The organism is Trichococcus sp. (assembly GCF_049684335.1).
Taxonomy (GTDB): Bacteria; Bacillota; Bacilli; order Lactobacillales; family Aerococcaceae; genus Trichococcus.
Map to the genome: position 1 here is coordinate 1 of NZ_JBAVFV010000036.1, position 115,343 is coordinate 115,343.

The 115,343-nt window shown below is 46.4% G+C and carries 108 protein-coding genes, 1 tRNA gene, 1 pseudogene and 1 other annotated feature (1 of these 111 running past the window's edge); of the genes and pseudogenes, 94 read left to right on the forward strand and 16 right to left on the reverse strand.

Annotation, left to right across the window (positions count from 1 at the left end; genetic code table 11):
• Positions 1-40 precede the first annotated feature (40 nt).
• The 3 genes and pseudogenes from WBM30_RS06505 to WBM30_RS06515 all read left to right on the forward strand — a co-directional run bounded on the left by WBM30_RS06505 (position 41) and on the right by WBM30_RS06515 (position 1,830).
• Positions 41-124, forward strand: a tRNA-Leu gene (locus WBM30_RS06505).
• Between the two features lie 440 nt (positions 125-564).
• Positions 565-942, forward strand: a complete 378-nt coding sequence (locus WBM30_RS06510; RefSeq protein ID WP_424899937.1) for a MerR family transcriptional regulator — start codon at positions 565-567, stop codon at positions 940-942.
• A 151-nt stretch (positions 943-1,093) separates the two neighbouring features.
• Positions 1,094-1,830 (forward strand): annotated as a pseudogene (locus WBM30_RS06515) (SDR family oxidoreductase).
• A gap of 128 nt (positions 1,831-1,958) precedes the next feature.
• Here WBM30_RS06515 and WBM30_RS06520 read toward each other — a convergent pair.
• The 5 genes from WBM30_RS06520 to WBM30_RS06540 form a co-directional block, all read right to left on the reverse strand.
• Positions 1,959-3,725 carry a 1-deoxy-D-xylulose-5-phosphate synthase gene (locus WBM30_RS06520; RefSeq protein ID WP_424899938.1) on the reverse strand — a complete coding sequence of 589 codons (1,767 nt, stop codon included), beginning with the start codon at positions 3,723-3,725 and terminating at the stop codon, positions 1,959-1,961.
• A gap of 35 nt (positions 3,726-3,760) precedes the next feature.
• A complete protein-coding gene (locus tag WBM30_RS06525) occupies positions 3,761-4,114 on the reverse strand; it encodes a MerR family transcriptional regulator (protein ID WP_424899939.1) in 354 nt (117 codons plus the stop codon).
• Between the two features lie 405 nt (positions 4,115-4,519).
• Positions 4,520-7,159: a YhgE/Pip family protein gene (locus tag WBM30_RS06530; protein WP_424899940.1), complete on the reverse strand. Its 2,640-nt coding sequence runs from the start codon at positions 7,157-7,159 to the stop codon at positions 4,520-4,522.
• A gap of 19 nt (positions 7,160-7,178) precedes the next feature.
• A complete protein-coding gene (locus WBM30_RS06535) occupies positions 7,179-7,655 on the reverse strand; it encodes an RrF2 family transcriptional regulator (RefSeq protein WP_424899941.1) in 477 nt (158 codons plus the stop codon).
• Between the two features lie 149 nt (positions 7,656-7,804).
• The gene (locus tag WBM30_RS06540; RefSeq protein ID WP_424899942.1) at positions 7,805-8,215 is read right to left on the reverse strand and encodes an Hsp20/alpha crystallin family protein; all 411 of its coding nucleotides are present in this window, start codon (positions 8,213-8,215) and stop codon (positions 7,805-7,807) included.
• Between the two features lie 219 nt (positions 8,216-8,434).
• On the opposite strand from WBM30_RS06540, the gene WBM30_RS06545 reads away from it, so the two are divergent.
• From WBM30_RS06545 to WBM30_RS06560, 4 genes are all read left to right on the forward strand, one after another.
• Positions 8,435-9,292: a methyltransferase domain-containing protein gene (locus WBM30_RS06545; protein WP_424899943.1), complete on the forward strand. Its 858-nt coding sequence runs from the start codon at positions 8,435-8,437 to the stop codon at positions 9,290-9,292.
• Positions 9,293-9,547: 255 nt separating this feature from the next.
• Positions 9,548-10,705: a tRNA epoxyqueuosine(34) reductase QueG gene (gene queG / locus WBM30_RS06550; protein ID WP_424899944.1), complete on the forward strand. Its 1,158-nt coding sequence runs from the start codon at positions 9,548-9,550 to the stop codon at positions 10,703-10,705.
• Positions 10,706-10,731: 26 nt separating this feature from the next.
• Positions 10,732-11,241 carry a tRNA (uridine(34)/cytosine(34)/5-carboxymethylaminomethyluridine(34)-2'-O)-methyltransferase TrmL gene (trmL, locus tag WBM30_RS06555; RefSeq protein WP_424899945.1) on the forward strand — a complete coding sequence of 170 codons (510 nt, stop codon included), beginning with the start codon at positions 10,732-10,734 and terminating at the stop codon, positions 11,239-11,241.
• A 119-nt stretch (positions 11,242-11,360) separates the two neighbouring features.
• Positions 11,361-12,893: a phosphomannomutase/phosphoglucomutase gene (locus WBM30_RS06560; RefSeq protein ID WP_424899946.1), complete on the forward strand. Its 1,533-nt coding sequence runs from the start codon at positions 11,361-11,363 to the stop codon at positions 12,891-12,893.
• Between the two features lie 64 nt (positions 12,894-12,957).
• On the opposite strand, the gene WBM30_RS06565 is transcribed toward WBM30_RS06560, so the two are convergent.
• Positions 12,958-14,328, reverse strand: a complete 1,371-nt coding sequence (locus WBM30_RS06565; protein WP_424899947.1) for a hemolysin family protein — start codon at positions 14,326-14,328, stop codon at positions 12,958-12,960.
• Between the two features lie 482 nt (positions 14,329-14,810).
• Here WBM30_RS06565 and WBM30_RS06570 point away from each other — a divergent pair, with 482 nt between their 5' ends.
• The 5 genes from WBM30_RS06570 (at position 14,811) to WBM30_RS06590 (ending at position 22,803) form a co-directional block, all read left to right on the forward strand.
• Positions 14,811-16,892, forward strand: coding sequence for a PBP1A family penicillin-binding protein (locus tag WBM30_RS06570; protein ID WP_424899948.1), 2,082 nt, complete (start codon positions 14,811-14,813; stop codon positions 16,890-16,892).
• Between the two features lie 292 nt (positions 16,893-17,184).
• Entirely contained in the window at positions 17,185-17,535 is a 351-nt protein-coding gene (locus tag WBM30_RS06575) for a YlbF family regulator (protein ID WP_086985500.1), read from the forward strand.
• 215 nt (positions 17,536-17,750) lie between these two features.
• Entirely contained in the window at positions 17,751-19,010 is a 1,260-nt protein-coding gene (locus WBM30_RS06580; protein ID WP_424899949.1) for a metallophosphoesterase family protein, read from the forward strand.
• A complete protein-coding gene (locus WBM30_RS06585; RefSeq protein ID WP_424899950.1) occupies positions 18,991-21,816 on the forward strand; it encodes an AAA family ATPase in 2,826 nt (941 codons plus the stop codon). Before WBM30_RS06580 ends, WBM30_RS06585 begins: the two co-directional genes overlap by 20 nt.
• 21 nt (positions 21,817-21,837) lie before the next feature.
• Entirely contained in the window at positions 21,838-22,803 is a 966-nt protein-coding gene (locus WBM30_RS06590; RefSeq protein WP_424899951.1) for a 3'-5' exoribonuclease YhaM family protein, read from the forward strand.
• A 60-nt stretch (positions 22,804-22,863) separates the two neighbouring features.
• Here WBM30_RS06590 and WBM30_RS06595 read toward each other — a convergent pair whose 3' ends face one another.
• Complete coding sequence (locus WBM30_RS06595) at positions 22,864-23,832, reverse strand: peptidylprolyl isomerase (protein ID WP_424899952.1); 969 nt, start codon at positions 23,830-23,832, stop codon at positions 22,864-22,866.
• A gap of 268 nt (positions 23,833-24,100) precedes the next feature.
• On the opposite strand from WBM30_RS06595, the gene WBM30_RS06600 reads away from it, so the two are divergent.
• The gene (locus tag WBM30_RS06600; protein ID WP_424899953.1) at positions 24,101-24,529 is read left to right on the forward strand and encodes a MarR family winged helix-turn-helix transcriptional regulator; all 429 of its coding nucleotides are present in this window, start codon (positions 24,101-24,103) and stop codon (positions 24,527-24,529) included.
• Positions 24,530-24,633: 104 nt separating this feature from the next.
• Here the strand turns inward: WBM30_RS06600 and WBM30_RS06605 are convergent, their stop codons facing one another.
• Together WBM30_RS06605 and WBM30_RS06610 are read right to left on the reverse strand one after the other, a co-directional pair.
• Positions 24,634-25,014: a YtxH domain-containing protein gene (locus tag WBM30_RS06605; RefSeq protein WP_424899954.1), complete on the reverse strand. Its 381-nt coding sequence runs from the start codon at positions 25,012-25,014 to the stop codon at positions 24,634-24,636.
• A gap of 2 nt (positions 25,015-25,016) precedes the next feature.
• Positions 25,017-25,451, reverse strand: a complete 435-nt coding sequence (locus tag WBM30_RS06610; protein ID WP_086985493.1) for an HIT family protein — start codon at positions 25,449-25,451, stop codon at positions 25,017-25,019.
• Between the two features lie 175 nt (positions 25,452-25,626).
• Between WBM30_RS06610 and WBM30_RS06615 the strand changes: the two genes are divergently transcribed.
• The 4 genes from WBM30_RS06615 to trmB all read left to right on the forward strand — a co-directional run bounded on the left by WBM30_RS06615 (position 25,627) and on the right by trmB (position 29,698).
• Positions 25,627-26,364 carry an ABC transporter ATP-binding protein gene (locus tag WBM30_RS06615; protein ID WP_424899955.1) on the forward strand — a complete coding sequence of 246 codons (738 nt, stop codon included), beginning with the start codon at positions 25,627-25,629 and terminating at the stop codon, positions 26,362-26,364.
• The gene (locus WBM30_RS06620) at positions 26,361-27,593 is read left to right on the forward strand and encodes an ABC transporter permease (RefSeq protein ID WP_424899956.1); all 1,233 of its coding nucleotides are present in this window, start codon (positions 26,361-26,363) and stop codon (positions 27,591-27,593) included. Before WBM30_RS06615 ends, WBM30_RS06620 begins: the two co-directional genes overlap by 4 nt.
• 568 nt (positions 27,594-28,161) lie before the next feature.
• Positions 28,162-28,959, forward strand: a complete 798-nt coding sequence (locus tag WBM30_RS06625) for a phosphotransferase (RefSeq protein ID WP_424899957.1) — start codon at positions 28,162-28,164, stop codon at positions 28,957-28,959.
• A gap of 73 nt (positions 28,960-29,032) precedes the next feature.
• Positions 29,033-29,698: a tRNA (guanosine(46)-N7)-methyltransferase TrmB gene (gene trmB / locus WBM30_RS06630; RefSeq protein ID WP_424899958.1), complete on the forward strand. Its 666-nt coding sequence runs from the start codon at positions 29,033-29,035 to the stop codon at positions 29,696-29,698.
• A 264-nt stretch (positions 29,699-29,962) separates the two neighbouring features.
• Here trmB and WBM30_RS06635 read toward each other — a convergent pair whose 3' ends face one another.
• A complete protein-coding gene (locus WBM30_RS06635; RefSeq protein ID WP_234402606.1) occupies positions 29,963-30,313 on the reverse strand; it encodes a PepSY domain-containing protein in 351 nt (116 codons plus the stop codon).
• Positions 30,314-30,567: 254 nt separating this feature from the next.
• On the opposite strand from WBM30_RS06635, the gene pepA reads away from it, so the two are divergent.
• From pepA to WBM30_RS06760, 25 genes are all read left to right on the forward strand, one after another.
• Positions 30,568-31,644, forward strand: coding sequence for a glutamyl aminopeptidase (pepA, locus tag WBM30_RS06640; protein WP_424899959.1), 1,077 nt, complete (start codon positions 30,568-30,570; stop codon positions 31,642-31,644).
• A gap of 14 nt (positions 31,645-31,658) precedes the next feature.
• Positions 31,659-31,970 (forward strand): thioredoxin family protein, encoded by a 312-nt coding sequence (locus WBM30_RS06645; protein WP_424899960.1) that lies wholly within the window; start codon positions 31,659-31,661, stop codon positions 31,968-31,970.
• A gap of 54 nt (positions 31,971-32,024) precedes the next feature.
• Positions 32,025-32,639: a YtpR family tRNA-binding protein gene (ytpR, locus tag WBM30_RS06650; protein ID WP_424899961.1), complete on the forward strand. Its 615-nt coding sequence runs from the start codon at positions 32,025-32,027 to the stop codon at positions 32,637-32,639.
• A gap of 101 nt (positions 32,640-32,740) precedes the next feature.
• Entirely contained in the window at positions 32,741-33,436 is a 696-nt protein-coding gene (locus tag WBM30_RS06655; RefSeq protein ID WP_424899962.1) for a hypothetical protein, read from the forward strand.
• A gap of 238 nt (positions 33,437-33,674) precedes the next feature.
• Entirely contained in the window at positions 33,675-35,006 is a 1,332-nt protein-coding gene (gene murC / locus WBM30_RS06660; protein ID WP_424899963.1) for a UDP-N-acetylmuramate--L-alanine ligase, read from the forward strand.
• Positions 35,007-35,178: 172 nt separating this feature from the next.
• Positions 35,179-35,724, forward strand: a complete 546-nt coding sequence (locus WBM30_RS06665) for a MaoC/PaaZ C-terminal domain-containing protein (RefSeq protein ID WP_424899964.1) — start codon at positions 35,179-35,181, stop codon at positions 35,722-35,724.
• A gap of 21 nt (positions 35,725-35,745) precedes the next feature.
• Positions 35,746-38,397: a DNA polymerase I gene (gene polA / locus WBM30_RS06670; RefSeq protein WP_424899965.1), complete on the forward strand. Its 2,652-nt coding sequence runs from the start codon at positions 35,746-35,748 to the stop codon at positions 38,395-38,397.
• Between the two features lie 37 nt (positions 38,398-38,434).
• Entirely contained in the window at positions 38,435-39,319 is an 885-nt protein-coding gene (mutM, locus tag WBM30_RS06675) for a DNA-formamidopyrimidine glycosylase (protein WP_424899966.1), read from the forward strand.
• Between the two features lie 6 nt (positions 39,320-39,325).
• Positions 39,326-39,925, forward strand: a complete 600-nt coding sequence (gene coaE / locus WBM30_RS06680; protein ID WP_424899967.1) for a dephospho-CoA kinase — start codon at positions 39,326-39,328, stop codon at positions 39,923-39,925.
• Positions 39,926-40,020: 95 nt separating this feature from the next.
• Positions 40,021-40,563, forward strand: a complete 543-nt coding sequence (gene nrdR / locus WBM30_RS06685) for a transcriptional regulator NrdR (RefSeq protein ID WP_424899968.1) — start codon at positions 40,021-40,023, stop codon at positions 40,561-40,563.
• A complete protein-coding gene (locus WBM30_RS06690) occupies positions 40,563-41,996 on the forward strand; it encodes a replication initiation and membrane attachment family protein (RefSeq protein WP_424899969.1) in 1,434 nt (477 codons plus the stop codon). The genes nrdR and WBM30_RS06690 overlap by 1 nt, the downstream gene beginning before the upstream one ends.
• The gene (dnaI, locus tag WBM30_RS06695; RefSeq protein WP_424900026.1) at positions 41,996-42,922 is read left to right on the forward strand and encodes a primosomal protein DnaI; all 927 of its coding nucleotides are present in this window, start codon (positions 41,996-41,998) and stop codon (positions 42,920-42,922) included. Before WBM30_RS06690 ends, dnaI begins: the two co-directional genes overlap by 1 nt.
• A 393-nt stretch (positions 42,923-43,315) precedes the next feature.
• Positions 43,316-45,250: a threonine--tRNA ligase gene (gene thrS / locus WBM30_RS06700; protein ID WP_424899970.1), complete on the forward strand. Its 1,935-nt coding sequence runs from the start codon at positions 43,316-43,318 to the stop codon at positions 45,248-45,250.
• Between the two features lie 158 nt (positions 45,251-45,408).
• Positions 45,409-46,599, forward strand: coding sequence for an amidohydrolase (locus WBM30_RS06705; protein ID WP_424899971.1), 1,191 nt, complete (start codon positions 45,409-45,411; stop codon positions 46,597-46,599).
• 18 nt (positions 46,600-46,617) lie between these two features.
• Entirely contained in the window at positions 46,618-47,175 is a 558-nt protein-coding gene (gene folE, locus WBM30_RS06710) for a GTP cyclohydrolase I FolE (RefSeq protein ID WP_106450871.1), read from the forward strand.
• Between the two features lie 85 nt (positions 47,176-47,260).
• Entirely contained in the window at positions 47,261-48,040 is a 780-nt protein-coding gene (gene folP / locus WBM30_RS06715) for a dihydropteroate synthase (RefSeq protein ID WP_424900027.1), read from the forward strand.
• Positions 48,033-48,401 carry a dihydroneopterin aldolase gene (gene folB / locus WBM30_RS06720; RefSeq protein ID WP_424899972.1) on the forward strand — a complete coding sequence of 123 codons (369 nt, stop codon included), beginning with the start codon at positions 48,033-48,035 and terminating at the stop codon, positions 48,399-48,401. Before folP ends, folB begins: the two co-directional genes overlap by 8 nt.
• 4 nt (positions 48,402-48,405) lie before the next feature.
• Positions 48,406-48,900 (forward strand): 2-amino-4-hydroxy-6-hydroxymethyldihydropteridine diphosphokinase, encoded by a 495-nt coding sequence (gene folK / locus WBM30_RS06725; RefSeq protein ID WP_424899973.1) that lies wholly within the window; start codon positions 48,406-48,408, stop codon positions 48,898-48,900.
• Positions 48,901-48,991: 91 nt separating this feature from the next.
• Positions 48,992-49,123, forward strand: a sequence feature (ribosomal protein L20 leader region).
• Positions 49,124-49,167: 44 nt separating this feature from the next.
• Positions 49,168-49,671, forward strand: a complete 504-nt coding sequence (infC, locus tag WBM30_RS06730; RefSeq protein ID WP_086628383.1) for a translation initiation factor IF-3 — start codon at positions 49,168-49,170, stop codon at positions 49,669-49,671.
• Positions 49,672-49,701: 30 nt separating this feature from the next.
• Positions 49,702-49,902 carry a 50S ribosomal protein L35 gene (rpmI, locus tag WBM30_RS06735; protein WP_086628382.1) on the forward strand — a complete coding sequence of 67 codons (201 nt, stop codon included), beginning with the start codon at positions 49,702-49,704 and terminating at the stop codon, positions 49,900-49,902.
• Positions 49,903-49,955: 53 nt separating this feature from the next.
• Positions 49,956-50,315: a 50S ribosomal protein L20 gene (gene rplT / locus WBM30_RS06740; RefSeq protein WP_086628381.1), complete on the forward strand. Its 360-nt coding sequence runs from the start codon at positions 49,956-49,958 to the stop codon at positions 50,313-50,315.
• Positions 50,316-50,427: 112 nt separating this feature from the next.
• Positions 50,428-51,513, forward strand: coding sequence for a M42 family metallopeptidase (locus WBM30_RS06745; RefSeq protein ID WP_424899974.1), 1,086 nt, complete (start codon positions 50,428-50,430; stop codon positions 51,511-51,513).
• Positions 51,514-51,631: 118 nt separating this feature from the next.
• Complete coding sequence (hemG, locus tag WBM30_RS06750) at positions 51,632-53,062, forward strand: protoporphyrinogen oxidase (RefSeq protein WP_424899975.1); 1,431 nt, start codon at positions 51,632-51,634, stop codon at positions 53,060-53,062.
• 237 nt (positions 53,063-53,299) lie between these two features.
• On the forward strand, positions 53,300-54,040 hold the full coding sequence (locus WBM30_RS06755; protein ID WP_424899976.1) for an MBL fold metallo-hydrolase: 741 nt from the start codon (positions 53,300-53,302) through the stop codon (positions 54,038-54,040).
• Positions 54,041-54,117: 77 nt separating this feature from the next.
• Positions 54,118-55,125: a lipoate--protein ligase gene (locus WBM30_RS06760; RefSeq protein ID WP_424899977.1), complete on the forward strand. Its 1,008-nt coding sequence runs from the start codon at positions 54,118-54,120 to the stop codon at positions 55,123-55,125.
• A gap of 204 nt (positions 55,126-55,329) precedes the next feature.
• Here the strand turns inward: WBM30_RS06760 and trpS are convergent, their stop codons facing one another.
• Entirely contained in the window at positions 55,330-56,322 is a 993-nt protein-coding gene (trpS, locus tag WBM30_RS06765; protein ID WP_424899978.1) for a tryptophan--tRNA ligase, read from the reverse strand.
• A 389-nt stretch (positions 56,323-56,711) separates the two neighbouring features.
• On the opposite strand from trpS, the gene spxA reads away from it, so the two are divergent.
• The 4 genes from spxA to pepF all read left to right on the forward strand — a co-directional run bounded on the left by spxA (position 56,712) and on the right by pepF (position 61,142).
• On the forward strand, positions 56,712-57,110 hold the full coding sequence (spxA, locus tag WBM30_RS06770; protein ID WP_424899979.1) for a transcriptional regulator SpxA: 399 nt from the start codon (positions 56,712-56,714) through the stop codon (positions 57,108-57,110).
• Between the two features lie 218 nt (positions 57,111-57,328).
• A complete protein-coding gene (locus WBM30_RS06775) occupies positions 57,329-57,991 on the forward strand; it encodes an adaptor protein MecA (RefSeq protein WP_424899980.1) in 663 nt (220 codons plus the stop codon).
• A gap of 83 nt (positions 57,992-58,074) precedes the next feature.
• Positions 58,075-59,241, forward strand: a complete 1,167-nt coding sequence (locus WBM30_RS06780; protein WP_424899981.1) for a competence protein CoiA — start codon at positions 58,075-58,077, stop codon at positions 59,239-59,241.
• An 83-nt stretch (positions 59,242-59,324) separates the two neighbouring features.
• Entirely contained in the window at positions 59,325-61,142 is a 1,818-nt protein-coding gene (pepF, locus tag WBM30_RS06785) for an oligoendopeptidase F (RefSeq protein ID WP_424899982.1), read from the forward strand.
• A gap of 78 nt (positions 61,143-61,220) precedes the next feature.
• Here the strand turns inward: pepF and WBM30_RS06790 are convergent, their stop codons facing one another.
• Both WBM30_RS06790 and WBM30_RS06795 read right to left on the reverse strand, forming a co-directional pair.
• Positions 61,221-61,919, reverse strand: a complete 699-nt coding sequence (locus WBM30_RS06790; protein ID WP_424899983.1) for a DsbA family protein — start codon at positions 61,917-61,919, stop codon at positions 61,221-61,223.
• A 362-nt stretch (positions 61,920-62,281) separates the two neighbouring features.
• A complete protein-coding gene (locus WBM30_RS06795; protein WP_424899984.1) occupies positions 62,282-62,875 on the reverse strand; it encodes a CYTH domain-containing protein in 594 nt (197 codons plus the stop codon).
• Positions 62,876-63,170: 295 nt separating this feature from the next.
• Here WBM30_RS06795 and WBM30_RS06800 point away from each other — a divergent pair, with 295 nt between their 5' ends.
• The 5 genes from WBM30_RS06800 to mgtE all read left to right on the forward strand — a co-directional run bounded on the left by WBM30_RS06800 (position 63,171) and on the right by mgtE (position 68,161).
• Positions 63,171-63,812 carry a GTP pyrophosphokinase gene (locus WBM30_RS06800; RefSeq protein ID WP_086628370.1) on the forward strand — a complete coding sequence of 214 codons (642 nt, stop codon included), beginning with the start codon at positions 63,171-63,173 and terminating at the stop codon, positions 63,810-63,812.
• Positions 63,813-63,835: 23 nt separating this feature from the next.
• Positions 63,836-64,666, forward strand: coding sequence for an NAD kinase (locus WBM30_RS06805; protein WP_424899985.1), 831 nt, complete (start codon positions 63,836-63,838; stop codon positions 64,664-64,666).
• Positions 64,667-64,668: 2 nt separating this feature from the next.
• Positions 64,669-65,622: an NAD(P)-dependent oxidoreductase gene (locus tag WBM30_RS06810; protein ID WP_424899986.1), complete on the forward strand. Its 954-nt coding sequence runs from the start codon at positions 64,669-64,671 to the stop codon at positions 65,620-65,622.
• Between the two features lie 300 nt (positions 65,623-65,922).
• Positions 65,923-66,810, forward strand: coding sequence for an RluA family pseudouridine synthase (locus WBM30_RS06815; RefSeq protein ID WP_424899987.1), 888 nt, complete (start codon positions 65,923-65,925; stop codon positions 66,808-66,810).
• Positions 66,791-68,161, forward strand: coding sequence for a magnesium transporter (mgtE, locus tag WBM30_RS06820; RefSeq protein WP_424899988.1), 1,371 nt, complete (start codon positions 66,791-66,793; stop codon positions 68,159-68,161). Before WBM30_RS06815 ends, mgtE begins: the two co-directional genes overlap by 20 nt.
• A gap of 189 nt (positions 68,162-68,350) precedes the next feature.
• Here the strand turns inward: mgtE and WBM30_RS06825 are convergent, their stop codons facing one another.
• Positions 68,351-68,818, reverse strand: coding sequence for a GNAT family N-acetyltransferase (locus WBM30_RS06825; RefSeq protein WP_424899989.1), 468 nt, complete (start codon positions 68,816-68,818; stop codon positions 68,351-68,353).
• A 153-nt stretch (positions 68,819-68,971) separates the two neighbouring features.
• Between WBM30_RS06825 and WBM30_RS06830 the strand changes: the two genes are divergently transcribed.
• From WBM30_RS06830 to WBM30_RS06850, 5 genes are all read left to right on the forward strand, one after another.
• Positions 68,972-70,048, forward strand: coding sequence for a M42 family metallopeptidase (locus WBM30_RS06830; protein ID WP_424899990.1), 1,077 nt, complete (start codon positions 68,972-68,974; stop codon positions 70,046-70,048).
• A complete protein-coding gene (locus tag WBM30_RS06835; protein WP_424899991.1) occupies positions 70,036-71,139 on the forward strand; it encodes an AI-2E family transporter in 1,104 nt (367 codons plus the stop codon). Before WBM30_RS06830 ends, WBM30_RS06835 begins: the two co-directional genes overlap by 13 nt.
• Before the next feature lie 180 nt (positions 71,140-71,319).
• On the forward strand, positions 71,320-72,678 hold the full coding sequence (locus WBM30_RS06840) for an FAD-dependent oxidoreductase (RefSeq protein ID WP_424899992.1): 1,359 nt from the start codon (positions 71,320-71,322) through the stop codon (positions 72,676-72,678).
• Between the two features lie 176 nt (positions 72,679-72,854).
• The gene (locus WBM30_RS06845) at positions 72,855-74,240 is read left to right on the forward strand and encodes a hemolysin family protein (RefSeq protein WP_424899993.1); all 1,386 of its coding nucleotides are present in this window, start codon (positions 72,855-72,857) and stop codon (positions 74,238-74,240) included.
• A gap of 212 nt (positions 74,241-74,452) precedes the next feature.
• Positions 74,453-76,030: a peptide chain release factor 3 gene (locus WBM30_RS06850; RefSeq protein ID WP_424899994.1), complete on the forward strand. Its 1,578-nt coding sequence runs from the start codon at positions 74,453-74,455 to the stop codon at positions 76,028-76,030.
• Between the two features lie 99 nt (positions 76,031-76,129).
• Here the strand turns inward: WBM30_RS06850 and WBM30_RS06855 are convergent, their stop codons facing one another.
• Both WBM30_RS06855 and WBM30_RS06860 read right to left on the reverse strand, forming a co-directional pair.
• Positions 76,130-76,405, reverse strand: a complete 276-nt coding sequence (locus WBM30_RS06855; RefSeq protein ID WP_424899995.1) for a DUF1827 family protein — start codon at positions 76,403-76,405, stop codon at positions 76,130-76,132.
• Positions 76,406-76,570: 165 nt separating this feature from the next.
• Entirely contained in the window at positions 76,571-78,769 is a 2,199-nt protein-coding gene (locus WBM30_RS06860; protein WP_424899996.1) for an AAA family ATPase, read from the reverse strand.
• 397 nt (positions 78,770-79,166) lie between these two features.
• Between WBM30_RS06860 and WBM30_RS06865 the strand changes: the two genes are divergently transcribed.
• The 38 genes from WBM30_RS06865 to cspD form a co-directional block, all read left to right on the forward strand.
• A complete protein-coding gene (locus WBM30_RS06865) occupies positions 79,167-79,433 on the forward strand; it encodes a phosphocarrier protein HPr (RefSeq protein WP_068559983.1) in 267 nt (88 codons plus the stop codon).
• Position 79,434: 1 nt separating this feature from the next.
• Entirely contained in the window at positions 79,435-81,165 is a 1,731-nt protein-coding gene (ptsP, locus tag WBM30_RS06870) for a phosphoenolpyruvate--protein phosphotransferase (protein WP_424899997.1), read from the forward strand.
• 241 nt (positions 81,166-81,406) lie between these two features.
• The gene (locus WBM30_RS06875; protein WP_424899998.1) at positions 81,407-82,600 is read left to right on the forward strand and encodes a glycosyltransferase; all 1,194 of its coding nucleotides are present in this window, start codon (positions 81,407-81,409) and stop codon (positions 82,598-82,600) included.
• 119 nt (positions 82,601-82,719) lie between these two features.
• Positions 82,720-83,586 (forward strand): NAD(P)-dependent oxidoreductase, encoded by an 867-nt coding sequence (locus tag WBM30_RS06880; protein ID WP_424899999.1) that lies wholly within the window; start codon positions 82,720-82,722, stop codon positions 83,584-83,586.
• A gap of 110 nt (positions 83,587-83,696) precedes the next feature.
• On the forward strand, positions 83,697-83,927 hold the full coding sequence (locus tag WBM30_RS06885) for a YkuJ family protein (RefSeq protein ID WP_424900000.1): 231 nt from the start codon (positions 83,697-83,699) through the stop codon (positions 83,925-83,927).
• Between the two features lie 190 nt (positions 83,928-84,117).
• Positions 84,118-85,407, forward strand: a complete 1,290-nt coding sequence (locus WBM30_RS06890) for a homoserine dehydrogenase (RefSeq protein WP_424900001.1) — start codon at positions 84,118-84,120, stop codon at positions 85,405-85,407.
• 81 nt (positions 85,408-85,488) lie between these two features.
• Entirely contained in the window at positions 85,489-86,358 is an 870-nt protein-coding gene (gene thrB / locus WBM30_RS06895) for a homoserine kinase (protein ID WP_424900002.1), read from the forward strand.
• A 514-nt stretch (positions 86,359-86,872) separates the two neighbouring features.
• Positions 86,873-87,400 carry a YqeG family HAD IIIA-type phosphatase gene (locus tag WBM30_RS06900; RefSeq protein ID WP_424900003.1) on the forward strand — a complete coding sequence of 176 codons (528 nt, stop codon included), beginning with the start codon at positions 86,873-86,875 and terminating at the stop codon, positions 87,398-87,400.
• Positions 87,393-88,520 carry a ribosome biogenesis GTPase YqeH gene (gene yqeH, locus WBM30_RS06905; RefSeq protein ID WP_424900004.1) on the forward strand — a complete coding sequence of 376 codons (1,128 nt, stop codon included), beginning with the start codon at positions 87,393-87,395 and terminating at the stop codon, positions 88,518-88,520. Before WBM30_RS06900 ends, yqeH begins: the two co-directional genes overlap by 8 nt.
• Positions 88,521-88,541: 21 nt before the next feature.
• A complete protein-coding gene (yhbY, locus tag WBM30_RS06910) occupies positions 88,542-88,853 on the forward strand; it encodes a ribosome assembly RNA-binding protein YhbY (protein ID WP_424900005.1) in 312 nt (103 codons plus the stop codon).
• A 77-nt stretch (positions 88,854-88,930) separates the two neighbouring features.
• A complete protein-coding gene (locus WBM30_RS06915; protein ID WP_424900028.1) occupies positions 88,931-89,557 on the forward strand; it encodes a nicotinate-nucleotide adenylyltransferase in 627 nt (208 codons plus the stop codon).
• The gene (yqeK, locus tag WBM30_RS06920) at positions 89,544-90,158 is read left to right on the forward strand and encodes a bis(5'-nucleosyl)-tetraphosphatase (symmetrical) YqeK (RefSeq protein WP_424900006.1); all 615 of its coding nucleotides are present in this window, start codon (positions 89,544-89,546) and stop codon (positions 90,156-90,158) included. Before WBM30_RS06915 ends, yqeK begins: the two co-directional genes overlap by 14 nt.
• On the forward strand, positions 90,158-90,523 hold the full coding sequence (gene rsfS, locus WBM30_RS06925; protein ID WP_106450685.1) for a ribosome silencing factor: 366 nt from the start codon (positions 90,158-90,160) through the stop codon (positions 90,521-90,523). The genes yqeK and rsfS overlap by 1 nt, the downstream gene beginning before the upstream one ends.
• Positions 90,520-91,263, forward strand: coding sequence for a class I SAM-dependent DNA methyltransferase (locus WBM30_RS06930; protein WP_424900007.1), 744 nt, complete (start codon positions 90,520-90,522; stop codon positions 91,261-91,263). Before rsfS ends, WBM30_RS06930 begins: the two co-directional genes overlap by 4 nt.
• Positions 91,264-91,316: 53 nt before the next feature.
• A complete protein-coding gene (locus WBM30_RS06935) occupies positions 91,317-92,534 on the forward strand; it encodes a nucleotidyltransferase (RefSeq protein ID WP_424900008.1) in 1,218 nt (405 codons plus the stop codon).
• A 142-nt stretch (positions 92,535-92,676) separates the two neighbouring features.
• Entirely contained in the window at positions 92,677-93,894 is a 1,218-nt protein-coding gene (locus WBM30_RS06940; protein ID WP_424900009.1) for a carbamoyl phosphate synthase-like protein, read from the forward strand.
• A gap of 41 nt (positions 93,895-93,935) precedes the next feature.
• On the forward strand, positions 93,936-94,640 hold the full coding sequence (locus tag WBM30_RS06945; protein WP_086985435.1) for an aspartate/glutamate racemase family protein: 705 nt from the start codon (positions 93,936-93,938) through the stop codon (positions 94,638-94,640).
• 93 nt (positions 94,641-94,733) lie between these two features.
• The gene (locus WBM30_RS06950) at positions 94,734-95,291 is read left to right on the forward strand and encodes a YceD family protein (RefSeq protein ID WP_424199001.1); all 558 of its coding nucleotides are present in this window, start codon (positions 94,734-94,736) and stop codon (positions 95,289-95,291) included.
• Between the two features lie 58 nt (positions 95,292-95,349).
• On the forward strand, positions 95,350-95,529 hold the full coding sequence (gene rpmF, locus WBM30_RS06955; RefSeq protein WP_086628343.1) for a 50S ribosomal protein L32: 180 nt from the start codon (positions 95,350-95,352) through the stop codon (positions 95,527-95,529).
• A 150-nt stretch (positions 95,530-95,679) separates the two neighbouring features.
• Positions 95,680-96,057, forward strand: coding sequence for a DUF3397 family protein (locus WBM30_RS06960; RefSeq protein ID WP_176974077.1), 378 nt, complete (start codon positions 95,680-95,682; stop codon positions 96,055-96,057).
• Between the two features lie 33 nt (positions 96,058-96,090).
• Positions 96,091-97,134, forward strand: coding sequence for a glycosyltransferase (locus WBM30_RS06965; RefSeq protein ID WP_424900010.1), 1,044 nt, complete (start codon positions 96,091-96,093; stop codon positions 97,132-97,134).
• A 202-nt stretch (positions 97,135-97,336) separates the two neighbouring features.
• Positions 97,337-97,822, forward strand: a complete 486-nt coding sequence (mraZ, locus tag WBM30_RS06970) for a division/cell wall cluster transcriptional repressor MraZ (RefSeq protein ID WP_424900011.1) — start codon at positions 97,337-97,339, stop codon at positions 97,820-97,822.
• 8 nt (positions 97,823-97,830) lie between these two features.
• Entirely contained in the window at positions 97,831-98,781 is a 951-nt protein-coding gene (gene rsmH, locus WBM30_RS06975) for a 16S rRNA (cytosine(1402)-N(4))-methyltransferase RsmH (protein WP_424900012.1), read from the forward strand.
• A gap of 95 nt (positions 98,782-98,876) precedes the next feature.
• Positions 98,877-99,260, forward strand: a complete 384-nt coding sequence (ftsL2, locus tag WBM30_RS06980; protein WP_424900014.1) for a cell division protein FtsL — start codon at positions 98,877-98,879, stop codon at positions 99,258-99,260.
• A 47-nt stretch (positions 99,261-99,307) separates the two neighbouring features.
• Positions 99,308-101,416 carry a penicillin-binding protein gene (locus tag WBM30_RS06985; RefSeq protein WP_424900029.1) on the forward strand — a complete coding sequence of 703 codons (2,109 nt, stop codon included), beginning with the start codon at positions 99,308-99,310 and terminating at the stop codon, positions 101,414-101,416.
• A gap of 69 nt (positions 101,417-101,485) precedes the next feature.
• The gene (gene mraY, locus WBM30_RS06990) at positions 101,486-102,451 is read left to right on the forward strand and encodes a phospho-N-acetylmuramoyl-pentapeptide-transferase (protein WP_424900015.1); all 966 of its coding nucleotides are present in this window, start codon (positions 101,486-101,488) and stop codon (positions 102,449-102,451) included.
• Positions 102,452-102,469: 18 nt separating this feature from the next.
• Positions 102,470-103,858, forward strand: coding sequence for a UDP-N-acetylmuramoyl-L-alanine--D-glutamate ligase (murD, locus tag WBM30_RS06995; RefSeq protein WP_424900016.1), 1,389 nt, complete (start codon positions 102,470-102,472; stop codon positions 103,856-103,858).
• 15 nt (positions 103,859-103,873) lie between these two features.
• Positions 103,874-104,974, forward strand: a complete 1,101-nt coding sequence (gene murG / locus WBM30_RS07000; protein WP_424900017.1) for an undecaprenyldiphospho-muramoylpentapeptide beta-N-acetylglucosaminyltransferase — start codon at positions 103,874-103,876, stop codon at positions 104,972-104,974.
• An 18-nt stretch (positions 104,975-104,992) separates the two neighbouring features.
• Positions 104,993-105,937 carry a cell division protein FtsQ/DivIB gene (locus WBM30_RS07005; protein ID WP_424900018.1) on the forward strand — a complete coding sequence of 315 codons (945 nt, stop codon included), beginning with the start codon at positions 104,993-104,995 and terminating at the stop codon, positions 105,935-105,937.
• Between the two features lie 254 nt (positions 105,938-106,191).
• Positions 106,192-107,508: a cell division protein FtsA gene (ftsA, locus tag WBM30_RS07010; RefSeq protein ID WP_424900019.1), complete on the forward strand. Its 1,317-nt coding sequence runs from the start codon at positions 106,192-106,194 to the stop codon at positions 107,506-107,508.
• A gap of 45 nt (positions 107,509-107,553) precedes the next feature.
• A complete protein-coding gene (gene ftsZ, locus WBM30_RS07015) occupies positions 107,554-108,843 on the forward strand; it encodes a cell division protein FtsZ (RefSeq protein WP_424900020.1) in 1,290 nt (429 codons plus the stop codon).
• A gap of 2 nt (positions 108,844-108,845) precedes the next feature.
• Positions 108,846-109,529, forward strand: a complete 684-nt coding sequence (locus WBM30_RS07020; RefSeq protein WP_424900021.1) for a YggS family pyridoxal phosphate-dependent enzyme — start codon at positions 108,846-108,848, stop codon at positions 109,527-109,529.
• Positions 109,530-109,552: 23 nt separating this feature from the next.
• Positions 109,553-110,026: a cell division protein SepF gene (locus WBM30_RS07025; RefSeq protein WP_424900022.1), complete on the forward strand. Its 474-nt coding sequence runs from the start codon at positions 109,553-109,555 to the stop codon at positions 110,024-110,026.
• Positions 110,027-110,038: 12 nt separating this feature from the next.
• Complete coding sequence (locus WBM30_RS07030) at positions 110,039-110,326, forward strand: YggT family protein (RefSeq protein ID WP_424900023.1); 288 nt, start codon at positions 110,039-110,041, stop codon at positions 110,324-110,326.
• A 39-nt stretch (positions 110,327-110,365) separates the two neighbouring features.
• Entirely contained in the window at positions 110,366-111,145 is a 780-nt protein-coding gene (locus WBM30_RS07035) for an RNA-binding protein (RefSeq protein WP_108031343.1), read from the forward strand.
• Positions 111,146-111,174: 29 nt separating this feature from the next.
• Positions 111,175-111,837 carry a DivIVA domain-containing protein gene (locus WBM30_RS07040; protein ID WP_424900024.1) on the forward strand — a complete coding sequence of 221 codons (663 nt, stop codon included), beginning with the start codon at positions 111,175-111,177 and terminating at the stop codon, positions 111,835-111,837.
• Positions 111,838-112,127: 290 nt separating this feature from the next.
• Positions 112,128-114,908, forward strand: a complete 2,781-nt coding sequence (gene ileS, locus WBM30_RS07045) for an isoleucine--tRNA ligase (RefSeq protein WP_424900025.1) — start codon at positions 112,128-112,130, stop codon at positions 114,906-114,908.
• Between the two features lie 282 nt (positions 114,909-115,190).
• Positions 115,191-115,343: the 5' portion of a cold-shock protein CspD gene (gene cspD, locus WBM30_RS07050; RefSeq protein WP_107995921.1), read on the forward strand. The gene runs 48 nt beyond the window's last position; only the first 153 of its 201 coding nucleotides appear in the window; it begins with the start codon at positions 115,191-115,193; the stop codon falls past the right edge of the window.

Below are 115,343 nucleotides of genomic sequence, written 5' to 3' on the forward strand. Positions count from 1 at the left end.
TAAGTACAAGTAAGATGGAAAATTGCATTCTTCATATCATGCCGGCGTGGCGGAATTGGCAGACGCGCTGGACTCAAAATCCAGTGCCCGCAAGGGCGTGCCGGTTCGACCCCGGCCGCCGGTATCAGACAAAATAAGCTTGCGACGATGATCTCATCGTTGTAGGCTTATTTTTTTGCGTAGCGAATCCGTATTTTGGGTTACAATATAACCAGTGAATTTATATGCGAAAGTGGGTAGGGTGATGGGTATCGTTATCAGGAAATATAGCAACAATGATTTGGTTGCAATGACTCAAATTTGGAATCATATCGTTTTGGAAGGTCAGTATTTCCCGTCATCGAAACGAACGGTCAGGACTTGTCCAGCGACAATCTGGAAATACAGGAGCCACTAGCTGTTCCTCAGTAGTTGATGCAGGGGCATAGATTTAATGCTTCCTAATACATGATCGAAAAAAGAAGTCGGAAAGAAACCACTATGGGTGGGAAATCTTTCAGACTTCTTTTGGCGTCAACCTTGTCCGTTTGATGTATACTGTATGCGAGAAAGGGTGATGACTTTATGAATATCTCTGAGGCTGCAAAAATTATGGGGCTAACAGCTGCAACCCTGCGTTACTATGAACGTGAGGGGCTGATTCCTCCCGTGACCCGAAAAAATGGTGGGGTTCGGGATTACCAAAAAGATGATCTTGGTTGGATCGATTTCATTAAATGCATGCGCAGTGCCGGGATGTCGGTCGAGTCACTGATTGAATATACGACCTTGTTCAGAAATGGGGAGCAGTCCGATGAAGCGCGCAAAAATATTTTGATCAGGGAAAGAGATCAACTGATTGCCAAACAGAAGGAAATCAGTGAAACGATCGAGAGGCTGAATGGGAAAATCAAAAGCTTCGAAGGCGACCTGCGGGATTCCGAGGATAGTCTCCTGCATTAAAGATATGTACAGTTTTCATAGTTGGAAAACAATACCAATAAAACAGTATGAAGCCTGTTATGATTCACAAAAAAATTACCCTCCGGCTTGACTTAACCTTAAGATGAAGTGTTAAAGTGAAACCATCAAAGGGTCAGAGGAGGAAAATAAAATGAAATCATTGAAAGAAAAAGTGGTCATTATCATGGGTGCTTCTAGCGGAATTGGGGAAGCGACCACGCGGCTATTGGCCGAAAAAGGGGCAAAACTTGTGATCGCGGCCCGTCGCGAAGACCGCCTGGCTGAAATCAAAAATTCATTGCCGGATGCAGAACTTGTTTACAGAGCTACGGACGTATCCAACTATGAGGATGTAAAAAAGTGGTTGATTTGGCTGTCGAAACCTATGGCCATGTCGATGTGCTGTTCAACAATGCGGGAGTTATGCCTACCGCGCCACTGGTTGATGGTCGCCGGGACGAGTGGAAAGAAATGTTGGATATCAATATCATGGGTGTGTTGAATGGCATTTCTGCAGTACTGCCCTTGATGGCAGAGCAAAAATCCGGTCACATCATTTCGACCGATTCAGTAGCAGGACATGTCGTCTACCCTGATTCAGCGGTATACTGCGGCACAAAATTTGCTGTGCGCGCCATCATGGAAGGATTGCGTCAAGAACAACGCATGAACAATATTAAATCGACCATCATTTCTCCGGGGGCTGTACAAACAGAATTGTACAAAACAATCAGCGACAGCAAGACGGCCGAGGAAGTGCGCAAAGCACAAATAGAATGGGGCTTGACGTCGGAAGATATCGCTACGGCAGTAGTATTTGCGATCGACACGCCAGATCGGATGTCCATCAGCGATATGATTGTCCGTCCGACAACGCAAGAGGTATAGCAAGGAACCAGCAAGACAGTGAATAAGTCAACCCAAAAATCCCTTCCGACATCAACTGCTCAACGTCGGAAGGGATTTTTTTATGATGTGATGAAATTATCGGGACCGGGCAAGTGCCGTGAAATGTTTTAAGCCAAAGCTGCCAGCATATCCTTTACGATCCACTCTGCTGTCAGATGGAATTCTTCATAAAGTACTTCCAGCGGAACATTGTCCGTGAAAGCTTTCTTCGCGCCAAAGTTCAAAACTTTACAAGATGAGGCGCCATAAAAGGCAGCAATCTGCTCGCCAAAGCCACCTGCCAATGAACCATCTTCAAGCGTCACAATCAGGTCATGGGTTGTTTCCAGTTCCTTCAGTGTATCTGCATCGACCTCGGTGATGGAGCGCGGGTTGATCAGGGTGATGTCCTCACCGGCTTCAGCTTTCATCTGATCTACGACTTGTTCGCCGAGGGAAAGGAAAGAACCAAGCGCCAGGACTCCCACTCTTTTGCCTTTGCGGAGAATCTCATAGGTTGGCGATTGGAAGTCGGCCATTTTATTTTCTCTGGAGACAACCGGCCCGTTCGGCAATCGGATGGCTATCGGTCCTTTCTCCTGTTGCAGAGCCCAATCCAGCATCGCCAGCAGTTCTTCCTTGCTTGTCGGCGCAAGATAGTTGAAATTAGGAATGCTCTTGATCAACGGAATATCGAAAAGCCCCAGATGCGTCACTGCTCCGCCAGATATATTCCCGCCGCCGATGATCAGGACGGCCGGTAATTCGTTGATTGCCAAATCATGCGACAATTGGTCGTAGGCTCTTTGCAGAAAGGTGCTCGAGTGGAAGACGACCGGTTTGACGCCTTGCGAAGCCAGTCCGGCTGCAAACGTAATCGAGTGACCTTCGGCGATGCCGACATCGAAATAGTGTTCCGGATGCGCGGCCTTGAATGCGTTCAGGCCGAACATGCCAGGGATGGCTGCATTGATGGTAGCAAGTTTCATTTCGTCCTCTTTCACCTTTTTGATCAGATGATCCATGATGATGGAATTGTAGGATTCACCACCAGCTGTTCTCAGGCTTTCACCTGTTCCCAAGTCGAATGGGGAGCGCCAATGATAGTTCATTTTATCCTGGGTGGCTTTTTCGTAGCCATGGCCTTTTTCCGTGTGGACATGGAGCACGATCGGATGATCAATGTCCTTGACCTCGCGGAATGTTTCGATCATTCTCGCCAAATCATTTCCTTCCTCAATGTAGTGATAATCAAAACCCAGAGCTTTGAAAGGATTGTTTGAAGCTTCCCCATTTGTCGCACGCAGCTCAGCCAAGGAACGGTAGAGGCCGCCGAAATTCTCATCGATCGACATTTCATTGTCGTTGACGATGATAATCAGGTTGGAATTCAGTTCAGCAGCGTTATTCAGACCTTCAAAGGCCAGCCCGCCGCTCAGGGAACCGTCGCCGATCAAAGCAACGACATTTCCTGTTTCTTTCTTCAGATCCCTAGCTTTAGCCATACCGACAGCGAGACTGATCGATGTGGAAGTATGCCCCACCGTGAAGAAGTCATGTACGCTTTCGAGTTGAGAAGTGTAGCCTGTGACGGAATGGAAGTTTTCCTTGTCGAGGAAGCCATGCTTGCGACCGGTCAGAATTTTGTGTGGATAGGATTGATGGGAAACATCCCAGACGATTTTGTCCTTTGGCGAATCGAAAACATGGTGGAAGGCAATCGTCAATTCGGCAACGCCCAGGTTCGGTCCGACGTGGCCGCTGACCTGGCTGACTTTGTTCAATACCAACGAGCGGATCTCTCCAGCTAATTGCTCCATTTCAACGAGGTTCAGTTTCTTCACGTCTAAAGGGCTGTTCACTTTATCAATAATTGTTGTTTGTAGTGTATGCAAATCCGAATCGCTCCTTTTGTTTGTACCTGCTGTTATCAAGAATGGTCCTGTTCGTAATGTTCGATTTTCTTGTTCAGTTTGTCCAGTGTTTTGCCTAGTTCCTCGTAACGTTCCTGCAGTTTCTTCTGTTCTTCAATCAGGATGTCCTTCCTGGCAACGACGGTATCCTTTCCTTCATCGAACAAAGCTGTGTATTCGATCAAGGATTCGATCGACAAGCCGGCATTGCGCATGCACTTGATGAAATCGATCCATCCAAGATCGGATTCTTCATACAACCGGACGCCGCCGTTGCCCCTTGTTACGGGCGGGATCAAGCCGATCCGTTCGTAATAACGCAGGGTTACCGCTGTCAGCCCTGATTTTTCTGCTGCTTCTGAAATATTCATGCTTTTAACCTCCTGAATGCGATAACTTGTTTAATAGCTAAAGCATACAACTTAAAGTGAAGGTTAAGTCAAGCGAAAATTTCGAATGAACCCAACTTTCCTGTTGACTTTAAGTCAACAGGAAAGTGGATAGCCTGGAGGTGCATGATACACATGATCCTCAACTCCGGTCAGGGAAGGGGATTACTCACCGGAGTACAGCTTAAACTACCAATCGCAAATCCGACGAAGATCTCCTCGTCGTAGCTGGCGATCAAAATATTGGCTGAACGCCGGTGGAGACTCTATTAACCGGAGCAGGTGCAATCGTAGCATCACTAGTGCTGCACGCACACAGAAAACAAAAAGAAAACACGCACATCCTATACCGGTGTGCGTGTTTTGAAATTTATGGGGACTCGCTTATCAAGCGGGCTGTGTTTCAAGAACAGTCTCTTGGTTTTCTTGCTCAAAGTCATCCTGTTGCAATGTTTTCCGTTTGACTGTGTAGAAGAGGATGATTAACAAATTGAAGGCAATCAAGATCGCCAACAGGATGAAAAGATCCGCGGAGATGCTTCCACCGATACCGAACAGTTGGCGGTAGGCATCGATTGAATACGTCATCGGCAGGTAGGGATGGATCGCCTCGAAGAAGCTGTTGGACAACTGTATCGGGTAAGTGCCGCCAGACCCCGATAACTGCAGGATGAGGAAAATCAGCATCAAGAAAGAGCCGACTTTATCAAATAGCAAGTTGAAGAGCATGACAATCGACACCGATACGAGCGCAGTCAAAATGGTGATCAAAAGCAGTTTTCCGATCGAGGACGGGGCCAATCCATTAACGCTCAAGAGGAGGCCGACCATGATGAGTGCTTGGCAAACGCCGACTGCCGCTAGCACAGAGATTTTGCTGGCCCACCAGCTGATGCCGTTTTTCGGGTATTTCCGCGGGGTAAAGCTGTCGTACATCAGGTTCAAGCTGATTGCCCCTACGAAGAGGGCGACGGACATCATGTAGGGTGCCATCCCGGTGCCGTTGTTGACGACTGGTGCCGTTTCGATCTGGTTCGCGATTACCGGTTCAGCCATCATCGCGTAGGTGTCCTCGTTTGTATCGACTTCGTTCAGAGCGGTGCTCCCGTCGAGCAATTTAGAACCCAGTTCATCTGTGCCGCTAAGCAATGTCGTCAACCCGGCATTCAGTTGCTCTGAACCATCCGCCAATTTACGGGAGCCGTCGCTTATTTTAACAGCGCCTGTTGCAAGTTGGCTGGTTCCGTCTGTCAGCAGGCTGCCGTTTTCGACTAGCTGCATGGTTCCGTCGGCCAGTGACTGTGTTCCATTCTGGAGTTCCGTTGCGCCTGAAGCAAGGATTCCGGTCTGTTCATTTAGGGCCCGCAGACCGGTGCTTACTTGTGTGTTGCCTTCCGTAAGGTTCTGTCCGCCTACAGCCAATTGTTCGGAACCAGCTGCAAGTTTGGACATTCCGTCAGCCAGTTTTTGGGAGCCGTTTTGTGCGCTTCCGATGGCGGTCTGCAATGATTGGGCACCGGATAAGAGCATTTGGCTAGATTGCCCGATTTGGCCAAAGCCCGATACAAGCGTCGTCGCTCCAGCGTAGACATTTGCATAGCCGGCCGAAAGACTGCTGACGCTGGACTGGAGTGCGGCTACTTGTTGCCCGATGGCAGTGGCATCGATGCCACTCAATCCGGACAGAGCGCTGAGGCCAGTTGCCATTGTTTGGATCGAACCAGCTTGTTCATTTGCGACGGTCGCTAGCTGTGCAGAGACAGCTTGGCTGACGGCTGCTTCCTGTTCAGAGGTCAATTCGGTACCGCTTTGTGCGATTGCGTCCATGATGGCTACGGTATTGCTGGTGGGATCCGCAGCAGCATTGATAGTATTGAGTTCGGTTTGAAATGACGCAATCGTGGTGGATAAGCCGTCGAATTGGGATAGGGTGATCGCCAAATCTGATGAAAGACTGGATTGCTGCAGTTGACTGTCGAGCGTTTCGATGCCGTTTTTCATTTGGTTGAGTCCGCTCTGCAATGCAGTCAGTTTTGCTTGTTGTTCCGCACTGGTGAGACTCGTGTTAAGTGCCGCTAAGCCTGCGGTCAACGAAGCACTGCCTTCCGACAGTTGGCTCATGCCACTGTTCAAGGTGTCCATACCTGTCGAAACCGTGAGGCTGTTCGTCGCCAAACTGGAAAGCCCGTTGCTCAATGATGCACTGCCTTCAGCTGTTGCAACCGCGCCGTCATTCAGTTTACCGACGCCTGTTTGCAATGTCGGCATGGAAGCTGCCAGTTTGGCTGCACCATCGTTCAATGCAATGGCTCCAGCATCCAGTTGGCCGACTCCGTTCAGATACGTTTGCAGTCCAATCGCCAGTGTTTCGGCACCGTCACGGAAGCTGAGGGTGCTGTCCGCAAGCGTTTCGAGATTTGTGGTTAAGCTTTCGTTGCCTTCCTTAATCTGGACGGTTCCGTCGCTGAGTTGCGCGCTTCCGGCAGCCGCTTCCGTCATCCCATCCGCGACAGTCTGCAGTTGGTCAAAGACGGTTTCCGCGTAGATGGCGGTCACTTCATCAGAGATAGTGTCCTTGATTTCTTTTGCGGCGGAAGCGGTCAGCTTGGAGGCGATGTAGCTTCTGCCTGCGCTGGTCCGGTAAGTCAATTCCATCTGCTGGGGTTTTTCATCCAACAAGGTGGTCGCATTTCCCGAGAAGTCCTCCGGGATGGTGAGCGCCATATAGTAGCTGCCATCCGCCAATCCGGCTTCCGCTGCTGCCTGCGAGACGAAATCGAAGTCCAAAGCATCGGATTCCTTCAAACCGGTGACCAGCGAATCGCCGACCGCCAAATTTTCTTCATTATAGTTGACGGCCTTGTCCTGGTTCACGACGGCGACCGGCAGTTCGGCCAGTTTACCGTAGGGGTCCCACATGGAACTGAGGAAAAGGACTGTGTAAAGGGAAGGAATCAAGCTGATCCCGAACAGGATGATCATCATTTTTTTCGTTTTGAAAATTGACTTCCATTCTTGCTTCAACAAAATAGTGCACTTCCTTCATTTAAATTTCTGTAGACAGGACGATGGATTCCCAATCTACGTTTTCGACCCTGTCCGAGCCTTCGACCAAGAGCGAATCGAGTGTATATTTCTGCAAGCGGGTTTTGAATTGCTGCTCTGCATCGAAGAATACCGCGAGGACTTCCTTTTTTTTGTCCTTGATTTTTTCAGCACGCAGGAACACCTTTTCGGCCAGGTTGGTCGGCCGGACAAAACTGTGCGTTCCTTCTATCGCTTCATAGATATGCAGCATCGTGATTTCTTCCGGAGTTCGGTTCAGTCTGAATCCGCCATCCTTGCCTGCCTCGGAATCGACCAAGCCAGAAACGACAAGGGAGCGCATCACTTTCTTCAGGTAGGAATCGGAAACAGACAGACGCTTGCTCAGGATGGTGCTTTTGATGGGACGTTGCTCGATTTGGGTCGCCAGCATGATCAGAATGCAGATGGCCTGTTCCACGCCGCTTTTCATTTTCATCTTTTTCGCCTTCTTTCATAGATGTATTTTATCCATGGATGTATTTTATCTCTTAATGTCTGATTGTTCAAGTGAAAGTATTCGTTTTGAGTGCAAAAAAAAAAACGAGCAAACCAAAAAGGCGGTTTGCTCGGTCTTTTCTTTATAGATCAGAAAATTTCAATTTTTCGTTTGGAAAGTACACTAGGTTCTTTTTTCGGAAGCACTAAGTTCAAGACGCCATCCGTCAGAGTAGCTGTAACATCTTCTTCGTTGATGCCTTTCAAATAAATTTCCCTGTGGACGGAACCCGAAGAACGTTCTTGGCGGATGATTTGTCCTTTATCGTCTTTTTCGATTTTTTCCGATTTGCGGACGGCTGAAATGGAGAGAATGTCGTTGTCATAATCCACAGTGATATCCTCTTTGCTGTAGCCGGGCAGATCGGCTGTAACTTGATAGTTGTCCTCGGTTTCATGTACGTCTAATTTTATTTCCTGAAAAAAACGATTTTGGAACATCGATCCGGTGTCCGACAGCAGGTCGAAGAAACTGTTGCTTTTGCGTAATTCATTTGACATTTGAAAAATCTCCTTTCTTTTTTTTGAAGCTTTTGTTCACCCTCAGTATATACCTACTGCCACCAGAATTCCATCAAAATGAAGCCGGTTCCAAAAGGTGCGATAACGAAAGAAAAAGCTGATTCCAAACGGGTTGTATGGTAAACTGTTGGAGGAGTTTTTAGTCAGGCAATGCCTCGCACCGGGTAGCCGGAAGGGGCAGAGAAAGGAACGTTAATTATGAAAAAAATTGAGGCGGGCAGTCTCTATCTGAAACAGCATCGGAATCTCTTCCAGTGCCCTATCTGCAAAGGAAGCTTTGAAACGGTGGATGGGCATAGTGTCGTCTGTGCGAATGGCCACCGTTTCGATGTCTCAAAAAAAGGCACGCTGCATCTTTTGATGAAAGGCGGCCAGAACGAATACGGCAAAGAGATGCTGTCTAGCCGGAAAAATTTGGCGGATACGGGCTTTTTCTATCCGTTATTGGATGCCGTTTATGCGCATATCGATAATCCTGAGGAGGCGACGGTTCTGGATGTCGGCTGTGGAGAAGGTTCCCATCTGCATTATTTGACCGAAAAGGGTTTAAAGGGAACAAAAATAGGCTTTGATATATCGAAGGATGCGATCCAGTTGGCGGCCGGGAACTTTTTTGAGGATGCTTTCTGGTGCGTAGCCGATCTGGCGCATTCACCTTTTGCGGAGAGTGCTTTTGATGTCATCTTGAACATCTTTTCGCCATCGCAATATCAGGAATTCGACCGTGTTCTGAAGCCGAGCGGAAAGGTCGTCAAAGTTGTGCCGAATACACGTTATTTGATCGAGTTGCGGGAGCAGTTGTATGCCTTGGATACCACAAAGAGAGAGTACGACAATCAACAAGTAGTGGACCGATTCTACGATATCTATCCGGATGCGGTCAGAGAAGAAGTCATCTATACCGTGGCTCTTGATGAAAAAAGCTATGGCTGGCTGATGGAGATGACGCCATTATCCTGGGGTGCTTCCGAAGAATCACTAGCAAATGCGGTGGCAAATCCTTTGAAGTCCGTCACTGTGGCAGTCACGCTTTTGGTTGCCAGCAAAACGGTCTGATTTTTGCGTAACCGGAACACATCCCAAGTTTCCGAAAAATATTGACACAGTGGTGTGATATGCTATAATACGTATATCATTTTGTAGCCATTATTATCGTTTTGTTCCACAAAATGACCTTGACCAACGTATCGCATTCGCCGTGCCTGACACCGAAACGATACGTTTTTTTGTGCGTATTTTCGCAATCTTTTTCGGAGCTCGACGAAGCCACCGAACGGTACAACAAAATACTGATTGTCAGGAGCAAGAAAAATGGATTTTGCCGCATTGAAGGCTGAAATAATAAAAGAAAGCAAAAAGCTAGGTATCGATAAATTGGGTTTCACGACTGCCGAACCTTTTGAATATATGTTGGAAAGTTTGAAAGAGCAGCACGCGAAAGGCCATACGGTCGGGTTTGAGCACCCGGTTCTGGATGAACGGATTTATCCGGATCGGATATTCGATAAGCCGCAATCTATCCTTTCTCTCGCACTGGCTTACCCGAGCAAAATGACTGAAAAAGCGGAACGGATGCGCGGCGAACGTCGCGGTAATTTTTCGCGCGCTTCCTGGGGGACCGATTACCATGTCATCCTCCGAGACAGGATGGACCGCTTGATTGCTTTCATCCAGGAAAAAATTCCGGATGCCCGTTTCAAGCCGATGGTGGATACCGGAGAGCTGATCGATACCGTGGTGGCGCAACGGGCAGGCTTGGGTTTCATCGGGCGCAACGGGCTGTTGATCACGCGCGAGTTCGGGTCCTATGTCTACTTGGGGGAAATCATCACGGATATACCTTTTCCCGCGGATGAGCCGGGTGTTTTCGGCTGTGGGGAGTGCATGCGTTGTAAGGATTTCTGTCCGACCGGAGCAATCCTAGGCAACGGCCAATTGAACCCGAATATTTGCCTTTCCTATCAGACACAAACAAAAGGGTATATGCCGGAAGAGTACCGAAAAAAGATCGGACACGTCATTTACGGATGTGATATTTGCCAGCAAGTCTGTCCTTATAACCGAGGGATGGATCATCATTTACATCCCGAGATGGAGCCACAACCGGAAAGCGTCACCCCAGTGCTGCAACCGATGCTGACGATCTCGAACCGCGAATTCAAGGAGCAATTCGGACATCTGGCTGGTTCGTGGCGCGGCAAGAAACCTCTGCAACGCAACGCGGTCATTGCTTTGGCGAATTATCGCGACCGGACGGCTATTCCGGAGCTGCTGCGGATGATTGAGCAGGATCCCCGGCCGGTATTGCGCGGGACGGCTGCTTGGGCCGTCGCGGAAATTGTGCGCGAAGCCAATCCGGAATTGTTGGCATTTTTCTCCGAACGGCTTATAATCGAAAAGGACGAAGAAACCAAAGCCGAAATGGAGAAAGCTTATCTGAAAATACTTGAAATTAAGGAAGCAGATTAACATAACAGAATGAAGGAGTCTCACTTATGACCAACCATATCGTACTATTTGAACCGCAGATCCCTGCGAATACTGGCAATATCGCGCGCACGTGCGCTGCAACCAATACAACTCTTCATCTGATCGAACCGTTGGGCTTTTCGACCGATGATAAGCAACTGAAACGTGCTGGGCTCGATTATTGGCATGACGTAAATATCATCCATCATACGGATCTGGCCGCTTTCCTCGACTATTTGGGCGATCGTCAGCTGTATCTGATCACAAAGTTCGCCGACCGCATCTACAGCGAAGCTGATTTTACGAAGGATGAGGATGTCTTCTTCATCTTCGGCAAGGAGACGACTGGGCTGCCAGAGTCTTTCATGCAGGAAAACGCTGAAAAATGCCTGCGCATTCCGATGAATGATGAGCATGTGCGTTCCCTGAATCTTTCGAACACTGCCTGCATGATCGTCTACGAGGCGCTCCGTCAGCAAGGCTTCCCCAATCTGGAACTGACCCACACCTATGAGAATGACAAGTTGAAGGGTTGAACGAACCCGTTCCGCTTTTAAACCGTTCGGCCGAAGCAAAAAAGCTTCGGCCGTTCTTTTTTTATTTCCGTCGAATAGGTATAATGGATGTAACGGAAAATCGAAAAGGGGATGGAATGATGGGAAAATCTGCATTATTGGCCTTACAGAATGGATCAGATGTTCGCGGGATTGCGATAGCGACAGAAAAACATGAAGCGACACTGACGACGGACAAAGTGACGCGCATCGGATATGGTTTCGTGGACTGGCTGCAAAAGGGGAAAAACATCAACCTAAACGGTGAAAAGAAAGTCAAAATTGCGATCGGACAGGACAGCCGTTTATCCGGAGGGGACATCAAAGCGGCGCTTATGGCAGGCATGGCGCCTTATGCCATCGAAATCATTGATGTCGGCCTCTGCACTACGCCGGCGATGTTCATGTCAACGCAGTACGAAGATTACGCGACGGATGCAGCAATCATGATCACGGCCAGCCATCTTCCTTTTGAATACAACGGGCTGAAATTCTTCACCAAAACGGGTGGAGCGGAACACGAAGATATCGAAGAAATTCTGGAATACGCCTACGAAATGCCTGAAGCATTCGCGGAGAAAGAACAAGCCGCAGTTGTGACCGAGATGGATCTGCTTTCGACTTATGCAGCCGATCTCCAGGAAAAGATCCGCAAAGGCATCGATTCAGCAGAAAACCCTGAGAAACCTTTGACCGGACGCCACATCATCGTGGATGCCGGCAACGGAGCGGGCGGATTCTTTGTGGAACGGGTGCTACAGCCTTTGGGAGCCAACACGTCCGGCAGCCAATTCTTGGAGCCGGACGGCACTTTCCCGAACCACGTCCCGAATCCGGACAACAAGGCAGCAATGAAGAGCATTCAAGATGCGGCCATCGCAAACAAGGCTGATCTTGGAATCATCTTCGACACGGATGTGGACCGTTCTGCGATCGTCGACAGCGACGGAAAAGCGTTCAACCGCAACAATCTGATTGCATTGATTTCGGCGGTGCTGTTGACTGAAGAGCCAGGCGCAACCATCGTCACGAATTCGGCGACTTCCGCCCACTTGGAGACGTTCATCACGGGACTTGGTGGGGTCCAGGACCGTTATCTTACCGGTTACCGGAATGTCATCAACCGCGGCATCGAATTGAATGAGGCAGGCACTAATGCGGTCTTGGCTATCGAAACGAGCGGACATGCGGCACTGAAGGAAAACTATTTCCTGGATGATGGTGCCTACTTGATCGCAAAACTGTTGATTGCCGATGCGCAGCTGTCAGCTGAAGGAAAGCGTTTGGGGGATCTGATCGCGACGCTTGGTCAGCCGGCGGAAACGATGGAATACCGCTTTACGATTATCGAAGAACCAATTTTTGAAGTGGGCAATGCCATCATCAAAGATTTTGCAGCCTTTATCGCTGCGACCGAGGACATGGACTTGGTCGCGGATCATCTAGAGGGTGTGCGTGTAAACCTGAGCGGACAGTACGGGGAAGGCTGGTTCATCTTGCGTTTGAGCCTGCATGAGCCGTTGTTGGTATGGACAATCGAAAGTGATGCAGTCGGCAAACTGCCGTTGATCGCGAAGACAGTGCTACCTTTCTTCAAAGGGCGTCCCGAGTTGGATACAGGGAATCTCCATTAAGAAATCTCATCAAAAAAAACTTTGCGGCAGGCGTTCAAAAGCCTGGTCACAAAGTTTTTTTTGCTTATTCGGTTACTTCGGGTTCTTCTTTTTCTTCTGAATCGGCAGATTCGATATGATTTTTCGGCTTTCTTGTCGTGAAGATGTCGATGACGAGGATCGAGTTTTTCTCTTTTTGGATCGCCTTGAAGCGGTAGCCGTGATATGCGATTTCTTCGCCTTCCTTGACGTCATATTTCTGGTCCAGCAGCCAGCCGCCCATAGTATCCACGTTTTCGTTGTCGATATCCAAACCGAACAGGTCGTTGACATCATCGATCAACATGCGGGCACTGATGCGGTAATGGTTTTCGCCAAGCATAATGAATTCGGGTTGATCTTTCGTCTCGAAATCATCACTGATGTCGCCGACGATTTCTTCCACGATGTCTTCCATCGAAACAAGGCCGCTTGTGCCGCCGTATTCATCAATCAAAATGGCGACTTGGTTGTGTTCCTTCTGCATTTTGACCAAAAGTTCCTTGATCGGAATCGTTTCGATGACCGTGATGACCGGACGAACAAAATCAGTGACGGTGAATTTGCTTTCGTCCTTGTTTTGGACAGCTTCGACAAATGCAGCGAAGACTTCTTTCGTGTTGATGACGCCTACAATCGAATCTTTATCCTCGCGCATGACGGGATAGCGGGTATATTTTTCCAGCTGGACGACATTTGCGATATCGCTGAGCGACATGTTGAAGTCCACCGCTACTATTTCCGTACGCGGAACCATAATTTCGCGCGCCATCCGCTCATCGAAGTTGAAGACATTTTCCACGAATTGGTATTCTTCGCGGTTGATTTCGCCGCTCTTCAAGCTTTGGCTCATGATCAGGCGAAGTTCTTCTTCGGACACATTATCATCCGATTCGCCGATCGTTTTCATCCCGATCGCTTTTGAAATGCCGTTGGCGGTTTTGTTCAGCACAAAAATGAGCGGATACATCACACGGTACCAAATACTCAATGGTTTAGCGATGCGCAAGCCTAATTTTTCCGTGCGGCTCAAGGCGACGTTTTTCGGGACAAGTTCACCGATGATGACTTGTATGGAAGTCAAAACAGTGAAGGAAACAACGAAGGACAGGATGGTCGCAATGGCATCAGGAATCGGCAGGTTTCCGAAAAGCGTATCGAACAGGCGTTTAAAGGTAGGATCCCCTAACCAACCAAGAGCAAGGGATGTTATCGTAACCCCCAGTTGCGTCGCTGAAAGATAGCTGTCCAGTTTCACGGTCATATTTTTTAATAATTTTGCTTTCGGATTCCCTTCTTCCACAAGGAAATCCAGCCGGGAAGGACGTATCCTAACGAGCACATATTCGGACATGACGAAAAAAGAAGCGATGAAGAGGATGATGAAAAATAATAGTAATCCGGTTGTAATTGACATAATTGATTGCCTGCTTCCGTTGAGGACAGCAGACTTCACCTCCTGTGAAATAATGATCCTGAATAGGAAATTTCTTCACGAGATCTCTGGTTTCACGCTGAAACAAATGAAAGCGACCAAAAGAATCCCTGAAAATACGCGTTTTCGAAAATTCTTTTGGTCTACAGATGATTGCCATCTGATGCGTTCTGTCCCACTGGTGCCACCTACCTTAATAATTATTTAAGCAAAATTCGGTTATTTCAAAACGATACTTATGCTAAAATTATAAATCAAAATAGAGAAATTGCAATACGGGGGCACTTCTGCGACTTAAGTCGGTTTCTTATTTGAGTGATTCCTGTTACTATGATACGGAATCCTGTTATCGAAAAGTGTGTTTATGTGACAAAATCAAGTTGTTTCTCCACTGCCACACGCACCGCAAAGGCATTCCGAAGAGTAAGCCGGGGGGGATGTAGAAAATGAAGAAGGATGAAAAAATGCAAAATAAATCATTTAAGGAAATGTTTAAAGCCGGGTGGGTCCGTTTCAACGAGAAACGCAAAAACCTTTGGCGCAAATATCGGATCAACAAATTTATCTTATTGTTCTTGTTGATCGGGACATTGATTAGCAGCACCTATCTTGTTTTCTTGGCAAAGACAGCCAATGTCGAAAACCTGAAGGCTGGATTGGAACAGACAACGGTCATCTACGATCGCTACGGCAATGAAGCCGGAGAACTCTATTCGCAAAAAGGGACGTTCGTGACGATTGACCAGATTTCGACGAACATTCAGACTGCGGTCGTGTCGACTGAAGACAAGCGTTTCTATACGCATACTGGAGTTGATCCGATCGGAATCGGACGTGCTGCTGTTGGCTTCGTGCTGAATGGCGGGAATATCGTCGGCGGGGGTTCTACGCTTACCCAACAGTTGGCCAAAAATGCCTACCTGACTTTGGATCAGACGCTGATCCGCAAAGCCAAAGAACTGTTTTTAGCATTAGAAATCGAAAGTAAATACACGAAGGGCGAAATCCTTGAGATGTACCTGAACAACGCCTACTTCGGTTCCGGGGTGTGGGGTGTCGAAGATGCTTCGCAGAAATACTTCGGGATATCAGCGAGTGAAGTCAGCTTGTCGCAAGCGGCCGTTCTGGCCGGGATTTTGAAGTCGCCGAGCTATTACAATCCGATCGATAATTATGAAGCGAGCACTGACCGAAGGAACACCGTCCTGCAGCTGTTGGCGGACAATGCTTTTGTCGATCAAGCTACGGCTGATGCCGCAATCGCTGAAGATATCATTGTGGTCGATAACTATTATGCCGACAGCGGCTACAACTATCCCTACTATTTCGATGCGGTCATCGACGAGGCCATCAATACCTACGGCTTGGATGAAGAGGACCTGCTGAACAGGGGTTACAAAATCTACACCGGCTTGGATCAGGATTATCAGAATCAGATGGATACCGCCTATGCGAATGCCTATCTGGCGACTGCTGAAGAAGAAATGCCTTTACAGAGTGCTTCTGTGGCCTTGGAGCCGGCAACCGGGGATGTGCTTGCAGTCGTCGGTTCAACGGTTTATAAGGGTTTTCGGAGCTATAACCGTGCAACGCAGATGCCTATGGCGCCGGGATCGACGATCAAACCATTATCCGTCTATACGCCGGCTCTTGAGGCTGGCTATGAAGTGGATGCGGAAGTGCTGGATGATGATTCCTTGACTTACGGCGATGACGATTATTCTGTGTGGAACTATGATCGCAACAGCTTGTATGACACTTTACCGATGTACCAGGCGCTTGCCGAGAGCAAGAACACGTCCGCAGTATGGCTCTTGGACAAACTGGGCATCCAAAAAGGAATCGCCAAGTTGGAGGACTTCGGTATCTCCATCGGCGAAGCGGATCAGAATCTGGGCGCGATTGCGCTCGGAGGGATGAGCACCGGGGTAACACCGGTGCAGTTGGCCAGTGCCTATACGACTTTCGTGAACGAAGGAGTGCGAACGGAAGCGCGCTTCATCACGAAAATTGTGGATGCGACCGGAGCGGTGATCGTGGACAATACCAATCCGGAAACGAACCGGGTCACGACCGCCGCAGTCGCGGAGGAAATGACGAGCATGCTGATGGGCGTCTACGCTGAGGGTGGTACCGGTGCATCGGCACAACCATCGAACGGCATGTTGATCGCTGGCAAAACCGGAACGACGGAGCTTGATCGGGAAACAGGTTACATCAAGTCACAATGGATGGTGGGATATACACCGGATCTTGTCGTAGCCACTTGGTTGGGGTATGACGAAACCAATGAAGCCCACAATCTGAACAATGCCGGAAAGACGATGGCGAATTTGTACAGTGCCGAAATGGGTGCCTTGCTGTCAATCAGCCCGCAGACCGAATTTGCGGTCGCTGCGGCTGAGGACACTTATGACACAGGCATCATGGGCGGTCTGAAAAAAAGCATGGAGGAATTGATCAACGGGATGGATTCTTTCGGTCAAAGCATCGGTGAAGGTTCGCAAAAATTGTTCGATTGGGCTAATGATGCTTTCGGACAATAAAAATTGATTGATGAGAAGACAGGCTGTGATAGCTTGTCTTTTTTTTATGCTTGATTCCTACCCGGGATTCATCACGCTCTGCGTAAACGCGTTCTGAATCCCAGAAATCTGTGCCTAAGCTGACTAACACACACGGACAAAGAGCGTCCGCTTTGTGTTAGTCCTCTTAGTGCTCGATTTCTACCCGGGATTCATCACGCTCTAATAAGAACATATTTTCGTGTTTTTTGATGGCTTTATTGTTCGGATAATGTTATAGTTTATGTAATATGCGAATGGAAGGAATGGGATAATGAGTAATATTTATGATACGGCTTATGAGTTGGAAAAAAATCTGCGTGAGGCTTCTGTTTTTACTGAGTTGTCTTCAGCTTATGCTGCAATGAGAGAAGATAAAGTGGCTTTTGAGTTGTTTGAAGAGTTCCGTAATGTGCAAATCGGGCTGCAACAAAAACAAATGACAGGCGGAGCGATCACTGATGATGATGTGGCTTCTGCTCAAGCCATCGCTGAAAGAGCATCCGGCAACGAAGTTATCCAATCTTTGATGGCTAAAGAACAACAGTTGAGCCAGTTGATGGAAGAAGTCAACGCCATCATCACAAAACCGTTGCAAGAATTATACGCGCCTGCACAAGATTAATACTTAATTTTTTACGATAAGCTGTGACCATTTCCGAAAGAATGGCCGGATGATAGATAAGGACAGGTTTCAACGCATTGCCTATCAATGTGCCGTCCAATGTTCTTCATCCGATATTTGGCGGAAATGGCGCAGTTTTTTTGATTTTTTATGAACGATTCCAAGGCGATTTAATTTGTCAGATTTAGCATAGAATGCGGAAAGAAGGACAGCTTGTGATTACATTTATCCATACAGCGGATCTCCATCTGGATAGCCCTTTTAAGGGGATAAAACAGCTGGAACCGCAACTTTTTGATGCCATTTACCAGTCCACTTTTGATTCCTTTCGGGAATTGGTGACGCAAGCCATCGCGGCAGAAGTGGATTTTTTTCTGATCAGCGGGGATATCTACGATGAGGAGAATCAGAGCGTAAAGGCGCAAGCTTTTCTGAGGGATGAACTAGGGCGACTGGGTCGTTCCGGCATCCCGGTTTATTTGTCGCATGGGAACCACGATTTTCTCGGAAGGGAAGCACTCAAACTGCAGCTTCCCGAAAACGTCACGGTCTTCGAAAAAGAGGTCACGATCGAAATGCTGACTACTAAAGCAGGGGAGCGGGTGGCCATCACCGGCTTCAGTTACCCTTCCAGATGGGTCGAGGAACGGATGATCGTCGAATACCCGAACCGGAATCACAGCGTGGATTACCAAATCGGGATGCTGCATGGTTTTTTAGAAGGCTTGAACTCTTCCGAAGGCGTCTATGCGCCGTTTTCTTTGGGCGAATTGAACGCGAAAAACTATGATTATTGGGCTCTGGGGCATATCCACAAAAGGCAGCAGCTGCAGACGGCTCCGCCTGTCGTCTATTGCGGCAATACGCAAGGACGCAATCCGAACGAGACCGAAGCGAAAGGCGCTTATTTGGTGACGCTCCAAAAAGGGATGGCGCCGAAGCTGTCTTTTCTCCCGACGGCTCCGATCGTTTGGGAAAAAGAAACAGTGTCGTTGCTTGGATGCAAAACCCTGAATGATGTATTTGTGAGCATCGAGGAACGAATGGATCATCATCGCTCCCAGAGTGGATCGAGCGTTTTGTTGTCGATGCTATTCACGGACATCCAAGAGCTTCATCCAGATGTCATCAAAAAGATCGAGGACGAAGAGATGCTGGAGGGTGTCAAACAACGCTTGGACCGGCCGTTCATCTATCTTTATCAGTTGAAAATTGCGGTTGATACGGAAAAGGAACTGTTTTCTTTTGATCAGGTCATGAAGGAAAGTTTTTTGAAAAGTTGGACGGAAATCAGCGGAGATGACGTATTCTATCAACAGCTGGATAACTTTTTCCAACATCCGCTCATGAGGACTACGTTCCCTGATTTAAAAAAAGACCGAAGTTTCAAAGAGGAAGTGCTGGCTGCAGCAAAGACCAGACTCGTGCAGGCGGTCGCGTTTGAGGAGGAAGACAGTGAAGATACGGAAGATTGAAATATACGGCTACGGAAAATGGGTGAACCAGACCTTTGAAGATGTGCAGGATCTGCAGGTCTTCCACGGCAAAAATGAAGCCGGCAAGAGTACTTTGTCATCCTTCATCAACAGCATCCTCTTCGGGTTTCCCAGTGCCCGCAAGAAAGATCAGAATCTGTATGTTCCGAAACAGGCGCAAGCATATGGCGGCCGCTTGTTTTTGGAGGACACGCGGTTCGGGGATGTCATCGTTGAACGGGTGAAAGACCGCAACAAAGGGCAAGCCCTCGTTACGCTGCCGGATGGTGTTCAGCAGACGACAAAAAATATCGGGCGTTTCCTGTTGGGGATGGACAGGGAAACTTTCGAGTCGTTATACACATTCAAAATAGACAGCCTGCTTTCCTTGAAAAAAACCCAAAAAGATGAGCTCAATCATTATCTGTTGAGCATCGGCACCAGCGGGAGCGAGCGTTTGTTACAATTAGCTAAAGAATACCGTGACGAAGCCGCGAAACGCTTCAAACCGACAGGCAGCGTTCCGCCATTGAACAAGAAGATACAGGCTGCTGAAAAACTTCAAAGGAAGCTTCAGCAAGCAAAAGCGAAAAATGCATCTTATGAAACGTCGCTGCTGCAGTTGTCGGACAGCCAAACACAGCAGACCGAGCTATTATCCCGTCAACAGGAACTGGAGCAGGAACAAACCGCAATCGCAGAAAGCTTGCGGTTGGCGGACAGTTATCAGGAGTGGAAACGGCTGAACAAAGAAATTACGGCAGTCGACTACAGTGAAGTGCCGGAAGATGCCCGTTATCAGTGGCAGAATCAGCAGGAAAAAATGGCCGATTTGATCCAGGCGCAAACGCAACTCCAGGAAAGGTTAGCGCAGCTGCAGAAACAGTTGGGTGAATACGTCCAGGTGGAATGGTACAAAGGGCATCAATCGGAGTTTGCGGCTTTGCAGCACAGTGTAGCCAAAACGCAAGCGGATCTGAATAAGATCACTTATCTGGAAAATGAGATCAGCAACAATAAAGCTGATTTGGCCAAACAAAAAATGGCCTTGGGGTTGAATCTGGCCCTGCCCGCTCCGGAGCCGCTCAAAGAAGAAGAACGAGGGCAGTTGCAGCAGCTTGCGCAGGACATCCGACAGATCGAAGAACAGTTGCTGCGGTTGGATCACAACATCGGATTCCATGAGGAACAGCTGGAAACCCTCCAGCAAGAAGAGATTCGCCTCCAACACGAGAAGCTTACTGATGAAGCGTATGCCGCACTGCAAAGCGATGTGCAACAGCCGAATCAAAGAATTGCTGCACCCTCCCCAACGAAAAGAAATCCGCTCGGCATGATTTTACTGGCGGTTGCAGTTGTGTTTGTGGTCTTGTCCTTTGTTCTGGCGGAATTCAGGATGATTGCTTGGGTATTGACCGCTTTGCTTGCTGTCGGTGGCGTTTTCCTGATGGGAAGGAAGCCTCAGACGACAATCAAGGATGCTGCCTTCCAAGAAGGCTCCTCCGAAAATGCGATGGAGCAATTTCTGAAGCAGGCCGCTGTCAGGGAAAGAATCTCGGCTGTAACAAGAGAGCTCGAAGAGTTGCAGGATAAGTTTTTGGAACTTTTGAACAGCCGGGAAGAACTGGAAGAGCGCGGAAATATGCTCCAAACCGAATGGACGACCTTCCTGCAGCAGAAAGGATATCCGGCGCGCATGACGGCAACGGAACTCCTGCAATTGGACCCCGGTGCCGTGTTGGCGGAGAAGGCTGCCCTGATCATCCATCAGGAAGCCGAAATGAGCAATCTTAATTTCGCCGTGAATAAATGGAATGAGCAGACTGCGTTCATCCGCAGCCGTTTCCATTTTGAACATCTGACAGTCACTGAAATGATCGCACGCTTCTCCGAGATACAGAATGCCGTCATTTTGGAAGAAAATATGGCTTCGAATGTTCAGGATAAAATCAATGAATTGCAGCAAGAGTTGAAGCAGATCCAACACGACCTTGCCGAGTCCCATCAACAGAGGCAGCGGCTATTGGATCAGGCAAACGCAAAGACTGAAGCTGAATTTTACCAGTTGTTGGCTCTGAAGGAGAAGCAGGAGCAGAACCTCAAACGCAAAGAATTTTTGGATGAGCAGGTCAACGGTCGCGAGCAACTCTTGGATCGTTATGGCGATGCCAAGAAAAGCACGTCCCTTTACGAAAAGAATGAACTGGAAATGCAGCGGTTGAAGGCTGAATTGTCGAAACTGCAGAGAACGGAAGTGGAACTGAAGCATCAGTTGGAACAATTGGAAGAAGGTGGGACCTACAGTGCCTTGCTGCAGGAGTTTGCTTTGGCCGAAACCGAGCTGAGGGAACTTGCTATCGAGTGGGCCAGCTTGGTTACAGCCGGAGAATGGATCGAAGGGGCATTAAGGTACGGGAAAGAGGATCGCTTGCCGCTGATGCTTGATGATACGATAGCCTTCTTCAGTCGTTTGACGGAAGGGGCATACACCGGTATCGCGTTCCAAAAGAACGGCATGAAGGTGCAGCGTAAGGACGGAACAACCTTTTTACCGAATGAATTGTCGCAGGGAACAGTGGAACAGTTGTACATTGCATTACGACTTGCGTTTGTGAAGAACACTGCTGATATCGTCAGTATGCCGATCCTGATCGATGATGGTTTTGTGAACTTCGATGATGACAGGAAAAATATCATGTTCACATTGCTTGAAGAGCTGAGTGAAGATGTGCAGGTACTCTTTTTCACGTTTGATGACACTTGCGTTCAACGATTTTCACAGAAACAAGTATACATGTTAAAATAGGAGTGAAAGGGGCTGGTAGGCGTGACCAAAAAAATATATGAACACGAAATAGATGATAATTTTGAAATTTATGTGCTGATCAAAAGTGCGGATATCCGTCTGGCAAAAAATGGCAAGAAATTCATCGCCTTTACTTTTCAAGACCGCAGCGGTCAAATCGATGGGAAGTATTGGGACGCAAAAGAGGAGGATATCCAGCAATTCCAAGCTGGCCAAGTCGTTGCGGTAACCGGCAAAAGGGAAATGTATCAGAACAATCCCCAACTGCGCATCACAAAACTAAGGCTCGCCCGCGAAGGTGAACCAAGCCGACCGGAACTCTATATGGAGCGTGCACCCTTGAAATCCGAAGAAATGGTGGAGGAAGTCAGCCAAATCTTGTTTGAAATCACGAGTGCACCAATCAACCGGATTGTCCGCCATATACTCAAAAAATATCAACGGGAATTTTTCGAGTATCCTGCTGCAAAACGTCATCACCACGCTATCGTAGGTGGACTGGGTTTCCATACGGTATCGATCTTGCGGATGGCGAAAACGGTCATCCAATATTACCCTTCAGTCAATAAATCTTTGCTGTACGGGGGAGTAATTCTCCATGATATCGGGAAAACGATTGAGTTGAGCGGCAGCATGTCGACCGAGTACACCCTGAAAGGGAATCTGATCGGCCACATCGTGCTGATTGACGAAGAAATCACCAAAGCTTGTCTATCTCTGAATATCGATGAGGACAGCGAAGAAGTGATTTTGTTGAAACATATTGTGTTGGCGCATCACGGTAAGCAAGAATTCGGTTCACCGGTGACGCCGCATCTTTTGGAAGCCGAAATTATCCATCACCTTGATAATTTGGACGCTTCCATCAATATGATCGACACTGCTTTATTGCGCACGACACCGGGAACGTTCAGCGAGCGTATTTTCGGTTTGGAGAACCGTAGCTTCTATAAGCCGGTTTTTACCCAACCAACTGAAGAAGGGTAATAAAAAAACACGCAGGCTACCAGCAAAGGCTGGTAGCCTGCGTGTTTTACAATGTAGGGATTAGTTTGCTGATTCAGCAGTTGCAGATTCGGATGTAGCTGATTCCGCTTCTGAACTAGCTGCTTCTGAAGTTGTTGCTTCAGATGAGCTTGTTTCTTTAGCAGGCAAGAATTGATCGATTGCTGCTGCCAAGTCTTCGTCCTTGATTTCAACATTTGCTGCTTGTACGATTGTGGACATGACGGAAGTCAAGTAATCGTTGTCGGCAAGTTTTTCGTCCATCATCACTTTTTCGATGTTTTCACGTTCTTCTTCCAACGTTCCTTTTTCTGGCTTCTCGATCATCTTGATGATGTGGTAGCCGTATTCGGTAGCGACTGGTGTTTGTGTCACTTCGCCGACTTCAAGGGCATAAGCTGCATCTTCAAACTCTTGGACCATGTCGCCCGCTCCGAACAGCCCTGTTTCTCCGCCATTTTCAGCTGTTGCTGTGTCTGTGGAGTTGGCTTTAGCCAATTCCGCGAAATCAGCGCCTGCGTTGATTTGGTTGATCAGATCTACAGCAGTGGCTTCATCTGCAACCAAGATATGCTGTACGTTGATTTGTGGTTGGTAAGCTTCATAATAGGCCTCCACTTCTTCATCAGTGAAAGTCGTTTCAGCTCTTACTGCTGCTTCGATAAGTTTGTTCAAATACAATACATCTTGGTATTCTTCTTTATTTGCGAAGCCTGATTGTGACAAGATGTAGTTGAATGTTTCTTCTCCGCCGTATTGTTCGATGGTCGTCAACAGTTCAGCTTCTGTTTCAGCTTCTAATTTATTGTCTCCGATTTTATCGTTCAATACATCGATCAAAATCAGACGTTGCAAGACGGTTTCGCCGATTGATGCTTTCATTGCGTCGTATAATTCATCTTTTGTGATATCACCTGCTGGAGTCGTTGCGACAGTTTCGCCGGTCGAGCAGCCTGCTAATGTGATGGCCGTCAGGAAAGCAACGGACGTCAATGCTAATTTCTTTTTCATGAATGTGGCACTTCCAATCTATTTCTATTTATCTATCTCATGAATAACCATCTATAAATATATCATAAACGCCTTGATTATGGAAAATATTCCTTAAAAACGCTAGCAAACTTCTCAGAAACTTCATATCTGCCGGCCAATCCGGAATCTAACGAAAAAAGCAACATAGAACAAAAGCGGGCACGCTGTCAGTGAGTCACGGCGAATTGCTCAAAATGCTAATATTTGGTATCATAAGCTGATAAAAAGAAAGGAATGGGGGATCATTGTGAAGTGTGAAATGAGTTCTGCGTTTTGCCAATGGCTGGAGATCAACAATTTTCATCTGAAAGTCGAGAGTACGTTGGAAAAAAGTTTGCAGACGAATCATAACCTTTCTCTGAAAGAGTTCTATGTCCTTTATTTCTTATCACAGGAACCGGATCAAAAACTGAAGCTCCAGGATCTGGAGGAAAAGGTCGGCTTGAGCCAAAGCGCAGTATCGAGATTGGTCAGCAAGTTCGAGGCGAAGGGCTGCGGAGCTTTGGCGCGGAATGTCTGCGAGCAAGATCGGCGGATCATCTATACGTCCTTAACGAAAACTGGTGGGGCAAAACTGGATGCAGCGGCTGCGACAGTGGAACAGGTGCTCAGGGAATCTTTCGCAGAAATGCCGATACAGAAATTTATTAAGCAGGCTGACAACAAGAATGGGTAGCGGGTTCTTGAGTGTACTCAAAAGGTTCTATGCGCAGAAAAATACGACGTTCCAAATGACCGTTTATCCGGTGTGCATTTGGAACGTCGTATTTTTTCTGTCCGTTATGAAGTTGGCACATCTGTATGTACAGGCATTTGTGATTCCATGCTTGCAGCGACTTTTCCCATATCTTCAGTCAACACGGCAAGCTTATCGTTGATTCGGTTGATTCTGGGTTGTGCTTGCTGAGTGAATTTTTCAACAGATTTTGTCACGTCCTCAGTGACTGTTGTGACGGAAGCCAAACCTTCATTGGTCAATGATTGGATGGCGTTGCGCAACCCTTGGAGGCTTTCGTTGAGGTCCTCGACCGCAAGCGTATTGTCTTCAAGGTAAGCTTTCGCTTTCGCGCGATTATCTTTTCCGCTGCGGGGTGTATTCAGTAATCCCAACAGGCCCCCGACTACAGTACCGAATAATATTCCTTCCATAAATGAACGCATATTTATTCCTCCAGACTCTCTTTGATGGATGCAACTACTTTTGCCAATTCTTCCTGCGAATACTTTCCTTCGTGCGTCTTCCATTTCAAACCGAATCCATCCGAGTCCGAATCTTCGTAACGCGGCAAGAAGTGGATATGCGAATGGAAAACAGACTGGTAGGCTATGGAACGGTTATTGTTCAGGATGTTCAGTCCCAAAATGTCATCGCTGGAACGTTCGATTGCGCGTGCGATTTTAGGGATGCGCGAAAATACTTCTTTCGCCAATTCTTCATCATATTCAAAAATATCAGCGACATGTTTCTTGGGTACCAACAGCGTATGTCCTTTTGTCACTTGTGATAAATCCAGGAACGCAATGACGACATCATCTTCATAGACAATGCTGCTCGGGATTTCGTGGTTCGCGATTTTGCAAAAAATACAATCTGTCATATTCCTTACCTCTTTCTGTCCGTAATCTACTTTATTTCTATGTCCTAACTTTATCATATTTGCGTTTTATTTGATATCCTGGGGTCAAAATGACGCTTCGGGCAGCAAGATATTTGGGATGAGGCAAGGCTGTGCTATAATATAAGGCACAAACGCATGTGAAAGGGACGGTTAAATGTCACTATTATTGGAGAATGTCACGGGCGGCTATACGCAATTGCCTGTCATAAAAAATATAAATTTTGAGGTCAAAGCTGGTGAACTGACTGGATTGATCGGATTGAACGGAGCAGGCAAGAGCACGACCATCAAACACATTATCGGTCTGATGATGCCTTTCAGCGGAAAAATCGCCATCGATGGCTTGACGTTGCGCGAAGATACGGAGCGTTATCGCCAGTCCTTTGCCTATATTCCCGAGACGCCGGTGCTCTATGAAGAGCTCACTTTAAGGGAACATTTGGAAATAACAGCGATGGCCTACGGAATCACGGAAGCAGTCGCTATGGAAAAGGCGATGCGCTACATTCGGGATTTCCGTCTGGAGGACAAGCTGGACTGGTTTCCGGCCTATTTTTCAAAAGGCATGAAACAAAAAGTGATGATCGTCTGCGCATTCATGTTGGATGTGCCGGTATATGTCATCGATGAACCATTCCTGGGTCTGGATCCGCTTGGCATCCACTCGTTCCTGGAGATGGTCAGGGAGAAAAAAGCGCAAGGTGCAGCTATTCTGATGTCTACGCATGTGCTGGCTTCCGCCGAAAAAGAATGTGATAATTTCGTTCTGCTTCACCACGGTGAGGTCAAAGTGACGGGCACGATGGCAGACCTGCAGGCTGAAATGGGTATGCCGGGAGCGAGTCTCGATGAGCTTTACATCAGCTTGACGAAAGAAGTGGCGCAACCATGAACTTGGACAGTATCTGGAAAAGAAGGCAGCAACTTCACCTGAAAAAATTCAGCCGCTACAGCAAATATATCTTCAATGATCATTTCGTCCTCGTGCTCCTCTTTCTGTTGGGAGCTTTGGCTTACCAATATTCTGAATTCGTGAAAACTGTGACGCCGGACTTCCTATGGGGAAAGCTTCTGATTGTGGCTATTTTTTCAGGCAACATTTTTATCGGTAAGCTGGCCACCTTTTTGGAGCCGGCCGATCAAGTGTTCCTTCTGGCTAAGGAAAAGGAATGGGGGAGCTATTTCAGCAAAGCGAAGAAATACAGCTTAATCCTTCCGGCGATTCTGTTGTTCTTTTTGGCAGCCGCGGCGATGCCGATGCTTTTTGCCGGAAGAACGATCGGAGCAAGTGATTTGCTGCCGATTTATGCAACCTTGCTTCTATTGAAAATCATTCATTTGGATCTGCAGGAACTCGGCCTGAAGATAGGCGACAGGAAAGTTAGCCAAAAAAATAATCTCTACTTGGCTTGCGCGGCGATTTTATCTTTCAGCGTCGCGATTTTTTTTCATCCATGGGTTGCGCCGGTACTTGTAATTCTGTATACTATGTTTCTGCGTAAAAAAGTACAAGTGGCGTATGAGGCGCGCTATCCGCTCTATCAATGGGAGCAGATGATCGCCTCGGAGGAACAACGAAAGGCTCGCATAAACCGGGTCATTAATCTGTTTACGGATGTTCCGCAAGTGAAGAGCAAAGCAAAAAGAAGAAAATATTTCGACGGCTTGTTGCGCCGCGTTGAAGGCAAAGGCAATTCCTATCAGTATTTGTACGCGCGGGCATTTTTGCGCGGAACGGATTACAGCGGCTTGTTTTTCCGTTTGTCGGCCATCGGGATGCTGTTGCTTCTGTTTACGCCATCTGCCGGCTTTTCCCTAGGTCTCAGTCTGTTATTCCTTTATTTGACAGGATTCCAGCTGTTGCCGCTGTATTTTCATTTCAATGAAAATATGCTGTACCGTCTCTATCCGACGCAGCATGCAGATAAATTTGCCGGCTTCAAGCGTTTATTGGGTTACTTGTTGGGAGTGGAAGGATTCCTTTTTGCGGGAATCATCTTCATCAACAACAGTTGGCAGACTGGATTGGCTGCAGTGGCATTAAACGCCGGTTTCATCTGGTTGTTCATGCAGTTTTACATGGGCGGGCGTACGGAAAAAAGAGAAGCGGCAAATTACTGATGCACGGGTTAAAATCGGTTCAGTTCCGAAACCCCATTGAATATTCTTGACTGAATATATAAAGAAATCTAAAATGATAATGTATGCGAGTGATGGTCGCGGCGCTTTCAGCGCAGAAAAATCAGCATCGCCTAATGAACATGTAGCGTATGAACAGAAGAGCAGACTTAGATAGCTGGGGCTTTCGTCCCGGCTCCTTCTTTTCAATGATATAAATTTATAAAATTAAAAGTGCATCACCTTTGGTGCTTCACAAGTTTTCAAAATATTTCATACACCTAAAAAGATGTCTAGCGGTCCAAGCCTGCCTCTCGGAAATTAATAAAGGAACCCCTTGTCTCTATCGAGCCAAGGATACTGATCGACTAACCTGCTGATGCAGGAAGTCTCTCAGCAATTGCGCTCTGCGATGCTCATTTGCATGGGAGTCTTAGGGATTCATCCCTTAGACTCCCAGTACAAGGTGACCGCAGGGAACGTTGCGAGGCCAGATTTCCTAAATTTCTTTCGAGGCAGAGCGAGCTTGTACCGCTTTTCAAAACTAAAGACAGAGTAAGGAATGAGCTCGATGGATTATAAAATGGACTCAGGGTGGCGGCTACATCCCATCGGAGGAGACACAGGACAAGCTTATATGGGCACTAGAGCCGAGGAAAGGGTTTTTTTGAAAAGAAACTCTTCACCTTTCTTAGCTGCGCTTTCCGTTGAGGGGATCACACCGCGATTGATTTGGACCAAACGGGTCGGCAATGGGGATATCCTGACAGCTCAGGAATGGCTCAACGGCAGGGAATTGAATCCGGATGAGATGAAAGGGGAGACTGTGCGTGACATCCTGCATCGCATCCATCATTCCGAAAATCTCCTGAAGATGCTTCAGAAGGTAAAAGGGGAAATCTTCAATCCAATCAATTTCTACAACTTGTATGTTGCGGATCTGCCGGATGATCTGAAATCCAATTCGGTCCTTCAACAGGCAACTGAATATGTGAAGAACAGCATCGCTAGCATCGACGACTCGCAAAAAACGGTCTGCCACGGAGACGTGAATCGGAAAAATTTCCTGTTGGATGAGGAAGACCGCTTGTACTTAGTGGATTGGGAAATGGTCAAAATTGCCGATCCATTCTCAGACATCAGCACCTTGCTGGTGCAATACGTTCCCTACGAGGAATGGGGAGTATGGTTGGAGCAGTACGGATTGCGGATGAATGACAATATGGAACGCCGGTTGGAGTGGTACAGTATGATGGTATGCCTCTGCATGATTAAAAAGAGCCATTCGCAGGAACGCAATGTTGAAATGAATCAACTGATCCTGTTGCTGAAACAGCTTTATCAGAATCGCCTAAACAGTTATTTATGAAATCCTCTTCGTGTTTATACGAACGGAAAGGATTTCTTTTTTCGAAAAAAAACAGATAAGAAAGAGGACGATTATGCGCGTAAGAAATAAACCTTGGGCTGCCGAAAAATTGGCTGAGAGTACCCAATATGTAGTGATGGAACCAGCGGATTGGAAAGGGAAATGGCAGGAACGCTTCGGCAACGAGCAACCAATCCACGTGGAAATCGGTTCCGGCAAGGGCCAGTTCATCGTCGAGATGGCTCGCATGCATCCGGAAGTGAATTATATCGGTATCGAACGCCAGACGAGCGTGGCGGTCATGACGCTTGATAAGATGATCGAATCAGGTCTGGAAAATGTCCAGTTGCTGAATACGGACGGAGAGAATGTAGCGGATTTCTTTGCGGAAGGCGAAGTGGATCGCGTCTATCTGAATTTTTCCGATCCGTGGCCAAAGTCCAAACACGACAAACGTCGCTTGACTTACAAAAATTTTCTGAGGAACTATGAGCAAATTCTGGTTTCCGGCGGAGAAATCCATTTCAAGACCGATAACCAAGGTTTGTTCGAATATTCGTTGGCGAGCTTCTCGCAATATGGAATGACTTTGAAGCAAGTCTGGTTGGATCTGCACAAGAGTGATTTTGAGGGAAACATCATGACGGAGTACGAAGCGAAGTTCTCTTCAAGAGGAGACCGAATCTACCGCGTCGAAGCAGCGTTCCCGAAAAAAGCAGAGGCTGATTCTGAAAAATAGACCCCAAACAAAAGGAAGAACCAAAGCTATGATTGCTTTGGTCCTTCCTTTTTCTGTGGTGCCACTAATGATGTCCAGCAATCCAAGCCTGCCTCTCGGAAATTAGATAAATCTGACCCATTGCGCTCTGCGATGCTCATTTGCATGGGACTCTAAGGGATTCATCCCATAGAGTCCCAGTATAAGGTGACCGTAGGGAACGTTGCGAGGCCAGATTTCCTAAATTTCTTTCGAGGCAGAGCGGGCTTGTATCGCATTTCTTTCTTAAAGCTTATACAGATCCAAAATGGTCCCTGTGTAGGCGTCGGCGATGAATTCATATTGCACCAACACGCCTTCCTCTTTGCGGGAAATTCCGCCGTAATACACATCTGTCTTTGAAGAATAACGACTGAGCGGGACAGGGTGCAGTTCGATCCATGATCCTTCGATAGGTGCTTCAGCCAAGAACATCTTTTTGACGTTTTCCAGGATTTTGTCGCCGTTTATGGTCCGTTTCTGTTCATAGCAAAGGGCTGTCACGACTGAGCCAAGTACGAGTCCGGCTCCGAATAAAATACCACCCAAAATTTCTTCTTTGTGTTTTTTGCACATGCATTTTTCTAAAAAGTTCATCCTATGTTCCTCCTAAAAGTGATGCGCTTTCTTTTTTCTCCCCTCAGTATAGCAATAAAATGAAAAAATTAATAGGGAAACGTCGCATGCGGAAGGCTCTTTAAAGGAAACGTTTCCTGGACGGGGCAATGCTTCTGAACGAATGGAATCGTTGCTATGACAACGATGCTGCGCTATAATGGGAAGGATAGTCAGACAATGAAGGGGGACCGGGAGCGGCATAAGGTGAAAGATGTGTCCTGCTCCATTCAAATATGGAAGATAAAACATTTGCTATGATCAAAGAATTGACGGAATTGCAGGGGACAAGCGGAAACGAACGCAATATCCGCAACTATATGCGTGAAAGAATGGCCCCGTTGGTGGACCGCATCGAAACGGACGGTTTGGGCGGTATTTTCGGAATCAGGGAGCATGAAGATAAAACGGCACCGCGCATCATGGTGGCGGCGCACATGGATGAAGTGGGCTTTATGGTGGCCGGCATCACGGATCGCGGGCTGTTCCGGGTCGTTCCGCTGGGAGGTTGGAATGCTTACGTCGTTTCGGCACAGCGTTACACGTTGCAGACGTCCAAAGGCGATATTCCTGTGATTTCTTCTTCTGTCCCGCCGCACTTGTTGCGTGGAGCAAGTGAAGCCCAAAAAGTCAAAGTGACGGATATCCTCTTTGACGCCGGTTTCGATACGAAAGAAGAGGCGCTGGCATTCGGGGTCCGCCCAGGAGATACGATCGTTCCCCAGGTAGAAACGATCTGGACAGCCAACAAGAAGAAGATCATTTCAAAAGCGTGGGACAACCGCTACGGTAACACGGTCGTTCTGGAAACGCTGGAAGCATTGAAAAATGAAAAGTTGCCGAACACGCTGATCGCCGGCGCCAACGTTCAGGAAGAAGTCGGACTTCGGGGGACAAAAGGGGCCGTGCACAAGTTCAAGCCGGATCTGTTCTTCGCGGTGGACTGCTCGGCTGCGGACGATCTGACGACGACCAAGGATACGTTCGGCCATCTGGGGGAAGGTTTCCTTTTGCGGATCCAGGATCCAGGCATGATCACCTTGAGAGGGATGCGCGAATTTCTGTTGGATACGGCGGAAACGCACGACATCCCTTATCAGTATTTCGTTTCCAAAGGCGGAACGGATGCGGGAGCCGCCCATGTCATGAATGACGGGGTGCCGAGTGCGGTCATCGGCGTCTGCGCCCGCTATATCCACACGCATCAGACGATGTTCCACATCGATGATTACGCGGCGGCTAAGGAAATGGTCGCGCAAGTCATCAAAGCTTTGGACAAGAGCACTTATGAAACCATCATGGACATGAACTGAGGAGGAGCTTGATTATGGATAAACTGAAAGATTTGGATCAATTCAAAGAACTGCGCGATTCGGGAAAAACGGTATTCGTCTTCATGACCAGCTGGTGTCCGGATTGCCATTACATCCGTCCGTTCATGCCCGAGGTGGAAAATAAATTTTCGGATTTTCGTTTTGTCGAAATAGACCGCGATGATTTCGGTACGTTGGGGGAAGCCTTGCAAATTTCCGGAATCCCGAGTTTCGTCGTCTATGCCGAGGGAGAACTTCTGGGTCGTTTCGTTTCGCGCAACCGGAAGACGCAAAAAGAGATTGAAGCCTTTTTGGAACAATTGTGATACTATTTCGTTTGGGCAATAATAAATGAAGAAACATAAAGGGGCAAATACAAAATGTGGTTAAGTTTTTATAATCGTGAAGCAGTCGGGGATACATTAATGTTGACGAAAGGGGATATCGCTATCCGCCAAGAACAATCCTGCGAATCAAAAGGGAATGTGACGCGCATTTTCAACAACCGTACAAATGAAACGATGGGCTACAATCTATTTTCGATTTCAGATACGCTTGCGTTGGATGCAAACGGACAAGTGGTGTTATCAGATGAAGAAGTCGGAAAAGTGAATGCATTGATCCAAGCGGCAGGTTTCGGGGATGTTATCGTTGTCGATCGCTCGCCTAAATTTGTTGTGGGCTACGTCAAAGAGTGCGTGCCGCATGAAGACTCCGACCATCTGTCCGTTACGCAAACGGAAGTGGACAACGGAGAAGTACTGCAGATCGTCTGTGGTGCAGCCAACATCAAAAAAGGACAACGCGTCGTAGTAGCCAAACCAGGTGCGGTCATGCTCAGTGGTTTGATCATCTGGCCGGGTGAATTACGCGGCGTAGCCAGCCACGGCATGATCTGTTCAGCCAAAGAATTGCAACTGGAAAATGCAAGCCCTAAAAAAGGCATCCTCGTGTTGGATGACAGCTACACAACAGGCGCAGCTTTTTCCAAATAACGCTATAGAATTTTTACTGAAAAAGAAGTACTATAATAAAGGAATTCCATTGAAACCGGGCATAGGATTGCCGGAAGCAAAATAAGAGAGGAGCTGACTGGATGAGTCGCTATGATGGACCAAGTTTTCTTCGGCATGACCATCGTTCAGGGGTGGAAGGAAGTCATCCTGCAACAAATAAGTATGATTTTCCGAATTACCTAAAAAAAGAGGACGAAGGGCATGGTATCCTGGAAGAAAAAGGCGATTCTGCACAACCGTCCTCCTACATCTCGCAAGATTTGCTGCATCCGATGGACACGGTCCCGTATATCCGCCACAATAAGGAGGCTTTCGTATCCTTCAGGGATCAAGCTGTGAAGCCTGCTGAAGATGTTTTTGCGGCCGAGAAAAAAAGACTGAAGGACGAAAAGCAGAAGGAACGCCGCACTGAATTGGGCATGCACCCTTTCGCTTCCTATAAAAGCAGAAGACCTTTCCAACTGACAGAAGTACCGGAACCTTTGAAAGGCTGGGAAAACCTGAAAGAAAAGAAAATTGATTATCGCGAAATTGCGGCATTGTTGAAGAAAAACAGCTCGGACCTGCTTATTTTCGAACTTGGGGCGCCTGTTGAAGACGATGTGGCCGTGGAAGAAGACAGCGAGGAAAGAAGGGAGTTGCAACCGTTGGAAGGCAAATCCAAACGGGCAATGAACCGCTCACTATTGGGCATTATGGAGCAAGAACGCTCTTATGAGGTGGTCGGAAAATTCGTTCAGGAGCCTGCCGATTCGGTAAACCACTCTTATTTTTAGTCATCGCATTGTAACATGAGGCCGATTTGTGCGCAGCACTTAATGACGCAATGAAATTATTGACATGTTTGACCTCAAATTTTAAATAATTTTAAGTATTTTCTTAATCTGTGCGTGCTATACTGGTTCCGATTCAATAAATGGACAGCAAGTCATCAGGTCCTAAACGACTGTTTTGAGACACAAACATCAGAAGGTAGCCGAAAGACTAACCTTTCTTATTCACTTGGAGGTAATTATGGAAACGGAAACGATTTATCATTTTGTCGGCATCAAAGGTTCTGGGATGAGTGCGTTGGCATTGATCCTGCATGGGAAAGGCTATCGCGTCCAAGGATCGGATGTCGAAACTTATTTCTTTACACAAAAAGGTTTGGATGATGCTGGCATCACAATCATGCCATTCAGCGAAGCAAACATCACACCGGGTTTGACGGTCATCGCAGGGAATGCTTTTCCTGACTCCCATGAGGAAATCGCGAAAGCGAAAGAACTCGGGCTGACGGTCATCCGCTACCATGATTTCATAGGCGACTTGATCAAGAACTATACAAGTGTCGCCATTACCGGTTCACATGGCAAGACAAGCACCACCGGGTTGCTTTCCCATGTATTGGATGGGATTGCACCGACAAGTTATCTAATCGGCGATGGTACTGGGTTCGGTCGGGAAGATGCGAAGTATTTTGTGTTGGAAGCTTGCGAATACAGACGTCATTTCTTGGCTTATTCACCGGACTATGCCATCATCACGAACATCGATTTCGATCACCCGGATTACTACAAAGACATCAATGATGTTTACAGCGCTTTTGATTCATTTGCATCCCAAGTGAAAAAAGGCGTCATCGCTTGCGGCGAAGATGCGTATGTCCGTGAATTGAAAGGCAAATATCCAGTTACGTTTTATGGTTTTGCTGAAGATAATGATGTTATCGCAAAAAATGTCACGAAGGACACAAACGGCAGTCAGTTCGATGTGGAGATAAATGGCGAAATGTACGGTCATTTTGAAATCCCATCTTTCGGCACGCATAATATCCTTAACTCATTGGCCATCATCACATTTTGCTGGTTGGAAGGCTTGGATAACGACAAGGTCGCTGCGCAGCTGAAGACTTTCTCAGGCGTAAAACGTCGCTTCAGCGAGAAATACATTTCGGATATGGTCGTCATTGATGATTATGCCCATCATCCATCCGAAATTCGTGCCACCCTCGATGCGGCCAGACAGAAATACCCTACGAAAGAAATCATTGCGATTTTCCAACCGCATACCTTCACGCGTACGGTTGCTCTGCTTAGTGAGTTCGCTGAGTCGTTGGAGTTGGCCGATAAAGTCTTCCTTTGCGATATTTTCGGCTCTGCCCGCGAAAAGAACGGACAGGTTTCGATCGGCGATTTGGCCGGTAAAATCGAAAAAGGTGCAACGGTATTGAACGTCAACAACATGTCCCCGCTGTTGCAGTTCCATGATGCAGTCGCTATTTTCATGGGCGCTGGGGATGTTCAGAAATTTGAGCTGGCTTATGAAGAACTGTTGAGCCATAGCGTACCGACAACAAATTAATTCAATGAAGTAACGAGTCCAGGGATTGCTTCCTGGGCTTTTTTGATGCAACCAGGGGAGCAGCTTGGATTGCTTTTCGCAATAAATGGTTTCAAACAGCTAAACGGCTTTTATCGGAACGGCGTTTTTGATATGATAGACATATATGTGTTCAAAGAAAGGAAAAGTGAAAATGGGTCTGAAAGATATAAAGCTTGGAAAATCGATTGATGAAATTCAAGAGGGGGATTCACTAACTGTCACCGAAATCATCGAAGACAAAGATATTTTGCTGTATCTTGGTTTGACGAATGACGGGAACCCGCTCTATATTCAACATGATTATTCGCAGACGACGCGGTTCCATAAGCCGATCGTGCCAACCGTTTTGTTGGTGGGAATTTTGACGAGCAATGTTTCCAAACATTTACCGGGTCCTGGTTCACATATTGTGGACGTTTCTTTGAATGTGATTGAACCAATCTACCACAACAGCACGATCACGTTCAATTTTGAAGTGGAGCGCGTGGATGAGCGCCGTGAACAAGTGACAATCAGCGTTGTCGGAACGAATATGGAAAACGAACGTGTGTTGGATGCTGAATTGATCGTAGAGACGCCTCGCAAGTTGATTTTTGATGAGGAAGAAAACGTAATCATGAATGAGCGAACTGAAGATGATGCAGCTGTCGATTCGGGAACTGATTCCGCATCCATGACAACAGACGATTCAGAATAAGCAGAGTTAGGATGTAACCAAATGACTGATAAAAAGAAAAAATTACTATTAGTGGATGGCAGCAGTGTGGCTTTCAGATCCTTTTTCGGATTGCCGAATCTGGATGGGTTCCGCAACAAGAACGGATTGCATACGAACGCGCTCTACGCCTTCAATAATATATTGGAACGCATCTTCCAGACAGAGGAGCCTACGCATCTGTTGGTGGCGTTCGATTCAGGGAAAACGACTTTCCGGAATGCCCTTTATGATGATTACAAAGGCGGGCGTGCCAGCATGCCGTCGGAGTTGTCCGAACAGTGGCCTTATTTCGGCGTCTTGGTCCATGCTTTCGGAGGAAAGACTTATGAATTGGTCAATTATGAAGCCGATGACATCATCGGTACCTATTCGCGGATGGCCGATCAGGCAGGCTATAATGTCGTCATCATTTCTGGCGATAAGGATATGATCCAATTGACGACAGATAACATCCGGGTCGACATCACCGTCAAAGGCGTGTCGGAATTGAAGGCCTACACCCCGGACGTCATCCGTGAAGAATACGGCATCGAACCGAAACAGATCATCGACATGAAAGGTCTGATGGGGGACTCGTCGGATAATTATCCCGGCGTCACCAAAGTCGGCGAGAAGACCGCTTTGAAGCTCCTAACCGAATATGGCTCCATCGAAAACCTTTATGAGCATGTCGATGAACTGAAGAAAAGCAAGATGAAAGAAAATCTCATCAATGACAAAGAAAATGCGTTTATGAGCAAAACATTGGCTACGATCGATCTGGACTCGCCGGTGACTTTAAAGCTCGATGACCTTGCGGTTGAAGGCAAACAGATCGACAAACTGACCGATTTCTATCGCGAAATGGATTTCAATGGCTTCCTGGATAAACTGGGAGTGGCTTCAGAAGACCGCTCGGAATCCTTCGAGGATATCCATTTCGAAGTCCTGACCGAAATCCGTCCCGAGCATTTTACGGACCGGATGGCATTGTATGTGGAGATGCTGGAAGACAATTACCACGACGGGAAAATCCTCGCAGTCAGCTGGGGAACGGATGAAAAAATTTACACAGCTTCATTGGAAACGGTGAAGGCAAGCCCGGCTTTCAAGGAATGGGCTGAAAATGCCGAAGCCAATAAAATCGTATATGACGGCAAACGGACGATGGTCATGCTGCATTATGCCGGCATCGCGCTGACGGGCATCGATTTTGATATCCTATTGGCTTCCTACATCCTGAATGCGAAGGACAACAGCAAAGACCTTGCGCAAGTCGCCCAGGAATATGGCTACAATGATGTCTCCTTTGATGAGGCCATCTACGGAAAAGGCGCTAAAACGGCCGTTCCCGAAGACGCCGTGCTGCACGATCATTTGGCACGCAAAGTGAAAGCGATCCAAGCGCTGTTTGCCCAATTGAACGCGGAGCTGGAAAGCAATGTGCAAAAAGATCTGTATTACGAAATGGAGCTGCCATTGTCATTTGTATTGGCGCACATGGAAATCCAAGGGGTCAAAGTGGAACCGCAGCGTCTGTTGACCATGAAAGAGGAATTTGCCGGCCGTCTGCTTGAAATCGAAAAAACAATCTATGCCGAAGCAGGGGAAGAGTTCAACATCAACTCACCGAAGCAGCTGGGCGTAATCCTGTTCGAGAAGATGGGATTGCCCGCCATCAAAAAGACGAAAACGGGTTATTCGACAGCTGTCGATGTGCTGGAAAAATTGCAGGCGCAAGCGCCGATCGTGGAGCACATCCTGAATTACCGACAGTTGGCAAAATTGCAATCGACCTATGTGGAAGGACTCCTGAAATTCATCAAACCAGAAACCGGAAAGATCCATACCCGTTATCAACAGACATTGACGCAGACCGGCCGTTTGAGTTCCGTCGATCCGAACCTGCAGAACATCCCGATCCGGATGGAGGAAGGCCGGAAAATCAGACAAGCTTTCGTTCCGCAACAAGAAGGTTGGAAGCTGTTCGCCTCCGACTATTCACAGATTGAATTGCGTGTATTGGCGCACATTTCCGGGGATGAACATCTGCGGGAAGCCTTCCTGGAAGGCCAAGATATCCATACATCAACTGCGATGCGCGTTTTTGGCATCGAAAACCCGGAAGACGTCACTGCCAATCTGCGTCGGCAAGCCAAGGCCGTCAATTTTGGTGTTGTTTATGGCATCAGCGATTATGGTTTGTCCCAAAACCTGAACATCACCCGAAAAGCCGCTCAAGAATTCATTGACCGTTATTTCGAAAAATATCCAGGTGTGAAGCAATTTATGGAGGACATCGTCAAAGAAGCGAAAGAGAACGGTTATGTCGAAACGTTATTCCACAGACGCCGCTACCTGCCTGATATCCACAACCGCAACTTCAATCTGCGCTCCTTTGCGGAACGCACTGCCATCAATTCGCCGATCCAAGGCACTGCCGCTGATATCATCAAAGTGGCAATGGTCCGGATGGATAAAGTCCTCAAGGAAAAAGGTCTTCAAGCGAATATGCTTTTGCAGGTGCACGATGAATTGATCTTCGAATGCCCGGAAGAAGAAATTCCGGTATTGGAAAAATTGGTGCCGGAAATCATGGAGCATGCTGTCTCCTTGGCTGTGCCGCTTAAAGTGGACAGTAATTTCGGCGACAGCTGGTATGAAGCAAAATAAACAAGGAACAATCTGATAAAAAGAAAGGGGGCTGCTTATGCCGGAATTGCCAGAAGTAGAAACCATCCGCAAGGGGCTCATCAACCTTGTCGGAGGAGCCGTCATCATAGATGTAGCCGTCTTTTGGGATCGTATGATCACGCCGCCTTTCTCCACGGAGCGTTTCAAGACGGTCTTGCGGGGGGAACAAATCCACACCATCGAACGCCGCGGCAAGTACCTGATATTCTTATTGGATCACTGGGCGATGATTTCCCATCTGCGGATGGAGGGGAAATATGAGGTGAGTGAATCCGATGAACCGATCAAGAAGCATACCCACGTCATTTTTTATCTCGCCGATGGACGTCAATTGCGGTACCTTGATGTGCGCAAGTTCGGTAAATTCACGTTGTTGCCAATCGAAAAGCGGGATGAATATGAACCTTTCAAAAAAATGGGGCCGGAACCGACCGCGGATTTCTTCAAATTGAGCAAATTCAAAAAAGATCTTTCCAAGTCGCATCGGGCAATCAAAGCGGTCATCCTTGATCAGAATATTGTTGCCGGCGTCGGAAATATCTATGCGGATGAGTCGCTTTTCCAAGCCCGGATCCATCCTATGCAAGCTGCCGACACAATCGGACCGGCAGCAGCAAAAAGACTGCAGGAAGCCATCATTGATGTGATCAGTAGATCGGTGGAAGCCGGAGGTTCGACTATCCGGACCTACAAAAACACGTTGGGGGAGGCCGGAAAATTCCAAGTCTCTCTTGCCGTTTACGGTCAAACCGGTCAACCTTGTCCGAACTGCGGCCATCCGATCGAAAAGATAAGGGTTGCACAGCGAGGAACGCATTATTGTCCGCATTGCCAACAACTGCCAAAGACGCATTCGAAGGCAGCAGGCATCACTGATATTGCGTACAAAGGGGCGAGGTAAACGAACATGAGTTATATATTGGGTCTTACAGGAAGCATCGCTACAGGGAAATCGACTGTAGCGAAGCTGTTTTTGTCTGCGGGCATTCCGGTTGTCGATGCGGACCTGGGGGCAAGGGCTGTTGTTCTTCCGGGTGCGCCGGGATTAGCGGACATCGTCAAGCATTTTGGGGAAGACTATCTGCTGCCGGATGGCACGCTGGATCGCAAACGCTTGGGAGCACTGATCTTTTCGGACAGGAAGAAGCGGGCAGAACTGGATGCGTTGCTGAAGGAGCGTATCCGTCATTGGATACATACAGAAAAAGAGCGCTATATCCATGAAGGGCACAATTTGATCGTGCTGGATATCCCATTGCTGTACGAGGGCGGATATAAGGACAGCTGCGATGCCGTGATGGTTGTCTATGTTCCGGAAGAACTCCAATTACAAAGGCTGATGAGCCGTAATCATTTGGATGAGAAGGAAGCAATCCGGAGAATGCAAAGCCAGCTTTCAATCGAAAAGAAAAAAGAGCTGGCGGACTTTGTCATCGACAATTCTGGGACGATCGAAGAAACCGAAATACAAGTCAACGAATGGCTGCGCGGCCGTCTTTCAGTCTAGTCTGTTAGCGCCGGAAAGACCATCTTTTCAAGGATTCTGAGCCCCAAGTATGTTATAATGAAGTGATAATAAACGAAAGAAAAGGGGGAAAGCCGATGCAATGCCCAAAATGTCACTATCACGGATCGCGTGTTGTCGATAGTCGTCCGGCTGATGATGGGAAAGCCATCCGCCGCCGTCGCGAATGCGAACAATGCCATTTCCGCTTCACTACATTCGAAAGGATTGAGCAAACGCCGCTGCTTGTCATCAAAAAAAATGGCGCACGCGAAGAATTCAGCCGTGAAAAGTTGTTGCGGGGATTGATCCGCTCCTGCGAAAAACGGCCGATCGCCCTTGAACAATTGGAGTCTGTCGTCAATGAGGTGGAAGCTGAAATCCGAGCGCTTGGAGAAAATGAAGTATCCAGCATCGTCATCGGAGAGTTCGTCATGGATAAGTTATCCAAAATAGACGACGTCGCCTACATCCGTTTTGCAAGTGTTTACCGCCAATTTTCGGACCGGAAAACCTTCCTCGATGAATTGAAGAACATGGAGAAGAAAAAAGCCCAACAAGCGGCTGCCGAAGCTTCAGACATCAATCCCTCCGATGCTCCTCCCAACGAGGCAGCCCCCGGAAAGGAAGACAATGAATAATGAGCTATCCATGGCAAAATATAAGCCCTAAGGATCCTTTCAGAGCAAGCCAGACGAGTTTGATTTCCGATGTGGACCGCAAAATCCTGACGCAATTGTATCAGCCCATCATCGGACCGCAAGCATTCAGCCTCTATTTGACGCTGCTTGCGGAGATTCCGCAAGAGAGCTATTGGAGCAAAGATCTGCTTCACACCGAATTATTGGCTTTATCGAATAGCGGGATCCAAGAGTTCTATCAAGCACGAGTGAAATTGGAAGGGATCGGTCTGCTGAAGACATTTCTGGTAAACGAGCCTGAGAAGCAGTACCTATACGAATTGCAGCAGCCGCTGTCCAGTCATGCTTTTTTCAGCGATGACCTGATGGGGTTGCTGTTGTATGAAAAAGTCGGTGAACGGAAATACCGCGACTTGCAGCAACGCTTCAGCCGACAAGTTCGCAACGTAAAAAATGCGGAGAATATCACCAAGTCTTTTTTGGATGTTTTTTCTTTCTCGGAAAGTGCCTTTACGGAGCAAGCGCGGATGAGGCAGAACGACAACTCGTTGTTGGGCGATAACGCGGCAAGCCTGCCCGTGATCGAGAATGAGGGGTTTGACTTCGCATTTTTCCGACAGCTGCTGAACAAACAATTCGTCAAACGTGATTCCATCACAAAGGAATTGGAGCACACGATCACTATCCTCTACACGCTGTATGGTTGCGATGAACTGCAGATGGCTCAATTCATTCTGGAGGCCGCCGATATCGAATCGGGCAAAGTAGACGGAGAAGCGCTCAAAAAAATTGTATCCGAAGCCTATGAACAGAGACACAGCACCCGTTTGGAAGTTAAGGATAAAGTCACCCAGAGCATCCAATTGGCTAAAGATACTGAAAAAGGCCGGGAACAAAAATTGATTCAGGCACGCTTTTCCAGTGAAGAAATCGCGTTCATCAAGGCGTGCGAACAATTGACGCCGCATCAATTTTTGACGAGCATCAAAAAGCAAAAAGGCGGCATCGTGACCGCTTCGGAGACGCAACTGCTGCGTACGCTGATGGAAAAGGCTGACTTCAAGCCCAGTGTGCTCAATGTATTGACGCACTATGTGTTGGTCATCCTCAACAATTCGCATCTTTCCAAGGCCTATGTGGAAGCCATCGCAAACGATTGGCTGCAGGACGGTGTCGATTCACCCGAAAAAGCGTTGGCGAAAGCGAAGCAATTCGCCGGCGAGATGAAAGCGAAAGCTGAGAAGCGGGCAGCCAGCCGAACAACCGCAAAAAATTACGGGAAAACGGTGGCGCGCAAGAAAGAAAACTTGCCGGATTGGGCTAAAGAGGAACATAAATCGGTTGTGGAAACACCGCTGACGCCGGAAGCACAACAAAAATTGAATGAACGTATCAAAAAATTAAAAAGTAGCGGAAAGGCAGGGGATGAATGATGGATCATATCGGAAGAGCATTTTACAAATATATGAATAATCCCGAAATCAGCCAACGCTACAAAGGCATGATCGACACAATCATGAAGGATGCTGATGTCCAAGCTTTCTTCCAGAAACACGAAGAGCGCCTGACGCGGGAAATCGTCGAGAGAAGTTATTCCAAATTGCACGAATATGTGCAGGAAAAAGAGAAGATCCGTGTTGGGAAAGAATCACAGAATCCCGGTTATGAACCGAATCTTGTATTGAATGCCGGTTACATAGATGTTGTCTATACACCGACTGATGAGACGATGGCGAGGGAAAAAGAAAAGGAATTGCGGAGTCGCGTCCATTCGATGTCGATGCCGAAGGATGTCCGCACGGCGACGTTGGATCGCTTTGTCCAATCAAACGAGCGGATGCCTGCCATTCTGGAATCGTTGAATTTTATTGATTCATTCAATGGTAATCCGAAAGTGCATCACCAGGCACTTTATTTCTATGGTCCATTCGGGGTTGGCAAGTCTTATCTGCTGGGTGCGATTGCGCATGAATTGGCGATGGGCGGCCATCTGACGACACTGATGCATTACCCGACCTTCACGATGGAGATGAAGCAGGCGATTCAGAGCAACACGGTCAACGAAAAGATTGATGCCGTGAAGAAAGCGGAGATTCTGATGTTGGATGATATCGGAGCAGAAGCCAATTCTACATGGATCCGTGATGAAGTTCTCGGTGTCATCCTCCAGTACCGCATGCAGGAAGACTTGCCGACCTTCTTCAGTTCCAACTTTACGATGCAACAGTTGGAGGAGCATTTGCGCATGGGCAACCGGGGCGATGACGAGCCGATGAAGGCGAAACGTCTGATGGAGCGGATCCGCTTCTTGTCGCGCGAGATTCCTATGACCGGGAAGAACCGTCGCTTCGAGCAATAGGCTGACGTTCAGCTTTTCTTATATTAAACTTGAAAACAATTATTTTTTGTGTTTAAATGGACTACAGATGAAACGAAAGACAAATCGATGAGGAAGACACCGATGGATGAACTGATTTTTAGCGAGGGATGGCTTGGTGGAACATCCTAATCAATCATGTATTGACCCCTTTCGAGAGATTCCCTGAAACTGCAGTAGGGGGAAACGGTACGCTCGTTATCGCGTTCAAGTAAGGATGAGACAGAATCTTAAGCGGATGCCTGTCGCACTCTTTAAATTTGGGTGGAACCACGTAGACACGTCCCATTTCCGGCACAAGCTGGGGATGGGCTTTTTTTATTGCCTTTTTGTCATCACCGAACGCATAAAATATAATTAATTGGAGGAATCAGCATGTCAGAAATCAAAATCACTTTTCCTGATGGCGCCGTAAAAGTATTCGAAGCCGGCGTAACAGTGGAAGAAGTAGCAAAAAGCATCAGCAACAGCCTGGCCAAAAAGGCTTTGGCAGGAAAATTCAACGGAGAATTGGTCGACTTCACACGCCAATTGGAGACAGATGGTTCACTTGAAATCGTGACACCTGATCACGCAGACGGATTGGGTATCCTGCGTCACTCGACTGCCCACTTGATGGCGCATGCCTTGACGCGCCTGTTTCCTGAAATTCATTTCGGCGTAGGACCAGCGATCGAAACTGGCTTCTATTATGATACTGATATGGAAGTGCAGCTTGCAGAAGAGGACTTGTCGAAAGTCGAAGCGGAAATGATGAACATCGTGAAGGCGAACTATCCGATTGTCAGACGTGAAGTGAGCCGAGCGGAAGCTTTGGAAATCTTCGGAAACGATCCATACAAAGTCGAATTGATCACAGCGTTGCCTGAAGGTGACGTCATCACTGTCTATACGCAAGACGAATTCACTGACCTTTGCCGCGGCGTTCACGTGCCGGCAACAGGCAAAATCCAAGTCTTCAAGTTGTTGTCGTTGGCGGGTGCCTACTGGAGAGGAAACTCGAACAACAAAATGATGCAACGTGTTTACGGAACAGCCTTCTTCGACAAGAAAGCCTTGGCTGAATTCATCAAGATGCGCGAAGAAGCAAAAGAGCGCGATCACCGCAAATTAGGCAAAGAGTTGGATCTGTTCATGATCGCTCCTGAAGTCGGCTCCGGATTGCCGTTCTGGTTGCCGAAAGGCGCTACGATCCGTCGTACACTTGAGCGTTACATCGTCGACAAAGAAGTGAGCCTGGGTTACCAGCACGTCTACACACCAATCATGGCGAATGTGGAATTGTACAAAACCTCCGGCCATTGGGACCACTACCATGAGGATATGTTCCCGCCGATGGATATGGGCGATGGCGAAATGCTGGTGTTGCGTCCGATGAACTGTCCGCATCACATGATGGTCTACAAGAACGACATCCACAGCTACCGCGAATTACCGATCCGCATCGCGGAATTGGGTATGATGCACCGTTACGAAAAGAGCGGCGCCCTGTCAGGTCTGCAGCGTGTGCGTGAAATGACTCTGAATGATGCCCACGTATTTGTCCGTCCGGATCAGATCAAGGATGAGTTCAAACGTGTGTTGCAGTTGGTAATGGATGTTTACGCAGACTTCCAGATCAGCGATTATCGTTTCCGTCTGAGCTACCGCGACCCTGAAGACAAAGTGAAATACTTCGATGACGACGATATGTGGAACAAAGCGGAAGCAATGCTGAAGGAAGCGATGGACGAATTCGGTTTGGAATACTTCGAAGCAATCGGCGAAGCTGCTTTCTACGGCCCTAAATTGGATGTGCAGTTCAAGACAGCGATGGGCTTGGAAGAAACGATGTCCACTATCCAATTGGACTTCCTGTTGCCTGAGCGTTTTGACTTGACTTATGTCGGCGAAGATGGCGAAAACAACCACCGTCCGGTCGTTATTCACCGTGGCGTCATCTCCACAATGGAGCGTTTTGTAGCGTATCTGATTGAAGAGTATAAAGGCGCATTCCCGGTATGGTTGGCTCCTGTCCAAGCAACGATTATCCCTGTCAATCTTGATCTGCATGCCAATCAAGCATTTGAACTGAAAGCCGTAATGGAACAGATGGGTATGCGCGTCGAAGTCGATGATCGCAACGAAAAGATGGGTTACAAAATCCGTGCTTCCCAGACACAAAAAATCCCTTACCAATTGGTCATCGGCGATCAGGAATTGCTGAACGGAACCGTAACTGTCCGCCGTTATGGCTCGAAAGAAATGGTTACTTTCAGCATGGATGATTTCTTGGCTGAGGTTCAATCTGAAATCAAAAACTTCAAATAATCTTATCAAATCCACATCTTTCTGAGCAAATCATGATACAATAAGTTTCAGTGATGTAGCTTTGATTCTGTTAGCTTGATGAAGGCCCGGAACATGGCAGTTTGTGTTCTGGGCCTTCATTTTCTTATATATTTTGCTGGATAGGGGATGAAGGGTTTATGTTAAGAGATGAATTGATGAAAATGCTGGATGACCGCGAAGATGATATGATTTCTCTGCGCCGTCATTTCCATGAGCATCCTGAACTGTCATTCGACGAGAAGGAAACGGCTGAGTTCATCGCCCGTTTCTATGAAGATAAACCGGTTGAGGTGCAGACGAACGTCGGGAACGGCTATGGAATCGTCGTCACGATCAACGGGAAACAACCCGGCCGCACCATCGCGTTGCGGGCGGATTTCGATGCGCTGCAGATTGAGGAAGAGACCGGTCTGCCGTTCGCATCCAAAAATCCAGGCGTCATGCACGCCTGCGGACATGACGGACACACCGCCTATCTGATGGTCTTGGCTGATTGCCTGATCCGTCTGCGGGATCAATGGGAGGGGACCGTCAAAATCGTGCATCAGCATGCCGAAGAGATGGCCCCGGCCGGTGCCAAGAGCATCGTGGAATCCGGCTTGCTCGACGATGTCGATGAGATCTACGGCATCCATTTCTACCCGGACTATGAAGTCGGCACCGTCTTTTATACTAGCGGCTTCGCCTACGCAGGCTGCAGCGACATCAAAGTCACGATTCAGGGGACGGGCGGGCATGGTTCGCAACCGCACCGCTCTAACGATACGATCGTGGCGGCATCGAGCTTCGTGATGAATCTGCAGACCATCGTTTCTCGGCGCATCAACCCTTATGACATGGCTGTCGTGACAATCGGCTCCTTCGAGGCGGTTGGCAGCAGTAATGTCATTAAGGATAGTCTGATTCTGCGCGGGGATGCCCGTTACATGGATCTTGAAGTCGGAAAAGTCATCGAGGAGCATTTCCACCGGATTGGCCGCGGCCTTGAGGAGATGTATGACGTGAAAGTGGAGATTGATTACAACTCCGATTACCCGCCTTTATACAATCATCCGAAAGAGACTGCGAAAGCCGCAGCTGTTCTGGAAAAAAATGGTGTCGGCTCTTACTTGAAACAGGTCATCGCAACTTCTGCCAACACGGGAGCGGAGGATTTCGGACAGTATCTGCTGAAGATCCCCGGCGCTTTCTTGAATGTCGGTGCTCGCCCGGATCAGGCAGAAGTTTTCAATAATCATCACCCGAAATTTGACATCAATGAAAAAGCTCTATTGGTTGCGGCTAAATCAGTCGCTGACATCACCCTTGCGGCATTAGCCGGGGAATGAGCGTTTAGGAGGATAAAAATGGATTTAGAAAAGATAGAAACCGCCGTTCAAATGATTTTGGAGGCGATTGGGGAAGATCCGAACCGCTCTGGGCTGCAGGATACACCGAAGCGGGTGGCGCGCATGTATGCGGAAATTTTTTCCGGTGTCGAGAAAGACCCTGCCGATCACGCTAAAGTGGTCTTCCATGAAGATACCGACGAAATCGTATTGGTGAAGGACATTCCTTTTTATTCCACTTGCGAACATCATCTTGTGCCTTTTTTCGGTGTGGGACATATCGCTTATATGCCTAAGGATGGACAGGTAATCGGTTTGAGCAAGTTGGCGCGTATCCTGGATGAGGTCAGCAAAAAGCCGCAGATCCAAGAACGGATCACGACGACGGTTGCGGATATCCTGATGGAGCATCTGCAACCGCAGGGAGTCATGGTGGTTTTGGAAGCCGAGCATATGTGCATGACGATGCGAGGCGTGAAAAAGCCGGGCAGCAAGACCGTGACATCCGCAGTGCGTGGCGCATTCAAACAATCATTCAAATCCAGAAGCGAAGTGCTGGAATTGATCAAACTGTAGACACATTACACGCTGACGAGGAGAATGAACCTTGAAATTAACGACAAAGACAAACGTATATGATCTGTCAAGGCGCAGCCATATCATGGGGATACTGAATGTTACGCCCGATTCGTTCTCCGACGGTGGGGAGTGGAACACGGTCGAAAAAGCCGTCGCCCACGCCCTCGAAATGGTTGCGGATGGTGCCGATATCATCGACATCGGCGGGGAATCAACACGCCCGGGCCACACTCGGATTTCTGATGAAGAGGAAATCGCCCGCGTGGTGCCGATCATTGAAGCACTCAAAAAGGCGGTCGATGTGCCACTTTCGATTGATACCTACAAGTCGGCGGTTGCCCGCGCGGCTTGTGAAGCCGGCATCGATATCATCAACGACATCTGGGGCTGCAAGTACGACCCCGAGATTGCGGAAGTGGCCGCGGCATTTGATGTGCCGATCATTTTGATGCATAACCGGGAAAAGCCGGATTATGCCTTTTTGATCGAAGATATGCTGGCTGACTTGGCGGAGAGCGTGCGGATCGCAGTATCCGCAGGCGTCAAAAGGGAAAATATCATCCTGGATCCCGGCTGTGGATTCGGAAAAACCTATGAAGACAATCTGAATGTAGTCCATCATCTGAAGCGATTTACGGAGTTAGGTTACCCAGTGCTATTGGGAACGTCCCGGAAACGGTTCATCGGAACGGCGCTGGGTAATCTCCCTTTCAAGGAGCGCGATCTGGGGACAGTCGCAACGACTGCGTTGGGCATCGTGAACGGCGCCCAGCTGTTCCGTGTGCACAATGTGAAGGCCAATGCGGAAATGGCACGGATGATGGATATCATGTTGAAAAAAGGAGAGAGCCCGATTGGATAAAATCTATTTGAATAATCTGCAGTTCTATGCCTTTCATGGATTGAATGCGGAAGAAAAGGTGTTGGGACAACGCTTTAACGTAGATGTTGTGCTGCACACCGATACAAAAAAAGCCGGCTACAGCGACAAAATGGAGGATTCGATCCATTACGGCCATGCCTACAAAGCTGTCAAAGCGGTAGTGGAGGGCGAAAACTTCAACCTGATTGAAGCTTTGGCGGAGCATATCGCCATCGCTTTGTTTGCGCGCTTCGACGGGCTGAACGCTTGCCAAGTCAAAGTAATCAAACCAGATCCGCCGATCGTAGGCCATTATGATTCCGTTGCGGTTGAAATCTACCGCGAAAGGGAAGGGAGCTAAGCGCATGCCTCTCGTGTACATCGCTTTAGGCACGAATCTGGAACCGCGCGCGGAGCATCTCGAAAAAGCCTTGGAGCTCTTCCGGTCCTTGCCGTATGTGGAAGTGAAGCGCGTATCATCCATTTATGAGTCGAAACCCGTCGGCTATCTCGATCAGCCGGATTTCTTGAACCTAGTGTTCGAAGCGGAAACGGATTTGTTGCCGTTGGACTTGCTGGACAGATGCCAAAGCATCGAACAGGAGCTCGGAAGAGTGCGGACCATTCGCTTCGGCCCGCGCACGCTGGACGTTGACATTGTATTGTACGGAGTGGAAAGTTTCGCAGAGGAACGGTTGATTGTGCCGCATCCAAGGATGCAGGAGCGCGCCTTTGTACTGTTGCCCTTGCAGGAACTGAATCCCGAATTAATTGTTCCGAAATGGAACAAAACAGTCCATGAACTAGTGGCGGAATTGCCAGCGAATGATTTCGAAGAAATCTGGAAATACGCACCGTAATCCTGAATGTCTGAATGTATGTTGAATATGAAGCTTTTTTGAGAAATGCTCTTGACGTTTTCATTGCAACAAGGTATACTATAAAAGTTGAGAAATTAAGCAGAAGCACCCGCTTCTCGCCTAAGTGGACAATTGCGTCTCTGGGCCGGATATGTACAAGTAACTTGCAGCAATGCGAGTATTGTCGGCGGGTTATTATGACCCGCCGGCTTTTTTCTGCGTTCTTTCTCTCAAATATCATGGAGGTGAACGACCATAGCAAAAGATATGATGGTTAACGACGGCATCCGTGCCCGCGAGCTACGCATTATCGGTAGTGACGGCGAGCAACTAGGAGTCAAATCGAAAAGTGATGCATTGCAGATTGCAGAAGCAGCAAATTTAGATTTAGTTTTGGTATCGCCAAATGCAAACCCGCCCGTTGCCCGTATTATGGATTACGGCAAGTTCCGTTTCGATCAACAAAAACGCGAACGTGAAGCCCGTAAAAACCAAAAAGTGGTAAGCCTTAAAGAAGTGCGCTTGAGTCCTTCCATCGACGAAAATGATTTTCAAACGAAAATGCGGAATGCTCGCAAATTCTTAGAAAAAGGTGACAAAGTGAAAGCATCCATCCGATTCAAAGGACGTGCAATCACCCACAAAGAAATCGGACAAAGGGTCCTTGATCGCCTTGCATCTGAGCTTACTGACGTTTCGACGATTGAATCTCATCCTAAAATGGACGGAAGAAGCATGTTCTTGATGTTGGCACCAAAAGCCGATAAATAAATTTGTAACTTAATTTAGGAGGAAAGACAAATGCCAAAACAAAAAACTCACCGTGGTTCAGCTAAACGTTTCAAAAGAACTGGTAACGGCGGACTAAAACGTTGGAGCGCTTTTACAAGCCATAGATTCCACGGAAAAACGAAGAAACAAAGACGTCAATTGCGTCAAGCTTCAATGGTTAGCGCATCTGATATGAAACGCATCAGCCAACAATTATCACAAATGAAATAATTCTAAACAACAATACGAGATAGAACTTTGGTTCTAATAAGGAGGAAATCACTATGCCACGTGTAAAAGGTGGGACAGTAACCCGTAAACGCCGCAAAAAGATTATTAAATTATCTAAAGGTTATTACGGTTCAAAACATACATTATTCAAAACAGCTAAAGAACAAGTAATGAAATCTTATACTTATGCTTACAGAGACCGTCGTCAAAAGAAACGTGACTTCCGTAGATTATGGGTCACTCGTATCAACGCGGCTGCTCGTATCAACGGCATGAGCTACAGCACTTTGATCCACGGATTGAAACTTGCTGGTATCGAAATGAACCGCAAAATGTTGGCTGACTTGGCTGTTACGGACGCTGCAGCTTTCACTGCAGTAGCTGAACAAGCTAAAGCTGCATTAGCTAAATAATTTTTGAATCGTTGCCTTCCCGGTCATTGACTGGGAGTGCGGCGATTTTTTTGTTTTTCTTAGAGTAAATGCTATACTAATATTATGTCATTAAATCAATGGGGGTATTATTTTGGAAGAGAAAGAATTACAGATGCTGATCGATTTGACGGATGCTAGAGGCGTTCCAGGCAATGAAGGCGAGGTCCGCGAAGTCTTCAGACGTTATGCCGAACCTGTCGCCGAAAGTTTTTCTCAGGACGGATTGGGCGGTCTCTTTGCCAAACATACAGGCACGGAAGAGGGTCCGACCATTTTGTTGGCGGGGCACTTGGATGAAGTAGGCTTCATGGTCACGAGCATAACCGAGAAGGGCTTTATCAAATTCCAAACTTTGGGAGGCTGGTGGAATCAGGTCATGCTGGCCCAACAAGTGGAGATCACCAACTCAAAAGGCGAGCGCTACCACGGGGTCATCGGCTGCAAACCACCGCATGTGCTGACGCCGGAAGCGCGCAAAAAGCCGTATGAAATCAAAGAGATGTTTATCGACATCGGTGCTTCTTCGAAAGAACAAGTAGCGGAATGGGGCATCAAGCCCGGCGATATGATTACACCTTACATTTCCTTCAAACGCATGAACGATTCTAAATTCCTGCTAGCGAAAGCTTGGGATAACCGCATCGGACTGGCCGTTGCACTCAAAGTGTTGGAAAATGTCGCAAAAGCTGGGCACCCGAATGTGATCTTCAGCGGCGGGAATGTCCAGGAGGAAGTAGGTCTGCGTGGAGCGAAGACGGCCACGCATATGATCCGTCCGGATATCGCATTTGCTTTGGATACAGGCACGGCAGGGGATACCCCGGGAATGACACCTCAAGAAGCGGATTCCGAATTAGGGAAGGGGCCGCAGTTATTGATTTATGATGCGTCGATGATTCCGCATCGTGGCTTGCGCGACTTCATTGTTGGCGTTGCCGAAGAATGCGAAATTCCATTCCAGTACACCGTCATTACGGGCGGCGGAACGGATGCAGGTGCCCAGCATCAGAGTTTGGATGGCATTCCTTCCTTCGCGATCACTGTGCCTGTACGTTATCTGCATTCGCACACGTCCATGATCCATGAAGATGATTATCTGAATGCGGTCAAATTGGTCACGGAATTGGTCAAACGTTTGGATGCCGATACAGTCAAACAGATCCGCGCAAACGTCTAAAAATACGAACAGCATGAATATCTGTCGAAAAGTATCCACATATTTTCGTTGGTGGATAGAGTAAGATATAGATAATGAAAAAGTGGGTGTCAATAAAGCAAGAGGAGGGGATGACGGGATGGAGAAGATGAAAAGACGTATTGCGATCATTGGCGGCGGACTGAGAGGGTTGACAGCTGCTTATGAAATCGATAAAGCCATCCGGGAACAAAACCTCCCGTTTGATTATGTCATTCTTGAGGATCGAGCCTCGGTTGGCGGCATGATCCATACGATAGATATGGATGGTTATGCGATTGATGTAGGAGCTTCGGCTTTTGATTCGAGACGCGCGGACATTTCCGAGTTTCTGCAGGAATTAGGTTTGGAAGATGAAAAACAATTCAGCCGAGGGGGGAAGCTGGTGTTGTTCGATGGAAATGCGGTCATAGATGACGTTATGCCTACTTACCATGGCATGCCGCTCTTTCTGAATGACATTTGGCAGGCCAACGGATTGACTTTGGATGCAAAGCTCCGAGCGTTCATGAACAGCATTTTTCTGTCCAAAAGCTTGCATGAGAACCCGGAATATTCAACCGACAACTTTTTGGAATTCCGTTTGGGGCGAGAAGTGGTCGACTATATGGCTGAACCGTACTACCCGGATAACGTCTATGGCTCCATGGAACTGATGCCGGTGAAATTATTTGATGAAAATTTGGTGACGATCTATGGGAAGGCCCACATCGGAAAAGGCAAAAAAGAGCAGCTGATGCGCTATGCGGATGGCTCCGGTCAGGAATATACCTTCAAGGGAGGTTTGGCAACTTTAACCAAACGTCTGGCCCAACATACGGAAGGCCATCTATACGTGAATCAGAAAGTTAAATCGTTGAGCAATGTGTCAGAAGACCTCCTTATGATTGAATTGAACGGACGTGAATCCATGCGTGCTGGGAGTGTTGTCATCACGACCAACCCCCAAGAATCCCTTGGGCTTCTGGAGGGCTTGGCTAAGGAGAATGATTTCCCGAAGGCCCAAAGCACGAGTGTCGGTACCGTTTTTTTCAAAATAAAAAAAAAATCAGTTAATAACCTACCTGAAGGGCAAGGATTCGTGATTCCGCGAAAAAGTTCCTTTCATAGTACGAAGGTTGTCGTTTTGAACAACAAATGGCCACTTTTTGAGCAAGCAGATTATTATTATGTGCTTGTGGAATTCGGCAGACGTCTGGAAGAAACCTTGATAGAATTAGCCGATGATCTCGTGATGGATATCATCAAAAATGAAGTGAAGGAAATTTTGGCTCTGACAGAGGAACCTTTGCAGGCCACTTTTTATCGCTGGGAAAAAGCCGTGCCTCATTTCAGTCTGCAGCAAAGACAAGAGATGTTGGAAGAAGTTTATCCAGTTCGTAGAGAGTATGCAAAAAGAGGTATTTTTGTAGGGGGAAATGGAATCACTGGTTATGGTTTGGAAAATGCCATCATTGAGGGGAAACGCATAGCCCATGAGGCGATCTGTTACATGAAACAACTGGAAAATAATGATAGTCCAAATACGTAATGGAACAGTCCGCAAATCTGTGTGTTTACAGATTAAGGTGGACTGTTTTTAAATTCATATAGTGTTTGTTTTTGTTTGGTGCTATAATGAATCCAATAATATAAAACTGTTGTTGTTGATTGTAAAAACTGTTTCTTTATGTTGCCGTGAAAGAGTTTACCATTTTCGATGGCCAAAGGCATGTTATAATCTGAATAGGATTCTTTGCTTATCAGATATTGGATTGGAGGATGTTTAATGGAATTGACTATTTTGGGCTACATGGGTGGCTATCCTACAAAAGATGTCGGTACGACGGCTTATCTGCTGAGATCCGATGACTTCAAACTATTGATCGACGTCGGCAGCAATGCTTTGTTGTCGCTGGAACATCATCTGGATCCGTTGGATTTGGATGCGGTCATTTTGACCCACTATCACGCGGATCACATTGCTGATTTGGGTGTCCTGCAATACACTTTTCAGCTAAAAGAGCCTGCAGAAGGAAAGCTGAAAAAAATACTGCCGATATACGGGCACGCTGAGTCAGAATTTTTCCGCTTGTTGGAGATGCCGGGAGTGAGTGAAGGGTATGCCTACGCGCCAGCGGAAACGTTGGAATTGGGGCCATTCCGGATCCGTTTTTTAAAAACCATCCATCCAGTTCCGTGCTATGCGTTGCGGATCGAAGAAATCGCCACCGGAAAGGTCTTCGTTTTCGGTGCAGATTCAGCCTATTTAGCGGCATTTGTGCCTTTTGTGAAGGATGCAGATCTGTTCTTGGCTGATGCGAACTTGTTCAACGGGAACGAGCTTCACCATGCGCATATGACTGCAGGCGAAGTTGGCGCGATTGCAGAAGAAGCGGCAGTCAAACAGCTGATCCTGACACATTTACCTCAAAAAGGCGAGCTATCCTTATTGTTGGATCAAGCGAAAGAAGCAGCACCGTCCGTATCAGTCACGCTCGCCGAAAAAGACCGGATCATCACAATCTGATCGCATCTATCAACCGCAACAAACCGAATATATAACAAAACAATAAATCAATTGAAGAATGGGAGAGGTATAAGCATATGTATTTTGTGGATAATCAAGGACAGTTAGATCCTAGCGTAAATATTGCATTGGAGACATTTTTATTGAAGGAAAAAATATTGGATGAGCCGATCCTATTATTCTACATCAATGAACCATCAATCATCATCGGTCGCAACCAGAATACGATAGAAGAAATCAATGCGGACTATGTCGAAGCGAATCAAATACACATTGTCCGCCGTATGTCCGGGGGCGGCGCAGTGTATCACGATTTGGGGAACTTCTCTTTCTGCTTCATCACGAAGGATGATGGCGATTCATTCCGCGATTTCGGGAAATTCACAAAGCCGGTCATTTCCTTTTTGCACAGCGTAGGCGTAAAGGAAGCTGAGCTAAAAGGAAGAAACGACTTGGTCATCGGGGAGAAGAAATTTTCGGGGAATGCCATGTATGCGACGAACGGAAGGATGACCGCCCATGGGACAATCCTTTTCGATTCCGATCTGGATGCCGTGACCGGCGCATTGAAACCACGCAAAGAGAAAATCGAATCGAAAGGCATCAAGTCGATCCGCAGCCGCGTGACCAATATCAAACCTTTTGTTGATGAGGCTTATCAAAACCTGACCACGGAAGAATTTCGTGACTTGATGTTGTTGTCGATTTTTGATGTCGAGACGCGTGAGGAAGTAAAAGAGTACCATTTGACCGAAGAAGATTGGAAACGCGTTTATGAAATACGCGAAGAATACTTCGGAAACTGGGATTGGAATTACGGCAAATCACCTAAATTCGAAATCCAAAAACATCATCGTTTTCCGATCGGATCCATTGAAGTCCGCATGAACGTTGAAGATGGGCATATCCAACAGCTAAAGGTTTTCGGAGATTTCTTTGGCTTGGGGGAAATCAAGGATGTTGAAGATGCTTTCATCGGCGTCAAATATGCCAAAGAGGATATGCTTGCCAAATTGAATGAACTTGACATCAAAAAATACTTCGGTAATGTGACCGCGGAAGAATTGCTTGAAGAATTGTACTGATAGAGAAAGAGAAGCCCCGCAATTAGCGGAGCTTCTCTTTTGCATCATTATTGCTGAAAAACCCGTTCAGCATTTATTCTCCAGCTTCACGGGTTAGCCCTTCGGAAATTAGATAAATCATACCTATTGCGCTCTACGATGCTCATACGGCATGATTTCCTAAATTTCTTTCAGGGCTGAACGAACCCATTCAGCTTTTATATTCTATCTGTGGAGGCCGATTGCTGTTTCCATGCGTTTCAGTGTTTCGGAGGCAACAGCATTCGCTTGTTTTGCGCCTGCATCCAAAATATCATCCAGTTCTTTGGAACTCAATAACTCGTAATAACGATTCTGCATCGGTTCCAATTCAGCAATGATGGCATCCGCCAGTTTTTCTTTGAAATTACCGTAGCCTGAGCCCGCAAATTCTTTGACCAAGTCATCGATCGAGCGATCGGTAAAGGCCGAGAAAATCGTCAATAAGTTCGAGATGCCAGGCTTATTTTCTTTATCGTATTCAATAATGCCGCTTGAATCGGTGACAGCACTCTTGATTTTTTTGCGGATGACTTTGGGTTCATCCAGCAAGGAAATGTAGCCTTTTGTGTTCTTGTCGGATTTGCTCATTTTGCTGGTAGGGTCCTGGATGCTCATGATCCGTCCGCCATCTTCTGGAATCATAGGTTCAGGCATAGAGAGGATCTTTTTGCCTTTTCCATACTTATTGTTGAAACGTTGCACAAAATCCCTTGTCAATTCCATGTGCTGTTTCTGATCTTCGCCGACAGGGACGAAATCCGTATTGTAGAGGACGATATCCGCTACCATCAAAGGTGGGTAGGTCAGCAATCCGGCCGAAACCGTCTCTTGTTTGGAAGATTTATCTTTGAATTGGGTCATTCTCTCCAATTCGCCCAGGTAAGTGTTGCATTGGACGATCCACGCAGCTTGCGCATGGGCAGGGACTTCCGATTGGATGAAGATGGTCGATTTGTTCGGATCGATTCCAAGCGCCAAATAAAGAGCCGCCAATCCACGTGTCCGTTCGGTCAAAGTGGCTGGATCTTGCGGAACGGTGATCGCATGCTGGTTTACGATGCAGTAGGTGCAGTCATATTCTTCTTGACGCTGCACGAATTGTTTCATAGCTCCGATATAGTTCCCGATTGTCGGGATACCGCTGGGCTGAACGCCGGAAAATATTTTCTTTTTCATAAAAAGCCTCCTAGGTTAAATACGTCATTGTTTATTATAACGCAAATTGGGTTTGTATTCACGATTTAAATAGAATGCACAAAGTCAGATGAGTGAGGAGGGGATGGAAGCGTTTTTAAAATTTAGACTGAATTCGGAAAAAAATAATTATCAAACGATATTTATTATAAATTGTAAAATTTTGGAATTGAGATACGTTGACCGGAAATGCCGTTAAATAAGGTTTTCACAAACATTTTACTGACTATTGAAAAGCGCGAATGTGTCGTAAATGTGACGGAAGTGTGTGGGGTCATAAAAAAAAGGATAGCTATTGTGAGTGGCTTGGTTTATAATAAAAGTTGTAAGTGGTTCACAAATAAAGCTTACGAATAAAGGAGAGATCAGAGATGGTAACATTATATACTTCCCCAAGTTGTACTTCATGTCGCAAGGCACGTGCATGGCTAGAAGACAATAACATCCCTTACACTGAAAGGAATATATTCTCCGAACCTTTGACAGAAATTGAGATCAAAAGTATCCTGAAAATGACTGAAGAAGGCACTGAAGAAATTATTTCCACTCGATCCAAAGCTTTCCAAGAACTTAACATCGACTTAGACGAATTACCTTTAAATACATTATTCACTTTGATCGAGAATAATCCCGGCCTGTTGCGTCGTCCGATCATTTTGGACGAGAAACGTTTGCAAGTGGGATACAACGAAGATGAAATCCGTCGTTTCTTGCCGAGGGAAGTCCGCGCGCTGGAATTGCAAAAAGCGCAAAGATTGGCAAACTTCTAGTCAACAGCAATTAAACAGCATATGGCAGACAAGTGCACCGGACAAACGGCTGTACTTGTCTTTTTTGACCACTAAACTTTAGCATTTTGACAGGAAAGCAACGCTCAGATGAGAAAATAAATGAGAAGTTGAAAGATTTTGTGCTTTTGTCTTTACATTTTTGCGATTTGATTTACAATGGGTATAAGAAAAATAGGGAAAGAAAAGTGGGGTGAAGCATGATGGAAATGGAAAACATCAACGAAAACACAATTCGCGTTTTGATTGAGAATTCTGATTTAGAGGAAAGAGGTATCACCTTTCTGGATTTATTAGGAAATCAAAAGCAAATCGAGAGCTTTTTCTACAGCATCCTCGAGGAAGTCGATGTTGATAATCAATTTCATGAATCAGATGCAATTACTTTCCAAGTGCTGCCTAATGGGAATGGTTTAGAGTTATTCATCAGTAAAGGGATGAACAATGAAGACGACTTCGATATGGCGAACGGCTCCAATCAATTGGAGCATGTAGTAGATTACATCAAAAAACAGACGAAGAGTTTCAACGCACGCGATAAGACGGATGCTGAATCTGAAGAGGATGATATGGCACCTTTGGAAGTCATATTTAAATTCCAGAGTTTTGATGACTTCTTGGAGTTGGCGAAACGGATGGTCCTGGAGAGCGGCGTATCTTCGCTTTACTATTATGATAATCAATATTATTTGGCGGTTGTCTATTTCATAGATGAGATGACGGAAACGAATATCGACAACGAAATTCTGAAGGCTTTGGAATTTGCGGAGGAATCTGATATCGCTATTGAGATATTGGGCGAATACGGTAAGTTGGTCATCCAAGACAACGCATTGGAATCAGCCAGACACTACTTTAAATAATCTGATCCGACCCCGAAAAGGGTCGGATTTTTTCTTGTCCATTCGCGGATATTATGGGAAAGAGACAGAAAGGGCGGTTGCTTATGCTGATCGCTAGAAATGCTAATGGGGAATTGATTCAGGCTTACCAGGCTTCAAAAGAAAAAGGCAAGAATGTCGGGGAGTATTATTGTCCGGCGTGCAAGGGAAAGTTGGTGCTCAAAAAAGGAAACATCATGATCGCTCATTTTGCCCACCGTCAACATTCGGATTGTGCTGTTTTTTCGGAAGGCGAAACACTTCCCCACCTGAAGGGAAAACAACTGCTTCTGGAGAAGTTCCAGAGTGAGGGGATTGCAGTTACCTTGGAGTGTTGGCTGCCGGAATTGCAGCAGCGCCCGGATCTCCTGCTTGTTCTTGCGGATGGAAAGAAAATCGCCGTGGAGTACCAGTGCAGTCCAATCTCTGCTTCTGATTTGTCGGAACGGACACTGGGATACCAACGATTCGGCTACGAAGTATGGTGGATTTGCGGGATGAACTATCAACCGGGTGGCATCAAAATGACGCAGTCCATCTATCAATTCTTGAAGCATTCCGTCGCACTTGGGAGTTGGATCGGTATTCTGGATACCCAGAAGGAAGAAATGCGTATCCATCACCACCTCAAGTTGGGCAGTGATGATCGTTTTCATTTTGTGAAGACGGCGATTCCGGTGGATGACCTTAAAGTTGCTACTTTGGAAAGTCTTTACAGAAAAGGGTGCTTACCCGGTTGCGGCGATTTGCTGCCGCCTTCTGCCGGGAGAACCTTTGACCGCAAGCATATGCAGGCGAAGGATATCAATCTGTTGCGGTACCGCACCGACCCGGAGCACCGGAAATTTCTGTTGGCAGTCTATCTCGATCGGAAGGACCTTTATCATTTGCCGGCATTCCTGTTCGAATTGCCTTGCCGAACATTAGGCATCCGCACACCGGCTTATATCTGGCGGTACTATCTACTCCGGGATTTCAGCGATCCGGAAACGGCAAAGCCGCTCACAAAAAAACAGCTGCTTGATTGGCTGTCAAAATGCATACGGATGAACATGATCCGGACAAGGACGTCGAAGGAAGCTGATGAGGCGAATTTATGGGAACCGTTACTCCAATTCATGATGCGGCTGGTCGAGGATGGGCATGCCGCAGCCATCGGCAGGGAAGAATGGGTCCTGTTTTCCACGCCGTTGGAAGGGAAAACGGATGGTCATCATTCTTGCTTGAGTTAAAACCTGTATGTTCTTGCCAGTATCCTTTCGGTCCCAAGGTATGATAAAATTATACTATTGAAAAATTAGAGGGGGAAAACTGGATGACAAACACAGAGAAACAATTGAAGAGAGCCGAAGTCCCGGAGGCATCCACATGGGATTTGACAGCTATCTTTGCGACAGACGAAGCTTTCGAGAAAGCGTTGGATGAATTAGCAGGTGCAGTGCCGTTCGTGCGTGCCTTGCAAGGAACCGTCGGCTCGAGCAGTCACGCCTTGTTGAAAGGGATTGAAGAAGTCCTCAAAATCAACCAGAAATTGGAACGGGTCTATGTTTACTCCCATCTGAAGAATGATCAGGATACAGCGGATAGCCTGTATCAAAACCTGCATGACAAAGCCTTGTCGATCTTGACGAGCGTCAGCGAAGCCACCTCTTGGTTCGAGCCGGAAATACTGGAGATTCCGGAGGATGAGTTGGAGGAATACTTGGCAGAAAACGAAAAGCTGCAGATGTATGCGCATCTCTTGGATAGCCTCACCTCTGCTCGCGAGCATGTTCTGTCCGCCAGAGAAGAAGAGTTGTTGGCAGGTGCTGGGGAAATTTTTGCTGCCCCAAGCAAAACTTTCTCGGTTCTCAATAACGCAGACATCACATTCCCGACAGTGAAGAACGAAGAGGGCCAAGATGTCCAATTGACTCATGGGTTGTATGGGCAGTTGATGGAAAGCCCGGATCGGGAAGTGCGCGAAGGAGCTTTCAAAGCGCTCTACAAAACGTATGATGGCCTGAAAAATACGTTTGCGACAACCTTGTCCACTAACGTGAAGGCGCACAATTACAAAGCAAAAGTACATAAATATGAATCCGCCCGTGCATCGGCTCTGGCGAACAATCACATTCCTGAAGCGGTTTATGATACGTTGCTTGATGTGGTCAATGAGCATCTTCCTTTGTTGCATAGCTATGTGGACTTGCGGAAAGACTTGTTGGGTGTCGAGGAGTTGCATATGTACGATATGTATACGCCTCTCACAGGGGAAGCCCCGATCAAATACAGCATCGAGGCGGCGACGGAAGAAACCTTGAAAGGGCTTCAGCCACTTGGACAGGATTATCTGGTTATCCTCCAGGAAGCATTCGGTAACCGATGGATTGACTGGCTTGAGAATGAAGGCAAACGCAGCGGCGCTTATTCTTCGGGCGCATATGACACGAATCCGTATATCCTGATGAATTGGCAAGATTCATTAAATCAACTGTATACCTTGGTCCATGAATTGGGTCATAGTGTGCACAGCTATCTGACAAGAAAGAATCAGCCTTATGTATACGGCGATTATTCGATCTTCCTGGCCGAAATCGCTTCGACAACGAACGAAAATCTTTTGACTGATTATTTACTGAAGACCCAGACCGATCCAAAGGTCCGCATCTATATTTTGAATCACTACCTGGACGGCTTCAAAGGAACTATTTTCCGTCAAACCCAATTTGCTGAATTCGAGCACTACATCCATCAGCAAGCTTTGGCAGGTGTGCCGTTGACGCAAGATTTCATGACTTCTTATTATGCAGAACTGAATGCCAAATATTATGGTCCGACCGTCGAAAAGGACCCTGAGATCGGCATCGAATGGACCCGCATCCCGCATTTCTACTATAATTATTACGTATACCAATACGCTACTGGTTTTTCGGCTGCAACGGCATTGGCAAAACGCATCGTTGAGGGAGAAGAAGGCGCGTTGGAGCAGTACCTTTCCTATCTGAAAGCAGGCAACAGCGACTATCCGATTGAAGTGATGAAAAAAGCTGGCGTGGATATGACCCAGTCCGCTTACATTGAGGATGCCATGAAAGTGTTCGAGGAACGTCTGGATGAACTGGAACAATTGATTGCAGCGCAACAAGTGTAGTCAAAAAGAGCGCCTTTAATAAACTGACACGTTAAAAAAAGCTTCGTGGTCCATTGAGGACCATGAAGCTTTTTCGTATCAGTGTGTGATGCGTAGGTAGTTTTTTCCAATTGTCGTAATATTTGTTTTTTTCATGTTGGCACTCTTCTGTTCGCATGCAACCGAGCAATCTTTGATCACTTCATGAAGTACCTCGGCAGTGATGTTGTCCTCCAACAAAAGGCCGTATTGATAATTCAGATTATCAAAGATGACAAGCGACGGATTCGTTTTGATGTTCATCTCCTGGGCGATGTGCTGATCCGCTTCGTAGCTGCTTTTTACGAAAGGCGATTCCTTGTCCTCAAAAAACATGTCGACGTCCAGATTCGCTTTGGCAGCCACTTCAGCCAACAATTCTTTAGAATAGGTGGTCTTGCCGTCCGCAAGTGATTTCTGCAGATGGAGCAAAAAGTTGCGGCCGCGTTTTTTGCCTTGCATCAAGGCGGCCTTGTATGCCAATGAGGCATCATAGATTGAACTGTATATTTGATTACGTAAGGTTAAATCTTTTTCCGGTAAATTTAATCGCTTCATATACTGAGTGACGGTATTGAAATTATGGAACGTTATGAAACGGAAGTGGACTTTAGGTCCATCCAACGAACTCATGAATTTCAGGACTTCTTGTTCCGTACGGTAGCATTTGTAGCCGATCGGGTTCACAAATAGATAAAGCTCAAAAATCTGTTGAGGAGAAGAGATAGAATCAGTTGTATTCTGTTTTGACCTATACATTTTATCCCTCCCTCTTTCCTATTTTGCTTACTTTAAGTTTACCAAAAAAAAGCCGAAACAAGTAGCAATAAGGCTTCTCGAAGAGCTGCCTTTTGAAGACTGGCCATAGATCTTCCTTGCGACCTTCATTTTTTTTGTTCAGTATCACTTGTTTTATTGTCAAGGTGTATTTTACGAGACAATTAACATTATTGCAACTAAATCGACTGATTTTTTTATCTTGTATGGCCTAGAATCCGATTTAAATAGAAGGATTTCACGTTTTTGTATGTTTTCGCGCAATGAACTAAGCAAAAAGACCCATTCTCCGCCTGGATTTCCGGAGAGTGGGTCTGTCTGTATAAGCCGTTGTCGGGTGCTGACTACTGGTGTGTTGTCGAATTTGGATAGGCCAGCATGCGTTCGATTTTTTGTTTTGCTTTGCGGACTTTTATGCCATGAAGCTCCAGGAAGTTTTGGAATGCGAGAGCCCCTTCTTCCAAAGACTCGGACTCGAATTCCAATTCGTAATCCATTTGATCTTGGTAGAAGCTTTTATCCAAGAAATAGGTCCCTTTGTCCCCGGGAAATTCATAGCGAATGGTTGAGAGCTGCCCGATGATCACAAGATCTTCTATAGCTATGCCTAACTCCTTCAGTTTATCGGCCACATTTCCCGATGCCTTCATTCGGTGGGAGTCGACCAAAGCTTTTGCTTCTTCAAGGGGCAGATCGTCGGTTGTTTCCAATTTTTCATTTTCCTGAATAGGCGTTTTCAGTGTGATTTCACCTTTATCTTCATACATACGGATGCGCAGTCCGCTGTTCAGGTCCTTGAGTTTATAGTCAGGCGTATCAAAATAGACGTTTGTTTGTTTGATAGGTTCAGATTCATCAAGTTTGAAGGCAGTAATCAACGCTTCGTATTCTTCTCTATTCAATAGGTTTTTGAATTCTTTTTCAATATTTTGGCTCATCGTCATTACTTCCTTTCGGTTATGAAGTTCATTTTGGTCGCAGCAGTTGTTTAAAAAATTTGAACCTTCGTTACATTCCGTTCATCAGCGCATATACCATCAGGCGATGCGAAATCTTATTCATATTGTATCATAAGTTTGGCACAGTTGATTATTTAGAGCCGCTGGTGCAGATTGAGTGACGTGTATATTTGTAGAGAAAATGAATTCGGTCCTTTTTGACAAGTATTGTATAGAATCATAAATAATTGTGATAAAATAAAGTAGCATATACTATATGATAGGGTGTCGTTCTATGGAAAATAAGGAAGTTGAAAACTGGGATTCATTTTTAGCGCCGTACGAACAAGCGGTAGAGGAATTAAAAGTTAAGCTGAAGGGCATCCGTAAGCAGTATCGCGATGAGAATGTGCATGCCCCCATTGAATTCATCACTGGGCGGGTCAAAAAGAAGGAAAGCATATTGGAAAAGGCGGAAGTCCGGGATATTGATCTGACCAGACTGGAACAGGATGTGCAGGATATTGCCGGCTTGCGGATCATGTGCCAATTTGTAGAGGATATACATGAGGTTGTGCGCCTTTTACGCGCAAGAAATGACTTTGAAATCATTATAGAACGGGATTATGTTACACATAAAAAAGAGAGCGGTTATCGCTCTTACCATATGGTGATCGAATATCCGGTCCAGCGTATTTACGAAGAAAAGAAAATACTGGTCGAAATACAGATCAGGACTCTGGCCATGAATTTTTGGGCCACGATCGAACATTCATTGAACTACAAATATCGGGGCGAATATCCGGAAGAACTGCATGATCGTCTGATACGTGCGGCAGAAGCTGCTTTCCGTCTCGACGAAGAGATGTCGGAAATTCGCGAAGAAATCAAGGATGCTCAGCGCTATTTCTCTGACAAAAGAGATGATAGCCGATGAGCTCGGTCGGGAGGAGATCAGATATGAAAATTGCACTGGTCCATAACCAGACGCCAGAGACTTTATCAGTCGCGGCGAAATTCAAAGAGATGTGCCTCTCTGAAAAAATCGAGATTGTCACGGATAATCCGGATCTTGTTGTGTCGATTGGGGGGGACGGCACGTTGCTGTCAGCTTTCCATAAGTATGAAAACCAATTGAGCCAAGTGCGTTTTGTGGGGATTCATACCGGGCATCTGGGCTTTTATACAGACTGGCGGACCTACGAACTGCCTGAGCTTATCGAAAGTCTTAAGCATGATAAAGGGGAAAGCGTCAGCTATCCGTTGCTTGATGTCCACGTCAAGTATGCGGATGAGGAGGAGGAAACCCGCTACATCGCTTTGAATGAGGCTAGTCTGAAGAAAATGGACGGGACGATGGTTTGCGATATCTATGTGAAGGATGAACTGTTCGAGACATTCCGTGGCGATGGTCTCTGTGTTTCCACACCTACAGGTTCGACAGGGTTCAGCAAATCACTGGGAGGAGCCGTTATCCATCCACGAACAGAAGCCATCCAGCTGACGGAGATGGCCTCTGTCAATAACCGCATCTATCGGACGCTGAGCTCACCTATGATCATCGCGAAAGACGAGTGGATTGTCATCTATCCTCACAAAGAAGATCGTTTGATTTTGTCTGTAGATCACTTGACATTTAAAAAAAGAAGCATCGAAAGACTGGTTTATCGGATTGCCCGAGAGCGTGTACATTTCGCGCGTTATCGTCATACGCATTTCTGGGACCGGGTCGAAGATGCATTCATTGGTGTGAAGAAAAACGACAGGAACGAACGGGCAAAGGAGCAGTGAATATGGCGACTAAAAAGTGGATGCTGAAGACATGTTTGAAGGAACAACACATCGAAAAGCTAAAAGAACTCTATCCCGATTACGAGATGGTTACCGATGAAGCGGAAACAGAAGCGTTCAGTGAAGTTGAGTGGACTGTCGGCTGGAACGACAGATTGACCACACTGTTGGAGGAAGGGCAGATGCCTTCATTAAGATGGGTCCAAGCGATTTCAGCCGGCGTGAACAGCCTTCCGCTGGCAACCTTTGAAAGACAGGGAATCTATTTGACGAATGCGAGCGGCATCCATAGCGAACCGATTGCTGAATACGTCATCGGCGTATTGCTTTCGTATATGCGCGGATTGCGGACTGCGATTCTGAATCAGCCACAACGGAAATGGGAACAGACCACGGAGCTTCAGGAGTTGAAAGGCAAAACGATGATGATTGTCGGGGCGGGACACATCGGCAATCGCCTGGGAGAATTGGCTAAAGCCTTCGGAATGAAGGTCATCGCTGTCAATCGCAGCGGCAAGGAGATACCTGGTTTGGATGTGACGGTCAAAATGGATAACATCGGTACTGTCATCGACTTTGCGGATGTCGTCGTGGACATCCTCCCCCAAACGGATGAAACCTACCGTGTTTTTGATGATGCTCTTTTTTCACGCATGAAAAAAGGCGTTCTCTTTGTGAACGTGGGGCGTGGGGTCACTGTGGACAGCGATAGCCTCATCAAGGCTTTGGACAACGGGACAGTGGACTATGCGGCTTTGGATGTGTTCGATGAGGAACCATTGCCTGTCGGCAGTCCTTTGTGGAATCATGAAAAGATACTGATCACCCCGCATTTTTCGGGTGTGGTTGAGCATTTCCGGGACAATCTGTTTGAGGTTGTTTCAGAAAATGCGGAGAGCTATAAAAAAGACGGCAAACCAAGCCGTAACCTGATTGATTTTGAAAAAAGATACTAACAGTAAAGCAGGGCTGCGCCAGCGAGTCAGATGGTGCAGTCCTTTTTTGTTGGTATTTTTTCTTGCGATGACGGGGCATGAGTTGTGGAATGGCCTCGTTTTGGTTAGAATAGGAATGTATGTTGTCCAGCGGAAGGCTGAAGGTTTTAAAGCCATTGGATTTGCTGGATAACCTGTTCCAGGTGCGAATCAGCACAAAACAAAGCAAGGCGGCAGGCCCGCAAGTAGAGATTCGGTATAGAGTAGGGGTAGTGTAGAGTGATTTTTAGCTGGATATATGAAAAAGAAGAGACGACACTGATGAAGACTTTTTTACGTTCCAAGGGAATATCAAAAAGTCTGCTGGCTACCATCAAATTCGATGGTGGCAGTATCTGGCTGAATGGCAAGGAAAGAACGGTTTTGGCGACATTGGAAAAAGACGATAAGGTCATGATCCGCATTCCGGATGAAGGCGAACACGAAACGACTGTCGGGGTGGATATGCCTTTGGACATTTTATTTGAGGACGACCACTTTTTGGTTGTGAACAAACCGTTTGGAGCTGCTTCCATCCCATCGAAGGTGCACCCGCGTCTTTCCATGGCGAATCGCGTGAAAGGCTACTATCAGCGTCAAGGCTACGTGGACCAAGTCATCCATATTGTTACGCGTCTGGATCGAGATACGACCGGCGTCATGCTTTTTGCAAGGCATGGATACGCGCATGCTCTGATGGATACGCTATTGCGCAATAAAGAAGTCGATAAAACGTACCGTGCGGTCTTATCCGAACCCGTGCTGACGGAAACGCATGGATTCATCGATGCCCCCATCGGCAGGACAGAGGATTCGATCATAACGCGAATGGTGCGGGAAGACGGGAAACAAGCGCTCACGGAATACTGGTTGGATAAGTCCTATCCGGATGGGCAGACTGTAAAAATCAAGTTACATACGGGCAGAACCCATCAAATTCGGGTGCATTTCACTTCAATAGGTGCGCCATTACTTGGAGATGATCTTTACGGGGGGAAAGCTGACCCGGACATGCTGCGGCAAGCTCTGCATTGTGAGTCATTGGCATTTGTGCATCCAATCAGTGGAGAACCTTTAAAGATAGAAGCACCGCTCCCGGATGATTTCATCAAATGGGAAAGCAGACAGAGGGACAAGGAGGCTGAAATCCATGTTGGAACCACAATATGAATTTGAACTGGATGAAGCGTTGGCAAAAATCCGCGAATCGCTCCAGGGAGAGGATATCGAAAGATTCCGTTCCTATTTTTTGGACTATCACCTCTATGATCAGGCCCAGATTTATCTGGCGTTGGCTCCTGAAGAACGCATAACGATGTACAATTATCTCTCCGCAAATGAAATGTCCGACATGTTCGAAATCATCGAAGAAGACGTCGAATCGATCGAAGCGTATCTTTTGGAAATGAACAATCAATACGCGGCCGATATGTTGGCCAACATGTATGCCGACAATGCAGTCGATATGCTGAAGCAACTGAAGAATGAACGGATTTGGCTTTATCTGCGCTTGATGCCAGTGAAATCAGCGAAAGAAATCCGGGCCTTGTTGAATTATAAAGATGAGACTGCCGGGGCCATCATGACGCCGGAATTCGTCTCAATCGTCGCCAATCAGACAGTGCGATCAGCGATGGCTATCCTTAAAAGCAAAGCGCCTGATGCGGAAACAATCTACTATATCTACGTCGTCAATGCAGATAATGTGCTGGTCGGGGTCATTTCCTTGAGGGATCTGATCGTGAACGATGAAGACATGATGATCGGCGATATCATGAGTGAGCGGATCGTATCCGTGAACGTAAACGAAGGGCAAGAAGATGTTGCCCATAAAATCAGGGACTATAACTTCTTGGCTGTGCCGGTAGTCAACGAAAACAATGTATTGTTGGGGATCATCACCGTCGATGACATCATCGACGTCATCGACGAGGAGGCCGTCAGCGACTTCTCCGGTTTGGCCGGGGTCGACGTTGAGGAACAATCAGAAAACCCTTTTGTGGCAGCATCCAAACGTTTGCCGTGGTTGATTACGTTGTTATTCTTGGGTATGGGAACGTCCACCTTGATTAGTCAATATCAAGGATTGATTTCGGATGCATCGATTCTTTCCGTATTTGTCACCTTGATCACCGGAACATCCGGTAATGCGGGGACACAATCACTTGCCGTCGCAGTCCGGAAAATCGGCATGCAGGATGATGAGGAGAAAAATTTATTCCGTACCATTTTATCCGAGTTGGCGACCGGTTTGATTTCCGGTTTGGTGACTGGTATAACGATTGCGCTTGTCATCGGTGTTTGGAAACAGAACTTCATCTTAGGTGGGATCATCGGCATATCCATGTTGGTTGCCATCACGGTAGCGAATCTGGCCGGTAGCTTGATTCCGGTATTGATGGATCGCCTTGGCTTTGATCCTGCCGTCGCAAGCGGACCGTTCATCTCGACATTCAGTGATTTGACTTCCGTTTTGATCTATTTCAACATCGCAAAACATTTTATCGCCACACTCATGTAGGTGCAAAAAAAAACAGGCAATGGACAAGCAGCCGCTTTGGCTGTGGCCATTGCCTGTTTTTTGGCCCAGTGCTCGATTTTTACCCGGGATCCATCACTCTTCTACGTAAACGTGTTCTGATTCGCAGGGGATTCCACCTAAGCTGCTATTACGTCACGGCCAAAAAGCGGCCGTTCTCGTAATAGCCTCTTAGTGCTCATCCCCTAAACGCGAATCATCACGCTCTATCATTTTATCCATGTCATGATGTAATATGCCCGCTTCTTCGTATTCTTCGCCGCAGATGGTGTAGCCGGCTTTTTCGTAAAAACCGATGGCGTGGTTCTGGGCTCCAAGGAACAGTCGCTTTCCGCCGAGTTCACGGACGTGCCTTTCGATTTCCTGCATCAGGATACTTCCGTATTTCTTTTCCCTTACGGCTTTGCGGATAGCGACACGCTGCACCTTATATTTGCCGTTTGCCATCGGGTAGATGCGGGCTGTGGCAACAGGGATGGCTTCTTCATATCCGACGATATGCAAGGTTTTATCTTCCAAATCATCGATTTCTATGGAGATTGGCACCTGCTGCTCCTCCACGAATACTTCTTTGCGGATGTCCAAGGCATCCCGATAGGTTTTTGATTGTAAATCTTGTGTCCATTCAAAATGCAACAATGTGTATTCCTCACTTTCAAAATTTGTTGGGCTCGCTGGAACCTCTCGTTTAATTCTACATGAATTGGTACTTTTTGTCTGAATTAATTGCTTTTGCCTCATTTACCCGTGTTCTTTTGCTATACTTATCTAATCAGCAAGAGGAGGAAAAGTATGCTAGACATAATTGAAACAATCCAACAATTGACAAACATCCCGTCGCCGACAGGATATACTGCGGAAATCATCGACTTTTTGGATGAAAACCTGAAGCAGAAGGGGTACGAACCTGAAAGAAATCATAAAGGCAGCTTGATGGTGACTGTTAAAGGCACCGAAGATCAAAGCCGGCGCTTTGTGACGGCGCATATCGATACGCTGGGAGCGATGGTGCGGGCAATCAAACCGGATGGAAGACTGAAAATCGACCTGATCGGTGGCTTTACCTATCATTCCATAGATGGGGAATACTGTACGGTTCATAGCGCAGCCACCGGAAAAGACTGGACGGGAACGATATTGTTGCACCAAACGAGCGTCCATGTCTATAAAGATGCGCGCACAGCCGAACGAAACCAGGACAATATGGAAATCCGTCTTGATGCAGAGGTGCATACCGCCAAAGATGTCTCTGCGCTTGGCATCGGAGTAGGGGATTTCATCAGCTTTGCACCTCGGACAGAGATTACTCCGACCGGGTACATCAAATCAAGACATTTGGACGATAAAGCCAGCGCGGCAATCCTGCTGCAGTTCCTGCACCGTATCGCGGATGAAAAATTGACGCTGCCTTATACGACCTGCTTCTTCTTTTCGAACAATGAGGAAATCGGCTACGGCGGCAACTCGAATATGCCGGAGCACACGGTGGAATATTTGGCTGTCGATATGGGCGCGATGGGCGACGACCAGCAGACTGACGAGTATACCGTGTCCATCTGCGTGAAGGATGGATCGGGTCCTTACCACTTCGGACTTCGGCAGCAGTTGGTGGGATTATGCGAATCCCAGGAAATTCCTTACAAACTGGACATCTATCCATTTTACGGCAGTGACGCTTCCGCAGCCATGAAAGCTGGTTGGGATGTCCGCCATGCTTTGATCGGGCCGGGAATCGATGCAAGCCATGCCTATGAGCGTACCCATCGGAAATCCTTGGAAGCCTGCTCCAAACTGTTGGAAGCGTATCTGTCCGCTCCAATGATCGGCAAACAACCTGGTAAACAAGGGGATATTGAATGGAAAAATTAAGGAAAACAAATCTGCTCTATTGGAGTGTGTGGCTTTTAGTGATGGCGTGCCTGATATGGGTGTCCACCAAAATTGATTTTATTTTTTATCCGATCGGTGCCTTCATCTCGACAATCTTCACACCAGTGCTTGTGGCGGGATTTCTGTATTATATTTTTACACCGTTCATCGAAATGCTCGAGAATAGGCTGAAAATCAAACGACCGATAGGCATCCTCATCGTCATGGTTCTTATGATAGGCATCGTCACTTTCTCTTTTCTGGGACTCATTCCGAATCTCGTAAGCCAAATCAGAGAGTTATTGACGAATTTGCCTAGCGTAGTCCGTTCCCTGAATAAACTATATCAACAAGTGGTTGAACAGGAATGGGTGGAGCGTCTGGATATCCCTACCCAATTGTCTCAGATGAGCGGAAATGTCCAAAGCAGCATCAGCGCGTTCCTGAATGATCTGACGGGAAGCATCGGTTCCGTGTTGTCGGCCGTAGCGAACGTAGCCTTGCTCGTCATCATCATTCCGTTGATTTTTTTCTACATGTTGAAGGACGGACATAAGTTTCCTGAAGCGGTCGCCCAGTTGCTGCCGCCTGAATATTCTTCAGATGTGCTTGCATTGCTGAAGGAAATCAACAAAACGATCGCCAAGTACATCAGTGGGCAGGCGCTTGTCTGTTTATTCGTAGGGACATTCACCTTCATCGGCTATCTGCTGATTGGACTGCCGTATGCCTTCCTGCTAGGGGTCACAGCAGCCATCACGAACATCATCCCTTATCTTGGACCATACATCGGCTTGATTCCGGCCGCTATAATCGGGTTGACTGTCGCTCCTTCAAAGGCGCTGCTGGTCTGTATCGTTGTGTTGGTGGTCCAGCAAGTGGAATCGAATATCATCTCGCCCAATGTCTTGGGCAAAACGCTGGATATGCATCCGCTGACGATTTTGTTTTTGCTGTTGGCTGTAGGCAAAATCTCCGGTGTGCTAGGAATGATATTGGCTATTCCCACGTATGCCGTGGTGAAAACCGTCGTTCAATATGTCCATCGTTACGTTAAAAACAGAAGGGAAAAAGTGTTGCATAAACAATAATAAAAAATAATATGGATTCCAAGGGTTATTGATTGCTTTTTACCTTTGGAATCCTTTATTATGTAAAAAGTGTTAAGAGCATAACGAATCAATTTGTGCAGTTTTTATTATGAATTATGAGAATGACAGCGATTGGTTTGTGCAAAATATATTAATGCGGAAAATTTAGGAGGAAGTACAATGAAAGTAATCGTAGTGGGATGTACACATGCCGGAACGTCAGCAGTGAAGACAATTTTGAAGGAGAATCCAGGTACTGAATTAACAGTATACGAAAGAAACGACAACGTTTCATTCTTGTCATGCGGGATTGCGCTTTACGTCGGCGGTGTCGTTAAAGATCCACAAGGATTATTCTATTCTAACCCTGAGGAGCTTGCTTCACTAGGCGCAAACGTAAATATGCAACATGATGTAACAAACATTGATACAGCTGCAAAAACTGTCTCTGTGAAAAACTTAGTTACTGGCGAAGAATTCCAAGATACATATGATAAGTTAGTTTTAACGATTGGATCGTGGCCAATTATCCCGCCAATCGATGGCATCCAAAGCAAAAATGTTTTGCTTTGCAAAAACTACAACCAAGCGAAAGAAATCATCGCACGCAAGGATGACAAAAAGAAAATCGTCGTTGTCGGCGGCGGCTACATCGGTATCGAGTTGGTGGAAGCTTTTGCTAACGACGGAAAAGAAGTTACATTGGTCGATGGTTTGGATCGCATTTTGAATAAATATTTGGATTCTGAATTCACGGACATCCTTGAAGATGACTTGCGCGCACATGGCGTAAAAGTACAATTGAATGAAATGGTTAAAGGCTTCAAAGAGAACGAAGCTGGAGACATCACTACAGTAGTTACAACAGGCGGAGAATACGAAGCTGAAATGGTCATCTTATGCGTAGGGTTCCGACCAAATACGGACCTTGTCAAAGGTCAAGTGGATATGATGAAGAACGGTGCGATTATCGTGAATGATTACATGCAAACAAGCTTGCCTGACGTTTATGCAGCAGGAGACAGCTGTGCTGTAAACTACAATCCGAACGGCGGACATGCCTATATTCCTTTGGCAACGAACGCTGTGCGTATGGGATTATTGGTCGGTAAAAACATCAACGGACCTAAAATGAAATACCGTGGGACACAATCCACTTCCGGACTGTACCTGAATGGCTTCACTATCGGTTCTACCGGTGTGAACGATGCAAGTGCTGAAGCTTTCGGACTTGAAACACGTTCCGTAGTTCTGGAAGACTTCTACCGTCCGGAGTTCATGCCATCAAATGAAAAAGTATTGATGAAACTTGTCTACGAAGTAGGTACGAACCGCATCGTTGGCGGACAGCTGATGTCCAAGTATGACATCACACAATCAGCCAATACTTTATCACTAGCTATTCAAAACAAAATGACGATTGAAGATCTGGCTCTGGTCGACTTCTTCTTCCAACCTCATTTTGACCGTCCTTGGAACTATTTGAACTTGTTGGCACAAAAAGCTTTGGAACAAGAAGCAGAATTAGCTGCCAAATAATTTAAACACGTTACTTTGGAACCCCTCTGTTAATCAATCCGTTGATTAACAGAGGGGTTCTTTGTGGAATAGACAGAGTTTCTGGATAAAACACTTGTATTTTTTGCCGGCTCATTAGATAATGAACGGTAACGATAAACTTTCAAAGAGATAAAAAAACGAAGGAGAAACAATCTATGACCACAGACCCCAGTAATCAGACCTTGCTTTGGCAACTGCTGCTGATTGCGGTATTGACATTGGTGAACGCATTTTTTGCGGCATCCGAAATCGCATTTGTTTCATTGAACAAAAATAGGGTGGCAAATCAAGCCATCAAAGGGGATGAAAAAGCGCGTAAAATTTTGGCGCTTTTGGATCATTCTGATGATTTTTTGGCGACTATCCAAGTTGCTATTACTTTCGCGGGATTCCTTTCCAGTGCTTCTGCTGCCAATACGTTCGCAGCCAGACTCGATCCCTATTTGAGCAATATACCTGGAGCGGAACAGGCTGCCATTCTGATTGTGACGTTAGCGCTCTCCTACATTTCCCTAGTCTTTGGTGAACTGTACCCGAAACAGTTAGGACTGCAACGCCCTGAAGAAGTGGCGCGGGCAGGTGCGGGCTTCATCACTGTCGTCCAAAAGTTGATGAAACCCTTCGTTTGGTTCTTATCCTTTTCCACCAGTGTGTTGGAAAAAATGACGCCGATCACGTTCACGAGCGGCAACGATATGTTTTCGCGCGAAGAAGTGCGGGACCTATTGGAAAAGAGCAGCGATGAAGGGACCATCGAACGCATGGAATTCAACATGCTGAAAGGGGTGCTTTCCATGGATAACAAAATGGCCCGTGAGGTCATGGTGCCGCGGACGGACACCTTCATGCTGAATGTGAACGATGATGTCGATGCTAACATAGAAGCAGCATTGGATTCCCCTTATACTCGCATACCAATCTATGAAGATGATAAGGACAACATCATCGGTGTATTACATCTGAAAAATTTATTAAAGGAATCCAAGAATACCCCTATAAATCAGATTGATCTTCGAAAAATCATGAATGAGCCTCTATTTGTTCCGGAAACAATCATGACCGATGAATTGATGTCCTACCTGAAAAAAAGCCATAACCAATTGGCGTTGCTCCATGACGAATATGGTGGCATGGTGGGGATTGTTACCTTGGAGGATATCCTCGAAGAAATTGTTGGCGATATCGAGGATGAATACGATGAAAGCTATGTCCTTATCGAGCGGATTGGCGATAATGTCTACGAAGCGGATGGAGCTACGCCATTGCATCGCTTCAATGATTATTTTGGCACGCAACTTGAATCGGCGGATGTCGATACGATCGCCGGTTATCTGCTGACTGAGTTGGGGGAGTTTCCGGAAGAAAATGAGGAAGCGTCCATCGAAGAGAGCGGATTGATCATCAAAACGTTGGCGTTCGACAATCGCCGTCTTTTGAAAGTGGGGGTGTCTTATATGAACGAGAATGACCGACCCGCAAAAGAACGTTTTAAAGAGGACGAGGCTAAAGAAACTGCCGATGTAAAAAAAGAAATAGGATGAATGATGAGTAGTTTTGGCTTGATCGATAATAATCGGTCAGGGTGAGACTGCTTTTTTGGTCCACATACTGTTGCAAGGACAATCTTGTGGAATGCTCGGATTTCTTGTATAATAACAAAGGCATTGTCGTGGGTTAGCGTGTGCATATTGCTCATGCTATCTTTTTGTTTAGATAGCATTCACGATAGAGATATTCGAAAAAGGAGAACAATATGACTCAAACATTAGCAGATAAAGTAAAAGCAAGAAGAACATTTGCCATCATTTCCCATCCAGATGCCGGTAAAACGACCATCACGGAGCAGTTATTGTTGTTCGGGGGCGCAATCCGCCAAGCAGGGACGGTAAAAGGGAAAAAATCAGGCAGATTCGCCAAATCGGATTGGATGGATATTGAAAAACAAAGGGGTATTTCGGTAACCAGTTCGGTCATGCAGGTTGATTATGACGGAAAACAGATCAACATTTTGGATACACCAGGGCATGAGGACTTCTCGGAAGATACCTACCGTACTTTGATGGCTGTGGATAGCGCAGTGATGGTAATCGACAGCGGGAAGGGGATTGAGCCCCAGACAAAGAAATTATTCAAGGTCTGCAGCATGAGAGGGATTCCGATCTTTACTTTCATTAATAAATTGGACCGTGATGGCCGCGAGCCGATGGATCTGATTGCGGAATTGGAAGAAGTTTTGGGGATTGAAGCCTATCCGATGAACTGGCCGATGGGCATGGGAAAAAATTTGTTGGGTCTGTATGACATCTACAATAATCGCGTGGAATTGACTCATCCTGAAGAGAATGAAGACAATGATTTCCTTCCGCTGAATGAAGATGGCGAAATCGAAGGCGATTACCAAGTGACGCAATCAACCATCTATACTCAAGCAGTTGAAGATGTTCAATTGCTGAAAGAGGCGGGCAACGCTTTTTCGGAAGAAGCAATCGCAGCCGGGAAATTGACGCCTGTCTTCTTCGGATCAGCTTTGACTGGATTCGGCGTCCAGACATTCCTTGATGCCTTTGTGGATTTTGCTCCGAGCCCAAGTGAACATGTGACCATAGCGGAAGAGATTGTTGAACCTACGGACGAAAACTTTACCGGCTTCATCTTCAAGATCCAAGCAAATATGAATCCGGCTCACCGAGACAGGATTGCTTTCGTACGGGTCTGTTCCGGTGAATTTAAACCCGGAATGGACGTCTATGTTCAGCGTACCGGCAAAAAGATCAAACTGGCGCATACAACGCAGTTCATGGCCGATTCACGTGAGCAAGTCCAGACGGCCGTAGCGGGCGACATCATTGGACTATACGACACTGGTAACTTCCAGATTGGCGATACAATCTATGAAGGCAAAAAGGGCCTTCAGTTCGAAGCGTTGCCGCAATTTACACCTGAACTGTTCATGAAAGTCACTCCAAAAAACGTCATGAAACAGAAGTCATTCCATAAAGGTGTGCAACAATTGGTTCAAGAAGGAGCCATCCAGTTGTACAAAACCTACCATACAGAGGATTATATTCTGGGCGCGGTCGGTCAATTGCAATTTGAAGTGTTCCAGTACCGCTTGCTGCATGAATACAATGCGGAAGTCGAAATGACACCGATGGGCTCCAAAATTGCGCGATGGATCGATTCGGAAGTTCTGGATCCGAATATGTCCTCAAGCCGTAACTTACTGTGCCGCGACCGTTTCGGCAATCCTGTATTCCTTTTCGAAAACCAGTTTGCTATGCGTTGGTTTGAAGATAAGTATCCGGAAGTCAAATTGACGGCTTTGCTTTAATTTGAACAATCAATAAAACAAAACAAAAAACGCACATTGCTGAAAAGCAGTGTGCGTTTTACGTTAAAAAGATTTTTTTTCGATTGCAGAAAATGTCAATCATTTCAGATGAGATAGTTCCACGAAGTTATGACCAGGCATAACTTCCACATCGTCAACGGTAAGGTGCAACAATTTCGTCAGGACAAAGTCGATTTCGCTTTGTTTTACGCGACGGTTTTTGTTGAGGATGATGACATCCTCATGTGTTGCGGCACCGGCAAAGATGACTGTAGTTTGTCCCAAAGAATACACTTTGACAAATTGCGCATCGGTGTTGGCCAATTGCTCACGTACAAGATCAGCGTGGCTATTTGTAACATCGATCAATTTCATGGACGAACACCCCTAACTTAGGTTGGCTGTTTATAGAATAATTATATAACAACTGTTCATTTATTTAAAGGGTAAAGAAATAAATGAATAATATTCATGCCCTTTCAAACGAGAAAGGCAAGAAAAGTTAATGATAACTCAATGACTTTTCTTGCCTCCTGCTGTTCAGTATGTTGTTTCTGTGCGTTCGACTTTGCTGACGACCATCAGATTGCCTTCTTCATCTGCGTCGACAAACAAATCCTTTATTTTCGGATTATCCAAGTAGAATTCAGCTACCTGGTCCTCGATCTGATCCTGGATAACGCGTCGCAGCGGGCGTGCACCCATGCTTGGGTCATATCCCAGATCGATAAGGCGATCTTTTGCTTTCTGCGAGACGGTAACGCTGATTTCCTTATCCTTCAACAATGCGTTGACTTCATCCAACATAAGCGTGACGATGCTGCTCAAATTTTCTTTGGATAATTGATTGAACTCGACTATCGCATCGAAGCGGTTGATGAATTCAGGCTTGAAGTAATCGCTCAAGCGATTCAGGATGGAATGCGTCTTGCCTTTCATGGCTGCGCCAAATCCTACACTTGCTTCCTGGACGCCTGTGCCGGCATTGCTGGTCATGATGATGATGGTGTCTTTGAAGCTGACGGTTCTGCCTTGGGAATCAGTCAGGCGGCCGTCGTCAAGGATCTGCAGGAAGAGATGCATGACATCCGGGTGGGCTTTTTCGACTTCATCCAGAAGCAGAATGCTGTAGGGACTGCGGCGGACACGCTCGGTCAATTGGCCGGCTTCGTCATAGCCAATGTAACCAGGCGGCGAACCGATTAATTTTGAGACGGCGTGTTTTTCCATGTATTCGCTCATGTCGAAGCGGATGATCGCATCTTCGGTCCCGAACATTTCAATCGCCAACTGTTTAGCCAATTCGGTCTTGCCGACACCGGTAGGTCCCACGAACAGGAATGAACCGATTGGGCGGTTTTTGCGGCTTAGGCCGATCCGGTTTCTGCGGATCGCTTTGGACACTTTATCAATGGCTTCGTCCTGTCCGATGACATTTTTCTTCAGATCGCTGTCAAGATTCTTCAATTGTGTTTGCTCTTTTTCAAGCAATTCACCAACTGGTATATTTGTTTTGATTTCAATGATTTTTTGGATATCCTGTTCCGTTACAACGGGATCGCCATCGGCTGGCGTCGGATTTAGTTTCATCTTGTTCAGATTTGTGATCTGATCGCGATAGTAAGCAGCTTTCTCGTAATCTTCTGCATGCAGGGCAGCTTGTTTTTCTTTTTCGGCCGCTTCGATACGTTCCTCGATTTGTTGCGGATCGATGGCTTTGATTGTCAGATTCTTTTTGGATCCGGACTCGTCAAGCAAGTCAATGGCTTTGTCGGGAAGAAAGCGATCCTGGATATAGCGGTGCGACAATTTGACTGCAGCTTCCAGGGCCTTATCCGAATATTTGACATGGTGATAATCTTCGTATTTCGGACGGATGCCTTGAAGAATAATCAGCGTCTGTTCAGGGGTGGGTTCATTCACCCGTACGGGCTGGAATCGACGTTCCAATGCGGCGTCTTTCTCGATTCTGCGGTATTCATTCAGCGTTGTGGCACCGACTAGTTGCAGTTCGCCTCGCGCAAGGGCGGGCTTCAGGATATTGCCTGCATCCATACTGCCCTCAGCGTTTCCTGCCCCGACGATTTCATGGATTTCATCGATGAAGAGGATGATCTGTTTGTTCGCGCGAATTTCATCCATCAGTTTTTGCATCCGTTCTTCGAACTGGCCACGGATGCCGGTGCCTTGAACGAGCGAGACGACATCCAAGCGGATAACTTCTTTTTCCAGCAATTTTTGAGGAACATCGCCGTCCACAATTTTTTGGGCAAGGCCTTCGACTACGGCTGTTTTGCCGACACCGGCTTCCCCTGTGAGTACGGGATTATTTTTCGTGCGGCGATTCAGGATTTCGATGACGCGTGCGATTTCACTGTCTCTTCCGATGACTGGATCGATGCCACCATCGCGGGCCAATTGCGTCAGGTTGATGCCGTATTCATCCAGCAAACCGCCTTTGCTGCCGCCTTTTCCTCCGCGGGCTGCTTCAGGGGAAGGTGGCTGTTGATAATTCTGTTCTTGGTTTTGCTGCATTTTTTTGAAGAAGGAATCCAGGTTACCGAAAGAAAAAGGGTCTACGGGGCCTTGGGATCTTGGATTCGGATTGTTTTGTTGCGATTGAGCTGCTTTGAATTCTTGATAGCAGCTTTGGCATAAGTCGATTTGGCGTCTTTGTCCATTCACACTGGCGTACAGATGAATGGAAGCTTGGTTTTTTTCGCAATTTTGACAAAGCATGGCAATCTTCCTTTCTATATGGATCATAGCTACATGTATATTATAGTAGTAACAGCTAAGGAATTCTCGTGAGAAGGTTTCCTGACCAACTCTGACCTTATGAGTCCATTATACATTGACCTATTTTGACTTTCAAGTGGTTTGACCTGTACAAAGCAAAAATTTTCTTCGCGGGACGGCCTCCAGCCAAATGGGAAGGTTGTATTAAATTAGTGACATTTCAGCAATTATGACAAAAATTTGAACGAATCTGGTTAAAACAGTTGTAGTATAAAGCGAAAGATGGTAATCTTATTCAATGAAAGGGTTATTTTTAATCCGGTTTCCCATTTTTCTGTTATAATGGAAACGTATTAAAAGTACCTTAAATAAATACATCTCAAAAGGGGTTTATGACATGGAAAGAAAAGAATATCACGTAATCGCAGAAACAGGGATTCACGCACGTCCAGCAACTTTATTGGTGCAAACTGCAAGCAAATTTAATTCAGACATCAATTTAGAATACAAAGGTAAATCAGTTAACTTAAAATCCATTATGGGTGTAATGTCATTAGGCGTAGGCCAAGGCGCTGATGTTGTCATCACTGCAGAAGGTCCGGACGAAGCAGACGCTATGGCTGGAATTACTGAAACAATGGTAAAAGAGGGGCTAGCAGAGTAATATGAAAAACCACTTACAAGGAATAGCAGCTAGTGACGGCATTGCAATTGCGAAAGCATATTTGCTTACCGAACCGGATCTATCCTTTGAGAAGCGTAAAGTGGAAGATTCAGAAGGCGAAATTGCTCGCCTTTTGCAAAGCTTTGAAACCGCTAAATCAGAGGTAAGTGCAATCAGAGACAAAGCGGCAGTGTCACTTGGCGAAGAAGAAGCACAAGTTTTTGATGCACATTTAATGGTATTATCCGATCCAGAAATGATTGGATCAATGAATTCAAAAATCCGCGACAACGGTGTGAATGCTGAATCAGCACTTTCTGATGTTGCCGGCATGTTCATCGGTATGTTCGAAGCAATGGAAGACAATCCATACATGCAAGAACGTGCAGCGGATATCCGCGACGTTACGGAGCGTGTATTGAGCCACTTGTTGGGTGTCAAAATCCCTAATCCATCGACAATCACAGAAGAAGTGATCGTCGTTGCCAAAGATTTGACTCCTAGTGATACGGCTCAATTGAACCGTGATTATGTTAAAGGATTCGTTACCGATATCGGTGGACGCACTTCACATAGCGCAATCATGGCCCGTTCTTTGGAAATTCCTGCAATCGTAGGTTCAAAAGAGATCACACAAATCGTCAAAGATGGCGATATCATCATTTTGGATGGTTTGGACGGTAACGTTTACATCAATCCTGATGAAGAAACATTGGCTGCATACAAGAAGAAAGCTGAAGAGTTTTCTGCGATGCAAGCTGAATGGCACAAACTGAAGAATGCAGATACAGTGACAGCAGACGGTAAACATATCGAATTGGCTGCCAATATCGGAACGCCTAAAGATTTGGAAGGCGTTGTCGCTAACGGTGCTGAAGCAATAGGTTTATACCGTACTGAATTCCTGTACATGGACTCTTCGGACTTCCCGACAGAAGATGAGCAATTCGATGCTTATAAAGCTGTTTTGGAAGGCATGGAAGGCAAACCTGTCGTTGTTCGTACAATGGACATCGGTGGGGACAAAGAATTGCCTTATTTGGAATTGCCGAAAGAAATGAACCCATTCTTGGGTTACCGTGCAATCCGTATTTGTTTGGCTGAACCAGAGATGTTCCGTACACAATTGCGTGCATTATTGCGTGCTTCCGTTTACGGTAAATTACGCATCATGTTCCCAATGATTTCAACTCTGAACGAATTCAGAGCTGCAAAAGCGATGTTGGATGAAGAAAAAGCGAATCTATTGGCCGATGGCGTAGAAGTTGCTGATGATATCCAAGTAGGTATCATGATCGAAATCCCAGCGGCTGCTGTATTAGCTCATCAATTCGCTAAAGAAGTAGATTTCTTCAGTATCGGAACAAATGACTTGATCCAATACACAATGGCGGCAGATCGCATGAACCAACAAGTTTCTTACTTGTATCAACCTTACAACCCAGCTATCCTTACGCTGATCAAGCATGTTATCGATGCTTCTCATGCGGAAGGCAAATGGACTGGTATGTGTGGCGAGATGGCCGGCGACCAAACAGCGGTTCCGTTGTTGGTAGGTCTTGGTTTGGATGAGTTCTCAATGAGCGCATCCAGCGTCCTGAAAACACGCAGCTTGATGAAACGCTTGGATTCCAAAGAAATGGAAAAATTAGCGGACAAAGCAATCAATGAATGTACGACTGTTGAAGAAGTCATTGCATTGGTTGAAGAAATGAAAGCTAAATTAGTCTAAGCCGATTCAGGTTAAAAAGGGGCCGGGCATGCTTGCATGCCTGGCCTTTTTGTGTGCCTGCGAGTTGAAACCGACCAGGGATGCAGCCGCTGTTAATTGCGCATCTCGTTTTGGGCGAATATATTTTAAAAAAGTAGGTCTGGCGGATGAGTGACAAATATCAAAATGTTCTATATACTGAACATATTGAGTCATTATAAATTTGATGGGATTTTTTCGAGGTGAAATCATGAGAATAGGCATGTTTACAGATTCGTATTTTCCTCAAGTGAGCGGGGTTTCCACTTCAATCCGCACCTTGAAAGAGGAATTGGAGGCAGAAGGTCATGAGGTTATCATTTTTACCACAACCGACCCGAAAGCTGACGAATCTGAAAAAAATATAATTCGTTTGACCAGTATCCCGTTCTTATCTTTCAAAGATCGTAGGGTTGCGGTCAAAGGGATGAACAAAGCGTTGAAGGAAGCGAAGAGGCAGAGAATAGATATCGTGCACACGCATACGGAGTTCAGCTTGGGCTTGACGGGTAAATTTGTCGGGTACATGCTGGAGATTCCGACGGTGCACACCTATCACACCATGTACGAAAAATATCTGCACTACATCGCTAAAGGGAAAGTCGTGAAACCCCGTGCGGTTAAGATAGCTTCCCGTTATTTCTGCAACAGTACGATGGGCATCATTGCTCCAAGCGAGCAAATGAAGGAAAAATTGGCATCCTACAATATTTATAAGGAAATTCGCGTCATTCCAACGGGTGTCAAGATCCCCGCACAGATTGTCGGGATCAAATCCCGCAAGCGCGAAGAGTTGGGCATTTCGGATTCCGAATTGGTACTGCTCTCTCTCAGCAGGTTGTCTTCAGAAAAAAATTTGGATAAGCTTGTTCATGCCTTTCCTGAAGTTGTCGAAGCCTGTCCGTCCGCAAAGCTTGTGTTCGTCGGGGATGGGCCGATGCGCTATGAGTTAGAGACGCTGGTAGCGGAAATGGATTTGACCCCTAACGTGATCTTCGTGGGCGAAGTCAGAAATGAAGATGTGAGCGAATATTACCAAATGGCGGACATTTATATCAATGCTTCCGAATCAGAAACGCAAGGCTTGACCTACTTGGAATCGATCGTAAACGGGTGTCCGGTCATCGCTAAACGGAACGACTACTTATCCGGTCTGATAACAGAGGACAGCCTAGGGATGCTGTTCGACGAGGATGACAAAATTGGTAAGACCATCATCGCTTATGCCGATTTTTATCACAGCTCCGATGTTGCGACAAACCAAGAAGTGTGGGACGAGCTGATGCAGAAAATTTCTTCAAAAGCATTTGCGGAGGCCGTATTGAGCTATTATCAAACAAGTATCGACATTTATGAATCGCAGCCGCGCGAAGAAGTGAAGTTAAGAGTGAATCTCTTGGAAAAAATCAAACGTTGAGCCGGAACGCCGGGAAACAGATTGCTTGGATAATCTGTTTCTCGGCGTTTTTTTATTTTTATCTGCGCAGAGCGTAGGGTATACTGTTAACATAGCTTTTAGAAGGGGCGGATTTATAAATGAAAAATATTGGATTTATCGGAACGGGTGTCATGGGCTCGTCCATGATCAGGCATCTCTTGAACGCGGGTTATCCTGTCCGTATTTTTAATCGGACAAAAAGAAAGGCCAATGCGGTTATCGCTGAAGGTGCAAAATGGTGCGATACGCCTGCTGATGTGACGGCGCAATCAGATATCGTCATCACGATAGTAGGCTATCCGAAAGACGTTGAAGAGACCTATTTTGGGGAGGACGGCATCTTTTCGAAAGCGGATAACCACCATATTCTCATTGATATGACAACGAGTACCCCAACTCTGGCAAAAAAAATAGACGCTTTCGGAAAAGAAAAAGGGATTCGGACTCTGGATGCCCCAGTATCAGGGGGGGACAAGGGTGCGCAAAACGGAACGCTCACAACGATGGTCGGCGGAGATGAAGGGACATTTGAGGCCGCAAAAGAAGTCTTGTCCGTTTTTTCCAGCAAAGTGATGCTACAAGGGCCAGCCGGCAGTGGCCAGCACACAAAAATGGCCAACCAGATCATGGTGGCCGGTACGATGACCGGTATGACCGAGTTGCTTGTTTATTCAAAAGCTGCCGGATTGGATTTGGACCGCGTAGTCGAACAAGTCGGTTCCGGTAGTGCCGCGAACTGGTCTTTGACGAACTATGCCCCTCGGATCCTGAAGCAGGATTACACAGCTGGATTCTTCGTCAAACATTTTGTGAAAGATCTTAAGATCGCACTGGATGAAGCAGATAAGATGGGAATCGATTTGCCGGCTACAAGACAGGCGGCGGTGCTTTACGAACAATTAGCGGGCAAAGGTTTCGCTGATGATGGTACGCAGGCATTGGTGAAGCTTTGGTGGGGCGAATAAGGCGCAATGCTCAAATATTGATTTTCTTGGATAAATTACAGTAAATTGATGCGCAGTCAGAAAAAAAATGCTAGAATAAATAAGAAGTTAGTCTTGAAAGGGGAAATATCATGAAACCTTCACAGCTCTCAGCGATCCTTCGTCGCCTAGAAGTAATGATGGAAGACAATGGTGATGTCGAAATCCGTCGTTTTGAAAAAGCAGGCGTAGAACGTTGCGTCGTTAAATACAATCGCGATACGGAAAGTTTTGAATTGGAAGAACACGATTCAAACCAATCTTATCAATTTGATGATCTTGATTTAGTTGCCATCGAAATTTACGAATTATTACAAGATTAATTCATCCATCCTTGCATGAACTAAGGCAGCGGGAAAATGAGTAGGCCTCATTTTCCCGCTGCCTTTTTTTGCCCATTCCATTTTCATGGGAATAAAGTGGCAATTATTAAAATTTTTTAATTTTTATGTAGAGTAATTCCGCAACATTCAGTATACTGTGTAATAAGGAAATAATTGAAGAGGTGGAATAATGGCAAACAAGATTTACGTAGGTTTATTAGGACTAGGAACGATAGGGACTGGTGTTGCCCGCATCATCAGTGGCCACCAGAATAAAATCAATCAAGTGGTCGGACAGGAAGTAGTCATCAAAACGGTTTTGGACCGCGATATTGATAAATGTAAAACTTTCTTCGGTGAGGCTGTTCATTGCACAGATAATTTTGATGAGATTTTGAATGACGAAGAAATTTCGATCATCGTAGAATTGATCGGATATGTTCCGGTAGCAAAAGATTACATTTCTAAAGCTTTGGCGGCTGGAAAGCATGTCGTTTCAGCGAATAAAGATCTTGTGGCTTTGCATGGGAAAGAATTGGTCACTCTGGCGAAAGCAAACAAATGCGATTTCTTGTATGAAGCAGCTGTTGCTGGCGGTGTTCCAATCTTACGTGCAATCACAGAAAGTTTCGCTTCAGACAATATTCAAAAAGTCATGGGGATCGTGAACGGTACGACCAACTTCATGATGACGAAAATGGACAAAGAAGGCTACTCTTACGATGAAGCCTTGGCATTGGCACAGGAATTGGGCTTTGCCGAAAAAAATCCGACTAGCGATGTTGATGGATTGGATGCAGCGCGCAAAATGGTCATTTTGGCTCGCCTTGCCTTCGGAACGAATGACGTGACTTTGGATGATGTCGCAGTGACGGGTATCCGCAATGTTTCCATCAACGACATCAAGTTGGCGAATCGTTTAGGCTACAAAATCAAGTTGATCGGTACTGCCGAAAAAATCGACGACAGCGTCAATGTGGAAGTCGGACCGGTATTTGTTCCGGAATCTCATCCCTTGGCCAGCGTCAACAATGAAATGAATGCTGTCTTTGTGGCAGGGGAAGCTCTTGGGGAAACGATGTTCTACGGTGCCGGAGCTGGCGAGTTGCCTACTGCGACAGCCGTCGTCAGTGATGTGATGAATATCGCTAAAAATATCCTTTTGGGAACCACTGGAAACATCTTTAACGAGTATGAAGTAGAGACGTTGATCGCGAAACCTGAGCAGGTCATCAATCCTGTATTCATGCGTTTGGAAGTTACCGATCGTGCAGGCCAATTTTTGGAAGTAGCGAAAATCTTCGCTACTGCAGAAGTCAGCTTCGATAAGATCATCCAAGAGCCGTTGGCAAATGGTAAAGCGATCATTGTCATCGTTACGCATCCGATGTCCAAAGCGCAAGAAAATGAAATCATCCAAGCGATGGAAGATAACGATGATATGAAATTGAAAGTCCATTTCAAAGTGTTGGAACACTGATCGGATTTCTTTCGTATTTCGAACACACTAAAGAGTAAGAAATGATGGACCATCGTTATTTGGAAAGGGTTGATTAGTAGGATGTTTGATATCCGTGTACCGGCAACTTCCGCCAATTTGGGGCCAGGCTTTGATTCCCTTGGATTGGCTGTATCGTTATATTTGACGTTAACTGTAAAAGAAGAGGCCGACGAGTGGGAAATTCTCCATGATTTGGGAGCGGGGATTCCGACAGATAAAACAAATCTGATTATTGAGACGGCGTTATCTTTGGCGCCGCATATGGCACCACGGAAAATCACGATGACGAGTGAAGTGCCTGCTGCCAGAGGCTTGGGCAGTAGTTCCGCTGCCATTGTTGCAGGAATCGAGTTGGCCAATCAATGTGCAGATCTGCAATTGAGCATTGATGATAAAATTCAAATCGCGACACGCATCGAAGGCCATCCCGACAATGTGACGCCTGCCATCACGGGGGATTTCACTGTCGGAACCGTTCTGGATTCCAAAGTATATTGGACAAAAGCAAGTTTCCCTGAGGTTGCCTTGGTAGTGACGATTCCAGAAAAGGAATTGTTGACGAAGGCAAGCAGGGCCGTATTGCCGGATTCGCTTCCGTTTAAGGAAGCGGTCAAAGGCAGCAGCATCTCGAATATGTTGGTGGCGGCTGTTTTTTCGGGTGATATCGAAAAAGCGGGCGCATTGATGGAGCAGGATGTTTTCCATGAGCCGTATCGGGGCGCGTTGGTTCCGGAGTTGAGTCAAGTCCGGGAATTGGGACATAAGATGGGAGCGTACGGTACTTACCTGAGTGGGGCCGGCACAACGATTCTCACGATGATCCATCCTGAAAAGGCAGCTGCATTCATTGCTGCGGCAAAAGCTGCCGTCAAAGATAGTGAAGTCAAGTTGCTTCATGTTGAAAAAAATGGTGTGCAAGTAATCAAATAATAGTGGGCCCAAGGAGAAGTCCTTGGGTTTTTTGTATTTTGGGTTAGTGAAAGCAATCTTAGAAGTGAACGCAGGCAGAAAAGATGAATAACGGAAAGTTATCCATCTTTTCGGGCCGAGCGCAGACAGAAACGATGAATAAAAAAATGAAATTCATCTTTTTAGGTCGAAAGTGAGCAGAAAAGATGAATAATGGAATGTTATTCATCTTTCTAGGCCCGAGCGCAAGCGTCCGGGTGTCTGCGCGCGAATGATTGCGCTCAGCTTAGTCGCGCTCTTGTATTTTTTTGTTTATGCTTTATAATGTTACTGGAATGGGGTTATAATATACAATTGGATAGTAGTGAGGCTGGGTCAAAACTTTTTGTGGGGTACAGGATGCTTGTTTCGGATTGTGTGCCGTGCAGTTTTTTGGTTTTGGGGCGCGACTTGGGGGGGATTTCTCTCGGGTTCTGCTTGAAAAGTGACGTTGTTGCTTTTTCCCGTCCTCTTATTTTTTTGATGAGGAGACATTATGTTAAATAAATTCAAACCGACATGGATGGTGGAGTCCATCTATCATATCACTCCGGAACAACTTGAAAAGAACAACATCAAAGGTGTACTGACCGATCTGGACAATACCTTGATCGCCTGGAATAATCCGGAAGGGACGCAGGAATTGAAGGATTGGATCGCTTTGATGAAAGAAAATGCGATACCTGTCGTCGTCATTTCCAACAACAGCGATAAGCGCATCAAGATAATCGCGGATAAGCTGCAATTGTCTTATGTTCCAAGATCCATGAAGCCTTCCCGCCGCGGCTACGTCAAGGCAGCAGAACAGCTGCAGATTCCGTTGGACCAATGCCTGATGGTTGGGGACCAATTGCTTACGGATGTTTTTGGCGCAAATCGAGCGGGAGTCAAGAGTGTGTGGGTAATGCCGATCATCAATTCGGACGGATGGAATACGCGCATAAACCGATTCTTTGAAAGAAAATTGCTGAAACGTTTGTTGAAAAATGATCCAGGAATGATATGGAGGAAATCACTTGACTAAAGAAGAATTAACAGAAGATCTCTATTGCATCGGCTGTGGGGCAAAAATCCAGACCGATGATCCGACCGAACGAGGGTATACCCCGGCGGCCGCGCTGCAAAAGGGATTGGATTCCGGGCAATTATACTGCCAACGCTGTTTCAGATTGCGCCACTACAATCAGATGGAAAAAGTATCCGTTACGGATGATGAGTTTTTGGCGATGCTGAACACCATCTCGATGGAAGATGCCTTGATTGTCAACGTCATCGATCTGTTTGATGTATACGGCAGCATGATCCCCGGATTGCATCGCTTTGCAGGGAATAATAAAGTGTTGGTAGTCGGAAATAAAGTGGATATTTTGCCGAAGTCGGTCAAACTGTCCCGTGTGAAACAATGGTTGACGGAGCAGGTGCAGTCAGTTGGCTTGCGTCCGGTTGATGTCGTGCTGGTAAGCGGCAAGAAAGCGACATCCATCGATGATCTGTTGGAAACCATCGAAGAACATCGGGATGGCAAAGATGTTTATGTCGTGGGGGTTACGAACGTAGGTAAATCCACTGTCATGAACCAGATTATCCGTGCGGCTACAGGCAACAAGGAAGATGTCATCACGACTTCCCAATTCCCTGGCACAACGTTGGATCAGATCCGTATTCCTTTGGACGATGGGCATTTCCTCATCGATACGCCGGGGATCATCCATCACCACCAAATGGCGCATGTACTGAGCCCGAAAGAATTGAAGCTCGTTGCGCCGCAACAAGAAATCAAACCGATCACTTATCAATTGAACCCAGAGCAAACGCTTTTCTTGGGCGGCGCATCGCGTTTTGATTTCATCAGTGGGGAAAAATCGTCCTTCACTTGCTATTTCTCAAATGACTTGAATATTCATCGCACCAAATTGGAAAAAGCGGATGAATTCTATGCAAAACATCTGGGGACCCTTCTTCAGCCGCCGTCTGCGGAAGACGCAGCAAATTTCCCACCGTTGGTCAGACGTGAATTCAATGTCAAAGTACCGTCCGATATCGTATTTTCCGGATTGGGATGGATAACTGTCCGCAAACCAGGCAAAGTCGCAGCATGGGTCCCGCAAGGCGTGGACACAGTAATGCGCAAACCGATCATTTAATAAATAAGACTGAGGTGTCAAATGGAATTAAGAGGCAAACAAAAACAATATTTGAAAAAAGAAGCGCACCATATGAATCCGCTCTTCCAAGTGGGTAAAGGTGGATTGAACGAAGAGATGCTTTACCAAATCGGGGAAGCGTTGGAGAAAAGGGAATTGCTGAAGGTCGCTCTTCTGCAGAACACGGATGAGGAAACGGATGATGTTGCTGCAGTTATCGAAGAAAAACTGCAAGCGAAAGTCGTCCAACAGATTGGACGCACGCTAGTGTTGTTCAAACCATCATCCAAAGAGAAAAATCGTCGTTATTCGACGGTCGTTGAAAAAATCTAAAGGCAGGCCAATCCATATTTTATTGAGGTGAGAAAAAATTGATCACAACTTTAAATTTGATCGGACAAACGGATTATATGATCATCGAAGAAACCGAGGTCGAGACGCAGATCGCTTTCCAGGACCGGAAACGGATCGGCATTATGGGAGGGACTTTCAGTCCGCCCCATTTAGGCCATCTGATCGTCGCGCAGCAAGTCGGGGAACAACTTGGCTTGGATAAGATTTATTTCATGCCCGATGCCGAACCCCCTCATGTCGACGAAAAAGAATCGATTCCGGCGAATCATCGCGAGTCGATGGTGCGGTTGTCCATTGCGGGCAATCCACTGTTCGATATCGAAACGATCGAGTTGGAGCGGGGCGGCAAGAGCTTCACGATTGACACGATGAAATTATTGACTGCCATGCATCCGGACACCAATTATTATTTCATCATCGGCGGGGACATGGTGGAATACTTGCCGAAGTGGGAACGCATCGATGAATTGGTGCAACTTGTGCAGTTCGTTGGCGTCGCCAGGCCAGGATACGGAAGGGAAAGCATCTATCCGATCATTTGGGTCGATGCGCCGTTGATCGACATCAGTTCGACGGAAATCCGTAAGATGGTCAAAACCGGCCGCTCGATCCGTTATTTGGTGAAAGAGGACGTCAAAGATTACATTTTGAAAGAAGGCCTCTATCTCGATGACGAAGACTGAGCTTGCATATACAGGAATCTATACGGATTGGACGCGGGAAGCCATTTTGGCGGAAGTGGAAAAACAAATGAAGCCGTCGCGTTTCCAGCATGTGCTGCGGGTTGAAGCCTGTTCCATCCAATTGGCGGAACAATACGGTGCATCCGTGGAAGCCTGCTCGTTGGCTGCTCTGCTGCACGACTTTGCGAAAGAACATGACGTGGAAAGCATGAAGGCAATCGTCCTGTCCGAAGGGATGGACAGCGAAATGAGTGGTTACGGCAGCGAAATCATGCATGGACCTACCGGCGCTTATTATGCCAAAACGGTATTCGGAATTAAGGACGAGGCTATCCTTGACGCGATCCGCCAGCATACAATCGGTGGCGAGACGATGACCCTGATTGGGAAAGTCCTCTTCATCGCCGATTACATCGAATCGGGACGCGCATTCAAGGGCGTTGATGAAGCCAGAAGACTGGCTGAAATCAGCCTGGATGAAGCAGCTTACTATAAAATAGAAAAAACAATCATCCATCTGGTGAAGAAAGAACTGCCGATTTATCCCGGTACAATCTATGTCTACAACAGTTGGATCCAAAGAAAAGTGGGGAAATCATAATGAAATTAACAAGTGAAGAATTATTGGAATTAGTGGTTAAAGCAGCAGATGACAAATTGGCTCAGGATATCATGGCATTGGATGTACGCGGGTTGACATCGATCGGTGATTACTTTGTCGTCATGAACGGCCGTAATGAAAAGCAAGTCGCTGCAATCGTGGAAGCGATCGTGGAAAACGTGCACAAAAACAAAGGTGAGGTCAAAAATGTTGAAGGCAAAGATTCAGGCAAATGGACATTGATCGATTTGAACGACGTCATCGTGCATGTTTTCAACCATGAGGAACGCGGCTATTACAACATCGAAAAATTATGGAGTGATGCGCCTATGGTCGACATCTCGGGGATGGTTACTGAGCAATGAGTTACGACATCTTTGCCCATTACTATGATGAAATAATGGACCAGTCTGTCTACGACAGCTGGCTTCTTTATGTTGAAAAACATACAGCCGGGAAATCCGGTCTGGACATCATGGAATTGGCGTGCGGTACAGGGAAGATTGCAGTGGAATTGGCGAAAAAAGGCCATCAGGTGACTGGGGTCGACCTCTCCGACGAAATGCTTTCGCTTGCCTACAATCGGATGCAGGAAGAAGGCGTTACGCTTTCGTTGGCAGTGGGGGACATGCGTTCCTTGGAGCCGATGGGGGATTTTGACGTTGTGACGTGTTTCTCTGATTCGCTTTGCTACATGACTGATGAAGCTGAAGTGGCGGAAGTCTTTCAAAGCGTCATGCGGAATCTCCGACCTGGCGGTGTTTTTTTGTTCGACGTCCACTCGATGCATCAAGTGAACAGCGTATTTCCTGGGTATCAGTACATCTATCAGGATGAAGCGGGAGCTTTCCTTTGGGAGAGTTTTGCCGGAGATGCTGCGAACAGTGTCGAGCATGATTTGACTTTCTTCATGGGATCCAAGAAGAACCCGGAATTGTTTGAACGCCATTCGGAATATCATCGCGAACGCACGTATCCGCTGGAAGTCTATAAGCGGATCCTTGAAGAAGCCGGCTTCACCGAGGTTGCGGCTACAGCCGAATTCGGTGAAACTGACGTGCGCGATGACAGTCCGCGCTGGTTTTTTGCCTGCAAAAAAGCTTAAGTAAGGTAAAAACCTGTGCAACCATACAATGAAACCAAAGGGGGGGCGCTTCGATGAAAGTTTGTGGTGTAATCGCAGAATATAATCCTTTCCACAACGGACACCGCTATCAACTATCGGAAGCCCGGCGGATGACCCAGAGCGATGTCATGGTTGTCGCCATGAGCGGAAATTTTGTCCAAAGGGGCGCGCCCGCTTTGTTGGATAAATGGACGCGTGCAGAAATCGCGTTGCGGAACGGTGCGGATATAGTCGTGGAAATGCCCGTATTGGGAAGTGTGCAGGCCGCGGATCTGTTCGCAAGTGCAGGCATCCGTTTGCTGCAGGCGATGCAGTGCGATGCCTTTGCTTTCGGTGCTGAAGAAGGAACAGCGGAAGATTTCATTTCGCACAGCCGCTTCTTACGAGAACACGAATCGGAAATCGATCGGATTTTTCAGACTTACCGAAATGATGGCAGAACCTATGCTGCGCAACTGGAAACGGCGATTGCCGAAGTCTTGCGCCCACAAGGTTCTGCTATTTCCTTTTCAACGCCCAATAATCAGCTCGGATTGGCGTATGTCAAAGAAAATGAACAATTCCCTGAACCGATGGAAACGGCCATCGTGCTTAGGCGCGGTGCCGGACATAACGACAGTGATGCTTTCGGACAAGAATTTGCAAGTGGGACCGCCATTCGCGAATGGTCACTCCACCACGGAAAAGAAACCGAAAGGAAGGACATTGGCAGGTTTGTGCCGCAAGAGACGTTAGAGGCGCTGGAGAGGCGTCCTCTGCTTGATTGGGCTCCTTACTGGGGAATGTTGCAATATCAGCTCCTGTTGCTTTCGCATACGGAACTCCGGAACATCTATCAGGTTGAAGAAGGTATCGAATACAGGCTGAAAAAGGAAGCCGAGGACGCAGCTGATTTTACGGCCTTCATTCGGCGCGTAAAGACCAAGCGCTGGACATGGGCCAGGCTACAGCGGGTCTGCACCTATATTTTGTTGGGGATAACCAGGGTAGAAGCGAATTCTTTCCAGGAAAAAGCGGATTCCATCCGGTTGCTCGGATTTACGGAGGCAGGAAGACGCTATCTGAACACTTTGAAAAAAAATACGGAAACCCCAATCGTCACGAAATTGCGTGAGCCACATACATCGGACTTGCAGCTGGAAATCCGGAGCGATCGCATCTATCGTTTGGGAGCCAGTGCGGCTTTGGAGGAGCAGAATTTCACCCGGTCGCCCATTTATATCCGTAACGAGCCGAGGAATCAGAGCTAAGTTTTTCAAGGAAATTTATGAAAACTTTAATGAAAAAATGCAAGAAGCGTTTGACTGACCACAACCAAAGAAATATAATGGATAGGTTAATAGATGCTAGAGCCTTTAATATTCGGTTTTAGGCACTAAGGAGGACAATCAAATGAGCGAAGAAGCCAACTCCGTCAGTTTCGTTCCCGTAATCGTGGGGGGGAACAGAGGAGCCTATAGTTTGGCGAGAGCTTTCTATGAAGCGTATCAAGTTAAAACGAATCTCATCAGCCCGATGATCATAGGTCCTATCGGCAATTCCCGCATCATCAAGCATTACATCCAACCGGGAATCGATGACCTGGATCATTTTTTTGAGACTATTCAACAAATCGGCCGTGACTATCCGAATATGAAAAAAATCATTTTTGGGGCAGACGATCGCTATGCAGAACTGTTGATCCGAACGAAGGACCGCTTCGGTGATGATTGGATCATTCCGTACGTGGATGAAGATGTATTCCTGCGGGCAACAAATAAGGAAAGTTTTTATGCCATCTGTGAAAAAGCAGGTGTTCCTTATCCGAAGACTGTGGTTATGGATGAATTTTCACTGAACTTGCCGTTTGAATTTCCGATCATCATCAAGCCTTCGAATGCCATCATGTATCAGGGGTTGCATTTTGAAGGGAAAGAAAAAGTCTTTATCGGACGGGATGAAAAAGATCTTGAACGCATCTATCATTTAGTGCGCGACAATGGCTATACAGACAACCTGATCCTGCAGGAGTACGTGCCCGGCGATGACACTTATCTTGGTGTCGTAACGGTCTACACATCTCCAAGGGATAAGGAAATCAAGCTGATCGCGTTCGGCCACATCCTTTTGGAAGACCATACGCCATCCGCCATCGGAAACCACCTGACGATTTGGGCAAGGGAAGAGCAGAAGATTGTTGCTTCCGTCCAAAAACTGGTTGCGGAAACCGAGTTTTATGGTTTCTCCAATTTTGACGTAAAGTATGATGAGCGCAAAGATGACTATGTTTTCTTTGAATTGAACGGGCGTCTGGGCGTCAGCAACTATTATGTTACCGCCAGCGGCAACAATGTCGCGAAATACTATGTTGAAGATTACATAGCCAAGAAAAAACTTGGTGTTACGATCAATACGAATGAAACTTTGTTCACTATGACACCAAAGAACCTTTTGCTGAAGTACGTCAAGTCCGACGTATTGCGGAAAAAAGTAAAAGAGCTATACAAGGATGGAAAAGTAGTGCACCCGTTGGATGCGCCTTTTGAAGTCAGCCCGAAAAGGAAATTCTATGTGTTGGCTTCCAAATTCAATTATTACAAAAAATTCAGAGAGTATCCGCCAGAGGAATAAGCTGAATCAAGAAACAAACGGGAAACGAGGGATGAGAAAGTATGAAAAAATTTTTTGGTATTCTTGGGGGAATGGGAACGCTGGCGACTACCAACTTTCTTGTTGAAATGAATAAACGTCATTTCCCCGAAAACGACCAGGATTATTTCAATTACGTTCTGATGAACCACGCTGATATTCCGGATCGTACGGAATATATTTTGGATCCGACCAAACCGAATCCGGTGGACGCCGTGATAGAAGATGTTCATATGTTGAATCTTCTTCAGCCAGAATTCATCATCATGCCCTGCAATACTATCCATTATTTCTTCGATGATATTCAAAAGGAAACGGATATTCCGATTCTGAATATGATCGATCTTACGGTCGACTATATTGCGGAACATTATGAGGGCGCAGAAAAAGTCGGATTATTTGCCACAGAGGGAACGCATCAGAGCCGCATCTACGAAAATCGGCTTGTTGAGAAAGGTTACCAAGTGGTATTACCGGACAGAGAACTACAAGACAAGATCAATAAAATGATTTATTATTACATCAAAGAGAGATCGCATTTATTTTTCCCTTTGTATTACGAAATTTTGGAAGACTTTAAAAATTGCGGTGCGGACATTGTGCTGTTGGGGTGCACAGAAGTTTCGTTGATGAACAGTGAAGATGAAGAACAACGCTATCCGATCGTCGACGCGGAAAAGGTGCTTTTGGACAAAACGATCGCGTTGGCCAAAGAATTAAAAGCATAAAAACGTTTTCCTTTTTTGGATGTAAAGGAAAATACATTGACAAACTTTTTTTTCACTAGTATAATTCAATTTGTTATTTTAGGGGTGATGGAAATGAAGTGGCCATTAAAAGAATTACAAGAACATCGTGGTGAACCGTACTATTTCTCTCGGATGATAGACCGGGAAAGTTCATTGATGCAAAGAAATAATGAAATCAAAGCAGTGTCGCCGATTAAGGCGGAAGGTTTCTTATTATACGAAAATCATTCTGTGCTTGCCAATTTCCGAATCGATTTAACGATTACCCTGCCTTCGTCAAGGTCGTTGGAATTAGTTGAGGTACCCTTGCAATTAGCAATCGAAGAAGTGTACACTGAGAGTGAATCGCTCTACCTCGAGCAGGACAATCCTGCGGAAGTCGTGTTGCCGCTTGAAGGTGATGAAGTGAATCTGGTCTCCGCTATCGAGGACAACATTCTGCTGAATCTGCCTCTACAAGTGTTCACGCCGGAAGAGATGGAGTCCGAGGACATGCCTAGTGGCGCTGAATGGGAAGTTGTTTCCGAAGAATCTTTCGCAAGAAAGAGACAAGAGGAAAAAACCGACCAGATCGATCCGCGATTAGCTGGTCTGAAGGCCCTGTTAGAAGACGAAGAAAAAACAGAGTGAAATTTTTGCCGCTGATTTTTAACTAAATACAGCGATTAGTACAGGGAGGTGTAAGGAAATGGCAGTACCTAAAAGAAGAACATCTAAAGCAAGAAAAGCAAAAAGACGTACGCACTTCAAGTTATCAATTCCAGGCTTGAACGCATGCCCTAACTGTGGCGAATTGAAAAAGAGCCACCACGTTTGTGCATCATGCGGTCACTATGATGGAGAAGTAGTTATCGAAAAACAAAGCTAATCCTGAAATACCATCCGCAATTCCAGTCAGCAGAATGAATTTTCTGCTGGCTTTTTTTGTACTCATTTTTCAAGGAGGCATAATTTTCCGGAATGAGGTAAAATGTATTTATGCGGCATGGACGCCATATTTTTGCAAAGGAGCGTTGGAATGCAAAACTTCCACTATTTTGAAATTCTGTTGTATGTTTTTCCGATTTTAGAAATCATTCTGATCAATAAATTTTTTAGGCAGTATCTCAGGTACAAACAAATTATCCAATTGACGGTTGCGGACGTCGTCTTGCCGTTTTTGTTCGTAGGTATCCATCTGCTGAGTGTCTATAGTTTGACTTATTCACTGTTGCCGCACTTTCTGTTGGCGGCCTGTGTCGTCGGTCTGCTGCAGACACTGTATTTCGACAAACGCAAAAAAATCCATCAGCCGAAGCGGTTCTATCGTTATTTCATAAAAATACTGTTTTTGATGGCGCTGCTTTTTTATTACATGTTGGTGCTGTTGCGCATCTATTTCCTTGTAAGAGGATAGTCCAAAAATTGAAGAATGAGGTGGCACATAAACATGAAAGTATTATTGTACTCTGAAGGCATGAAATACATCGGGAAATCCGGTTTAGGCAGAGCCATCGAGCACCAGAAAAAAGCTCTCACACTGGAAGGGATATCTTTTACGACAGATTACAGAGATGATTTTGATCTGATGCACATCAATACCTACTTTGGGCAATCTTACCGTCTGTTGCATAAAGTCAAAAAGCAGGGGAAACCGATCGTTTATCATGCCCACTCCACAAAGGAGGACTTCCAGAATTCTTTCATCTTCTCCAATGCGGCTGCACCGCTTTTCAGTAAGTGGATTCTGCACTGCTACAGTCATGGGGATCTGGTCTTGACGCCAACCCCCTATTCCAAAAAATTGCTGCAGCAGGCTGGGTTGCAAAAACCGATCATACCAATTTCGAACGGAATCGATTTGTCGTTTTACCAAGCGACTGAGGAAATGGGTGCGTCCTTCCGTCAAAAATATGGATATACAGCAACAGACAAGGTTGTCATGTCTGTCGGCCTTTACATCAAGCGGAAAGGGATCCTTGATTTTGTCGCTTTAGCCAAATCGATGCCTGCGTACCAGTTCATCTGGTTTGGATACTTGAACCTCCACCAGGTTCCGCGCGAAATCCGGGAGGCCGTAGAGACAAAATTGCCCAATCTGCAATTTGCCGGATATGTGGTGCCTGATGAGCTCCGGAACGCATACTGTGGTGCTGATTTGTTTTTCTTTCCAACTTACGAAGAAACGGAAGGAATCGTCCTTCTGGAGGCACTCGCCATGGGACAGGAGATCCTGATCCGGGATATACCGATCTATGAGGATGATTTCGTCGATGGCAAGCATGTCTACAAAGGAAAAACCAATGATGATTTCCGAAGGTTGATCAGCGGCATTCTGGAAGGGGACCTGCCTTCTTTGAAGGCTGCAGGCCAAGATCATATACGCCAGAAAGACCTCAGCTACATCGGTTCGGAATTGAGAAGTGCATACGAAACTGCGATCCAGTTGAATAAGTCCGATAAAAGCCCAATCTCGGTCCCGCAAACAAAATGATGTTTTGTGGGAAAAATCCCCACATTCGTTAAATTTTTCGGAAACGGCTGGTCCTATCTAAGCTTTATCTATGTGGCGCTTGCGATGTCCCATCCTTGCGCCGGGCAAAATGATAGATGATAACTGAAAACAAATTGATTTCGATTACTTGTCGAAATCAATTTGTTTTTTTTATGAATTGTTCGGGAAAATGTGGTAGAAAGTGGGGGGATGTGGTAGACTGAAAACATATTTGAAGGTGGGGGCGAGTGTCTTTATGTTGATGGGCGAATTCAAACACAATATAGATGCTAAAGGAAGATTGATCATGCCCGCAAAATTCCGTGAGGAATTAGGCGATACGTTCATCATCACCCGTGGATTGGACGGCTGTTTGTTCGGCTATCCGTTAAGCCAATGGGAGCTGCTACAAGAGAAATTGAACCAGCTGCCCCTTGCCAAAAAAGATGCGCGTGCTTTTACCCGTTTTTTCTATTCAGCCGCTATGGAAGCTGAATTGGATAAACAAGGGCGCATCAATATCCCTCAAACATTATTGGATTATGCGAAAATTGAAAAAGAATGTCGTATTGTCGGAGTAGCCGACCGTATTGAAATATGGAGCAACGAGAAGTGGGAAGAATTTGCTGATGAGGCTGCCGAAAACTTCGAAGATATTGCTGAAACGATGATCGACTTTGGATTGTAGGTGTAAAAATGGAAAAATTTGAACATTATAGCGTGTTGTTAAAAGAGTCCATTGATGGTTTGAACATCAAACCAGATGGTATTTATGTCGATTGCACTTTAGGTGGTGCCGGACACAGCAGTGTGATTCTATCAAAATTAAATGAAAAAGGGCATCTGTATGCCTTTGACCAAGACCGTATCGCAATCGAAAATGCTGAAGCAACGTTGGCGACTTATATCGAAAAAGGCATGGTGACACTCATCAAGGCAAATTTTCGGAATATCAAAGAAGAACTGGAAGACCGTGATGTATTTGGCGTAGACGGCATCCTGTATGATTTGGGAGTGTCTTCCCCGCAATTGGACCAAGCAGAACGAGGGTTCAGTTACCGCTATGATGCACCACTCGACATGCGCATGGACCAAGAACAGGAATTGACGGCCCGCGTCATTGTGAATGAGTGGTCTTTTGCTGAGTTAGTGAAGATTTTTTATCGTTATGGCGAAGAAAAATTTTCAAAGCAGATTGCCCGTAAAATCGAAAAAATCAGAGAAACCCAACCGATCGAGACGACCGGCGAACTGGTCGAAATCATCAAAGACTGTATCCCTGCGCCTGCCAGAAGAAAAGGCGGGCATCCGGCTAAGCGCATTTTCCAAGCTTTGCGTATCGCCGTCAACGACGAATTATCCGCTATTGAAGATTCGATAGAAGATGGCTTGAAGATGCTGAACGTCGGAGGGCGCATGAGCGTCATTTCCTTCCAATCCTTGGAGGACCGGATCGTTAAAGTGCTTTTCAAAGAAGCCAGCTCGAAAGAGGAAACGTTGCTGCTATTGCCTATTCTACCCGAGGAATATGAAGCGGACTACAAGTTGATCAGTCGAAAACCAATCATGCCCAACGAGGCGGAATTAAGTGAAAATTCACGTTCTCAAAGTGCAAAATTGCGCGTCATCGAAAGAGTCAAGAAATAACAGGAGCACAGCAGCTCTGTAACGAAGGATCACCAGTCGGAAGCAATGGATTGTGCCTGAGCTGCATAATTCATTGCGGGGGAGGAGAGGATTAAGTGGCATTACCTGAATATAGAGCGGCATTAGCACCACAACCAACGCTGCCTAAAGAACAGACAGAACCCATAAAAGGCCAACCTGAACCGAAAGGCTACAAGGCCGTTAGAGATAAATATGTCAAACTTGAAAAACTTGCCATCACCATAACGCTGTTAAGTGCATTGGTCGTATTGCTGTTATCACTGGCTACACAAGTGACCCTCTCCAATCAGAACAGAGCCTTGCAGGACTTACAAAATGATAGTGTTGCGATCGGTTTAGAAAATCAAAACTTGGAGCAAGAAGTCCAAGAACTTTCAAGATACGACCGCATCATCGAGATAGCAAAAGAACTTGGTCTGGAAATGAATGAAGCAAACGTTAGGAATGTTACGCGATGAAAAAAACAGCTAATCCTCAAAAAAATCGAAAAAAAATGACTCGCATCATGGTTGGTTTAACAGGTTTACTATTTCTTGTATTTATTTTTCGTTTTTCTATGATCATGATCACCAAGAAGGTAAATGGCGAGAATCTAAGCGAGCATGTTAATAACTTATATACCAGAAGTAGTATCCTTGCCGCAAAAAGAGGTACCATCTATGACATAGGTGGTAATCCCATTGCCTTGGATGCTACTTCTTATTCGTTGGTTGCCGTTTTGACCGATGAATGGAGTGAAGATAAAGAAAATCCGAATCATATCGTCGACAAGGAAAAAACTGCTGAAGCTCTGGCACAATACATCAGCATGAGCAAAGAAGAGATTCTGGCCACTCTGAACCAAGAGGGTTTGAAGCAAGTCGAATTCGGAAGCGCCGGAATTAACCTGAATTATGCGACAAAATCCAGCATTGAAGCGGAAGAACTTCCGGGGATTAGGTTCGAGGAAACACCTTCCAGACTTTATCCAAACGGGATTTTTGCGTCCCATCTTGTCGGCTTTGCGCAAAGTTCAGCCAGCGATGAAGAAGCAGACACAAACGAAGAGAAGAAATTAGTCGGCATGATGGGAATAGAATCCCTGTACGATAATGAGTTGGATGGCAGTGATGGTGAAGTCACCTATCAAGAAGATTCCAATGGCTACAAGATTCCGGGAACGCAGATTCAGGAAAAGGAGCCAGTTGAAGGGAGTAATCTTTATCTGACGCTCGACAGTCGCCTTCAGATCTATCTGGAAAGCCTGATGTCGCAAGTGTATGCAGAGGCCGAACCGGAATCGATGACAGCTATGTTGGTTGATCCAGATACCGGCGCCATCCTTGCGGCTTCCCAACGTCCCACATTCAACGCCACGACCAAAGATGGCATTGATTCTCAATGGCAGAATTTATTGGTTGAGGATACCTACGAACCGGGTTCCACTTTCAAAATTTTGACTTTGGCGGCAGCTGTGAACGAGGGGGTATTCAGCCCATTTGCAACATATACTTCCGGTAGTATAGAAGTGGAAGGAGGAACCATCCGTGACTACAATAAAGATGGTTGGGGCAATATCACCTATCTCGAGGGATTGGCCCGCTCAAGCAACGTGGCGTTCGTGAAACTGGTGCAATCAATGGGTTACGATGTTTGGGAGTCCTATATGAAGGCATTTGGAATCGGACAATCAACCGATTCGGGACTGGAAAATGAAGCAACCGGGAATTACAGCTATACGTATCCGCTGGAAAAGGCGAATACGGCTTTCGGACAAGGGGTAACAGTTACGCCTTTCCAATTGATGCAAGCTTTTACGGCAATCGCAAATGATGGCACCATGATGAAACTGAACTATTTGGATCGCACAGAAGATCCGAATACAGGCAAGGTCACCGTTAACGAACCGGAAGAGGTCGGATCTCCAATCAAGGCGGAAACCGCCCAAACGGTCCTGACCTATCTGAAAGAAGTCGTCTACAACGAGAATGGATCCGGACAGGCTTATCAGATCGAAGGGACAGAGATCGCTGCCAAAACGGGTACGGCGGAAGTGGTGAATTCTGCGACAGGGGCATATTATACTGGCTATTCCAATTATCTATACTCGGTAGTCGGATTCGCGCCAGCGGATGATCCCAGCTATATCTTGTATTTGACAATGAAACGGCCTGCAAACTTGGATAGTCTGAATGGCTCCAAGTATCTGTCGGAAATATTCAATCCATTCATGACAAGGGCAATCGAGTACGACAATCTGAATACGGAAGTGACGGGGGACGTCAACCAGGCTTCGATGCCAGAAGTGACAACTTTATCCAAAGATGAAGCTTTGGCAGCACTGACTGCTGTCGGATATAATGATACAGCAATCATCGGCAGCGGCAGCCGAATCGTGCAACAATACCCATACGCCGGGACACAAACAATCACGAACCAGAAGACGATCCTTATGACAGAAGGGGCTATGACGATGCCTGATGTTTACGGTTGGTCAAAAGACGATGTCCTGAAAGTATCAGAAATCGCAGGCATAAACTTTACTTTTGAAGGGGAAGGCTATGTGGTTTTCCAGAGTCTGGAGACGGGATCCATCCTGAACGCTGCCACAGAAGTCAAGATCATTTTGGAGTAAGCGTTCAGAAGCAACACTCATAAAATTAATCAATCAAAAAATGTAAAATACCAATTAGGAGGAAATCATATGCATTGGACAGAAATGCTGTTGCCATTATCGATCAGCTTTGCCATTACAATCAGCATGATGCCAATTTTCATCGGCTATTTTAAAGTGAAACAATTCGGACAGATCACAAGGGAAGAAGGTCCGAAATGGCATCAAGTGAAAAGTGGTACACCGACGATGGGTGGAGTCGTATTCATCATTGCTGCAATCCTTACCGTTATCGGGACTGCAATCTGGAAGGATGTCCTCACCGTAAAATTGGCTATGTTGCTGTTCGTGCTGTTGTTTTTTGCAGCTATCGGCTTTTTGGATGATTTCCTGAAAATATTCAAAAAACAAAATGAAGGGCTGACTTCCAAGCAGAAGTTCATTTCGCAATTGGTCGGGTCTTTCGTCTTTGTCGCGTTGTTCTTCTTTTCGGGTTCAGATCCTTTGATTACCATTCCCTTCTTGGGACAGATCTACAACTGGTTCGTGTTCGCTGCATTCACGATTATCTGGATCACAGGTTTTTCGAATGCTGTGAATCTGACCGATGGATTGGATGGATTGGTTGCCGGCACAGCAGGCATCGCCTATACTGCATACGGCATATTGGCATACCGCCAAGGACAATTGGAAGTACTACTGTTTTGTATCGCGATTGTGGGCGGCCTGATCGGTTTCTTCTTTTTCAACAAAAAACCAGCTAAGATCTTTATGGGCGACGTAGGCTCGTTGGCATTGGGTGCCGGACTCGCCGTTGTTTCCTTGGCGTTGCATCTGGAATGGTCTCTGTTGCTGATTGGCCTTGTTTTCGTGATCGAAACGGCCAGCGTCATGCTGCAGGTAGGCTCCTTCAAATTGCGCGGCAAACGTATCTTCAAGATGTCCCCTATCCATCATCATTTCGAAATGAGTGGTTGGAGTGAATGGCGCGTCGTCCTGACTTTCTGGGCGGTCGGTCTGGTTTCTGCAATCTTAGCCTTGTGGCTGCTTGTCTAAGCGAAAGGAGAAAAAGACATGAAAACAAATAATCGATTCGAAAACAAAAAAGTATTGGTGCTGGGCTTGGCTCTCAGCGGGATGAATGCGGCCAAACTGCTCCTGGAACTGGGCGCAATGGTCACAGTCAATGACGCAAAGGAATTGAACGACAATCCGGATGCGAAGGAGTTGATTTCATCTGGAATCAAAGTCATCGCTGGATCCCATCCGATCGAGTTATTGGATGAATCTTTCTCGTTCATGGTCAAGAATCCGGGCATCCCTTACAACAATCCGATGGTGAAACGTGCTCTTGAATTGGGAATCCCTGTATTGACAGAGGTCGAGTTGGCAGCAGAAATCCTCGAAGGCCGCCTGATCGGTGTGACAGGCACGAACGGAAAGACCACTACCACGACGATGATCACTGACCTCTTGAATGCAGGCAGAAAAATAGGCAAAGCTTATATAGCCGGCAATATCGGCGTGCCTGCATCCGCAGTGGCGCGTGTAGCGACTGCAGACGACGATGTCGTGATGGAACTGTCCAGTTTTCAATTGATGGGTATCGAAGCGATGCGTCCTGCCATTGCCGTCATCACTAATATCACGGAAGCCCATCTGGATTATCATGGGGACCGCAAAGAATACGTCAAAGCGAAGTGGCGCATAACCGAGAACCAAACCACGGATGATTATCTTGTTTTGAATTGGGATCAAGCGGAATTGCGTGAAATGTCTCAGCTTTCAAAAGCGCAAATCGTTCCTTTTTCACGCACACAGATTCTGAAGGAGGGCGCCTATGCGTCAGAAGGTTCCCTGTATTTCAAGGGCGAAAAAGTGATGGATATTTCCGATTTGAGGGTTCCGGGCGAACACAATGTCGAAAATGCCCTTGCTGCGATCGCTGTAGCGAAACTGTCCGGTGTAGCCAATGGTGCCATCGTATCAGCCTTCCACCTCTTTTATGGCGTAGAGCACCGGATCCAATTCGTAGCCGAGCTCAACGGAAGGAAATTCTACAATGACTCGAAAGCGACCAACATCCTCGCAACCAAAACTGCTCTGAGCAGTTTCCGGACACCAATCGTCCTGTTGGCGGGAGGATTGGACCGTGGAAATACATTCGAGGAGCTCGTTCCCTTTCTTGAAAACGTGAAAACGCTGATCGTCTTCGGCGAAACTGCCGAGAAACTCAAGGATGCGGGAGAAAAAGCCGGCATCAAAGAAATCGTTGTGACGGATCATGTCGCCAGTGCGGTTCCGATCAGTTACCAGTACAGTGAAGAAGGCGATACGATTCTGTTGTCTCCGGCCTGCGCGAGTTGGGATCAGTACAAAAATTTTGAAGTGCGCGGCAAAACATTCACAGATGCTGTCCATTCCTTGGTCAAAGCCACGAGTGAGGAGGATGGTTCTTTCTAAAGAACCTATGTGCTTATGAAAATAGTATTATCCGGTGGGGGAACAGGCGGGCATATCTACCCGGCTTTAGCCCTGATGAACCGAATCAAAGAAAAATATCCGGACAGCGAGTTCCTTTACGTGGGAACCGACCGTGGTTTGGAGAGCACGATCGTACCGAAGGCGGGCGTTGCCTTCAAATCGGTCAAAATCCAAGGTCTGCGCCGGAGTTTATCGCTTCAGAATCTGAAGACAATCTACTTGATGATCAAGAGCATTTCGGACTCGAAGAAAATTATTAAGGAATTCCAGCCGGATGTCGTTATCGGAACGGGTGGTTATGTTTGCGCCCCCGTCCTGTATGCCGCATCCAAACTGAGCGTGCCAACCATCATTCATGAACAAAATTCAGTGGCAGGCGTCACCAATAAATTTTTGAGCCGAGTTGTGGATCGCATCTGCATTTGTTTTGAGGATGCCCGCGGAGACTTCTCCTCCTATCCAGAGAAGATTATTTTCACCGGGAATCCCCGGGCGCAGGAAGTAGCCTCCTTGAAGGAAAGTGCTGACCTGAAGGACTACGGATTGAAGGAAGAGTTGCCTACTGTTTTGATTTTTGGCGGCAGCCGTGGAGCCAGAAAACTGAATGACTCTTTCGTAGCCGCCTACCCGCTTTTCAAAAACAGGCCGTATCAAGTGCTGTTGGCAACCGGAGACATCCACTACAATGCGGTGGAGCAATCAATCAATATGTTGACAGACCGTTTGGACAATGTCCGTATTGTGCCCTACATCCATGATATGCCGAAATTGTTTAAGCGTACCGACTTAATCGTATCGCGCAGCGGAGCGACCACATTGACGGAAGTGATGGCTTTGGGCCTGCCGAGTATCCTGATTCCCAGTCCCTATGTCACGAACAACCATCAGCAAAAAAATGCGGAAAGCCTAGTGAAAAACGGGGCAGCCGAAATGATTCTCGAGAAAGACCTGCAGGCACAATCATTATTTGAAGCCATCGATAAGCTGATGACCAATGTAACTGCACGCAAAGAAATGGCATTCCAAGCCAAGCAGATGGGCATAACCGATGCATCAGACAGGATCATCGATGTCATCTTGACTTTGAAGAAGTGAGAAAGGGAGGGAGGCCAGATGATTTTTGGAAAAATCCGGCATAAGCTGAACAATAAGCGTTCGTCGGAAGTGACTCCCTGGCAGCGCGCAACTGCTGAATCGGAAAAGCAAAATAAGACGCAGTTAATGCAGAAAATTACCATAAACGGCCGCATGCATCGTTTGATGAAAGAAAAAAAAGAAAAGTTGAAGGCAAGAAAACACCTTCCCGAAACCACAAAAACAGACAAGCGCCAAGGGTACCTTGGATGGTACAGTATTTTCTTGATTGGGGTCATCGGCAGCAGTTTTCTGATTTCTCCCTACGGTAAAGTCAAGGACATCTATGTGGAAGGGGCCGAAGATGTTCCGGAACAAAGTATCATCGATGCCAGCCACATCACGGGGAAGCTGACCGCCTTGGGTGTCGTCTGGAATGACGAAAAAATCGATGCTTACATTACTCATACTTTGCCCGTAGTCAAAAAAGCGGAAGTGACGCTGCGCGGCATGAACGATGTCACGATCCATGTTACGGAACACGAAACCATTGCCTACGTTTATTCGGGTGGCAGCTATTATAATGTTCTGGAGAATGGCACTGTGGCGGACACGGAGTTGAAGGTTCCGATCGGCAACAATCCGATCATCACAAGCTTTGAAATGAACCAGAATCTGGAGGACCTACTCGAACAATACATGCAATTGACTGACAGTGTCCAGAACAGCATCTCTGAAATCAAATATACCGGAACGGAAGAAAATCCATATGCAATCACGGTATATATGAATGACGGGAATGAAGTGAAGGCGATCTTGCCATCCTTTGCCGAGAAAATCTTATACTACCCCGACATCGTGAGCCAATTAGGCGAGACGAAAGGAACCATTGATCTTGAAGTGGGTGTCTACTTTACTCCCTTTGCGCAAACGACGGAAGAGGAAGCGGCGGCTTCGGCAGATTCCGCCACTCCAGTCGAATGAGCTGAGAGAGATTAGGATTGACTTGCAGTCAATCCTTGAACAATGATCGGTATCATTGTTGAGGGATTGAAGAACTTTTGTCAGACTTCCTTCTGATAGAATTATTTGTAAAAATCTTCGTAAATGAAGAATTATTATGATAAAATGATAAGGTATAGCTTTCTGGCATCACGTATCAGTAACCGATGATTTTTTTCGGAACAATGCGGATGTTTACACAAGCCATTATGTCAAACGGAGGTTTCAATAAAACCATGAAGAATTCAGGAATATACGTCAGTCTAGATATTGGAACCACTTCAATAAAAGTTGTAGTCGCAGAATATGTGAAAAATCAAATGAACATTATTGGAGTCGGTAATGAAATTTCCAAAGGTCTCAGCCGTGGCGTCATCGTTGATATCGATGAAACGGTCGAATCGATCCGCAGTGCAGTCAGCCAAGCTGAAAAAAAAGCGAATATTCAGATATCAAACGTCATCGTAGGCATACCAAGCAATCAAATCAGCATCGAACCTTGTCATGGGATGTATGCAGTCGCAAGCGAAAACAAGGAAATCACAGACAAAGACGTCCAAAACGTTTTTGCTGCCGCAAAAGTTCGTTCCGTTCCGCCAGAAAGAGAAATCATTTCCGTCATCCCTGAAGAGTTCATCGTAGATGGGTTCGATGGCATCAGAGACCCAAGAGGCATGATCGGCGTACGTCTTGAATTGTACGCAAGCATGATCACTGGTCCGAAAACAATCATCCATAACATCAAACGTTGTGTAGAAAAAGCAGGTCTTCAAATCGAAGATATGGTTGTACAACCATTGGCCATTTCAAGCGTAGCCATGAATAAGGGCGAGCGGGATTTTGGGACCATCCTTATCGACATGGGCGGCGGCCAAACAAGCGCCTCTGTCATGCACGACGATCAATTGAAATTTTCATTTGTTGATCCTGAGGGCGGCGATCTTGTCACCAAAGACATTTCCATCATCTTGAACACGACCTTGGAAAATGCGGAGCGCGCAAAACGTGAATATGGCTATGCCATTTCCGAAGATACATCCGATGAGGAATTTTTCCCTGTCGAAACGATCGGTAAAGAAGAACCAGTAAAAGTGGACGAGAAATATTTGTCCGAAATCATCGAAGCGCGTCTTGCGCAGATTTTCGAAAACATCAAACGTGCCTTGGATAAAGTGGAAGCTCGCAACCTCCCTGGCGGTATCGTTCTGACTGGAGGCGCAGCAGCATTACCAGGCGTCGTCGATTTGGCAAAAGAAATCTTCGAAATCAATGTCAAATTGTACATCCCGGAGCAGATGGGAATGCGCAACCCGATCTATGCAACGAGCATCGGCCTGATTAAGTATGTAGCGGGTCTGGATGACATCTACCGTGTTGCCAAAGGAAAAGTGCAGGTGACAGGCAAAGTGATCCCTTTGCAATCCAAAACTGCGAAACAACCGGCAGTCATCGAAGAACCTGTCTATGAAAATGAGACATATGCCGATGAGGATAATTACGAAGAAAGCTTAGTCGGGAAATTAAAACGTTGGTTCAATAATCTGTTTGAATAATCACGCTGAACATAAAAAGAATGGTATGAAATAGGAGGAAATGAAATGGAATTGGAATTCGATTCAAGCATGAGTGATGGAGCAAAAATTAAAGTTATCGGTGTCGGTGGGGCAGGAAGCAACGCCGTTAACCGCATGATCGAAGAAGGCGTTAAAGGTGTTGAATTCATCGTGGCCAATACGGACACACAAGCCTTGAATGCATCAAGTGCGGAAACAAGAATCCAACTCGGGCCTAAATTGACGAAAGGATTGGGCGCAGGCTCAGTTCCAGAAGTCGGTCGCAAAGCTGCAGAAGAGAGTGAACAACAAATCTCTGAAGCCTTGGCTGGTGCAGATATGATCTTTGTCACATGCGGAATGGGTGGTGGTACCGGTACTGGTGCAGCCCCTATCGTAGCCAGAATCGCTAAGGATCTTGGCGCATTGACTGTCGGTGTAGTGACACGTCCGTTCACTTTTGAAGGACCTAAAAGAGGCCGTTATGCTGCAGAGGGTATCGCTGATTTAAAAGCAAACGTTGATACATTGGTCATCATCTCAAATAACCGTCTGTTGGAAATCGTCGATAAAAAGACGCCTATGCTGGAAGCCTTCCGTGAAGCAGATAATGTATTGCGTCAAGGCGTTCAAGGAATCTCAGACTTGATCACAGCTCCAGGATATGTCAACTTGGACTTTGCTGATGTGAAGACTGTCATGAAAGATCAAGGTTCTGCTTTGATGGGTATCGGTATCGCTTCAGGTGAAAACCGTACAGCAGAAGCAACCAAAAAAGCTATCTCTTCCCCATTGTTGGAAGTTTCCATCGATGGCGCCGAGCAGATCTTGTTGAACATCACGGGTGGTTCAGACTTGACGTTGTTCGAAGCACAAGATGCAAGTGATATCGTGGCACAAGCTTCATCATCCGAAGTCAACATCATTTTCGGTACATCCATCAATGAAAACTTGGGCGACGAAGTTATCGTTACAGTAATCGCTACTGGGATCGACGACAAAAAAAAAGATGAAAAAAAAACCGCTAATCGCGGCGGCAGTGCTTTTAAGGGACGTAAAGAAGTAGGGAACGCACCTGCTGCATACCCGGAGAAACAACTTCCGACTGAACGAGCCGAAGAAAAACCAGCCAAAGACCTCTTTGGTGACTGGGATATCCGCAGAGACACAAACGTAAGGGAACAGGCGCCCCAATCGGTCCAACCTGAGCCAGAAGAGTACTCTGTCAAACAAACAGAAGATAATTATCCACGTTATCACGAAAATAAAGAAGATAAAAACGGTGGAGAGGATTCATTGGATACACCACCTTTCTTCCGCAAGAGACGCAGATAAGCATGAATATTGAACAAAATTGCCGGAAAGTGGAGTCAACTGTGGAAGCAGCCTGCTTGACAGCCGGACGTAAACGGGAAGATGTGACGGTTGTCGCCGTCACGAAGACAAAACCTGTAGAGCAAGTGGAGGAATTGTACCGCTTAGGCTACCGCCATTTTGCAGAGAATCGCCTCGAGGGTCTGATTGAAAAGCAAGCAGCACTTCCGCAGGAAGACATCAGCTGGCATTACATCGGTACCTTACAGACAAGGAAAGTGAAGCAGGTGATCAATCGTATCGCCTACTTCCACGCATTGGATCGCCCGTCATTGGCAAAGGAAATCAATGAACGGGCGGAAAAGCCTGTTTCTTGCTTCGTTCAGGTCAATGTTACAGGGGAAAATTCAAAACATGGACTTTCCGCATCCGAGGCAGTGCCTTTCATCAAGAGTCTGGAAAGTTTTCCCAACATCATCGTTGTCGGATTGATGACGATGGCACCCATTGATGCAACAGACGTGGAGTTGCGTCAATGCTTTAAAGATCTGAAAATAATGCAAGAGCAAGTAGCGGCGTTGAACTTGGCTTATGCCCCATGCACGGAGACGAGCATGGGCATGAGTCAAGATTATCCGATAGCGATTGCCGAAGGTGCGACCTTCGTACGTGTCGGATCGGCATTCTTTGCTGAAACAGAAGCATAGACGAAGAAGAAGTGAGGGGTCTTATGGGTCTGAAAGATTTATTCCGAAAGTACTTTGTCATTGAAGATGAGGAAGACGGATTTGAGGAAGTCGATGAACCATCGACTGTCGTTCCAGTCCGCAGGTCCGAGCGCAATGAAGAAGGGGCTCCGTCTCAGCGGAGCACCCAAAAAAGATCGACGAAAGCAAAGGTAATTCCTATGAATCAACAAGCAATGACCGAAAAAGCCAGCATCCATGTCGTGGAGCCCAGAGTCTATTCTGAGGTAGAGAAAATTGCCGATAATCTGCTGAAGAATCAAGCAGTTCTTCTTAATTTCAAAAGAATAGATGCGGAACAAGCTAAGCGGATCGTGGATTTTCTGACCGGAACGGTATATGCGATCGGGGGAGAAATCCAACGTGTTGGCGATGAAATCTTTTTATGCACCCCCGCTTCAGTCGGAGTCGAAGGCGCACTGGCCGAAACACTGGAGGAAGAGCGTTCGTTCTACTAGAAAGGAAACAAAATGACACAAATATTGATTTGGCTTTTACAGATTATCCGTTGGGGTATATCGGCATATTCAACCGTCCTGCTGGTATACGCATTGATGAGTTGGTTGCCGGGAGCCAGAAGTTCCAAATTCGGCTATTTTATCTCCAGCATTGTGGAGCCTTACCTGGATATATTCAGAAGATTGATCCCATCTGTAGGCATGATGAGCTTTAGTGTAGTGGCGGGCATCCTGTTCCTGAATTTGGTGGAGTATGGAGCGCAGGTCGTTATCTTTTTCCTAATCAGAATGCTGAATTGACGGACATTTTTTCATCAAACGAAAAAGTGAGGGATACGTATGCAAGAAGTTTATCAACATTTTCGCAAGGAAGAGCAGCCATTCATTGATAGTGCCCAATCTTGGATTACGCAAGCGGAGGAAACCTACTCACCGTATCTGACGGATTTCTTGGATCCGAGACAACAGTACATCCTTGAGATGATGGTCGGGAAAAAAGGTGAAATCCATGTTCAATTTTATGGCGGTTACGAAGCGGCGGAACGCAAGCGGGCAATCATTTGCCCTGAGTATTTCAGCCCGACGCAAAGCGACTTTGAAATGGAGCTTACGGAAGTTGTGTACCCATCGAAATTTGCCAGTTTGACCCATGGAAAAATACTGGGGACGCTGATCGGAACCGGCATGAAAAGGGAGCTTTTCGGAGATATCCTGTCTGACGGCATCCGTTGGCAATTTTTGTTGGCGTCAAATATAGCAAGCTATGTGCATTCGCAGGTCACTAAGATAGGAAAGGTCAGTGTTCGCCTGGAAAATCGGACCTACACTGATCTGATCACTCCTATCGATGATTGGACGATTGTACATGACACTGTCAGTTCGTTGCGGTTGGACACAGTGATTGCGGCTATCTACAACATATCGAGGCAACGCGCAAAAGAATTGGTGAGCAGCGGAAAAGTGAAATTGAACTGGGCCGCATTTGAACGTCCAGATTTCGAATTAGGGCTGTTGGATATCGTGTCCATCCGCGGTTATGGCCGGATTCAGATAAAGGCTATAGAAGGAAAGTCCAAGAAAGATAAATGGCGCGTCGAATTTGGCGTATTGTACAAATAAGAATGACAAGAACGAAAGGTGTGTATAAGATGAGCTTGACTCCATTAGATATTCAACACAAGGAATTCCCTGTCAAAATAAAAGGGTACGATAAAGAACAAGTCAATGACTTTTTGGATACTGTCACAAAAGAATTTGAAGAAGTCATCAAACAAAATAAAGACCTGCAAAAGCAACTGAAATTTGCCGAAGAAAAACTTCAGTATTTCAGCAACTTGCAGGATGCTTTGAACAAGTCTATCGTAGTGGCGCAGGATGCAGCCGACAGATTGAAAGAAAATTCGCGCAAAGAAGCCGAGATCATTTTGTTCGAAGCCGAAAAGAGTGCGGATCGCTTGTTGCATGAAGCAGCCGGAAAAGCGACAAAAATCAATGAAGAAACTGACGGAGTCCGCAAGGAAAGCCGTAACTTCAAACAGAAACTGCAACTTTTGGTTGAGTCACAATTGAACCTCATCATGAATGATGAATGGAACAACTTGTTGAACGCTTCACCAGAAGGTCAAGTTTCGACTCCTACTTTGAATGAAGTGTTATCCAACCGCACACGCATCATCGACGAATTGGTCGCCAACTCTGAAGATGCTGCCGAATTCGAAGTCGGCGGAAGATTGGCCGAAGAAGCCAGAGCTGAAGAGAAACTTGCTGAAGCTGCAGTAGAAGCTATTGAAATTCCGGAAGAAAACAAGTAAAATCTAGATATTGAAGAATGGAACACCCGAAAAAAAGAAACTTCCAGCGAATTGGCGAATGGTGAAAGGCCAATAAGTCCCTCTATTTTAAGGATCCTCCATGAGAATCTTTTTGAACAAACATAAGTAAAAAAGGTCGCCTGAACAGCGTTAACGGTTTGAATGAGGAAGCATGACAGCCTGTTCCGGCCGTTGTCGCTTTGAATTTGGGTGGTACCACGAAGACTTCGTCCCTTTTGGAGACGGGTCTTTTTTTGTAGAAAAAAATAATGACAAGGGAGCTTCCGACAATGAAAATGAAAGAAACGCTGCACCTAGGGAAAACGGCTTTTCCTATGAAAGCTAACCTGCCTGTCCGCGAATTGGAATGGCAAAAGGATTGGGAAGAAAAAGATATTTATGTTAAACGACAAGAAAAAAATGCGGATAAACCGACATTTGTCCTTCACGATGGCCCTCCATATGCCAATGGTGCTGTCCACATGGGACATGCTTTGAACAAAATCAGCAAGGACATCATCGTCCGCTCAAAATCCATGTCTGGATTCCGTTCGCCTTTTGTTCCGGGTTGGGATACACATGGTCTGCCGATTGAACAAGCCTTAACGAATACAGGCGTGAACCGCAAAGCGATGAGCTTGGCTGATTTCCGTAAATTGTGTGAAGATTATGCTTGGAATCAGATCGACGGACAAAGAACCGTTTTCAAACGTTTGGGAATCGCAGGCGATTGGGAAAATCCATACGTGACCTTGTTGCCGAAATATGAAGAAGCGGAAATCCGTGTGTTCGGAAAAATGGCGGAAAAAGGCTACATCTATAAAGGACTAAAACCGATCTATTGGTCGCCTTCAAGTGAATCTTCGCTGGCGGAAGCCGAAATCGAATATAAAGATGTGAAGTCTGCTTCCATCTATGTGGCTTTTCAGGTCAAAGACGGCAAAGGCCTGTTGGATAACGATACTGCACTCGTCATCTGGACGACTACGCCGTGGACTTTGCCGGCAAACTTAGGCATTTCCGCTAATGCTGATTTCGAATATGTGGTTGTTTCCGCTGACGGCAGAAAATTTGTTGTCGCAAAAGAATTGCTGGGCACAGTCAAGGAAGCCATCGGATGGGAATCTGTGGAAATCCTGCAAGAACTGAAAGGCTCGGAGTTGGAGTACATGACTGTCCAACATCCGTTCTATGATCGCGAATCATTGATCATGGTAGGCGAGCACGTAACGCTTGAAGCGGGTACCGGTTTGGTCCATACGGCTCCTGGACACGGTGAGGATGACTACCTGGTCAGCAAAAAATATGGTCTGGAAGTATTATCACCGATCGACAACAAAGGTTGCTACACAGCTGAAGCTCCAGGTTTCGAGGGCGTGTTCTACGACAAAGCCAATAAACTGATCACCGAATTGTTGGCTGAAAAAGGCGCTTTGCTGAAACTGGACTTCTTCGTCCACAGCTATCCGCATGACTGGCGCACAAAGAAACCGGTCATCTATCGTGCAACACCGCAATGGTTCGCATCAATCGACAAATTCCGTCAAGACATTTTGGACGAAATCGAAAATGTTGAGTGGCTGCATCCATCGGGCAAAGTCCGCTTGTTCAACATGATTCGCGACCGTGGGGATTGGGTCATTTCCCGTCAACGTGTTTGGGGCGTTCCGTTGCCGATTTTCTATGCGGAAAATGGAGAACCTGTCATCACGCCGGAAACAATCGACCACGCTGCTAAACTAATCGGCGAATTCGGATCGAACGTCTGGTTCGAAAGAGAAGCGAAAGATCTGCTTCCTGAAGGGTTCTCGCACCCTGGGAGCCCGAACGGCACATTTACGAAGGAAATGGACATCATGGATGTCTGGTTCGATTCCGGATCTTCGCATGAAGCTGTGCTGCGTGCAAGGGAAGATTTGACATTCCCAGCTGATATGTATTTGGAAGGCTCCGATCAATACCGTGGTTGGTTCAATTCAAGTATTACGACCAGTGTTGCGATCAACGGAGTAGCACCTTACAAAACAGTCCTTTCCCAAGGTTTTGTTTTGGATGGAGAAGGCCGCAAAATGAGCAAATCATTGGGCAATACTATCCTTCCGGAAAAAGTCGTCAAGAACATGGGCGCCGACATCATCCGTTTATGGGTATCCAGTGTCGATTACGAATCCGATGTCAGAGTCAGTGACGACATCCTGAAACAAGTTTCCGAAACGTACCGCAAGATTCGCAATACCATGCGTTTCCTGATCGGAAATACGGAAGATTTCCAACCGAAGGAGCATGCAGTGGCCTATGAGGAACTGCGCAGTGTCGATCAATACATGATGGCGCGCTTGGATCGAGTTGTTGAAACTTGTTTGACAGCCTATAAAGAGTACGAGTTCTCGACCATCTATCAAACGATCATGAACTTCTGTACAGTTGATTTGTCGGCATTCTATCTTGATTTTGCGAAAGATGTTGTTTATATCGAAAAAGAGGATAATCTAGAAAGACGCGCCATGCAGACCGTATTTTACGAAGTATTGGTTAAGTTGGCAAAACTTTTGACGCCGATCATCCCGCACACAACCGAAGAAATTTGGAGTTTCCTGAAGGAAGAGGAACAATATGCCCAACTGGCTGAATTGCCGGAAAGCAGCGTCCGTGAAGACCAAGCAGCGATTTTAGGCCAATGGGAGAAATTCATGGATATCCGCGATGCGGCATTGAAAGCATTGGAAGTAGCGCGTAATGAGAAGACGATCGGAAAATCGTTTGAAGCGCATCTGACCTTGTTTGTTGATGAAGATACAAAAGCATTGTTCACGTCTCTTGATGCGAACCTGGAACAATTATTCATCGTTTCACAGCTTGACATCAAAGAATTGGCAGCTGCTCCAGCTGAAGCGATGCCGTTCGATAAGCTTGCGATCCTAGTGGAACACGCACATGGGGAAACCTGCGAAAGATGCCGTGCCATCAAAGAAGAGGTCGGAACAATCGAGGATGCAATATCCTTATGCGAACGCTGTGCAGATATTGTGAGATCTGAATTTCCGGAAGCACTCGTGCAGGAAGAAGCATAACCTAGCTCACCTTGAATAAAATCGTTTAAATTATGTAAACAATAAGTAAAGAGCACGCAAGCGGAGGTCATTTGACGTCATTCTTGCGTGCTTCTGTTGATTTTAGGTTGAAAGAGCAGCCGTTTTGTCCACGGTTGATTCATTTTCCAAAGAAAGCGCATAACTTTCTCTTGAAATCGTACAAGATGTTCGTTATAATTATATTAGTAACTTGTACTAATATGATAGTAAATATTTGTATTAGCATTTTACCAATGAAAATTTTGGAGGTATTACACGATTATGGAACAAGGCAAAGTAAAATGGTTTAATGGCGAAAAAGGTTTTGGTTTCATCGAAGTTGACGGAAAAGACGATGTGTTCGTGCATTTCTCAGCTATCCAAGGCGAAGGTTTCAAATCTTTAGAAGAAGGCCAAGATGTTGAATTCGAAATC

Excerpts from the sequence above, each read along its gene's own strand:
- pepF (WP_424899982.1), top strand. The coding sequence starts at position 59,325 with ATGACAAACACAGAGAAACAATTGAAGAGAGCCGAAGTCCCGGAGGCA.
- rpmI (WP_086628382.1), top strand. The coding sequence starts at position 49,702 with ATGCCAAAACAAAAAACTCACCGTGGTTCAGCTAAACGTTTCAAAAGA.
- WBM30_RS07005 (WP_424900018.1), top strand. The coding sequence starts at position 104,993 with ATGATTTTTGGAAAAATCCGGCATAAGCTGAACAATAAGCGTTCGTCG.
- WBM30_RS06815 (WP_424899987.1), top strand. The coding sequence starts at position 65,923 with ATGAAGACTTTTTTACGTTCCAAGGGAATATCAAAAAGTCTGCTGGCT.
- WBM30_RS06985 (WP_424900029.1), top strand. The coding sequence starts at position 99,308 with ATGGTTGGTTTAACAGGTTTACTATTTCTTGTATTTATTTTTCGTTTT.
- WBM30_RS06605 (WP_424899954.1), bottom strand. The coding sequence starts at position 25,014 with ATGCGTTCATTTATGGAAGGAATATTATTCGGTACTGTAGTCGGGGGC.
- WBM30_RS06855 (WP_424899995.1), bottom strand. The coding sequence starts at position 76,405 with ATGAAATTGATCGATGTTACAAATAGCCACGCTGATCTTGTACGTGAG.
- yhbY (WP_424900005.1), top strand. The coding sequence starts at position 88,542 with ATGGAATTAAGAGGCAAACAAAAACAATATTTGAAAAAAGAAGCGCAC.
- WBM30_RS06595 (WP_424899952.1), bottom strand. The coding sequence starts at position 23,832 with ATGAAAAAGAAATTAGCATTGACGTCCGTTGCTTTCCTGACGGCCATC.
- rsmH (WP_424900012.1), top strand. The coding sequence starts at position 97,831 with ATGGAAAAATTTGAACATTATAGCGTGTTGTTAAAAGAGTCCATTGAT.
- WBM30_RS06890 (WP_424900001.1), top strand. The coding sequence starts at position 84,118 with ATGGCAAACAAGATTTACGTAGGTTTATTAGGACTAGGAACGATAGGG.
- hemG (WP_424899975.1), top strand. The coding sequence starts at position 51,632 with ATGGAGAAGATGAAAAGACGTATTGCGATCATTGGCGGCGGACTGAGA.
- WBM30_RS06635 (WP_234402606.1), bottom strand. The coding sequence starts at position 30,313 with ATGAACTTTTTAGAAAAATGCATGTGCAAAAAACACAAAGAAGAAATT.
- WBM30_RS06655 (WP_424899962.1), top strand. The coding sequence starts at position 32,741 with ATGAGTCGCTATGATGGACCAAGTTTTCTTCGGCATGACCATCGTTCA.
- rsfS (WP_106450685.1), top strand. The coding sequence starts at position 90,158 with ATGAAATTAACAAGTGAAGAATTATTGGAATTAGTGGTTAAAGCAGCA.
- WBM30_RS06540 (WP_424899942.1), bottom strand. The coding sequence starts at position 8,215 with ATGTCAAATGAATTACGCAAAAGCAACAGTTTCTTCGACCTGCTGTCG.
- WBM30_RS06535 (WP_424899941.1), bottom strand. The coding sequence starts at position 7,655 with ATGAAAATGAAAAGCGGCGTGGAACAGGCCATCTGCATTCTGATCATG.
- WBM30_RS06570 (WP_424899948.1), top strand. The coding sequence starts at position 14,811 with ATGCAAAATAAATCATTTAAGGAAATGTTTAAAGCCGGGTGGGTCCGT.
- WBM30_RS06525 (WP_424899939.1), bottom strand. The coding sequence starts at position 4,114 with ATGAATATTTCAGAAGCAGCAGAAAAATCAGGGCTGACAGCGGTAACC.
- WBM30_RS06705 (WP_424899971.1), top strand. The coding sequence starts at position 45,409 with ATGTTAAGAGATGAATTGATGAAAATGCTGGATGACCGCGAAGATGAT.
- WBM30_RS06790 (WP_424899983.1), bottom strand. The coding sequence starts at position 61,919 with ATGTATAGGTCAAAACAGAATACAACTGATTCTATCTCTTCTCCTCAA.
- folE (WP_106450871.1), top strand. The coding sequence starts at position 46,618 with ATGGATTTAGAAAAGATAGAAACCGCCGTTCAAATGATTTTGGAGGCG.
- WBM30_RS06615 (WP_424899955.1), top strand. The coding sequence starts at position 25,627 with ATGTCACTATTATTGGAGAATGTCACGGGCGGCTATACGCAATTGCCT.
- WBM30_RS06760 (WP_424899977.1), top strand. The coding sequence starts at position 54,118 with ATGTATTTTGTGGATAATCAAGGACAGTTAGATCCTAGCGTAAATATT.
- WBM30_RS06565 (WP_424899947.1), bottom strand. The coding sequence starts at position 14,328 with ATGTCAATTACAACCGGATTACTATTATTTTTCATCATCCTCTTCATC.
- mutM (WP_424899966.1), top strand. The coding sequence starts at position 38,435 with ATGCCGGAATTGCCAGAAGTAGAAACCATCCGCAAGGGGCTCATCAAC.
- WBM30_RS06510 (WP_424899937.1), top strand. The coding sequence starts at position 565 with ATGAATATCTCTGAGGCTGCAAAAATTATGGGGCTAACAGCTGCAACC.
- WBM30_RS06875 (WP_424899998.1), top strand. The coding sequence starts at position 81,407 with ATGTTTACAGATTCGTATTTTCCTCAAGTGAGCGGGGTTTCCACTTCA.
- WBM30_RS06545 (WP_424899943.1), top strand. The coding sequence starts at position 8,435 with ATGAAAAAAATTGAGGCGGGCAGTCTCTATCTGAAACAGCATCGGAAT.
- WBM30_RS06950 (WP_424199001.1), top strand. The coding sequence starts at position 94,734 with ATGAAGTGGCCATTAAAAGAATTACAAGAACATCGTGGTGAACCGTAC.
- thrB (WP_424900002.1), top strand. The coding sequence starts at position 85,489 with ATGTTTGATATCCGTGTACCGGCAACTTCCGCCAATTTGGGGCCAGGC.
- thrS (WP_424899970.1), top strand. The coding sequence starts at position 43,316 with ATGTCAGAAATCAAAATCACTTTTCCTGATGGCGCCGTAAAAGTATTC.
- WBM30_RS06935 (WP_424900008.1), top strand. The coding sequence starts at position 91,317 with ATGAAAGTTTGTGGTGTAATCGCAGAATATAATCCTTTCCACAACGGA.
- WBM30_RS06575 (WP_086985500.1), top strand. The coding sequence starts at position 17,185 with ATGAGTAATATTTATGATACGGCTTATGAGTTGGAAAAAAATCTGCGT.
- coaE (WP_424899967.1), top strand. The coding sequence starts at position 39,326 with ATGAGTTATATATTGGGTCTTACAGGAAGCATCGCTACAGGGAAATCG.
- WBM30_RS06915 (WP_424900028.1), top strand. The coding sequence starts at position 88,931 with ATGATCATCGAAGAAACCGAGGTCGAGACGCAGATCGCTTTCCAGGAC.
- WBM30_RS06865 (WP_068559983.1), top strand. The coding sequence starts at position 79,167 with ATGGAAAGAAAAGAATATCACGTAATCGCAGAAACAGGGATTCACGCA.
- WBM30_RS06965 (WP_424900010.1), top strand. The coding sequence starts at position 96,091 with ATGAAAGTATTATTGTACTCTGAAGGCATGAAATACATCGGGAAATCC.
- WBM30_RS06945 (WP_086985435.1), top strand. The coding sequence starts at position 93,936 with ATGAAAAAATTTTTTGGTATTCTTGGGGGAATGGGAACGCTGGCGACT.
- WBM30_RS06900 (WP_424900003.1), top strand. The coding sequence starts at position 86,873 with ATGTTAAATAAATTCAAACCGACATGGATGGTGGAGTCCATCTATCAT.
- murG (WP_424900017.1), top strand. The coding sequence starts at position 103,874 with ATGAAAATAGTATTATCCGGTGGGGGAACAGGCGGGCATATCTACCCG.
- ileS (WP_424900025.1), top strand. The coding sequence starts at position 112,128 with ATGAAAATGAAAGAAACGCTGCACCTAGGGAAAACGGCTTTTCCTATG.
- WBM30_RS06645 (WP_424899960.1), top strand. The coding sequence starts at position 31,659 with ATGGATAAACTGAAAGATTTGGATCAATTCAAAGAACTGCGCGATTCG.
- trmL (WP_424899945.1), top strand. The coding sequence starts at position 10,732 with ATGACCAACCATATCGTACTATTTGAACCGCAGATCCCTGCGAATACT.
- WBM30_RS06610 (WP_086985493.1), bottom strand. The coding sequence starts at position 25,451 with ATGACAGATTGTATTTTTTGCAAAATCGCGAACCACGAAATCCCGAGC.
- dnaI (WP_424900026.1), top strand. The coding sequence starts at position 41,996 with ATGGATCATATCGGAAGAGCATTTTACAAATATATGAATAATCCCGAA.
- mgtE (WP_424899988.1), top strand. The coding sequence starts at position 66,791 with ATGTTGGAACCACAATATGAATTTGAACTGGATGAAGCGTTGGCAAAA.
- murD (WP_424900016.1), top strand. The coding sequence starts at position 102,470 with ATGAAAACAAATAATCGATTCGAAAACAAAAAAGTATTGGTGCTGGGC.
- spxA (WP_424899979.1), top strand. The coding sequence starts at position 56,712 with ATGGTAACATTATATACTTCCCCAAGTTGTACTTCATGTCGCAAGGCA.
- WBM30_RS06625 (WP_424899957.1), top strand. The coding sequence starts at position 28,162 with ATGGATTATAAAATGGACTCAGGGTGGCGGCTACATCCCATCGGAGGA.
- WBM30_RS06850 (WP_424899994.1), top strand. The coding sequence starts at position 74,453 with ATGACTCAAACATTAGCAGATAAAGTAAAAGCAAGAAGAACATTTGCC.
- WBM30_RS07020 (WP_424900021.1), top strand. The coding sequence starts at position 108,846 with ATGAATATTGAACAAAATTGCCGGAAAGTGGAGTCAACTGTGGAAGCA.
- trmB (WP_424899958.1), top strand. The coding sequence starts at position 29,033 with ATGCGCGTAAGAAATAAACCTTGGGCTGCCGAAAAATTGGCTGAGAGT.
- WBM30_RS06810 (WP_424899986.1), top strand. The coding sequence starts at position 64,669 with ATGGCGACTAAAAAGTGGATGCTGAAGACATGTTTGAAGGAACAACAC.
- WBM30_RS06885 (WP_424900000.1), top strand. The coding sequence starts at position 83,697 with ATGAAACCTTCACAGCTCTCAGCGATCCTTCGTCGCCTAGAAGTAATG.
- yqeK (WP_424900006.1), top strand. The coding sequence starts at position 89,544 with ATGACGAAGACTGAGCTTGCATATACAGGAATCTATACGGATTGGACG.
- WBM30_RS06780 (WP_424899981.1), top strand. The coding sequence starts at position 58,075 with ATGCTGATCGCTAGAAATGCTAATGGGGAATTGATTCAGGCTTACCAG.
- trpS (WP_424899978.1), bottom strand. The coding sequence starts at position 56,322 with ATGAAAAAGAAAATATTTTCCGGCGTTCAGCCCAGCGGTATCCCGACA.
- WBM30_RS06690 (WP_424899969.1), top strand. The coding sequence starts at position 40,563 with ATGAGCTATCCATGGCAAAATATAAGCCCTAAGGATCCTTTCAGAGCA.
- ftsZ (WP_424900020.1), top strand. The coding sequence starts at position 107,554 with ATGGAATTGGAATTCGATTCAAGCATGAGTGATGGAGCAAAAATTAAA.
- WBM30_RS07025 (WP_424900022.1), top strand. The coding sequence starts at position 109,553 with ATGGGTCTGAAAGATTTATTCCGAAAGTACTTTGTCATTGAAGATGAG.
- WBM30_RS06835 (WP_424899991.1), top strand. The coding sequence starts at position 70,036 with ATGGAAAAATTAAGGAAAACAAATCTGCTCTATTGGAGTGTGTGGCTT.
- WBM30_RS06665 (WP_424899964.1), top strand. The coding sequence starts at position 35,179 with ATGGGTCTGAAAGATATAAAGCTTGGAAAATCGATTGATGAAATTCAA.
- WBM30_RS06840 (WP_424899992.1), top strand. The coding sequence starts at position 71,320 with ATGAAAGTAATCGTAGTGGGATGTACACATGCCGGAACGTCAGCAGTG.
- WBM30_RS06940 (WP_424900009.1), top strand. The coding sequence starts at position 92,677 with ATGAGCGAAGAAGCCAACTCCGTCAGTTTCGTTCCCGTAATCGTGGGG.
- pepA (WP_424899959.1), top strand. The coding sequence starts at position 30,568 with ATGGAAGATAAAACATTTGCTATGATCAAAGAATTGACGGAATTGCAG.
- WBM30_RS06560 (WP_424899946.1), top strand. The coding sequence starts at position 11,361 with ATGGGAAAATCTGCATTATTGGCCTTACAGAATGGATCAGATGTTCGC.
- WBM30_RS06805 (WP_424899985.1), top strand. The coding sequence starts at position 63,836 with ATGAAAATTGCACTGGTCCATAACCAGACGCCAGAGACTTTATCAGTC.
- folK (WP_424899973.1), top strand. The coding sequence starts at position 48,406 with ATGCCTCTCGTGTACATCGCTTTAGGCACGAATCTGGAACCGCGCGCG.
- WBM30_RS06800 (WP_086628370.1), top strand. The coding sequence starts at position 63,171 with ATGGAAAATAAGGAAGTTGAAAACTGGGATTCATTTTTAGCGCCGTAC.
- polA (WP_424899965.1), top strand. The coding sequence starts at position 35,746 with ATGACTGATAAAAAGAAAAAATTACTATTAGTGGATGGCAGCAGTGTG.
- WBM30_RS06845 (WP_424899993.1), top strand. The coding sequence starts at position 72,855 with ATGACCACAGACCCCAGTAATCAGACCTTGCTTTGGCAACTGCTGCTG.
- folP (WP_424900027.1), top strand. The coding sequence starts at position 47,261 with ATGGGGATACTGAATGTTACGCCCGATTCGTTCTCCGACGGTGGGGAG.
- WBM30_RS06620 (WP_424899956.1), top strand. The coding sequence starts at position 26,361 with ATGAACTTGGACAGTATCTGGAAAAGAAGGCAGCAACTTCACCTGAAA.
- murC (WP_424899963.1), top strand. The coding sequence starts at position 33,675 with ATGGAAACGGAAACGATTTATCATTTTGTCGGCATCAAAGGTTCTGGG.
- ptsP (WP_424899997.1), top strand. The coding sequence starts at position 79,435 with ATGAAAAACCACTTACAAGGAATAGCAGCTAGTGACGGCATTGCAATT.
- queG (WP_424899944.1), top strand. The coding sequence starts at position 9,548 with ATGGATTTTGCCGCATTGAAGGCTGAAATAATAAAAGAAAGCAAAAAG.
- WBM30_RS06880 (WP_424899999.1), top strand. The coding sequence starts at position 82,720 with ATGAAAAATATTGGATTTATCGGAACGGGTGTCATGGGCTCGTCCATG.
- WBM30_RS06860 (WP_424899996.1), bottom strand. The coding sequence starts at position 78,769 with ATGCTTTGTCAAAATTGCGAAAAAAACCAAGCTTCCATTCATCTGTAC.
- WBM30_RS06775 (WP_424899980.1), top strand. The coding sequence starts at position 57,329 with ATGATGGAAATGGAAAACATCAACGAAAACACAATTCGCGTTTTGATT.
- WBM30_RS07040 (WP_424900024.1), top strand. The coding sequence starts at position 111,175 with ATGAGCTTGACTCCATTAGATATTCAACACAAGGAATTCCCTGTCAAA.
- WBM30_RS06930 (WP_424900007.1), top strand. The coding sequence starts at position 90,520 with ATGAGTTACGACATCTTTGCCCATTACTATGATGAAATAATGGACCAG.
- WBM30_RS07030 (WP_424900023.1), top strand. The coding sequence starts at position 110,039 with ATGACACAAATATTGATTTGGCTTTTACAGATTATCCGTTGGGGTATA.
- WBM30_RS06830 (WP_424899990.1), top strand. The coding sequence starts at position 68,972 with ATGCTAGACATAATTGAAACAATCCAACAATTGACAAACATCCCGTCG.
- WBM30_RS06960 (WP_176974077.1), top strand. The coding sequence starts at position 95,680 with ATGCAAAACTTCCACTATTTTGAAATTCTGTTGTATGTTTTTCCGATT.
- ftsA (WP_424900019.1), top strand. The coding sequence starts at position 106,192 with ATGAAGAATTCAGGAATATACGTCAGTCTAGATATTGGAACCACTTCA.
- rpmF (WP_086628343.1), top strand. The coding sequence starts at position 95,350 with ATGGCAGTACCTAAAAGAAGAACATCTAAAGCAAGAAAAGCAAAAAGA.
- WBM30_RS07035 (WP_108031343.1), top strand. The coding sequence starts at position 110,366 with ATGCAAGAAGTTTATCAACATTTTCGCAAGGAAGAGCAGCCATTCATT.
- nrdR (WP_424899968.1), top strand. The coding sequence starts at position 40,021 with ATGCAATGCCCAAAATGTCACTATCACGGATCGCGTGTTGTCGATAGT.
- WBM30_RS06795 (WP_424899984.1), bottom strand. The coding sequence starts at position 62,875 with ATGAGCCAAAATATTGAAAAAGAATTCAAAAACCTATTGAATAGAGAA.
- ytpR (WP_424899961.1), top strand. The coding sequence starts at position 32,025 with ATGTGGTTAAGTTTTTATAATCGTGAAGCAGTCGGGGATACATTAATG.
- mraY (WP_424900015.1), top strand. The coding sequence starts at position 101,486 with ATGCATTGGACAGAAATGCTGTTGCCATTATCGATCAGCTTTGCCATT.
- WBM30_RS06755 (WP_424899976.1), top strand. The coding sequence starts at position 53,300 with ATGGAATTGACTATTTTGGGCTACATGGGTGGCTATCCTACAAAAGAT.
- rplT (WP_086628381.1), top strand. The coding sequence starts at position 49,956 with ATGCCACGTGTAAAAGGTGGGACAGTAACCCGTAAACGCCGCAAAAAG.
- infC (WP_086628383.1), top strand. The coding sequence starts at position 49,168 with ATGATGGTTAACGACGGCATCCGTGCCCGCGAGCTACGCATTATCGGT.